The 115,343-nt window shown below is 42.8% G+C and carries 92 protein-coding genes, 6 tRNA genes and 10 pseudogenes (2 of these 108 only partly in view); 66 read left to right on the forward strand and 42 right to left on the reverse strand.

Annotation, left to right across the window (positions count from 1 at the left end; genetic code table 11):
- The 5 genes and pseudogenes from KKZ03_RS11295 to KKZ03_RS11315 form a co-directional block, all read right to left on the reverse strand.
- Positions 1-1,018 (reverse strand): annotated as a pseudogene (locus KKZ03_RS11295) (IS3 family transposase); it reaches 508 nt to the left of the window's first position.
- A 189-nt stretch (positions 1,019-1,207) separates the two neighbouring features.
- Positions 1,208-2,692, reverse strand: a complete 1,485-nt coding sequence (locus KKZ03_RS11300; protein WP_243216968.1) for an efflux transporter outer membrane subunit — start codon at positions 2,690-2,692, stop codon at positions 1,208-1,210.
- On the reverse strand, positions 2,689-3,678 hold the full coding sequence (locus KKZ03_RS11305) for an efflux RND transporter periplasmic adaptor subunit (RefSeq protein ID WP_243216969.1): 990 nt from the start codon (positions 3,676-3,678) through the stop codon (positions 2,689-2,691). Before KKZ03_RS11305 ends, KKZ03_RS11300 begins: the two co-directional genes overlap by 4 nt.
- 66 nt (positions 3,679-3,744) lie before the next feature.
- Complete coding sequence (locus KKZ03_RS11310) at positions 3,745-4,455, reverse strand: ABC transporter ATP-binding protein (protein WP_243216970.1); 711 nt, start codon at positions 4,453-4,455, stop codon at positions 3,745-3,747.
- Between the two features lies 1 nt (position 4,456).
- On the reverse strand, positions 4,457-5,617 hold the full coding sequence (locus KKZ03_RS11315; RefSeq protein ID WP_243216971.1) for an ABC transporter permease: 1,161 nt from the start codon (positions 5,615-5,617) through the stop codon (positions 4,457-4,459).
- A 540-nt stretch (positions 5,618-6,157) separates the two neighbouring features.
- On the opposite strand from KKZ03_RS11315, the gene KKZ03_RS11320 reads away from it, so the two are divergent.
- The 10 genes from KKZ03_RS11320 to KKZ03_RS11365 all read left to right on the forward strand — a co-directional run bounded on the left by KKZ03_RS11320 (position 6,158) and on the right by KKZ03_RS11365 (position 16,365).
- Positions 6,158-7,012, forward strand: a complete 855-nt coding sequence (locus tag KKZ03_RS11320; protein WP_243216972.1) for a radical SAM protein — start codon at positions 6,158-6,160, stop codon at positions 7,010-7,012.
- A 67-nt stretch (positions 7,013-7,079) separates the two neighbouring features.
- A tRNA-Leu gene (locus KKZ03_RS11325) sits at positions 7,080-7,164 on the forward strand.
- Positions 7,165-7,269: 105 nt separating this feature from the next.
- Complete coding sequence (gene tig / locus KKZ03_RS11330) at positions 7,270-8,580, forward strand: trigger factor (RefSeq protein WP_243216973.1); 1,311 nt, start codon at positions 7,270-7,272, stop codon at positions 8,578-8,580.
- An 18-nt stretch (positions 8,581-8,598) separates the two neighbouring features.
- Positions 8,599-9,228 (forward strand): ATP-dependent Clp endopeptidase proteolytic subunit ClpP, encoded by a 630-nt coding sequence (gene clpP, locus KKZ03_RS11335; RefSeq protein WP_371744711.1) that lies wholly within the window; start codon positions 8,599-8,601, stop codon positions 9,226-9,228.
- A gap of 83 nt (positions 9,229-9,311) precedes the next feature.
- Positions 9,312-10,586 carry an ATP-dependent Clp protease ATP-binding subunit ClpX gene (gene clpX, locus KKZ03_RS11340; protein WP_243216974.1) on the forward strand — a complete coding sequence of 425 codons (1,275 nt, stop codon included), beginning with the start codon at positions 9,312-9,314 and terminating at the stop codon, positions 10,584-10,586.
- A gap of 664 nt (positions 10,587-11,250) precedes the next feature.
- Positions 11,251-13,683, forward strand: coding sequence for an endopeptidase La (lon, locus tag KKZ03_RS11345; protein ID WP_243216975.1), 2,433 nt, complete (start codon positions 11,251-11,253; stop codon positions 13,681-13,683).
- Positions 13,684-13,879: 196 nt separating this feature from the next.
- On the forward strand, positions 13,880-14,152 hold the full coding sequence (locus KKZ03_RS11350; protein WP_243216976.1) for an HU family DNA-binding protein: 273 nt from the start codon (positions 13,880-13,882) through the stop codon (positions 14,150-14,152).
- 92 nt (positions 14,153-14,244) lie between these two features.
- Positions 14,245-14,320 (forward strand) — tRNA-Val (locus tag KKZ03_RS11355).
- A gap of 6 nt (positions 14,321-14,326) precedes the next feature.
- Positions 14,327-14,403, forward strand: a tRNA-Asp gene (locus tag KKZ03_RS11360).
- 72 nt (positions 14,404-14,475) lie between these two features.
- A complete protein-coding gene (locus tag KKZ03_RS11365; RefSeq protein ID WP_243216977.1) occupies positions 14,476-16,365 on the forward strand; it encodes a SurA N-terminal domain-containing protein in 1,890 nt (629 codons plus the stop codon).
- A gap of 61 nt (positions 16,366-16,426) precedes the next feature.
- Here KKZ03_RS11365 and KKZ03_RS11370 read toward each other — a convergent pair whose 3' ends face one another.
- Entirely contained in the window at positions 16,427-17,209 is a 783-nt protein-coding gene (locus KKZ03_RS11370) for an enoyl-ACP reductase (RefSeq protein ID WP_243216978.1), read from the reverse strand.
- Between the two features lie 147 nt (positions 17,210-17,356).
- Between KKZ03_RS11370 and KKZ03_RS11375 the strand changes: the two genes are divergently transcribed.
- From KKZ03_RS11375 to KKZ03_RS11405, 7 genes are all read left to right on the forward strand, one after another.
- Positions 17,357-19,489, forward strand: coding sequence for an ABC transporter substrate-binding protein (locus tag KKZ03_RS11375; RefSeq protein WP_243216979.1), 2,133 nt, complete (start codon positions 17,357-17,359; stop codon positions 19,487-19,489).
- A complete protein-coding gene (locus KKZ03_RS11380; RefSeq protein WP_243216980.1) occupies positions 19,489-20,466 on the forward strand; it encodes an ABC transporter permease in 978 nt (325 codons plus the stop codon). The genes KKZ03_RS11375 and KKZ03_RS11380 overlap by 1 nt, the downstream gene beginning before the upstream one ends.
- A complete protein-coding gene (locus KKZ03_RS11385; protein WP_243216981.1) occupies positions 20,466-21,818 on the forward strand; it encodes an ABC transporter permease in 1,353 nt (450 codons plus the stop codon). Before KKZ03_RS11380 ends, KKZ03_RS11385 begins: the two co-directional genes overlap by 1 nt.
- 263 nt (positions 21,819-22,081) lie before the next feature.
- Positions 22,082-22,282: a carbon storage regulator CsrA gene (gene csrA, locus KKZ03_RS11390; RefSeq protein WP_243216982.1), complete on the forward strand. Its 201-nt coding sequence runs from the start codon at positions 22,082-22,084 to the stop codon at positions 22,280-22,282.
- Positions 22,283-22,291: 9 nt separating this feature from the next.
- Positions 22,292-22,383 (forward strand) — tRNA-Ser (locus KKZ03_RS11395).
- A 72-nt stretch (positions 22,384-22,455) separates the two neighbouring features.
- Positions 22,456-22,532 (forward strand) — tRNA-Arg (locus tag KKZ03_RS11400).
- A 19-nt stretch (positions 22,533-22,551) separates the two neighbouring features.
- Positions 22,552-22,627 (forward strand) — tRNA-Asn (locus tag KKZ03_RS11405).
- A gap of 266 nt (positions 22,628-22,893) precedes the next feature.
- Here KKZ03_RS11405 and KKZ03_RS11410 read toward each other — a convergent pair.
- On the reverse strand, positions 22,894-23,229 hold the full coding sequence (locus KKZ03_RS11410) for a hypothetical protein (protein ID WP_243216983.1): 336 nt from the start codon (positions 23,227-23,229) through the stop codon (positions 22,894-22,896).
- Between the two features lie 615 nt (positions 23,230-23,844).
- Here KKZ03_RS11410 and KKZ03_RS11415 point away from each other — a divergent pair.
- The gene (locus KKZ03_RS11415; RefSeq protein ID WP_243216984.1) at positions 23,845-23,982 is read left to right on the forward strand and encodes a hypothetical protein; all 138 of its coding nucleotides are present in this window, start codon (positions 23,845-23,847) and stop codon (positions 23,980-23,982) included.
- Positions 23,983-24,314: 332 nt separating this feature from the next.
- Here the strand turns inward: KKZ03_RS11415 and KKZ03_RS11420 are convergent, their stop codons facing one another.
- The 10 genes from KKZ03_RS11420 to KKZ03_RS11465 form a co-directional block, all read right to left on the reverse strand.
- A complete protein-coding gene (locus KKZ03_RS11420) occupies positions 24,315-24,557 on the reverse strand; it encodes a Mor transcription activator family protein (protein WP_256451967.1) in 243 nt (80 codons plus the stop codon).
- Positions 24,558-24,791: 234 nt separating this feature from the next.
- Positions 24,792-25,181 carry a hypothetical protein gene (locus KKZ03_RS11425; protein ID WP_243216986.1) on the reverse strand — a complete coding sequence of 130 codons (390 nt, stop codon included), beginning with the start codon at positions 25,179-25,181 and terminating at the stop codon, positions 24,792-24,794.
- A gap of 145 nt (positions 25,182-25,326) precedes the next feature.
- Positions 25,327-26,853, reverse strand: coding sequence for a phage/plasmid primase, P4 family (locus KKZ03_RS11430; protein WP_243216987.1), 1,527 nt, complete (start codon positions 26,851-26,853; stop codon positions 25,327-25,329).
- On the reverse strand, positions 26,843-27,271 hold the full coding sequence (locus KKZ03_RS11435; RefSeq protein WP_243216988.1) for a hypothetical protein: 429 nt from the start codon (positions 27,269-27,271) through the stop codon (positions 26,843-26,845). Before KKZ03_RS11435 ends, KKZ03_RS11430 begins: the two co-directional genes overlap by 11 nt.
- Positions 27,268-27,447, reverse strand: a complete 180-nt coding sequence (locus KKZ03_RS11440; RefSeq protein ID WP_243216989.1) for a hypothetical protein — start codon at positions 27,445-27,447, stop codon at positions 27,268-27,270. The genes KKZ03_RS11435 and KKZ03_RS11440 overlap by 4 nt, the downstream gene beginning before the upstream one ends.
- Positions 27,447-27,680: a helix-turn-helix domain-containing protein gene (locus KKZ03_RS11445; protein WP_243216990.1), complete on the reverse strand. Its 234-nt coding sequence runs from the start codon at positions 27,678-27,680 to the stop codon at positions 27,447-27,449. Before KKZ03_RS11445 ends, KKZ03_RS11440 begins: the two co-directional genes overlap by 1 nt.
- A complete protein-coding gene (locus KKZ03_RS11450; RefSeq protein ID WP_243216991.1) occupies positions 27,677-27,838 on the reverse strand; it encodes a hypothetical protein in 162 nt (53 codons plus the stop codon). Before KKZ03_RS11450 ends, KKZ03_RS11445 begins: the two co-directional genes overlap by 4 nt.
- Complete coding sequence (locus tag KKZ03_RS11455) at positions 27,835-28,050, reverse strand: helix-turn-helix domain-containing protein (protein WP_243216992.1); 216 nt, start codon at positions 28,048-28,050, stop codon at positions 27,835-27,837. Before KKZ03_RS11455 ends, KKZ03_RS11450 begins: the two co-directional genes overlap by 4 nt.
- Before the next feature lie 126 nt (positions 28,051-28,176).
- A complete protein-coding gene (locus tag KKZ03_RS11460; RefSeq protein WP_243216993.1) occupies positions 28,177-28,734 on the reverse strand; it encodes a hypothetical protein in 558 nt (185 codons plus the stop codon).
- A 100-nt stretch (positions 28,735-28,834) separates the two neighbouring features.
- Positions 28,835-30,025 (reverse strand): integrase arm-type DNA-binding domain-containing protein, encoded by a 1,191-nt coding sequence (locus tag KKZ03_RS11465; RefSeq protein WP_243216994.1) that lies wholly within the window; start codon positions 30,023-30,025, stop codon positions 28,835-28,837.
- Positions 30,026-30,981: 956 nt separating this feature from the next.
- On the opposite strand from KKZ03_RS11465, the gene KKZ03_RS21790 reads away from it, so the two are divergent.
- The 5 genes and pseudogenes from KKZ03_RS21790 to ltrA all read left to right on the forward strand — a co-directional run bounded on the left by KKZ03_RS21790 (position 30,982) and on the right by ltrA (position 34,713).
- Positions 30,982-31,113, forward strand: a complete 132-nt coding sequence (locus KKZ03_RS21790) for a hypothetical protein (RefSeq protein ID WP_256451968.1) — start codon at positions 30,982-30,984, stop codon at positions 31,111-31,113.
- Positions 31,114-31,169: 56 nt separating this feature from the next.
- Positions 31,170-32,305, forward strand: a protein-coding gene (locus KKZ03_RS11470) for an IS630 family transposase (protein ID WP_243216995.1) whose coding sequence is annotated in 2 segments (ribosomal slippage) — positions 31,170-31,599 and positions 31,599-32,305 — 1,137 coding nt in all. Because the reading frame shifts where the segments join, the coding sequence is not laid out codon by codon here.
- Positions 32,306-32,504: 199 nt separating this feature from the next.
- A pseudogene (locus KKZ03_RS11475) lies at positions 32,505-33,251 on the forward strand (IS3 family transposase); the annotation flags it as partial.
- Between the two features lie 150 nt (positions 33,252-33,401).
- Positions 33,402-33,776, forward strand: a complete 375-nt coding sequence (locus KKZ03_RS11480) for a hypothetical protein (protein ID WP_243216996.1) — start codon at positions 33,402-33,404, stop codon at positions 33,774-33,776.
- Positions 33,760-34,713, forward strand: coding sequence for a group II intron reverse transcriptase/maturase (ltrA, locus tag KKZ03_RS11485; RefSeq protein ID WP_243216997.1), 954 nt, complete (start codon positions 33,760-33,762; stop codon positions 34,711-34,713). Before KKZ03_RS11480 ends, ltrA begins: the two co-directional genes overlap by 17 nt.
- 131 nt (positions 34,714-34,844) lie before the next feature.
- On the opposite strand, the pseudogene KKZ03_RS11490 reads toward ltrA, so the two are convergent.
- The 3 genes and pseudogenes from KKZ03_RS11490 to istA all read right to left on the reverse strand — a co-directional run bounded on the left by KKZ03_RS11490 (position 34,845) and on the right by istA (position 38,836).
- A pseudogene (locus KKZ03_RS11490) lies at positions 34,845-36,370 on the reverse strand (IS3 family transposase).
- 90 nt (positions 36,371-36,460) lie between these two features.
- Positions 36,461-37,216 (reverse strand): IS21-like element helper ATPase IstB, encoded by a 756-nt coding sequence (gene istB, locus KKZ03_RS11495; protein WP_243216998.1) that lies wholly within the window; start codon positions 37,214-37,216, stop codon positions 36,461-36,463.
- Between the two features lie 77 nt (positions 37,217-37,293).
- Positions 37,294-38,836, reverse strand: a pseudogene (istA, locus tag KKZ03_RS11500) (IS21 family transposase).
- A 397-nt stretch (positions 38,837-39,233) separates the two neighbouring features.
- On the opposite strand from istA, the pseudogene KKZ03_RS22030 reads away from it, so the two are divergent.
- Positions 39,234-39,407, forward strand: a pseudogene (locus tag KKZ03_RS22030) (IS3 family transposase); the annotation flags it as partial.
- Positions 39,408-39,818: 411 nt separating this feature from the next.
- Here the strand turns inward: KKZ03_RS22030 and KKZ03_RS11505 are convergent.
- Both KKZ03_RS11505 and KKZ03_RS11510 read right to left on the reverse strand, forming a co-directional pair.
- A complete protein-coding gene (locus KKZ03_RS11505) occupies positions 39,819-40,196 on the reverse strand; it encodes a type II toxin-antitoxin system PemK/MazF family toxin (protein ID WP_243216999.1) in 378 nt (125 codons plus the stop codon).
- The gene (locus KKZ03_RS11510) at positions 40,190-40,444 is read right to left on the reverse strand and encodes an AbrB/MazE/SpoVT family DNA-binding domain-containing protein (protein WP_243217000.1); all 255 of its coding nucleotides are present in this window, start codon (positions 40,442-40,444) and stop codon (positions 40,190-40,192) included. Before KKZ03_RS11510 ends, KKZ03_RS11505 begins: the two co-directional genes overlap by 7 nt.
- Positions 40,445-40,839: 395 nt before the next feature.
- Between KKZ03_RS11510 and KKZ03_RS11515 the strand changes: the two genes are divergently transcribed.
- From KKZ03_RS11515 to KKZ03_RS11525, 3 genes are all read left to right on the forward strand, one after another.
- Positions 40,840-41,229, forward strand: coding sequence for a hypothetical protein (locus tag KKZ03_RS11515; RefSeq protein ID WP_243217001.1), 390 nt, complete (start codon positions 40,840-40,842; stop codon positions 41,227-41,229).
- 767 nt (positions 41,230-41,996) lie between these two features.
- Positions 41,997-42,875, forward strand: a complete 879-nt coding sequence (locus tag KKZ03_RS11520) for a tyrosine-type recombinase/integrase (RefSeq protein ID WP_243217002.1) — start codon at positions 41,997-41,999, stop codon at positions 42,873-42,875.
- An 11-nt stretch (positions 42,876-42,886) separates the two neighbouring features.
- Positions 42,887-44,083 carry an IS91 family transposase gene (locus KKZ03_RS11525; RefSeq protein ID WP_243217003.1) on the forward strand — a complete coding sequence of 399 codons (1,197 nt, stop codon included), beginning with the start codon at positions 42,887-42,889 and terminating at the stop codon, positions 44,081-44,083.
- 418 nt (positions 44,084-44,501) lie between these two features.
- Here the strand turns inward: KKZ03_RS11525 and KKZ03_RS11530 are convergent.
- Positions 44,502-45,862, reverse strand: a pseudogene (locus tag KKZ03_RS11530) (IS4 family transposase).
- 543 nt (positions 45,863-46,405) lie between these two features.
- On the opposite strand from KKZ03_RS11530, the gene KKZ03_RS11535 reads away from it, so the two are divergent.
- Positions 46,406-47,617 (forward strand): hypothetical protein, encoded by a 1,212-nt coding sequence (locus tag KKZ03_RS11535; RefSeq protein ID WP_243217004.1) that lies wholly within the window; start codon positions 46,406-46,408, stop codon positions 47,615-47,617.
- Positions 47,618-47,629: 12 nt separating this feature from the next.
- The gene (corA, locus tag KKZ03_RS11540) at positions 47,630-48,619 is read left to right on the forward strand and encodes a magnesium/cobalt transporter CorA (RefSeq protein ID WP_243217005.1); all 990 of its coding nucleotides are present in this window, start codon (positions 47,630-47,632) and stop codon (positions 48,617-48,619) included.
- 487 nt (positions 48,620-49,106) lie between these two features.
- On the opposite strand, the gene KKZ03_RS11545 is transcribed toward corA, so the two are convergent.
- Positions 49,107-49,421, reverse strand: a complete 315-nt coding sequence (locus KKZ03_RS11545; RefSeq protein ID WP_371744894.1) for a methyl-accepting chemotaxis protein — start codon at positions 49,419-49,421, stop codon at positions 49,107-49,109.
- Between the two features lie 196 nt (positions 49,422-49,617).
- Here KKZ03_RS11545 and KKZ03_RS11550 point away from each other — a divergent pair, with 196 nt between their 5' ends.
- On the forward strand, positions 49,618-51,114 hold the full coding sequence (locus KKZ03_RS11550) for an ISNCY family transposase (RefSeq protein ID WP_243216937.1): 1,497 nt from the start codon (positions 49,618-49,620) through the stop codon (positions 51,112-51,114).
- A gap of 187 nt (positions 51,115-51,301) precedes the next feature.
- Here KKZ03_RS11550 and KKZ03_RS21910 read toward each other — a convergent pair whose 3' ends face one another.
- Complete coding sequence (locus tag KKZ03_RS21910) at positions 51,302-53,140, reverse strand: methyl-accepting chemotaxis protein (RefSeq protein ID WP_305852348.1); 1,839 nt, start codon at positions 53,138-53,140, stop codon at positions 51,302-51,304.
- Between the two features lie 259 nt (positions 53,141-53,399).
- Here KKZ03_RS21910 and KKZ03_RS11560 point away from each other — a divergent pair, with 259 nt between their 5' ends.
- Entirely contained in the window at positions 53,400-53,858 is a 459-nt protein-coding gene (locus KKZ03_RS11560; RefSeq protein WP_243217007.1) for a hypothetical protein, read from the forward strand.
- Between the two features lie 890 nt (positions 53,859-54,748).
- Here KKZ03_RS11560 and KKZ03_RS11565 read toward each other — a convergent pair.
- A protein-coding gene (locus tag KKZ03_RS11565; RefSeq protein WP_243217008.1) for an IS630 family transposase occupies positions 54,749-55,884 on the reverse strand; the annotation gives its coding sequence in 2 pieces (ribosomal slippage) (positions 54,749-55,455 and positions 55,455-55,884; 1,137 coding nt in all).
- Positions 55,885-55,965: 81 nt separating this feature from the next.
- Between KKZ03_RS11565 and KKZ03_RS11570 the strand changes: the two are divergent.
- The 13 genes and pseudogenes from KKZ03_RS11570 to KKZ03_RS11635 form a co-directional block, all read left to right on the forward strand.
- Positions 55,966-56,340, forward strand: a pseudogene (locus tag KKZ03_RS11570) (PleD family two-component system response regulator); the annotation flags it as partial.
- Positions 56,341-56,779: 439 nt separating this feature from the next.
- Positions 56,780-57,535, forward strand: coding sequence for a two-component system response regulator (locus tag KKZ03_RS11575; protein WP_243217009.1), 756 nt, complete (start codon positions 56,780-56,782; stop codon positions 57,533-57,535).
- A gap of 68 nt (positions 57,536-57,603) precedes the next feature.
- A complete protein-coding gene (locus KKZ03_RS11580; RefSeq protein ID WP_243217010.1) occupies positions 57,604-58,479 on the forward strand; it encodes a protoglobin domain-containing protein in 876 nt (291 codons plus the stop codon).
- 32 nt (positions 58,480-58,511) lie between these two features.
- Entirely contained in the window at positions 58,512-58,892 is a 381-nt protein-coding gene (locus tag KKZ03_RS11585) for a hypothetical protein (RefSeq protein WP_243217011.1), read from the forward strand.
- Positions 58,892-60,004, forward strand: a complete 1,113-nt coding sequence (locus KKZ03_RS11590; RefSeq protein ID WP_243217012.1) for a SpoIIE family protein phosphatase — start codon at positions 58,892-58,894, stop codon at positions 60,002-60,004. Before KKZ03_RS11585 ends, KKZ03_RS11590 begins: the two co-directional genes overlap by 1 nt.
- Positions 59,992-60,171: a hypothetical protein gene (locus KKZ03_RS11595; protein WP_243217013.1), complete on the forward strand. Its 180-nt coding sequence runs from the start codon at positions 59,992-59,994 to the stop codon at positions 60,169-60,171. Before KKZ03_RS11590 ends, KKZ03_RS11595 begins: the two co-directional genes overlap by 13 nt.
- Before the next feature lie 91 nt (positions 60,172-60,262).
- A pseudogene (locus KKZ03_RS11600) lies at positions 60,263-61,623 on the forward strand (IS4 family transposase).
- 46 nt (positions 61,624-61,669) lie between these two features.
- A complete protein-coding gene (locus tag KKZ03_RS11610) occupies positions 61,670-64,012 on the forward strand; it encodes a response regulator (protein WP_305852381.1) in 2,343 nt (780 codons plus the stop codon).
- A gap of 85 nt (positions 64,013-64,097) precedes the next feature.
- Complete coding sequence (locus KKZ03_RS11615; RefSeq protein WP_243217014.1) at positions 64,098-68,156, forward strand: PAS domain S-box protein; 4,059 nt, start codon at positions 64,098-64,100, stop codon at positions 68,154-68,156.
- Positions 68,143-70,569, forward strand: a complete 2,427-nt coding sequence (locus tag KKZ03_RS11620; protein ID WP_243217015.1) for a response regulator — start codon at positions 68,143-68,145, stop codon at positions 70,567-70,569. The genes KKZ03_RS11615 and KKZ03_RS11620 overlap by 14 nt, the downstream gene beginning before the upstream one ends.
- The gene (locus tag KKZ03_RS11625; RefSeq protein ID WP_243217016.1) at positions 70,566-71,471 is read left to right on the forward strand and encodes a diguanylate cyclase domain-containing protein; all 906 of its coding nucleotides are present in this window, start codon (positions 70,566-70,568) and stop codon (positions 71,469-71,471) included. Before KKZ03_RS11620 ends, KKZ03_RS11625 begins: the two co-directional genes overlap by 4 nt.
- A 95-nt stretch (positions 71,472-71,566) precedes the next feature.
- Positions 71,567-76,246 (forward strand): PAS domain S-box protein, encoded by a 4,680-nt coding sequence (locus tag KKZ03_RS11630; protein ID WP_243217017.1) that lies wholly within the window; start codon positions 71,567-71,569, stop codon positions 76,244-76,246.
- Between the two features lie 851 nt (positions 76,247-77,097).
- Complete coding sequence (locus KKZ03_RS11635; RefSeq protein WP_243217018.1) at positions 77,098-77,448, forward strand: cupin domain-containing protein; 351 nt, start codon at positions 77,098-77,100, stop codon at positions 77,446-77,448.
- 321 nt (positions 77,449-77,769) lie between these two features.
- On the opposite strand, the gene KKZ03_RS11640 is transcribed toward KKZ03_RS11635, so the two are convergent.
- Positions 77,770-79,266 (reverse strand): ISNCY family transposase, encoded by a 1,497-nt coding sequence (locus tag KKZ03_RS11640; protein ID WP_243216937.1) that lies wholly within the window; start codon positions 79,264-79,266, stop codon positions 77,770-77,772.
- A gap of 222 nt (positions 79,267-79,488) precedes the next feature.
- Entirely contained in the window at positions 79,489-79,716 is a 228-nt protein-coding gene (locus KKZ03_RS22035; RefSeq protein ID WP_371744715.1) for an SEC-C metal-binding domain-containing protein, read from the reverse strand.
- Positions 79,717-79,754: 38 nt separating this feature from the next.
- On the opposite strand from KKZ03_RS22035, the pseudogene KKZ03_RS11645 reads away from it, so the two are divergent.
- Positions 79,755-81,235, forward strand: a pseudogene (locus KKZ03_RS11645) (IS3 family transposase).
- Between the two features lie 110 nt (positions 81,236-81,345).
- Here KKZ03_RS11645 and thrH read toward each other — a convergent pair.
- From thrH to KKZ03_RS11660, 3 genes and pseudogenes are all read right to left on the reverse strand, one after another.
- Complete coding sequence (thrH, locus tag KKZ03_RS11650) at positions 81,346-81,990, reverse strand: bifunctional phosphoserine phosphatase/homoserine phosphotransferase ThrH (RefSeq protein WP_371744716.1); 645 nt, start codon at positions 81,988-81,990, stop codon at positions 81,346-81,348.
- Positions 81,991-82,031: 41 nt separating this feature from the next.
- Positions 82,032-82,643 carry a LysE family translocator gene (locus KKZ03_RS11655; RefSeq protein WP_243217019.1) on the reverse strand — a complete coding sequence of 204 codons (612 nt, stop codon included), beginning with the start codon at positions 82,641-82,643 and terminating at the stop codon, positions 82,032-82,034.
- 70 nt (positions 82,644-82,713) lie between these two features.
- Positions 82,714-83,520 (reverse strand): annotated as a pseudogene (locus tag KKZ03_RS11660) (2OG-Fe dioxygenase family protein).
- Positions 83,521-83,656: 136 nt separating this feature from the next.
- Between KKZ03_RS11660 and KKZ03_RS11665 the strand changes: the two are divergent.
- The gene (locus KKZ03_RS11665; protein ID WP_243217020.1) at positions 83,657-84,532 is read left to right on the forward strand and encodes a LysR substrate-binding domain-containing protein; all 876 of its coding nucleotides are present in this window, start codon (positions 83,657-83,659) and stop codon (positions 84,530-84,532) included.
- Positions 84,533-84,637: 105 nt separating this feature from the next.
- Here the strand turns inward: KKZ03_RS11665 and KKZ03_RS11670 are convergent, their stop codons facing one another.
- The gene (locus tag KKZ03_RS11670) at positions 84,638-85,132 is read right to left on the reverse strand and encodes a GNAT family N-acetyltransferase (RefSeq protein ID WP_243217021.1); all 495 of its coding nucleotides are present in this window, start codon (positions 85,130-85,132) and stop codon (positions 84,638-84,640) included.
- Between the two features lie 790 nt (positions 85,133-85,922).
- On the opposite strand from KKZ03_RS11670, the gene KKZ03_RS11675 reads away from it, so the two are divergent.
- Positions 85,923-86,504, forward strand: a complete 582-nt coding sequence (locus tag KKZ03_RS11675) for an N-acetyltransferase (RefSeq protein WP_243217022.1) — start codon at positions 85,923-85,925, stop codon at positions 86,502-86,504.
- A gap of 301 nt (positions 86,505-86,805) precedes the next feature.
- On the forward strand, positions 86,806-88,281 hold the full coding sequence (locus KKZ03_RS11680) for a cryptochrome/photolyase family protein (RefSeq protein WP_243217023.1): 1,476 nt from the start codon (positions 86,806-86,808) through the stop codon (positions 88,279-88,281).
- Between the two features lie 531 nt (positions 88,282-88,812).
- Here the strand turns inward: KKZ03_RS11680 and KKZ03_RS11685 are convergent.
- The gene (locus KKZ03_RS11685) at positions 88,813-89,469 is read right to left on the reverse strand and encodes an HAD-IA family hydrolase (RefSeq protein ID WP_243217024.1); all 657 of its coding nucleotides are present in this window, start codon (positions 89,467-89,469) and stop codon (positions 88,813-88,815) included.
- Positions 89,470-89,632: 163 nt separating this feature from the next.
- Between KKZ03_RS11685 and KKZ03_RS11690 the strand changes: the two genes are divergently transcribed.
- Together KKZ03_RS11690 and KKZ03_RS11695 are read left to right on the forward strand one after the other, a co-directional pair.
- A complete protein-coding gene (locus KKZ03_RS11690; protein ID WP_243217025.1) occupies positions 89,633-89,848 on the forward strand; it encodes a hypothetical protein in 216 nt (71 codons plus the stop codon).
- 558 nt (positions 89,849-90,406) lie between these two features.
- Positions 90,407-90,646 carry a helix-turn-helix domain-containing protein gene (locus KKZ03_RS11695; RefSeq protein WP_243217026.1) on the forward strand — a complete coding sequence of 80 codons (240 nt, stop codon included), beginning with the start codon at positions 90,407-90,409 and terminating at the stop codon, positions 90,644-90,646.
- Positions 90,647-90,864: 218 nt separating this feature from the next.
- Here the strand turns inward: KKZ03_RS11695 and KKZ03_RS11700 are convergent, their stop codons facing one another.
- From KKZ03_RS11700 to KKZ03_RS21800, 6 genes are all read right to left on the reverse strand, one after another.
- Positions 90,865-91,320 carry a retropepsin-like aspartic protease gene (locus tag KKZ03_RS11700; protein WP_243217027.1) on the reverse strand — a complete coding sequence of 152 codons (456 nt, stop codon included), beginning with the start codon at positions 91,318-91,320 and terminating at the stop codon, positions 90,865-90,867.
- A gap of 577 nt (positions 91,321-91,897) precedes the next feature.
- Complete coding sequence (locus KKZ03_RS22040; protein WP_371744895.1) at positions 91,898-92,188, reverse strand: hypothetical protein; 291 nt, start codon at positions 92,186-92,188, stop codon at positions 91,898-91,900.
- Positions 92,185-93,063, reverse strand: a complete 879-nt coding sequence (locus KKZ03_RS11705; protein ID WP_243217028.1) for a hypothetical protein — start codon at positions 93,061-93,063, stop codon at positions 92,185-92,187. The genes KKZ03_RS22040 and KKZ03_RS11705 overlap by 4 nt, the downstream gene beginning before the upstream one ends.
- A gap of 41 nt (positions 93,064-93,104) precedes the next feature.
- A complete protein-coding gene (locus KKZ03_RS11710) occupies positions 93,105-94,460 on the reverse strand; it encodes an O-antigen ligase (protein WP_243217029.1) in 1,356 nt (451 codons plus the stop codon).
- A gap of 540 nt (positions 94,461-95,000) precedes the next feature.
- Positions 95,001-95,315 carry a transposase gene (locus KKZ03_RS21795; RefSeq protein ID WP_256451969.1) on the reverse strand — a complete coding sequence of 105 codons (315 nt, stop codon included), beginning with the start codon at positions 95,313-95,315 and terminating at the stop codon, positions 95,001-95,003.
- Positions 95,312-95,644: a transposase gene (locus tag KKZ03_RS21800; RefSeq protein WP_371744896.1), complete on the reverse strand. Its 333-nt coding sequence runs from the start codon at positions 95,642-95,644 to the stop codon at positions 95,312-95,314. The genes KKZ03_RS21795 and KKZ03_RS21800 overlap by 4 nt, the downstream gene beginning before the upstream one ends.
- 447 nt (positions 95,645-96,091) lie before the next feature.
- Between KKZ03_RS21800 and mmoX the strand changes: the two genes are divergently transcribed.
- The 10 genes from mmoX to KKZ03_RS11765 all read left to right on the forward strand — a co-directional run bounded on the left by mmoX (position 96,092) and on the right by KKZ03_RS11765 (position 106,151).
- Positions 96,092-97,675 carry an aromatic/alkene monooxygenase hydroxylase subunit alpha gene (gene mmoX, locus KKZ03_RS11720; RefSeq protein ID WP_243217030.1) on the forward strand — a complete coding sequence of 528 codons (1,584 nt, stop codon included), beginning with the start codon at positions 96,092-96,094 and terminating at the stop codon, positions 97,673-97,675.
- Positions 97,676-97,803: 128 nt separating this feature from the next.
- Positions 97,804-98,982 carry an aromatic/alkene monooxygenase hydroxylase subunit beta gene (gene mmoY / locus KKZ03_RS11725; protein ID WP_243217031.1) on the forward strand — a complete coding sequence of 393 codons (1,179 nt, stop codon included), beginning with the start codon at positions 97,804-97,806 and terminating at the stop codon, positions 98,980-98,982.
- A 9-nt stretch (positions 98,983-98,991) separates the two neighbouring features.
- Entirely contained in the window at positions 98,992-99,417 is a 426-nt protein-coding gene (gene mmoB / locus KKZ03_RS11730) for a methane monooxygenase regulator MmoB (protein ID WP_243217032.1), read from the forward strand.
- 9 nt (positions 99,418-99,426) lie between these two features.
- On the forward strand, positions 99,427-99,927 hold the full coding sequence (gene mmoZ / locus KKZ03_RS11735) for an aromatic/alkene monooxygenase hydroxylase subunit gamma (RefSeq protein WP_243217033.1): 501 nt from the start codon (positions 99,427-99,429) through the stop codon (positions 99,925-99,927).
- 106 nt (positions 99,928-100,033) lie between these two features.
- On the forward strand, positions 100,034-100,303 hold the full coding sequence (mmoD, locus tag KKZ03_RS11740; protein ID WP_243217034.1) for a soluble methane monooxygenase-binding protein MmoD: 270 nt from the start codon (positions 100,034-100,036) through the stop codon (positions 100,301-100,303).
- 3 nt (positions 100,304-100,306) lie between these two features.
- Positions 100,307-101,344, forward strand: coding sequence for an aromatic/alkene monooxygenase hydroxylase FAD-binding subunit MmoC (gene mmoC, locus KKZ03_RS11745; protein ID WP_243217035.1), 1,038 nt, complete (start codon positions 100,307-100,309; stop codon positions 101,342-101,344).
- Between the two features lie 114 nt (positions 101,345-101,458).
- On the forward strand, positions 101,459-101,884 hold the full coding sequence (locus KKZ03_RS11750) for a BLUF domain-containing protein (protein ID WP_243217036.1): 426 nt from the start codon (positions 101,459-101,461) through the stop codon (positions 101,882-101,884).
- The gene (locus KKZ03_RS11755) at positions 101,885-102,220 is read left to right on the forward strand and encodes a hypothetical protein (protein ID WP_243217037.1); all 336 of its coding nucleotides are present in this window, start codon (positions 101,885-101,887) and stop codon (positions 102,218-102,220) included. It abuts the gene before it with no gap.
- 20 nt (positions 102,221-102,240) lie between these two features.
- A complete protein-coding gene (gene groEL, locus KKZ03_RS11760) occupies positions 102,241-103,926 on the forward strand; it encodes a chaperonin GroEL (protein WP_243217038.1) in 1,686 nt (561 codons plus the stop codon).
- 446 nt (positions 103,927-104,372) lie between these two features.
- Positions 104,373-106,151, forward strand: a complete 1,779-nt coding sequence (locus KKZ03_RS11765) for a sigma-54-dependent Fis family transcriptional regulator (protein ID WP_243217039.1) — start codon at positions 104,373-104,375, stop codon at positions 106,149-106,151.
- Between the two features lie 113 nt (positions 106,152-106,264).
- Here the strand turns inward: KKZ03_RS11765 and KKZ03_RS11770 are convergent, their stop codons facing one another.
- A complete protein-coding gene (locus KKZ03_RS11770; protein ID WP_243217040.1) occupies positions 106,265-107,509 on the reverse strand; it encodes an MgtC/SapB family protein in 1,245 nt (414 codons plus the stop codon).
- Positions 107,510-107,640: 131 nt separating this feature from the next.
- Complete coding sequence (locus KKZ03_RS11775) at positions 107,641-108,201, reverse strand: MarR family winged helix-turn-helix transcriptional regulator (protein WP_243221616.1); 561 nt, start codon at positions 108,199-108,201, stop codon at positions 107,641-107,643.
- A 218-nt stretch (positions 108,202-108,419) separates the two neighbouring features.
- On the opposite strand from KKZ03_RS11775, the gene KKZ03_RS11780 reads away from it, so the two are divergent.
- From KKZ03_RS11780 to KKZ03_RS11800, 5 genes are all read left to right on the forward strand, one after another.
- On the forward strand, positions 108,420-108,683 hold the full coding sequence (locus KKZ03_RS11780) for a DUF2024 family protein (RefSeq protein ID WP_243217041.1): 264 nt from the start codon (positions 108,420-108,422) through the stop codon (positions 108,681-108,683).
- Positions 108,684-108,743: 60 nt separating this feature from the next.
- Entirely contained in the window at positions 108,744-109,082 is a 339-nt protein-coding gene (locus KKZ03_RS11785) for an STAS domain-containing protein (RefSeq protein ID WP_243217042.1), read from the forward strand.
- A gap of 9 nt (positions 109,083-109,091) precedes the next feature.
- Positions 109,092-109,514: an ATP-binding protein gene (locus KKZ03_RS11790; protein ID WP_243217043.1), complete on the forward strand. Its 423-nt coding sequence runs from the start codon at positions 109,092-109,094 to the stop codon at positions 109,512-109,514.
- 56 nt (positions 109,515-109,570) lie between these two features.
- Positions 109,571-112,930: an NAD-glutamate dehydrogenase domain-containing protein gene (locus KKZ03_RS11795; RefSeq protein ID WP_243217044.1), complete on the forward strand. Its 3,360-nt coding sequence runs from the start codon at positions 109,571-109,573 to the stop codon at positions 112,928-112,930.
- A gap of 120 nt (positions 112,931-113,050) precedes the next feature.
- Positions 113,051-113,680 carry a hypothetical protein gene (locus KKZ03_RS11800; RefSeq protein ID WP_243217045.1) on the forward strand — a complete coding sequence of 210 codons (630 nt, stop codon included), beginning with the start codon at positions 113,051-113,053 and terminating at the stop codon, positions 113,678-113,680.
- A gap of 156 nt (positions 113,681-113,836) precedes the next feature.
- Here KKZ03_RS11800 and KKZ03_RS11805 read toward each other — a convergent pair whose 3' ends face one another.
- Positions 113,837-114,667 (reverse strand): murein L,D-transpeptidase family protein, encoded by an 831-nt coding sequence (locus KKZ03_RS11805; RefSeq protein ID WP_243217046.1) that lies wholly within the window; start codon positions 114,665-114,667, stop codon positions 113,837-113,839.
- Positions 114,668-115,070: 403 nt separating this feature from the next.
- On the opposite strand from KKZ03_RS11805, the gene KKZ03_RS11810 reads away from it, so the two are divergent.
- Positions 115,071-115,343 carry the beginning of a L,D-transpeptidase gene (locus KKZ03_RS11810; protein WP_243217047.1) on the forward strand. It continues 1,425 nt past the right edge of the window, so the window shows 273 of its 1,698 coding nt (coding positions 1-273); it begins with the start codon at positions 115,071-115,073; the stop codon falls past the right edge of the window.

Below are 115,343 nucleotides of genomic sequence, written 5' to 3' on the forward strand. Positions count from 1 at the left end.
CAACCGACGATCTTTCGGCTGAAAATATCAACAAATAGATACAGATAGAAAAACTGTCCACGGATCAGTGATGGCAGATAAGTAATGTCCCAACTGTACAGTTGATTAGGTGCTGTAGCACATGCCGCGCGTGGCTTTGTTCGTGTTTGAGCCGGACGTTCGCTACGCCGATGGGTAAGCTGTTTTTCCTCGCGCAGGATGCGATAGAAGGTCGACTCAGACGCCAGATAGCTACCTTGGTCGGCCAGTCGTGGCACGATCTGACTCGGTGGCAGATGACCAAATTCATCTGAATTAGCGACGATCAGCACCTCGGCACGCTCGATTGCTGTTAGTTTGTGTGGCGGTTGATAGTCACGCAAGGGGCGTTGATCGCAGTGAATCGTCTCACCTGTCTGCCAGCGTTGTAAGGTACGCTCACTAAGTCCTAATACTTCACAGGCTTTAGCTTGACGTGCTCCCGCAGTTACTGATTCATTAAGTAAAGCAATCACTTGTTCGCGCTCTTCGTGGCCAGTCATTCGACCTCTCCCCCCAAGAGCGCCCGGAACTTTTTTTGCAGTACCAACAGCGCTGCGGCTTCTGCTAAGGCTTTGTCTTTACGCAATAAATTGCGCTCAAGGCTTTGGACTTCTTCTTTCAATATACGCAGGACCCGCGCTTCTTCACGCTTGTCTACTAAGTCATCCTGGCGGCAGAAATCAGCTTTCCATTGTTCCAACTGATGAATAAAAACGCCGCGTTCACGACACCAGGCATTTAAGTCTTCACCGATCAAATTATAGGTTTTTTGTAAAGCAGTAAAGCGTTCTTCAGAGCTCCAATCTTCGGGACGCTTTGATTTTAGCGGTGCAAGTTTGACGTCCTGTTCCTTCTGTTTCATCCAAGCCTTCAAGGTTGTTAAATGGATATTCAATTCGTTTGCGACGGACTGAACTGATTGGTCATTACTACGATTGTATACTTTTACCAGGGCCTGCTCTCTGAAGCCTACTGAATACCTTTTATATTTTTTCATTTCTACTCTCAAATTTTATTTTTTCTTAAAAGTTGAGGCGACAACTATTCTGACGCAGGGGGTAATGACTGGGCTTGACTGGGCTGTATGTGTCGGGATTTTTTTGCCAAGTTATTGTTAATGTTCGTTTAAGAAAAATATTGTTGAGTATGATAAAGCCTTTGCTTATGTTTGAATACAAGCCCTCTGTTATTTTTGTAACTGAATTGCGTCACTTAAGGTTACTTCGGTTTGCCAGCCGCCACCCAAAGCTTTATATAAAGCAACCAGATCGTTTGACAGTTGGGCTTCACTATCGACCAGATTGCGTTGCGCCTGAAAAAGCGCCTGCTGGGTTTGGAGTACATCCAGAAACATTGATAAACCTTTGCTATAGCGCTCATCGGCCATTTGCACCGCGAGTTCACTTGCGGCAACGGCTTGAGCAAGTGCCTGGTGTCTGTGTTGCTCATTTTTATAGGCTACGAGTGCATCTTCGACTTCTTTAAAAGCGGTTAAAACAGTTGATTGGTAGGAGAGAAAGGCTAGGTCAAATTGCGCATTTTTACTTTTGATGTTGGCGTTAATTCGTCCCCAATTAAAAATGGGTAAGGTTAACGATGAGGCAGTAGACCATGATTTACCAATGGGAGTGAAGTCTGTAATGCGCGTATTTTGCAGACCTATAAACGCTGACAGATTCACTCTCGGATACAGTTCGGCAGTCGCAACACCGACATTGGCGTTGGCCTCGGCAATTTTTCGTTCAGCATAACGAATATCGGGCCTGCGCAATAATAGTTCAGAGGGGAGGTCGGCTATTACAAGGCTGGTCATTACTGGAATGGGAGCTGAATTATCGAGCCGAAGCGCCAGGGCATTCGGTTCCCGCGCCAGTAAGACGCTAAGTGAGTGGATTGATTGGTTAACAACAGTTTCATACATAGGCATAAAAGCTTCAGTAGTCGCTGTCTGGGATTGTGCCTGAGCGACTTCCAGCATGCTTGCGAAACCGGCTTGTTGGCGTATTTGAGTCAGTCTTGCTGTTTCTTGTTGAGAATATAAGTTCTCGCGCGTTATGGCGATTAATTGTTGATTGGTGCGTAACTGGATGTAGTTGCTGGCAACTTCGCCCAGTAGGGTAATCATGACATCTCGGCTGTTTTCTATGGCGCTGTCGACATTAGCGTCAGCGGCTTCTATGGCACGTCTTTCGCCGCCAAAAAAATCCAGCTCCCATTGTGCGTCAAAACCGGATTGAAAAATATTGATGATCTGATTGCCAAAACCCGAGCCGCCAACTGCGCCGGGTGTGCCACCAGTTTGGCCGCTTGCGGAAGAGTTGTTAAGGCGTCGACTGACATTGCTTTTTCCTGTTATGGAGGGCAGGCCTGCAGTAATGGTTACCCAGCGTTGGGCGCGAGCATCTTTAACCCGTACCAAAGCCTGTTTTAAATCCAGATTGGCGGCAATGGCATCGGTGATAAGTCGGTTAAGTATCGGATCATTGAAGCTTTGCCACCATTGATCCCGTAGAATCGAGCTGGTGTGGTTGTCCGGTAATCCGGTATTTCGGTTTTTGACGGTTTCGGTCCATTGTTTGGGGGTTGCGACAACAGGGCGCTGGTAGTCGGGCCCGACAGTACAGCCCCAGACCAGAAAAGTTAAAGGCAGCATGATAAGGCAACGTTTCATGACGAGGGACCTTTAGCATCATTTTGGTTGTTTTCTGAATCCTTATTGGTGGAGTAATCACGGGCTTCAATAAATACATCCATCTGTTGGCCGACATAGACAGGCAGTTGCTTGCGATCAAACCGATACAGCGCCTGCAATACTCGTGTATCAACCCGTTCATTACTGTCGCCGGTCAAGGATTTTTTAGGGATAACATAGGGTTCGACATAGGCCAGGCTTAGGTCGACTTTGAAGCTTCGATTGCCGCGCAGAAAAGCAATGGCTTTGCTGTTTTTGTCGAAGCGCCACGCATCATTCTCGTCAATATCAACCCGCACATGCAACTGATTGAGGTCACCGAGCAATAGTAATGGTGTACTTAAAAAGCCGGTTGGGGCAAACTCACCCGGTCGAATATTGACTTGCAGTACTTCACCTTCGACTGGTGCGCGCACAATAAGACGACTTAAGGTAGTTTCAGTATCTGCCAGGCTGGCTTCTGCTTGTTGTACCAATGCCAACGCACTTTCCAGTCTGGCTTTAGTGATTAGCATAGTGTTGCGCCGTTTAAGCAATTCTTCGGCGCTGATGGCGCGACGATCGGTTACGGCTTCAGCCAAATCACTGAGGGATTTTGCATCATTGAATGTGGCCTTTGCAATGGTAACATCGGCTTTGGCTTTGGCAAGATCTGCACGTTTGATGGCTAATGCCGCAAGTGTATCAATATCATCCAGATAAAAAAGCGGAGCATCCGCTTTAACTTGATCGCCAACCTTTACGGCTATTGCTTTGACAATGCCAGGTAAGGGTGTGCCAATGGCGATATTACGGCTTTGTGCTTCAATGATTCCGGCACCGGCAATAAAGGCTTTAAAGGGTGCAGAGGCAGGCTCTGTGATGGCTTCTGCAATTGGCATAGGATTATTACTATTGATTGCCGTGTAAGTGGCAAATAAAAATCCGGCAACAGCCATTAGCGGGAGTGTGTATTTGATTTGCATGGTTAGGATTTAAGGTTCAAGGCAACAGGTGAAATTCGGTGGGTATAAAGGGCGTGGTGAAAGGGGTCAAGGGCTTGTCGCTTTAATCTTGCTTTCTTTTACCTTAACAATATGCCCGTCATCCATTTCGGCAATACGATCGGCAAAGTCAAAAATACGCGTATCATGGGTAACAATGACTAAAGTTCGGTCTTTTTGCATGGCGACTGCTTTGAGCAGTTCCATCACATTACGCCCGGTTTCATGGTCCAGTGCGCTGGTGGGTTCGTCACAAACAATAAGTCGTGGGTTATGTACCAAGGCACGGGCAATGGCGACACGTTGTTGTTGTCCACCGGAAAGTTGTGAAGGTAATGACTGCCAGCGCTCTCCCAAGCCCACCTGCTCAAGTAATGTTATGGCTTTACGTTCGGCTTCAATGCGTTTCATGCCGTTAATAATAAGTGGAATCGAGACATTTTCTGCAGCATTGAGTGACGGTAGCAGGTTAAACGCCTGAAATACAAAGCCAATGTTTTTTGCCCTAAAATTTAATTTGTCCTTGCTGCGCATGGTAAGTAAATTTTCACCAAATAATTCACAAACGCCTTCATCCTGATCGAGAATACCGGCGATTACTGAAATAAGGGTCGTTTTACCACAGCCGGATGGCCCGACCAACATCATTAGTTTGCCCTCAGCAATCTCCAGATTAATATGATTAAGGGCGGTTACTTTTTGACCACCGGTATCATAAACTTTGACTACGTTTTGACAGCGTACGGCTATACTCGTCATGTTAGCCTTTAAATACAATGGCAGGTTCCAGGCGAATCACTTTGAGTATGCTGATGATGGCGGCAAAAATGCAGATTAAACTAACTCCCGCACCGCTGAACAGTAGTAGTTGCCAGGGAAACTTGAAGGCCAGAATGGTATGGCGCATGGCAAAACCAAATAATGCCGTTAGACCTACGCCTAAACCATAACCGATGCTGCCGACCAGAATCGCTTGTAATAAAATCATGCGTAGTAATGTCCAGTTACTGGTACCCATGGCTTTTAGTACGCCGAATTGCCGCAAATTTTCCAGGGTGAAGTTGTAAAAAGTCTGGCCGGCAATGGCGGCGCCGACAATAAAACCTAACAGTACCGAAATACCAAAATTAATCGGGATGCCTGTGTTGTGCATAAAATATTCATAAGTGAGAGTAATAAATTCTGTCTGGGTATAAGCCGCTAATCCGGTTTTTTCACGGATGCTGCGTGTTAGTTTGGCGAGATCCTGGCCTTTTTTTGCTTTAACCAAGACAAAAGATAACAGTTTACGTTCTTTGGGCGCGTAGCTTTTAGCGCGTGAATACGTTGTGTATATGACGGGTTGCGATTGAAAGGTGCGCGTGACTTTGGCAATGCCGACGACAATCGCGCGGCGATCGTTTAATTCCAGATTGTCGCCTATCTTAAGTGGAATGGCTTTGCCTCCAGGCAGTAGTGAGGGTTTTCCGAGTTTATCCCTGGCACCGTCAATATCGACAATAACGCTATCGCTACGGCGTAAATCATCCAGTTTACCTTCCAGCATTATGGGTGGTCCGCCGATTAAAGTGGCATCATCCAGTCCTACGACATTGCAGGTTTGAAAGGTGCCATCGGTAAGACGCGCTTTTAGTAAGCCTTTATACATCGGCATTGCCCATTCGACGCCCGAGATGCCTCGTACCCGATAAAGTTCGGTATCCTGCAAAGGTTTGATATCATCGACAAATTGTACTTTCGAGTCCATTACCCAGATATCAGGCAAGCCAACATCGGCAATAAAGCTGTAAGTACGTGACATAATGCCCAGAAAAATGGCTGGCTGCTGGGTCATAATTAACGAAGCAAAGGTCAGGCCCATTACTATGCCGATATATTTGCCCGTATCACCCATTAGCATTTTTAAGGCAATATGATTCATGGTGTTGGTTTCTTTGTGTGTTGGGTTGGTTGGGTTACGATAGCTAATGACAGCTGTGTTAAATGTTGGGCATCGGTATTTATGGCAGATTCATTCGCAATCAATTCAGGATACCGATGGTCAATGGCAGGTTTGATAGTAGTTGCTTGAGGTATACTAATGCTTGGATGAGCCGATTGTATAGTTAATGTATTGTCATGGCAATGGATGGTTTCGGATGAAAAATAATCTTGTCTCGATTGAAAATAGTGCTCAAGTCTACCCATTAAAAATACCGAATAATGGTTCAATGGATATTGTCATCAATATTAAGCGTTTTAGGTATATAAGAAAAAAGCCCGGTAAATCAGCATTTATTTATTTCAAAGTCGGGTATGTGTCTAAATTTCTCTTAATATCAGCATTGTCAGGTTGGTGTTTTTTGTACGGGATTGGTTTTTGAGGTTAAAGTAGTCAAAAGTTTAGCTTGGTGGAAGCTACCTAAAAACGTCAATGAAAATCATCAAATTATGTTATTAAAAATCACTTCCAGGCAGGGCCATGGTATCGAAATTAACAACAACTGATCATAGTTCCGATGTTGTCGGGTTGAAATATGTCTACCCGGTTATTTCCCGGCGTATGGGCGGGTTATCTATTGGTATAAATTTTAATACTAATAATGCTTGTAATTGGCGCTGTATTTATTGTCAGGTACCTGAGTTAAAAATCGGGACTGCACCTGCAATGGATTTTAAATTATTGGAAGATGAGTTAAGGTTTTTTCTTGACGACGTAATTAATGGTGATTTTTATCAACGTTTTCATGTTGATAAAAATCAGCAGGTGATTAAGGATATTGCTGTTGCCGGTAATGGTGAACCAACCAGCTTAAAAGAGTTTGCCAAGGCAATCGATTTGATTGGCAAAATAGCAACAGAAGTCGGTGTTTTTCCGCACAGTAATTATGTACTCATTACCAACGGTAGTTTGGTGCATCAAACTAAAGTACAGGCTGGATTAAAGAGTTTAAATTCTTATGGTGGAGAAGTCTGGTTTAAGCTGGATAGCGCTACGGAACAAGGTAGGGCCTTAATTAACAATACTGCACAAAGTTGCAAGGCCAGTGTGGAAAATCTGTTGCTTTCGGCAACGCTGTGTACGACAAAACTGCAAACCTGTTTAGTGGATTATAATAAACAAGGTTTGTCTGATAAAGAAAAGCAGGCCTATCTTAATCTATTAACGGATATTAAAAAAAGTGGCTGTAATTTGCAGACAGTTATGTTGTACACCATAGCCAGGCCTTCGTCACAGCCTGAAGCTTTGTTGTTGGCACCGTTATCCCCGGAAATATTAAATGCATTTGCTGATCAAATTCGGCTTTTGGGTTTTGATGTGTCTGTAAGCATTTGATTGAAATTTTTTAAAAATATTTCTTGTTAAATAAGCAGTATGTCATTATAATTTCCGAGCTAAATGTGCGAATGTGGCGGAACTGGTAGACGCGCTGGATTTAGGTTCCAGTAGGTTATCCTGTGAGAGTTCGAGTCTCTCCATTCGCACCACCCAATTCTACAAAATAAAACGATTCAGCGTTTTATATCCAGCTCTTTTAAGCCGTCTAATCGGTATTCATCAAAACTCTTCTATCAATGTATTGAGGTAAATAAATGCAAGTTTCTGTCGAAAAGACATCCGAATTAAGCAGGAAAATGACTGTTAGCGTGCCCGAAGCCGTTGTTCAGGAGAAAATGGCAGAGCGTTTAAAGTCGTTGGCACGTGAAGTTAAAATTGATGGTTTTCGCCCTGGCAAAGTACCTCAGCAAGTCGTTAAGAAAATGTTTGGCGACAGGGTGCGCGGCGAAATTGCCAGTGATTTAATTAAAGAAACTTACTATGATGCTTTGGAAGGTCAGGATTTAAAGCCTGCCGGTCACCCTCATATAGAGCCTCTGGATGAAACTGACGGCTTTAAATATACTGCCGTGTTTGAAGTTTACCCTGAAATCTCATTGGATGGTGTTGATCAACTGGAAGTTAAGCGCCCTATTGCTACAGTTAGCGATAGTGATGTTGATAGCATGATCGACAAGCTAAGAGATCAAAAGCAAACCTGGCATTTAGTTGATCGTCCAGTTCAAGACCAGGATAATGTTACTATCTGTTTTACAGGTACTACTGAAGGCGAAAACTTTACCGATGGCAAAGTAGAAGATTTTCAGGTAGTTTGCGGCTTGAAAAAAATGATTCCCGGATTTGAAGATAATCTGGTTGGTCTTGAAGCCGGCACCAGTAAAACTTTTCAATTAAGTTTTCCGGAAGATTACGGTAACGAAAAGTTGGCAGGTAAAGCAGCAGAATTTATAGTTGATGTTGTTAAGGTTGAAGAGCCATTGTTGCCCGAGATTGATGAAGAATTCGTTAAAGCATACGGTATTGACGATGGTTCAATTGAGTCTTTCCGTAGCGATGTTAGAAATAATATGGAAAGAGAGTTGGAGCAGGCGTTACGTAGCAAGTTGAAAGGCTCGGTAATGGATGCCTTATATGAGAAGATTCAGTTAGCGGTGCCCAATACATTGGTTGATGTTGAAGTGGAAAACTTGATGAAGCCTTATATCGAAACAGCTAAAAGACAGAAAATGAAGCTGGATGATCTTAAGTTACCAAGAGATATATTTGAAGGCCAAGCCAAACGTCGCGTAGCATTAGGTTTGATTTTGGGTGAAATTATCCAAAAAAATGCGATTCAAATAAATGCTGATAAAGTACGTTCAACCATTGAAGATATTGCCAAAAGTTACGAAAGTCCTGAAGATGTTGTAAATTGGTACTACTCGGATGAAAGCCGACTAAACGATGTTCAGCAAATGGTTTTGGAAGATCAAGCGGTTGAATGGTTGGTTGCCCAAGCAAAAGTATCTGACGAAACGGTCGAGTTTAGTGATGTTATGGATAAACAGCAACAGCAGGTATCTTAAATGTATAGACATCATATAATGAATCAGGCAAAAGCTTTGGAAGCTGCGGGCGGATTGGTTCCTATCGTTATCGAGCAAACTGCCAGAGGCGAACGCTCTTTCGATATTTACTCAAGACTTTTAAAAGAGCGGGTGATTTTTTTGGTGGGTCAGGTTGAGGATTATATGGCCAATCTGGTGGTTGCCCAGTTGCTTTTTCTGGAGTCAGAAAACCCTGATAAAGACATCCATTTATACATTAACTCCCCAGGTGGATCAGTCACTGCGGGTATGTCAATTTATGATACCATGCAGTTTATCAAGCCTGATGTCAGTACGCTATGTATAGGGCAAGCGGCCAGTATGGGTGCGTTGCTGCTGACAGGTGGAGCGAAGAATAAACGCTATTGTTTGCCACACTCAAGGATGATGATCCATCAGCCTTTAGGTGGATTTCAAGGTCAGGCTTCTGATTTTGATATTCATGCAAGAGAAATCCTGTCTATAAAAGATAAGCTCAACAAGATCTTGGCTCACCATACAGGTCAACCTATCGAAAAAGTTCAGCAAGATACTGATAGAGACAATTTCTTGAGTTCTGAAGATGCTGTAAGTTATGGCTTGATTGATAAAGTATTGGCAAATAGATCAGCTGGTTCCGATCTATAAAGGTTGGTATTATTTTGGCATTTTGATATGCTTGGTTCTATAGATTGTTGAAATATCTTTTTGATGTTTGCAGGAGCTGATTTATGAGTAATGATAAAAATGGCAAAGATAGTGAAAAATTACTATATTGTTCTTTTTGCGGTAAAAGCCAGCATGAAGTAAGAAAGCTTATTGCCGGGCCTTCGGTTTATGTCTGTGATGAGTGTGTTGAGCTTTGTAATGACATTATTAAAGATGAGTTGCAGGATGATTCTTCTTCTTTTGGCAGTAACAAACTACCTAAGCCAAGAGAAATAAAAGAAGAGCTCGATGCCTATGTCATTGGCCAGGATCGCGCTAAAAAAATATTGGCAGTGGCTGTTTATAATCATTATAAGCGGTTGCGCAGCAAGTCAAAAAAAGACTCGGTTGAATTGGCTAAAAGTAATATTTTATTGATTGGGCCTACGGGTTCAGGTAAAACTTTATTGGCTGAAACGCTGGCGCGTCTGCTTGATGTGCCTTTTACCATTGCTGATGCCACTACATTGACTGAAGCAGGTTATGTGGGTGAAGACGTAGAAAATATCATCCAGAAAATTTTACAGAAATGTGACTATGATGTAGAAAAAGCTGAAACCGGTATTGTTTATATTGATGAAATTGACAAGATTTCCAGAAAATCGGATAACCCTTCAATTACTCGCGATGTTTCAGGTGAGGGTGTTCAACAAGCTTTATTAAAATTAATTGAAGGTACTATAGCTTCGGTGCCGCCTCAGGGTGGCCGTAAGCATCCCCAAGGGGAATTTTTACAGGTTAATACCGCTAATATTTTGTTTATAGTTGGTGGTGCTTTTGCCGGTTTGGATAGGGTTATTAAAGCTCGATCTGAAAAAGGTGGCATAGGTTTTTCTGCAGATGTAAAAAGCAAAGATGAATCTAAAAATATTGGTCAACTATTTGCAGAAGTTGAATCTGAAGATTTGATAAAATACGGGTTGATACCTGAGTTTGTTGGCCGTTTACCGATAATAGCCACGTTGGAAGAGTTGGACGAGAAGGCGCTTGTGCAAATTTTGACGGAGCCAAAAAATGCACTTATTAAGCAGTATAAGCATTTATTTGAAATGGAAGGCGCTGAGTTGGAGTTTCGTGAGGATTCTTTAACGGCTATTGCCAAAAAAGCCATGGAAAGAAAAACTGGCGCCAGAGGATTGAGGACTATTGTTGAAAATGTATTGCTGAATACTATGTATGAGCTTCCCTCAGTTGACAATATCTCTAAGGTAGTCGTCGATGAAAGCGTTATTTTAGGTGATTCCGAGCCTCTTTTAGTTTATGAGACGGATGTAAAAAAGGTTTCTGCCGAATCTTAACGTTACATTGATTAAGCAACCAGCAGTTTAGGCTGGTGGTTGCGTAATCAATGGGTAAGGTTCGAACCATGTCATTAAAAATTATTAATTTCAACTACTAAATTATCGTGTTTTATTGTTTAGCACAGTACTTAAGATAATTTTTTATCACTTTTTTAGTCAAATTTTTTGTAAATACAACTTCTTTTGTTGCTCTACAGGGCTAATAAATTCTTTCTGTTATCTTTATTTTTAGAGTCTCCAATCGTTAAGTTACGTCGAGACAAAAAAGAATGTCGAGTTTTATCAGCAGGAAAGCCGCCATACCAAAAAATTGATAAGCATTTTTTCATTTTATGGTGAATAGCGTGTGTTAAAAATAATCGATAAAAAATTACTTTAAAGACAAGTATTTTAATTTCACTGCATAGTCTTAAGAATTAAAATGTATGGCTGTTCAGGATGTTTTACTCGCTATTGTTCTTGATATAAGCATGTCCCTTGCATAAGCCAAGATAAGCTTTGTCGGATTAACCAACTTCTGCGTATAAAATCACTTTGCACTATGGGCTATTAATTTATTATCTTTTTTGTAGAGAAGCGATATATTGTATTTCTATTCCTTGCTATTTTAATTAGCGCCCCCATAACCTTCTAATCAAAGAAATCGTTAAAGGTTCCGTTTATGGAAACGCACAAAATGAAAGAGTTACAACAAGTAGATAGCTTGATTCCTGTTTTGCCACTTAGGGATGTAGTGGTTTATCCGCATATGGTTATTCCATTATTTGTCGGTAGGGATAGATCTATTGATGCCCTAGATGCCGCTATGAAGGACAATAAGCAGGTTTTGTTGGTTGCGCAAAAAGAAGCTGAGGTTGACGAGCCGGATTTTACCGATCTTTATGAGGTCGGTACCTTGGCTAACATTCTACAGTTGCTTAAGTTGCCCGATGGTACGGTCAAGGTTTTGGTAGAAGGATGTGAGCGGAGTAAAGTTATACATTATCAAGAAACAGCGAGTTTTTTTTCAGCGGCAGTTGAGAAAATTGATGATATTTTTACTATTTCTGCTCAAGAGCAGGATGTATTGCAACGGACAGTTATCAATTCATTTGATCAATACGTTAAATTGAATAATAAAATCCCGCCAGAAGTTTTAAATGCTTTGTCGGGTATTGATGATCCAAGTCGACTTGCCGATACAATGGCAGCTCATATGACCTTAAAAGTTAGTGATAAGCAGATTATTCTTGAAACCGCAGATATTGAAAAGCGGCTGGAAAATTTAATGACTTTAATGGAAGGCGAAGTTGATCTTCTGGAAATGGAGAAAAAAATTCGTGTGCGCGTTAAGCAGCAGATGGAGAAAAATCAAAGAGAATACTACCTGAATGAACAGATGAAAGCGATTCAAAAAGAATTGGGCGACATGGATGACGTGCCCAATGAAATTGAAGAGCTGGAAAAGAAAATTATCAACGCAGGTATGTCAAAAGAAGCAAAAACAAAAGCGACAACCGAGCTTAACAAGCTTAAATTAATGCCGCCTATGTCTGCAGAAGCCACGGTAGTTCGTAATTATATTGACTGGATGGTTAACGTCCCTTGGAAGAAAAAAAGTAAAGTTAGCCATGATTTAAAAATTGCCGAGCAGGTTTTGGAAGCTGAACATTATGGCTTGGAAAAGGTAAAAGAACGTATTCTTGAATATCTTGCCGTACAACAGCGAGTAAAGCAGCTTAAGGGGCCAATTTTATGCCTTGTTGGGCCTCCAGGTGTTGGTAAGACCTCATTAGGTGAGTCTATTGCCAGAGCAACCAATCGCAAGTATGTGCGCATGTCTTTGGGCGGCGTTAGGGATGAAGCAGAAATTCGCGGGCATAGGCGTACTTATATTGGCTCTATGCCAGGTAAGATTTTGCAGAATCTGGCTAAAGTTAAAACTCGAAATCCGATGTTTTTACTTGATGAGATTGACAAAATGGCGGCCGATTTTCGAGGTGATCCGGCATCTGCACTCCTGGAAGTATTGGACCCTGAGCAAAATCATACTTTTTCAGATCACTATCTTGAAGTAGATTTTGATTTGTCTGATGTGATGTTTGTTGCTACCGCCAATACTATGAACATTCCTCCGGCTCTACTCGATAGAATGGAAGTTATTCGGCTTGCAGGTTATACGGAAGATGAAAAAATAAATATTGCCATTCGTTATTTAATCCCAAAACAAGTGAAAAATAACGGTCTTGAAGAGCATGAGCTTGAGATTTCAGAAACTGCAGTCAGGGATATGATTCGTTATTACTCGCGTGAAGCGGGGGTGCGTAATCTTGAAAGGGATATTTCAAAAATTTGTCGTAAAGTCGTTAAGGCGCTTTTGTTGCAGTCTGAAAAAAATAAAGTTTTAGTCACACCTGATAATCTCGATAACTATTTGGGGGTCAAGCGGTTTAATTATGGGTTGGCTGAAGAGCAGGATCAGATTGGACAAGTTACTGGTCTGGCCTGGACTGAAGTGGGTGGAGAATTATTAACCATTGAAACAGCGGTAATTCCTGGAAAAGGCAAGCATTCGGCAACAGGTAAGCTGGGCGAAGTCATGAAAGAATCTATTGAAGCTGCGATGACGGTGGTTAGAAGTCGCTCCGAGCTTTTAGGGATAGATAATGAGCTCTTTCAAAAAAATGATATTCATGTTCATGTTCCTGAAGGCGCTACCCCGAAAGACGGTCCCAGTGCCGGTATAGGCATGTGTACTGCGATAATTTCAGCATTAACCAAAATTCCTGTGCGGGCTAATGTAGCCATGACGGGTGAAATTACTTTACGAGGCGAGGTGCTTCCTATTGGTGGGTTAAAAGAGAAGTTATTGGCGGCTCATCGTGGCGGTATAACAACGGTTATAATTCCAGCCGAGAACGAAAAGGATTTGGTTGAGATACCTGAAAATATCAAGCAAAACCTTGACATAAGATCGGTTCACTGGATAGACGAGGTATTGGCAGTTGCTTTGCAATATATGCCTGTTCCTGTTGATAAAAAAGCTGATGATGGACAAGGTAAAGCTGAATCTGAACAGGTTCAAACAATACAGTCGGGTCTTACTGCCCATTAGAAATGCTTTGCAGTTTTGTAACTTTATGGTACGAAACCGCAAAAAACATGGCCTCTGAGGGCTTTAAAGCTTGACACTATGTAACTGCAATTGATATAAATACCCGTGTTTCTTGTGTTGCTGCAGTTTTTGTACATAAGAATAAACATAAGGACTTCACGCAATTTACATAAAAATAACTTCCTTAGGGGGAAAAATGAACAAATCTGAACTGATCGATGCTATAGCAGAATCTTCTGGCTTGACTAAAGCCGATGCTGGTCGTGCTTTGGACGGCTTTCTTGGCGCAGTGACAAGTGCTCTAAGCAAAGGTGATTCTGTTGCTTTAGTTGGCTTTGGTACCTACTCTGTAAAAGAAAGAGCTGAGCGTAAAGGTCGTAATCCACAGTCTGGAGAAGAGATTACTATCAAAGCTGCAAAAATTCCTTCATTTAAAGCTGGTAAATCTTTAAAAGATGCTGTAAACTAGATTTTTTTAGTTGAGCAGTTTTAATTCAACATTAAAAAATCCGTTATATAGTTGGCAATTACTTTTAAAGTAGTTTATAATGGGAATTAGTCGGGTGCTTAGCTCAGCTGGGAGAGCATCGCCCTTACAAGGCGAGGGTCGGGGGTTCGATCCCCTCAGCACCCACCAGACTTTGGAGTGGTAGTTCAGTTGGTTAGAATACCGGCCTGTCACGTCGGTGGTCGCGGGTTCGAGTCCCGTCCACTCCGCCAAATTAAAAAACCCCGAACCGATTGGTTCGGGGTTTTTTTTTGCTTCGTAAATTCATTCTTTAGGGCTGATCTATGCTGACAAAAATTAGAGAAAAGGCACAAGGTGCTTTTGCTTGGGGTATTTTGATATTAATTTGTGTACCTTTTGCGTTATGGGGTATTAATAATTATTTGGATACCGGTACAGAAGCAGTAGTTGCATCCGTGGGTGATAAAGACTTTTATCAACGAGATGTTAATAAAGCTTATGAGGAATATAGTCAGAATTTTCAAGGATTGGGTGTTGATGAGAAATCATTAAAAGCACAAGCACTACAAAAGCTGATCAAAGATGAAGTTTTATTGCAATATGTGCATGCAGAGGGTCTTGTTGTAACTGATAACGAAGCAAGGGATTTTATTAAAACCCTGCCTTATTTTCAGGTGGATGGTAAATTTAGTGACCAACAATATAAAACATTACTCAGCTCGCAACGGATTTCTTCCGCTGAATTTGTCAGCAGAATTAAGAATGCGCTCATAATGGAGCAGTTTCAGCATAGTATTGTTGATAGCAGTTTCGCTACACAATATGATGTGGAAAGTTTTTTTAAGATCCAAAATCAATTGCGTGATATCGATTATGTAACGGTTCCTGTGCAGTCATTGACAGAGCAGCCGACGATAGAAGAAATAACCACTTACTACCAACAACATCAGGATTTATATCGAACTCCTGAACAGGTTTCTGTTGAGTATGTTGAATTGTCACTTGAAGATATTGCCAAAAAAATAGTCGTTACTGATGATAAGTTAAAGGCTTTCTATGAAGAGCAAAAAAATCAATTCACTACGCCAGAACGTAGGAAAATCAGTCATATATTATTTTTAGTTAATGACAAAGTAACTGAAAAAGTCGCCTTGGAAAAAGCCCTGAAAGTAAAACAAGAATTGGCCAATAAAGATTTTTCTACTCTGGCTACCGAAGTATCTGATGATAAAGTAACTGCTAAACAAGGCGGAGATTTGGGTTTGTTTAACGTTGGTGTTATGGAAAAATCATTCGAAGACGCTGCCAGTACTTTAAAGCTTGGTGAGGTATCAAATCCGGTAAAATCAGCCTTTGGATATCATTTAATTAAAGTAACCGAGCTTGTGCCAGGGAATATTAAGCCTTTTGATAGTGTAAAAAGTGAAGTAACTAAAGCTTATCAAAAAGTTCAGGCAGAAAATACTTTTTATGAGGCAGGTCAGAAATTAACTGAAATGAGTTATGAAAATCCTGATAATTTGCAAACAGTTGCTGATGCTTTGGGTGTTTCTGTTCAGAAATCGGTATTGTTTACGCGAGAAAAAGGTGATGGCATTGCTGCTAACGACAAAATACGCGGCGCAGCATTTTCTGAAGAAGTCTTGCAAGGTAACAATAGTGCACCTGTAGAGCAGGGCGCTGATCGTTTGGTTGTGGTAAGGCTTTCAGAGCATAAGGTAGCTTCCAAGCGAGAACTCAATGAAGTTAAACAAGAAGTAGCGGATGTTTTGTCAAAAGAAAAAGCTCAGCTAATGACCCTTCAGAAAGCCGCACAAATTAAAGCACGCTTGCAGGCAGGTGAATCCATCCAGGTTTTGGCGGCTGAGAATAAGCTGGAAATTAAAGCCGAGAAAGCACTTGTACGTAGTAAAAACAAGCTGCCTGAGCAATTAAGTCATGTTATTTTTACAGCGGCTAAACCTGATGGTACTAAACCCAGTGTATTTATTGCAGCATTACCTTCCGGTGAGCAAGTTGTCGTCAGTCTGTCAAAAGTTACCGCAGGTATTATGAGCGAAGATGACAAGAAACAGATGGAATTGGCGAAGAAGAACATTGCCAATGCATTCGGTCAAACTGAATTCAATCAGGTATTGAATAGTTTGCAGACGGAAGCTAATGTAGAGATTAATACAAAGAATCAAGCGCAAGCGCAGACTCAGGGTCAATAATCGGGCCAATCAAGCATAAAAAAGGGAGCGTAAGCTCCCTTTTTTATGTGTCTGTAATTATTTAAGAGGCTGCTAATCCAGCAATATTGTAGCCGCAATCCACATAGGTAATTTCTCCGGTAATACCTGAGGCCAAATCCGAACACATAAAAGCGGCTGCATTACCCACTTCTTCAATGGTTATATTTCTCTTTAACGGAGACGTATCGGCAGCTTTATTTAGCATGGATTTAAAATCATTAATACCTGATGCAGCAAGGGTTCTGATAGGTCCGGCTGAAAGCGCATTAACACGAGTTCCTTCTGCACCTAATGCGACGGCCATATAGCGTACGTTTGCTTCCAGGCTGGCTTTGGCAATACCCATAACATTGTAGTTAGGAATTGCCCGTTCCGCGCCCAAATAAGTTAAGGTCAATAATGAGCCATTACGGCCTTGCATCATTGCGCGTCCTGCTTTGGCTAAAGCAGTAAAACTGTAAGAACTTACGTCATGAGCAACTCTAAAATTTTCGCGAGTGGTGACTTCAACATAATCACCATTTAAGGCGTCGCGGGGTGCAAAAGCGACTGAATGCACAATACAATCCAAGCCATCCCAATGCTCGCCCAGTGTGTTAAACACAGTATCGATATGTTCATCAATACTTACATCGCATTCAATAGTAATTTTTGAATCACATTGCTGGGCCATTTCTTCAACACGACTTTTCAGTTTTTCATTTTGGAATGTAAAAGCCAATTCAGCGCCTTCCCTATGCATGGCTTTTGCAATACCCCATGCAATAGAGCGATTACTGGCTAAACCCACAATTAATACCCGTTTGCCTTGCATAAAACCCATTATCATCTCCCCGTATTTTTGTTTTTGTTGTTACAATAGAATTTATAAATTATTGTTCTATTCTGATTTCGACCTGCACTCATTCATATTTAATGAGTGATCCTCCAAGTATCTACGACCCTATTATCGATGTCCAGTTTTTTGTCTATGAAGATACCAACCTATGCAGTGCTAATATTTATAGCTTTATTTTTGACGGCTTGTGATGTTTCACAGTTTAATAAGCCTTATAGTGAAAAAGAGGGTGAACTGTCGGTTTTATATCAATCGTTTTCTGAGCGTCCCAAGCATCTGGATCCTGCAGTTGCTTACAGTGAAAATGAATATGCTTTTATCGCACAGATTTATGAGCCGCCGTTTCAATATCATTACCTGAAAAGACCATATCAATTGACGACTTTGACGGCAAGTAAAATGCCTGAAATAAATTATTTGAATAAACAAGGTGAAAATTTGGGGAAGGGCGCAAAGGATAATGATATTGCCTATACCGATTATGTGATTGATATAAAACCAGGTATTAACTATCAGCCACATCCTGCCTTGGCTAAGGATGTGCAGGGAAACTATTTATATCATCATCTGACGTCTGTGCAAATCCAGTCACTTAAAACCTTGAATGATTTTGATAATACAGGTTCGCGTGAACTCACTGCTGAAGATTATGTGTATCAAATTAAACGCTTGGCGCATCCTAAAATCCAGTCTCCTATTGCTGAAATCATGAAAAACTATATTGTAGGTTTTGATGATTTTTCCAAACAAGCCGATGATAAACAAAAATCTGCTATAAAAAACCTGTCGATGGCGGGCATACAAGTCAATAATCGTTATCAATATCGTATCCGTATTAAAGGTAAATATCCCCAATTTATTTTTTGGCTGGCCATGCCGTTTTTCTCAGCTATGCCTTGGGAAGCAGATGTGTTTTATGATCAGGCAGGAATGTCTGATAAAAATATTACCCTGGATTGGTTTCCGATTGGTACGGGTCCTTATTTACTGGTTGAAAATAATCCCAATCGACGCATGGTTTTGCTTAAAAATCCGTTCTTTCACTTGGAAAAGTATCCCTCTGAAGGTCAGCCTGAAGATAAGCAAAATGGTTTGCTGACTGATGCGGGAAAAAAACTGCCTTTTATCGATAAGGTCGTGTTTATGCTGGAAAAGGAAACCATTCCTTATTGGACCAAATTCTTGCAAGGTTATTACGATGCATCGGGGATCGCTTCTGACAGTTTCGATCAGGCCATACAATTTACCGGTAGTGGCGGCGTTGCCTTAACGGATTCGATGAAGAAAAAAGGTATCCAGTTACAAACATCGGTAGAAACATCTATATTTTACATGGGTTTTAATATGCTCGATGCTACCGTAGGTGGTGATAGTGAAAGAGCGCGAAAGCTACGTCAAGCGATAGCTATTGCCGTTGATTATGAGGAATATATCTCTATCTTTAGAAACGGGCGCGGAGTGGCTGCACAAGGTGTTATTCCTCCGGGTATTTATGGCTATGCGGAAGGTAAAGACGGCATCAATTCTTATAGTTACGATTGGGTAAATGCCAAGGCGCAGCGAAAAAAAATAGGGGGTGCACAGCAGTTGATGACAGAAGCCGGCTATCCTGGCGGTATTGATCCAAAAACCAAAGAAGCGTTAATTTTGTATTTTGATACTACTTCAGTCAGTATTGATGATCGTCCGACTATGAACTGGTATCGTAAACAATTTGAAAAGTTGGGCATCAAGTTGGTTATTCGCGCTACGGATTACAATCGTTTTCAGGAAAAAATGCGGGCAGGTAACGAGCAGATTTTTGTTTGGGGCTGGAATGTTGATTATCCTGATCCTGAAAATTTATTTTTCCTGTTGTATGGTGCTAACTCAAAAGTTAAACACGGTGGAGAAAATGCGGTTAATTATAAAAATCCTGAATTTGACCGTTTATTTGAGCAAATGCGTAACATGGATAACAACGAACAGCGTTACCAGATTATTCAACAGTTACAAGAAGTCGTACGTCATGATGCGCCTTGGGTTTTTGGTTTTCATCCCAAGAATTTTTCGTTATTTCATAGTTGGTATAGCAACTTGAAACCCAATTTAATGGCGAATAACCGGCTTAAATATACCCGAATTGATACTGTTGCCAGAGCAGATAAAAGGCAGGCATGGAACAAACCTGTCATTTGGCCATTGTTATTGGGTTGTTTTTTGTTTGTATTGATGTTGATTCCGGCGATTAATGCTTATCGCCGCCGTGCCAAGGAAACGCTGTAATGATAAATTATATTATCCGACGATTTTTATATGCTTTCCCGTTGTTAATGGGCGTTAACATTTTAACGTTTGTTTTGTTTTTTGTCGTTAATAGCCCTAATGACATGGCGCGTATGCAATTGGGGCAAAAACATGTTACTGAACAGGCGGTAACCAATTGGAAGCAACAACATGGCTATGATGTACCGCTTTTATGGAATAGCGATGCGCAGCGCCAGGAAAAAATAACCCGGACTATTTTTTACCAAAAGTCAGTGGGTTTGTTTTTGTTTCGTTTTGGCGTATCCGATAGCGGCAGAAATATTGGTGCGGATATTCAGGAACGTATGTGGCCAAGTCTTGCTTTGGCACTACCAACCTTATGTATCGGCTTGGTGGTTAATATCAGTTTTGCCTTAATGATGGTGCTATTTCGGGACAGTTATCTGGAGTATGCAGGCATTATTTTATGCGTGATTTTAATGTCAATTTCATCATTGTTTTATATTATCGGCGGACAGTTTTTTATCGCCAAATTATTAAGGCTAGTACCTATTTCTGGTTATGAGGATAGTGTGGGTGCGATAAGATTTTTACTGTTACCCGTCCTGATTGGGGTATTTTCAGGGATAGGTTCAGGTGTTCGATGGTACCGAACACTGTTTTTAGAAGAGGTTGAGAAAGACTACGTACGAACGGCAAGAGCAAAGGGCTTAACTGAAACCCAAGCCTTGTTTCGGCATGTATTGCGTAACGCCATGATTCCTGTTTTAACCGGTGTAGTCGTCATTTTGCCGCTATTATTTATGGGCAGTTTAATTATGGAATCTTTTTTTAGTATTCCCGGATTAGGTAGTTATACCATCGATGCGATTAACAGTCAGGATTTTGCCATAGTACGAGCGATGGTTTTTTTAGGCTCCGTTTTATATGTGATTGGGTTGTTGTTGACGGATATTTCGTACACTCTGGTTGACCCACGCGTGAGATTGTCCTGATGGTGGTTTTATGGACAGATGCCCTGATATTTATACTGATCTTTGCCATACTGGGCTTGGTGATTTATCTGCGTGGTAAAGAACACATTAAACGTCCTTTACAAAAAATAGCTCATAGTAAAGCTGGTATGGCATCATTAATAGTACTGTTGTTTTTTGTCCTTATTGGCTTGCTGGATTCAGTACATTTCAAACCTGCCAATACCAAAAATAATGAGATTATCAGTCTCTTGGATTATTGGGCAACGCCATTGAGAGAGCATGGCGAAAAAACCTATTCAGCCCCGTTTGCCACTACGCTTTATAGTAAAGAAATAATGGCTCTGGCGGATGGCACAACCCAATGGGGCTATCCTCGTTTGGCTTTTGGCGGCAACTATTTAAATAATCCTGAAACCCAACAGTTTTCTGACGTCTTGAAAAAAACCGGTTACGGTTTTGCTCAAGGAGCAAGCTTGGCTGGTCTTTTTATACTATGTTATTTGGGTGTAAATTATAAGGCTCAAGGTAAAAAAAATCAGGCTTTTGCTTTATCTGCAATTGCCAAGTCAGTTTGGGCAGTTTTTTTTATTATCGTATCGTTAAGTTATACCCTGATTTATTTATCCGCTTATTATCATGTTCTTGGTACCGACAAAGTAGGGGAGGATGTTTTTTATCAGGCGGTAAAAAGTATACGTACCGGTTTGGTACTGGGTACCTTGACAACGCTCATCATGCTACCGATGGCTATAGTTTTTGGTATTCTGGCGGGTTATTTCCGTGGTTGGGTAGACGACTTGATTCAATATGTTTATACCACGTTAAACTCTATCCCTGGTGTATTGCTGATTGCAGCGTCGATCCTGATGGTTCAGGTTTACATGGCGAATCATGAGCAGGACTTTACCAGTGTTATAGTGCGTGCCGATATGCGGCTATTATTTCTTTGCCTCATTCTTGGTGTGACGAATTGGACTGGTTTATGCCGACTGCTTAGAGCAGAAACCCTGAAACTTCGAGAAGTCGAATATGTGCAAGCCGCTCAAGCTTTAGGTGTTAAGCAAAGCATGATTTTACTGCGCCATATTTTACCCAATGTCATGCACATCGTCTTAATTTCCGTAGTGCTGGATTTTAGTTCACTGGTTTTGGCCGAAGCAGTATTGTCGTATATTAATATAGGTGTTGATCCGACCACTTATAGTTGGGGTAATATGATTAATGGTGCTCGTTTGGAAATGGCTCGTGAACCTATTGTTTGGTGGTCTTTATCGGCGGCTTTTGTGTTTATGTTTATCTTGGTATTGGCGGCCAATTTATTTGCCGATGCGGTGCAAGATGCCTTTGATCCAAGACGGAGTGCAGAATAAGTATTTTTGGCTCTATAGATTTTTGGAAATAATAAAACCATTAATTTTCATTTTTTATTTAACATCTTTATTTTCCCTATAAAATTAACTGCTTAAGTCAATAGTAGGCGTAATAGACAAAGCTGCTGGTACGCGAACCTATTGTTTCTTGCGCTATGGCATGATTTTTAGGTTTTATTTAAATGAAAAACTGATATACTGTCGAATCTAAGTCAGACGTTGTGTAAGAACATTTAGTTTTAATACATATTTAGGGAGAAACCATGCTTATATTGACTCGTCGAGTAGGTGAGACTTTAATGATTGGTGATGAGGTCACTGTCACTGTCCTTGGAGTGAAAGGAAATCAGGTTCGTATAGGTGTTAATGCACCAAAAGATGTATCTGTTCATAGAGAAGAAATTTACGAAAGAATTAAAAAAGAACAAGCTGAGTCTGTAAGTTCCAACGATTCCGAAGAGTAAACTGTTTTAGGAGAGATGGCCGAGCGGCTGAAGGCGCTCCCCTGCTAAGGGAGTATGGGCTTTAACTCCCATCGAGGGTTCGAATCCCTCTCTCTCCACCATTTTAAAATGTCACATTTTTAATTAAAAGTTGACATAAAAGCTTCAAAGAAAGATAATAACTAGCTCAATAAGCGCCCGTAGCTCAGCTGGATAGAGTAATCGGCTACGAACCGATCGGTCGGGAGTTCAAATCTCTCCGGGCGCACCATTGGACTTACCAAGTTTATTCCCCTGTAGCTCAGTTGGTAGAGCGGGTGACTGTTAATCACTAGGTCGGCGGTTCGAGCCCGTCCGGGGGAGCCAAATAAATCAAGGGCTTAGAGTAAAATCTAAGCCCTTTTTTTTGCCTAAAATATTTCGGGTCATGGCAGGGTCATGTTTGCCGGGCAATCCATTAGATATTACGCCAAATATTATCCGTTTATTTATCGGCAATCGTTGCCAAAACATCAGGCACAAAAAAGCCCCACCGAAGCAGGGCTGTTATTTTGTTTTATGGCTGATTGTTTAGTTTTTCTGAAAAATCAGCACAGCCAAAGGCATTTACAGTACTGCGAATATCCTTTATTTCATTCAGCGCCGACCGTGGCTTTATGACTTACCGCCGCGTCGTGGGCTTCTACCACCGCGTAAATATCATTAAGCCCCATCACGACCGACTTTAAAGCCCAGAACACCTCTTCTGGGTCTATTTGGCTTATGTGGCTCTCCAAGTGCAACATCGAAACCATCGACAATACGCCCTTAGACCGCATTACCATCACGTCGATAGTTTCGCGGAGTTGATCTGTGCAAGTGGCATCGTATTTTAAATTGGCGTGGTTGCTGCAATGTAGCCGGTGGCTAAAATCAGGATTGAATGTGGGCTGTTGCTCTGCTTGAGCTGTTTGGTTAGTATTGTTCATTTGCTGAGATTCCTTTATAAGGTAATCCGCACCAATACCGGAATAGTATGGTGTCGGGCTGGATTAGGTTGGCGTAACGGCATAAAGTCCGTCCAGTCTTGCGACTGCCTAACCCAACTCGACATAAAGACGTGCTGAATTTTGCACAATAAAAAACCGCTTAAGCGGCAATGTGCCTTTATGTAGTATAGACGCCAATCTATAAACTTCAATGTGTGAAGTTACCGAATTGTAGGTTATGGATTACTAAGCTGTCAATAAATAAAAAGTCCGGTATTTCTTAATCCATCATTCACGGATTGCATGCATAAAGTTGGTCATTATGGGCCTGTATCTGTTGACTAATATACTTTGAAGCGGTCACGATGGGCGGTCACCATGCGCCCATCATGCGCTCATCATGGGACGCTAGACCTTGTTTATACTCAATTCATGCGCCCATCATGCTCTCGTTATGGTGAATGTCTATAATGCGTCTACAATGGTAATTAAGCCAGCGTCCATGCTACGATTTACCGTCCATCATGGTATTGGGTATCTATGTCAATTAGTGCGCTCACTTAGCTGTAAATCTGTATGTTGAGTGGTGTTAGGTTATATAAAATATGGATAAAGATGGGCTATGAAGAAATTGAAATATTTGAATATGGATTTGCAGAGCTTACAGAATCAGAGGCAAATTATCTCATCCGTGCAGAATCGTTTGAGTCCATTAGAAATAAAATCATTGAGACAGCGAAGCAAGGACAATAATAAAGCCATTTTTAATATATTAAAGGCAGTTTAACTACCTATTTATATGACCACCATAACCCTTTAGAAGCTATGAAGAAATTGAAATATTTAGATTCGACTACCTTACCGAATCAGAAACCAAGTACATCATCAACTCAAAGAAGAATGTTAACGAAATCAGAAATAGAATCATTGCAGAAAGACAAAAGGGACTCTTTTGAAAAAATAAATAAAATATTTGATGAAATGGGTGTGTTTTAGAGACCAAGTGGCTCAACATAACCATTAACCCTTGCCGCGCCTGTGATTAGGTGGCTCAACTTGGCGGCACGTTTAGCGTCACGAACCGGCTAAAAAGGTTTTTTGCAGATAAAAAATATTCTCCTTATATTGATTCTATATTTCTCTGATAATTGCCGGGCACTTGCCCCACCTAGCCGATCTAATCTAATTTTTTGATTACGAATTTTATTTGTCCCAGCTATATATTTTGGTATATAGATTCGCGTCCCACCGTAGACCTCAAAAATTTTCATAGCTGCATCATGTCCAATAGTCTCAATAATTTCTTGTGCTAATGTTTGCATCTGCATGAGATTCCTATTTTTAGTGTCGAGAAATAGCCATTATCTCATGAAGCACCTATTGCGATCTGTCACTATTATTAGATCACGCGGTTTTTCGCTTGCTCTCACATTGACCTGAGATAATTTCCCCAACTCACCCACCAATGGTGTATGTTGAAATAGGAACGGGGGAAAATTCCCACTCCTGCATGTTACCCAACAATACTTGAGATAAACAGGACGCGCGGTTTTATGGGGTTCCTATACTCTGCTGATTTTAGATAAGAATCGCTTAATGTCGGCATCTACTGAATTAAGCAGTAACAACCAATCAGTATCACCAAATGTCTCACCTTCGGCCTGTAGCGCAGACATTAAGACCAATGTATTACGGTCTATAAAATCAAAGTCCTGATAAGCCCATGCTTCAATATAATCAATTAGTGCGTCCTCACAATCCAGCCAGTTAGAGTTGGCGACAATAAGTAATTTATCCTTTATGTCTTCCGATGTGTGCGCCCGGTAAAGCGAAAGTTTAGTTATCTGCTCTGACACAAGGCTAGCGTCTTTAAAGTCGCCAAGCGTAAGTTTTTGGACACCTACCAGTATTTCTCTGGTTAATTTAGTAATTCTTTCTTGTTCGATATTCATTTGTTTAAATCCTGTTTGAATGGGGTTTTAATTAAATCAGGCGGGATAGGCGGGATAAAAGGCGTTTTAGCCTTAAGCTCTATATATTATATTTCCGTGGGGTTATAGGTAAAACAGTGTTTATCCCGCCTATCCCGCCTGATTATTAAAAATTTGCTACATAAGCATTATTTACGCTAAAAATTACAGACAATCCTGACCATCTGATTACGCTGTTCGACCTTCTGCTATTAAACCCTCTTTCACTGAGTTTGCGCCCTAATGCAATATTGCTATAGGGTCTTAACCCGTTATCAATACAATGAGTTTTATAACTGACATAAACATCTGTGCCGATTGCTTCATTATGTGGCGACAATTCGCAGCACTCAGATAGCCAAGCCCCGACAAGGTCCTGCTCCTCCTGATAACTGCCTGTTGCTTCCAGAATAGTTTTAGGCGTATCGGATAACCCGCGTTTCTGCCAATCAAGACAGCCCTCGACCATCCACGCTAAAATATGTGGTGCTTCTGCCTTCAATTTATCAGCCAGTCCTGCATCTCGTTCCTCTGGCTTAAATATGCGCTTAAACGGTATCAGCCGAACGCGCCGCCATATTCCGTAATCGTTGCCCTTGATAATGGGCTTGTGGTTTCCCAAGAGAGTTAATTTAAATTGCGGCAAAAATTGGAACGGATCACATCGAAGTTTTCTAACCGTCATTGCATCACCACTAACCAGGCCCTTAACCAAGCTTTCAGCAAGGGCTTGCCCGTCCTCGGTTTCTGCACATATCGCCATTCTTGCACCTACCAATTCGGCAAGGTCTGGACTTGGGGCCCCTGCATCACGTTTGGAATCAGTCAAGGTTTCCGAAGCGATAGCACGAGCGTAGTCCAAAAGGATATAACGTAGAATGTCACCAAAAACTGATTTTCCATTAGCTCCAGCTCCGAAACAAAATATAAAAATTTGCTCCGAAGTTGCACCAGTCAGTGAGTAGCCGCACCAGCGTTTTAACCAATCAACAAGATCTGCATCATCATCAAATATCTGATTTAAAAATGCTTGCCAGCGTATCGCCTTTGACGCTTCCCCAAGTTCTGAAACATTTAATGATTTAGTAATCAAGTCTGATTGTTGCGCAGGTCGTGCCACTCCGGTTTTAAGGTCAATGACTTGTTTGGCGTGGTCAAATCCCACCTTGAACAAATCGGCATCGACTAACGCCAATGGTAGGCGCACTGTCGAAAAGTCCGAAAGCATTGATACGCTGGCCAGTACGGTTCTTTCTGTCTGGCTTGTTCTCGACCACTTGGCGAAAAATTCAGCGTTGGCAAGATGATTAGACCCCTCGTTGTAAATTTGCAGTGGTAACTTTGCCGCTAACCGCCTAACCTCTGCCCCGTCTACATCCCAATTCCACGCCCCATCCCGCCAATGTAGCCACGCCTTAGCATCGTGAACATAATGAAGGTTTCCGCTATGAGCATCGCTTAGGCGCTCGGCATTGCCTAACTCGGATAATGCGCGGGTGTTATGAGTGCCGTCTCTGACGTTTGAGCTGGGTAGCGTTGGCACACTGAAAAGTTGCTGTTTAACCGGGAATTGTAAATTTTCATGCTGACTATAATTTTCATAGTCCGGCATCGTTGAATAATCAACTTCATAATCAATTTCATCAGGCAACATGGGCAAGCCCCTTTTTAGGATGATACGTTTTAAGGCTCTCTCGATTTGTCACCCATTGCTGTTTGTCTCGGTAGAAATATTTAATAGGTTGGTCATGATTAACAAACATTGGCATGACTGAGACGCTTAATGCACCCGATCTTAATAGGCACTTAACAACCTGCATGATAAATTCAGCGGTTGGGCCTACGTCCCACTCGATCAAACAAATACAATTATTGACAGCCCAGGTTAACTTTTCTGGTTCGATCTGCTCCGGCCCCAATACCAGCGCGGAAAAATTAGAGTGCTTATTCCAGCTTTCAGCATTAGTAAAGCAATCTCCGGCAATGCAGACAATCACTAATTCCGGTTTATTGTTCCATCGTAGACGTGCTGCCAACGCTTCGCCATGTATCGGGAATATTAATGGCTTCATGGTTGCGCCCTTTGAGGCTCGTCAATCTCTGATATTTTGCCAGCACAAACAAGCACACCATCTTTATCAGTAATGCTTACTCGAATGGTTATGAAGTCAGATTCTTTAAAATCGGCATTTGAAAGTGATCGTTTGAGCCTATTGGAAATATGGTCTATTTTGGCATCAATGGTCATTACACATCACCTACTTGAGCCAGCAATACATAAGAAGCAATACGGTGTCTAGCTTTGCCATTATCGGCAATTGTCCAGTGAGTTACGATGTTGTGGCCCTGCTGCTTTAGCTCAAATATACGCGCGGCTGGGGCCATAATATCCAAATCTTTACGGGCTTCCAGCGTACTAAGTGGGCGCAGTAGCAACCAAGCCAGCACGATAGCTCTTTGTGTTTTTGCATCGTTTTTCATAGTGAAGCACCTACCAGCAAATCAACAGCAAAGACAAATGCCAGTATATCGACTGCAAGTGCAAAGCCCATTAGTGCGGCTTTTAGTTCGTTAATGGTGAATGTATAATAAGTATGTAGTTTTGAAATGTCGCACTTCTCCGGTGCGGCAATCTTCATGCTACACCGCCTTGAACATGCTTTTCTATCCACTCTCTTAAATCTTTTGTCCTGTATCGGACATTACGACCAATCTTAATAAAAGGAATGTTGTGTTCACCAGTAGAGCGCCATTTGATTAATGACTTTTCAGGTGTACAAATAAGTATTGATGCTTCGGAAGTATCGACGATGATATTTTCGTCTAATGAAATGCTACGGGTTTTTGCCATAAATAATAACCACTCTCTTTATTGAAATAGTGGTTAGTTTGGCGAAAGGTGGCAGGGGTAGAAAGCCCGCTACTAGCAGTCTGTACGCTGTGCCGGTAAACTGTACGCTGTGCCAGCAGGAGGTATTTACTTTTTTTCTTTTAGGTAGTTGCTTATATATTCCCTCGCTTTTCTGAATGATATTGGCTGTTGGTTAGTTAGCTCCATAGCCGCTTTATCTTTTTCGCCAGCCTGATATTTTTTATCTAAGCTATTGATGCGGGCTTCATGTGTCAATTTATAGTAATCAATACAGCCATTCTTTATCGATCTATTTTCAGCGTTTCTTTTTATGGCCTTATTAGACGCGCTTATTTTTACAAATAAATTTCGTGTGCTCATTCCCTGGGCATACCCAAGATGCTCATGTGCTGACAATAAACAATCTAAAGACTTTTCTTCGTTCTCAATAAGTTCTTGCCCCATGCTTTTTTTATATATCCTTTGCTGTTCTGTAAGCTCAACATCATCGCATTGGGTAGCGTCATACCATAGTAACCCTTCGCAGCACTTTAAATAAGACTGTACCAAATATCCGTAAGGTTGATGGTTAAATTCTTTTTCTTTATCTGTTGGCTTTTCATCTTCAAGTCTTTTTTTCAAAAGGTCTCTTAAATTAATCAGCTTTTGTGTTATTAAGTTCATGGCAAACACTCCATTAAGGTGCAGCATTACGAAAGGATTAACCGGAAACAAGGTAATGAGTCTTGCTTATCGCTCCGTCGAGCTATCCGGTTAAATTTGATTATACCGCCTTTAAAATACTGACAACATTTTCAGCATCAGGGGTAACGTGTTGATGAATGTAATCAGCAATTTTAAACGTAGCTGATTTTAAGGTTTTTGTTTCTGGATTGATATAACCGCCAGTAACATCACCATCAGTTTTATGATTGGCCAGTGCCTTCAATAATGAGAAGGGAATCATGGATGCTTCGCCAATCGTTAAAAAGGTGCGCTTTAGGTCATGGCTTGAAAAATCAATTCCGGTTTCTTTGCAAACTTGAGCAATGGGCTTTTTTGGGATATTCATAACGCCGTCGCTGGAATCACCCGGAAACAAATATTGATTGTCGCCAGTTAGCGCTTGAAGTCCTCTTAAGTATGGTTTTATTTGTGGCGCAATGTACGCGGTAAAATCAGAATGGTTTTTGGTATCGCGGGTAATGAAACAATCATTTTTAAAGTCTATGTCCTTCCACTCCAGATAACGAACATCCTGATCTCGTAGGCCAGTATGGAGCAGGAGCAATAAATAAACTTTTGCCTTTTCATTGTCCAGTTTTATAACTGCCTCGAACCAATCCTTCAAGCTGTCGCTGGGTATCATTCTTTTTTTGCGGGTCGGTGTACTCCATAAGCTACCATCCCGTAGAACATCAACCGGGTTTTCATCCAGTGCCTTTAGCGTAACGACTGCATAACGCATTAATAAGCGTAGTACCCTGAGTTTATTGTCTCTGCCACCTTCAAGCTGTTTTCTTCTAGTTAACACCATATCACGGCTGATCTCGTTGATAGGCTTCCCCAGCCAATCGGAAAAACCCTGATTAACTTTTTTGGTGTAGTCCAGAATGGATGCTTCTCTTAAATCGGTTTTATCGGACAGGTAATTATTTAATAATTCTTGCAGGGTAATCCCTCGTAGCTTCTGCTTGCGTTTCTCGTTGGTGGGATTGATACCTTGTGCCAGCTCTGTTAATGCTGCCTGTGCCTTTTTTCGAGCGTCGCTTACTGTCATATCCGGGAAACGTCCCAATGTGACGCGCTGCATGGTTTTACCTGTCCACTTGAGCAGAACAAAGGACTTTACACCCGTACTACTTACACGGCATGTTAGCTTCGGAACATCAATATCATAATAGTCAGTGCGTCCCTTTGCTGGGGTAGGTAGGTTTTTAATTCGGTCTTGAGTAAAGCCAATTTTTTCAGCCATTTTTTGTTCTCCAAATAATATATAAACATGGCACGGTGATTTCGTTCACCCGGTCTAAAAGCACATCACCCTGTCTAAAATGAGGTTTTTTTGCTTAAAAGGTTAAAATCTCGGGTCATGGCCGGGTCATGTTTTAAACCGTGTTTAGAGCATTTTAGAGAATACTAGAGTAATGTCAAGCAATGTGACAAGTCCAGTAATTACAAGGCTTTCAGGGGTTTATTGTAGATAATTCGGGAGCTGTAGAAGTGGTGGGCTGGGTAACTGTTAATCACTAGGTCGGCGGTTCGAGCCCGTCCGGGGGAGCCAGATAAATCAAGGGTTTAGCGTAAAAACTAAGCCCTTTTTTTTGCCTAAAATTTCCCACGTGCCACTCACGTGCCAGTTGAAAATAAATTGCCGTCTAAATCACCGCAATACCTGTCAGTATTTCAGGCATAAAAAACCTTATAGTTACGGTTCTCTGTGTCGTCTTGTAAATAAATACAAGCCTTGCTGTATAGCCGTTATGTAGATACTTTCAAAAAACAAAAATCCAATCCGGCAAAATTAAATCTGTTCCCTGCTGGAGGGCTACCCACCACCACCGCACCCCGTCAAACCGATTTTTGCACAGCTTTATCTTTACAGATTAATCCAGACTCCCGACGACCAACTTCACAGAAGACCCCCCGTCATGTAAAGAACTGTAAACCCAAAATAATTTTTATAATTTCCGGTAGTTTTGTAAAACCCGCTATACAGGAAACACCCCCACTCATTTATTCAGGGACTCCGGTATTATAAATTTTTCACTACAATTTTACCGGCATGAAGGACAGCATTTAAGTAGTCGGCGTTTACTTTGCACATAGGGCAATCATTTCGTCACTTAACATCCTAATTATCTGATTTGAAATGGTTTAATTAAACAGGACACTTCTAAAGACAGCTTTATAATGTCAACAGAGGTGAATATGAGTAATAAAACTAAGCAAAAACGACCCAATTACACGATTGAATTTAAACAAGATGCGGCCAAGTTAGTTAATGAAAAAGGCTATACACAAAAGCAAGCAGCCGATAATCTAGTACTCAGTCAGCGTTGATATGTCGAATAATAGTCCCCATATAATATCTTTTACTTTGACATAAATAAACACCATTGAAAAAGAAATACATAGTACGACTAACGGAAGATGAACGCGCTTATTTGGGGAATTTGATCCATACTGGAAAAGTGGCCGCTCATAAAAGGTTACACGCTGAAATACTACTCAAAGCGGATATTAGCGAGTTAGGCGAAAAATGGCTGGACCGGCCAATAAGTGAAGCTTTTGGTATTTCAAGACGTACCGTTGAACGAGTCCGGGAGCGACTGGTTCAAGAAGGCTTGGAATCGGCTTTAAACCGGGCAAAGTCAATTCGGGTTAGAAGTCGTACTATTGATGGAGAGAATGAAGCCCGTTTGATCGCATTAAGTTGTGGCGATGCACCTGAAGGGCGTAGCCGCTGGACATTACGTTTACTTGGACAGAAGATGGTTGAGCTGGGTTATATTGAAAGTGTATCGCATGAAACTATCCGGCAAACCTTAAAAAAAACGAATTAAAACCCTGGCAAAATAAAGAGTGGTGTATTCCGGCTAAAAAAAATGCTGAGTTTGTTTGTGCTATGGAAAATACGCTTGAGGTTTACAAGCGACCTTATGATGAAGCGCAACCACTGATTTGCATGGATGAAAGCAGCAAGCAACAGATTAAAGACACGCGAACACCAATACCGGTAAAGCCTGGCACGGTCGCTCGGTACGACACGGAATATGAGCGTAATGGCGTGAGCAATGTTTTTATGTTTTTTGAACCCTTGCAAGGCAAACGGTTTGTTGAGGTGACCAATCAAAGAACAGCCATTGACTGGGCGCATCAAATACGTAACCTGGTTGATGTCCATTACCCGCAGGCTAAACGTATTACCCTGGTTATCGATAATCTGAATACCCATACTGGTGCCTCTTTATATAAGGCCTTTGAGCCAAAAGAGGCGAGAAGAATTCTTGAAAAACTAGAAATACACTACACGCCCAAGCATGGCAGTTGGTTAAATATGGCCGAGATAGAATTAAGCATCCTGTCACGGCAATGTATGGATCGCCGTATTCCAGATCAAGAAACTTTAAAAACAGAAATTTCTGCGTGGCAAGAAAAAAGAAATACTATTGCTCGGCCTATGAAATGGCGGTTTACCACGGAGGATGCACGGATAAAACTGAAGAAACTTTATCCGACATTATCAGATTGACTGAGTACTAGGTATTTCCCTTAGCGCCATTGGGCGATGGGTGAGAGCCGAACAAAGATCGCCGTCACCATCGGCGGCCAAGAAAAGCGTTTTGAACTTAATCGATCAAGATGAGTTAACGCGCTTACGCAAAGAAGTTGAACAATTGCGAATGGAGCGCGAGATATTACAAGGTGCCCTTTAGGGTAAAAAAGGCCGCAGTCTTCTTTGCGAAAGAACTCCAATAAAATACGGTTTTATTCGAGAGCAACAGAAGACTTTTCCAGTTACCGTGCTATGTAAAGTAATGCAGGTTAGTACCAGCGCCTTTTATGCGTGGGCGAAAATGCCTGAAGATACTGACAAAAAAATACGCCAAAAACAGTTTGAAGCTAAGGCGATTGAGCTATTTGGAGAAAACAAGAACGTTTACGGTTCTCGCCGTTTATCGGAAGCTTTTATAAAAGAAGATATTCAGGTCGGGCGCTATAAAGCAAGGCAATTGATGAAAAAATTGGGCTTAAAACCACGCTACCAAAAACGTTTCCAAGTGACTACAGATAGCGATCATAATGAGACGATTGCTCCCAATCTGTTAAACAGGCAATTTGATGTTGCTGCGCCCAATAAGGTTTGGACGACCGATATTACTTACGTCTGGACTCTTGAAGGCTGGCTGTACGTCGCGATTGTCGTTGATTTATTTTCCAGGCAAGTAGTGGGCTGGTCCATTGCCGATAACATGCGTACCTCACTGTGTGTTAATGCCTTACAAATGGCGTTTTGGCGGCGAAAACCTGAACCAGGCTTGGTGCATCATTCGGATCGGGGTAGCCAGTATGCTAGCCATGAATACCGAAGTCATTTAGGAATAATGAAGATGCAACAGAGTATGAGCCATAAAGGTAATTATTGGGATAATGGTGTGCCACGAAGGATTCAAGAAGGACGAAGTCTTTTTTTTTGAATACTTGCTGTGTAGGAGATGAGGGTTGGCCCCTCGAAGTCTGGTTACAGGACTCGGCTTCAAACCACCACGAGCTGCTGTAGTCAAAAGCTATGGTAGTGAGCGTCGTTGGAAAAGGCACGTTTAAAGTGTCAGGTGAGGATCAAGAAGATGAACGAAAGTGAACAGTCGATGACATGTCGAAAAGCAATTAAACTAACGTCAAAACCGAGTAGAGTTATTGACTCGGGACAAATCCAGACAGCACCTGTTTATGGGCTGGGTGGCGTTCGGTGTAGAGGCTGCATGATCTTGATTCAGGCTCTTATGTGGAACGTGGGAACCTACTGGTTTAATGTTAAGGGAAGAGAAGTGATGAAATTAAGTTACTTTGCAAGTACCAATGTAAACCAGAGGGGCGGAGCAACTCGTAGTAGTGATGAAGCGACTGTAATGGGCGTGGAGCAAAGGGGTTGCGTTATTTGGTCAAACCTAGCTGTCAACCAAATAATGGGAGGAGCAGTTAATTTTGGCAAAGTCATTTAATTTATCTAAAAAAGAGGTGTGGGACGCCTATTTATCTGTCAAAGCCAATAAAGGCTCTGCAGGTATTGATGGGCAAACAATGGAGGATTTTGAGTCTGAATTGAAAAACAATTTGTATAAAATCTGGAATCGACTGTCATCAGGAAGTTATTTCCCTCCACCCGTAAGGCGTGTAGAGATTCCGAAGTCTAATGGTCAGGTACGGCCACTAGGAATACCAACCATTTCGGACAGAATTGCACAAATGGTCATTAAGAAACGTTTGGAACCCCTTGTGGAACCTTACTTTCACCCTGATTCGTATGGGTATCGTCCGGGAAAATCAGCGCTTGACGCCATAGCGAAAGCCCGTGAGCGGTGCTGGAGAGATGACTGGGTTTTAGATATGGATATTAAAGGATTCTTTGATGCTTTAGATCATGCATTAGTATTGAGAGGCGTATCAAAATTTACTCAGTGTAAATGGACACTGCTTTACATCGAACGTTGGTTAAAAGCCGATGTCATTCTCCCAAATGGTGAGCTATTGCAACGTACGCAAGGCACTCCACAAGGGGGCGTGATTAGTCCGTTACTGGCAAATATATTTCTTCATCTTGGCTTTGATCAATGGATGCACAAAGAATTTCCCTGCATTCATTTTGAAAGATATGCTGACGATATTGTAGTGCATTGTCGCAGTCAGAAGCAGCTGGAATATATTGAAAGTAAAATAAAAGTACGATTTACTCAATGTAAACTTGAGCTTTGCCCAGAGAAAACCAAGATTGTTTATTGCAAGGATACTAACCGTAATGGGGATTATCCAATTCAGAGCTTTGATTTTCTGGGTTACACATTCAGACCAAGAAGTAGTCGGAGCCGTGATGGCAGGTTTTTCGTTAGTTTTTCACCTGCTGTAAGTCGTAAAGCGTTAAAAGCTGCGTATTCTGTTTAATTTGAACACTAATTCTGGTTGAACTTGAACACCTAAAACCCGGTAATTGTCAATGTAGTTGTCGCATCGACGGTTAAATCTTACTCTGGTTTGTTTTCTGAATAATCACTTCCTTGATAGCATTTTTTTGTTTAGGCCTTGTCTGGGTTAAGGTGGACTGTCTGGATTTTTCCCCAATTACGGGAGCTTCCAGTCCAGCGTTGCGGATGTTTAGCACGTGCTGCTTTGTAGACGGCTTTACGGTTATCCAGAAGCTTGTCGTCCAAGCCTTCATGACGTTGTGCTGGTGTAACAAAGCGGATAGCGCTGTGACGATGCTCATGGTTGTACCATTCCACTAAGCTTGTGACCCACTGACGCGCTTCCGTAACATCGGCGAACGGCTTTAGCGGATAGTTAGGACGATATTTCAAGGTCTTAAACAGCGATTCTGAGTACGGATTATCGTTGCTAACCGATGGCCGACTAAACGAAGGCATGACACCAAGCTGTTGCAAGGTCGCCAGCATAGTCGATCCCTTCATTGGGCTGCCGTTGTCAGAATGCAGGATAAGCTGTTCTGCCTGTATACCTTCACGATGACAAAGATCACGTAACAATTCGCCAGCCAAGGCGCTGTTTTCTTCTTCATATACCTGCCAACCGACGATCTTTCGGCTGAAAATATCAACAAATAGATACAGATAGAAAAACTGTCCACGGATCAGTGATGGCAGATAAGTAATGTCCCAACTGTACAGTTGATTAGGTGCTGTAGCACAGACCGCGCGCGGCTTGGTGCGTATTTGAACTGGCCGTTCGCTACGCCGATGGGTAAGCTGTTTTTCCTCGCGCAGGATGCGATAGAAGGTCGACTCAGACGCCAGATAGCTGCCTTGGTCGGCCAGTCGTGGCACGATCTGACTCGGTGGCAGATGACCAAATTCATCTGAATTGGCGAGTGTCAGCACCTCGGTGCGCTCGATTGCTGTTAGTTTGTGTGGCGGTTGATAGTCACGCAAAGGGCGTTGATCGCAGTGAATCGTCTCACCGGTCTGCCAGCGTTGCAAGGTCCGTTCGCTCAGGCCCAGCACCTCACAGGCTTTAGCTTTGCGAGCCCCCGCTGTTACCGATTCATTCAGTAAAACAATCACTTGCTTGCGCTCTTCGTGGGGAGTCATTCGACCTCTCCCCCCAAGAGCGCACGGAACTTTTTTTGCAGCACCAACAGCGCTGCGGCCTCTGCCAAGGCCTTGTCTTTACGTAATAATTCGCGCTCAAGAGTTTGGTTTTCTTCTTTCAATGTACGTAAAATCCGCGCTTCTTCACGTTTGCCTACTGAGTCACCCTGGCTACAAAAATCTGTTTTCCACTGCTCCAGTTGATGAATAAAAACGCCGCGTTCACGACACCAGGCATTTAAGTCTTCACCGATCAAATTATAGGTTTTTTGTAAAGCGGTAAAACGTTCTTCAGAACTCCAATCCTCGGGACGCTTTGATTTCCGGGGTGCAGGTTTGACGTTCTGTTCCTTCTGTTTCATCCAAGCCTTCAAGGTTGTTAAATGGATATTCAATTCGTTTGCGACGGACTGAACTGATTGGTCATTACCACGATTGTATACTTTTACCAGGGCCTGCTCTCTGAAGCCTACTGAATACCTTTTATATTTTTTCATTTTGAATCTCAAATTTTATTTTTTCTTAAAATTTGAGGCGACAACTATTCTGACGCAGGGGGAACCTAACGCATCAGTGGAAGTGAATTTTTACTCCAAGTGTTCAACTTGGGTCAAGGAATTCATTTTTTTTCGCATCGATTCGCCTTGTAAATTCATCCGGTGGGCGTTGTGCATTAGCCGATCTAAAATGGCGTCGGCCAAGGTATTATCACCAATTGCTTCATACCATTGTTCTGTCGGCAATTGGCTGATAATGATGGTTGCTGACTGCTCATAACGATCATCCATGATTTCCATTAAATCATTTCGAGTGGCCGCACTCAAAGGCTCCAAGCCCCAATCATCAATAATTAGCACATCCAGACCGGCTATCGCTTTTAGCAATTTACTGTAGCTACCGTCGGCTTTGGCCTGTGTCAAGGCAAGGATCAGCCGCGGAAGCCGGTAATATCTTACGCTGTAACCTTTCAGACAAGCTTGATGACCGAGTGCGCAAGCGATATAAGTTTTGCCCGTGCCACAAGGGCCAGTCAACAACAGGTTCTGGGCTTTTTTTAACCAGTCACACATCAGCAATGAGGCCATTTGAGACTTCTGTAAGCCTCTACTGCTTTGATAATCAATATCTTTGGCATACGCCTTGAGTTTGAACTGCGCAGCGCGTGTTAAACGCTCTTGTTTACGCTGATTACGCTGCTGTTCTTCATGATTGACTAATAATTGCAGGCGTTCGGCAAAGGCTAAGCCTTCATGGGTACCAGGTTGGTCCAACTGGGTTTGCAGCGCAGCGGCCATACCGATTAGTTTTAATTGGCGTAGTTGGCTGAGAGTGGTTTCAATCATGTTAATGTCCTATGTTTTAAGGAGAGATATGAGTAAGCAGAGCCTTCTTAAACCCTGCTTGCTCAACGCTTTAGGGCTTAGTGGAAGCTCTTTGCACCACGAATGTTGACATGGTTCTGAGGCAATAACGACAGTTGTACCGGCGCTGTCTCAGGCAGTTTATCTCTGTTACTTTGTAAAATGGCTTTCACGTTTTTCAATTTGAACAGGGCTTCTTGGTTGGCGATCGCACAGGCTTTGTTTAAGCGCTCGGCGGCGTAAGTTCGGTTGAGGCTTAATAAGCCCAGACAGACACGGTAAGCCTGCTCTGGATTGTAACTGCCCCTTCACCCACACCAGCACCTCAGGCCCTATTGATTGCGCCCAGTTCATTAACCGTCCTGGCGTCCATTGTTGATGTTGGGCATGCTGTTCCGGCATATGCCCTGGTTCGGTGGTCATGCCTGGGCCCCCTGGGTAATATTTGCGAACATGAGTAGCAATGCGGTTGTGGTGAAAATAGACCTCAATCAGTTTGTCACCGGCATGGAGTTCCACTTGTTCGCCTACGCAGTGATGTGGCACCGAGTACAGGTGCTGGTCGTAGATCAGGTGATAATCGATGTTGACACGAGCCTTTTTGATATCGGTGTACTGGTAAGCGTACTTGGGTAGCGGCGACAGGGCCGGTCGATCCAGCGTTTCAAACCACTGTTGACGACAGCCTGGCATTTGCTTGAAGAGTTTTAGATTCAGCTCGGTCAATAAGGCACTGATACAGTGATTCAGCTCTGCCAGCGAGAAAAAAGCTTGATGGCGCAACTTGGCCATAATCCAGCGTTCGACCAATAAAACACCGGCCTCCGCTTTAGCTTTATCTTTGGGCTTATAGGGCCTGGCAGGCATCACCGCGACAGAATAATGGGCTGCCAACTGTTGATAGCTGGGATTGAGTTCAGGGTCGTAACGACAGGCTTTAGTCACCCCGCTTTTTAGATTATCAGGGATCAACATAACGGGTGTACCGCCAAAAAACTCAAAGGCCCGTACATGGCTGCCCAGCCAATCCGGTAGGCTTTGACTCCAGGTCGCTTCGGCAAAGGTATAGTTGGAGGCACCCAACACCGCCACGAAGATCTGCGCGGTGCGAATTTCGCCGGTTGACGCGCAGACCACGGGCATCGTGGGCCCTGCATAATCGATAAACAATTTATCACCAGCGCGATGGGTCTGCCGCATGGAACGTTTTTGTTTCTTTCGCCAGTCAGCATAGCGGGCACAGAACTGCGAGTAACTATAGCAACGGTTCGGGTACTGCTGGGTATATTCCTCCCAGAGCAACTGTTTGGTCAGGCCTTTTTTCTTTAACTCCATATGGACATCTGTCCAGATCGGCTCTTGAAATTTAGCGGAAGGCTGAGCATCCGATTTGGGGTAAAACTTCAGAGCTAAAGCTTGATCATCGCAATCTTCCGGTAGCGGCCAGGTTATATTTAGCTGTGCGGCCAGTTTCAAGATGTTTTGGATACTGCCAATACTGATTTTGGTGCTGGCACTGATTTGTCGGATACTTAATTTCGCGCTGTAGCTGAGTCTGAGTACTTCTCGTAATTTTCGCATTGCTGTTCTCTTCGCTGACATATTCTTTCCATAAAAGGCGGAAAGGATAGTCTGATTGAATAAACAATGCGTTAGGCGGGATTCTGGCAATCTGAACAGCCATTCTGGCAACTTGAACACTGATTCTGGAAAAACCCAGAAAAGTGTTCAGCTTGAAACCAGAATCAGTGTTCAAATTAAATCAGAATAGGTGTTCAGCTTGGATCAGAATGACTGTTCAGGTTGAGCCAGAATATGCACTGGTGAATGGTTGCGAAAATTGTACTTAGAAAATCTATTGTTGTTTGCACATTGGCGAGTTTGGAATTGGATGGCTAAATAACAAGAGCCGTATGAGTCGAGAGGCTCACGTACGGTTCTGTGAGAAACTGAAGGGGGCAGTTCCCTTCGGTTTACTCGACCGCCGACCGAGCGATTTTTTCGAAGCTTAAAACATGAACAACTAAACTACGAAAAATTCAAAGCTAAAGAGGCGGCAAAGCTGAGTATTATTGATTATTTGGCGTTTTATAATGGCAAACGATTGCATTCAACATTAGGCTACCAATCTCCGCTGGAATTTGAACGGGAATTTTACAAGAAGACTGCTTAAGAAAGTGTCCGGTTTTACTTGACCATTACACCTGATCGGGGATTAGTGAAATGCTGCGAGCAGCATCGTCATCATTTCCCGATTGGAGGACTTTGTAAATATCCCAGCGAGGACGAGGAGCCCGTAATTACCGCGTTAGCGGTTTAGTACAATGTCGTATAGCGGTCGTTCAGCGCACCTCAAAAAATCGTCGTTTACGTGTAAATTAATCTCTAATAGCATTTAGCCCAGCTAGAATGTTAGCTGTAGCAATCTCGAAATATCATGGGTGGCGCTTGGCGTATCTCCCCACAAGCTAAGGCTGTTATTTGATCGATGATTTTGTTACGATCCGCCGCTACTATGCCTTGAGCAATTTCATTACAAGCCTTGCATTGATTCGGTAATAGGCCAACTATTTTTTACCCATTTTTAAGCCAGCTGAATAATTTGATTGAGCTGCTCGCAAACTTCAATAAAAAAGTCATCCTGCAATTTTCCCAAAGGATGCGGTTTTGCAGCACGTATTCGCCAATCGAAAGATTTGGGTTGATGACAAAGTACGTAACTGGTTTTTTCAAGCTTACGACCTGAAGCTTTACCAACAGCAACTGCAAAAGGATTATCCGAATTATAGGCGGCTGTGGTCATCGGTAACCCAATAACCAAGGATGTTTTGTTGTTAAAAATTTGCGGTGATAACACCAAAAAAGGATGAATATCACGCATTTCTTGCCCGACTTGAGGGTTACAATCAATCCAGATGATGTCTTGACGATCAGGTAACCAAACGCCGGTTTTTTTTACCATTGTTCTGCGCCTAACCTTTCTTGTACCGCCATGGCTTCACCGCCGTGCCGTTTAGGGTCAAAAGCAGCCAAGCGCTGTTCCAGCGTCAACGGTTTATTGATTATCGGGGTAATAATAATCTGACCTTCGGCAACGGTTAAGCGTACGCTTTGATGGGCTTTTAGATGAGCCTCGCGGGCAATAGCTACCGGTAAGCGTACCCCTAAATTATTTCCCCACTGTTTTATATCTAACACAACTTCAGTCATAACAGAACCCTTCAATAATATATATTTATACATTAGTTTAAACATATCTAGCTGCTTGTTCAATAAATATTGCTACCAACCATCCTTTACTGATGACAATTTGAAAAATATTATTAGCGATATGCCTTTGCTTGAGCCGGAAGCGAGTTTTAATAAAGCAAGGCCGTAAGACGGATTAAAAGTTGGGCGCATTAGCGTAGCGTATTGCGCCGAAGGATTAAAGTTCAACATTCGGCGAAATACCCTACGCTATTGACGCCTTGCATATTAGACCTTGCTGCGTTCAGTTCACATATACATCAGACGAGAATACATTAGGGCGCTTATTAATATAATCGGTCGGGGCTCTAGTGTTACAATGCCAACTCTTAAAAACGACCCATAAGGTTTTTGCCATGCGATCTAAAATACTTTTTGTTTCTGCTTTAATGCTTTTTTCTTTTTCTTCAGTTGCTGACGTTCCTTTAACTCAAGCCGATATTTTAGGTACTTGGCAAATTGATAAAGAGTCTCTTCAGAGTGACGGCAGTAAATCAAGAAGCTTAAACAGTACTTGGACTTTTAAAAATGATGGAACCATAGATGGTGTTTCCCAAGACTCTGATGCTCATGCTCGAGCTGATACACTTCGTGCTTCGCTTAATTATTCGATTGAAGACGGTAAATTGCTTAAGCAGGCTGCTCCTGGCCGTTCAAAAATGGAAACGTGCATGGCTGTCGAGAAAGAAAACAATAAAATGGTTCTTAAATGCCAAACTATTTACTTTTTTATGTCTAAAAAATAAGCATGGTAGGCTGCGTAGCAATGCTGTGAAGTTATAAAAGCAAAATATTAATGGGATTGTATTTAGGCATCGCCGGTTAACACCAGCTATTTTGTGCCTACTGAATATCTTTTTAGCGCTTTTTTCTGTACTACCAATACCGCTTGGGTAATAAATGGTTCAGAAAATGAATTACTTTTGTTAATTCGTTTTAACAAAAGTAACCTGAACTGCTCTGCTGATAAATGCCAAAATTTGACTGCCGAGATCGTCAGCAGTCGGCCCCTATGTATAGATATGTTTCATTTCGACTTGTACCCCTTGCGCTACTTAACATTGCTGGTAGCGCTCTATACATAGTTACAGTGCCTGATCAACCATCATCTGGGGGATTTAGCAGTACATTTTTGTGTCGGATTTATGGAATTACCCCATTTCCTTTTCCTTCACCGCGAAGTTGGCCAACGACTGAATGAAAGTGAGAAGAATTTATACAATTTCCTGAGTCTGGTGGATTTCCCACTTCAGAACACCAGCGAAACTATGTAAAGCTAATAGGTTTAAATTTTGCTGTAAACCAATGAAATAGCGCTTCGCAGCATGTAACCATCTACACACTATACATAGTTGACTACTATACTATACATAGGGGTCGCTGTACTAAACCGCTAACGCGGTAGTTGCGGGCTTCTGGTTCTCACTAAGAGATTTACAAAATACTCCACTCGGAGAATGATAACGGTGCTGCTTACAGCATTTCATTCACCCTCCCGATCAGGAGATTTGCCATGACTCATTTACGTCAGCGGATGATCGAAGACATGGGTATCCGCAACCTTGCCGATAATACCCAATCGGCCTACCTGCAACAGATTCTCTCTTACGCAGAACATTTTCACTGCTCGCCAGAAAAACTCGGCCCGGAAGCGGTTCGCACCTACCAGCTCTATTTGACGAATACCCGCAGGCTGTCGCCGAGCAGTATCAGTGTCGCCACCGGCGCATTGCGATTTTTGTACAAAATCACCCTAAAGCGCGACTGGGCAGTCAATGAAATTCCGATACCCAAGCGGCCCTTCAAGCTCCCGGTGATTCTCAGTCGTGAGGAAGTCATGCACTTCCTCGGTTCGATCGACAGCCTCAAGCATCGAACAATTCTCATGACGGCTTACGCAGCTGGATTGCGGGTCTCCGAAGCGATCCATCTCAAGGTTACCGACATCGACAGCCAACGCATGACGCTACGTGTTGATCAAGGTAAAGGGCGTAAGGATCGCTACGTTATGCTCTCGCCGCGCTTGCTCGAGGTGTTGCGGGCCTACTGGAAAGCCCTGCGTCCGGCGCTGTGGTTATTTCCGGGTGATCTGATTGGTCAGCCTATTACCCGGAATGCCGTCGAATTGGCCTGCCAGAAAGCCCACCGTGCTTCAGGAATAGCCAAGCCTATTACTCCGCACTCGCTAAGGCATGCGTTTGCCACGCACTTACTGGAATCCGGCACCGATATACGTACCATTCAACTGCTGTTGGGTCATCGCAGTCTGGCCACCACCTCGCGTTACCTGAAGGTTGCCACCACTACCGTGTGTGCTACCGCCAGTCCCTTTGACTGCTTACCGCAGGTTACAGGCCCTGCGGTAACCTCTGTGTCACCCGCTTATTTCTGATGAGGTGAGTAATGGGTACCTCCGGACTCGAGGTAGCGGATATCTTTCGCCAGGCCGGCCCTGCCTATCGCCAGCAATACACGGAGTCTCTCAGTCGTGGGCAACGCTGTGTGATGAGTGCGATCGAGCGTTGCCGCACCGCCGCTCTCGGCGGCCATGTTGAGCAGTGCGATAGCTGCGGCCATCAGCGTATTGCCTACAACAGTTGCCGTAATCGGCACTGTCCTAAATGCCAGTCACTGGTCCGCATGCAATGGCTGGAAGATCGCCAGGCCGACCTCCTGCCCGTTGACTACTTCCACGTTGTCTTTACGCTGCCCGAGGTCATCGCCGCGATTGCGTACCAGAATAAAGCCGTGGTCTACGATATCTTGTTTCACGCCACCGCCGATACTTTGCGCACGATCGCGGCTACTCCCAAGCACTTGGGCGCGGAAATCGGCTTCATCGCGCTACTGCATACTTGGGGTCAGAATTTGCAGCATCACCCGCATTTGCATTGTGTCGTTCCGGGCGGTGGCTTAAGTGCCGATGGTGAGCGCTGGATCGCCTGTCGTCCTGGCTTCTTCTTACCAGTGCGCGTACTTTCACGACTATTTCGCCGATTGTTTCTGGAGCAATTGCAGGCTGCTTTTGATGCCGGGCAGTTGCACTTTTTTAACGCACTTGAAGCGCTGCAGAATCCCGATACCTTTGCCCGGCATCTGACTCCGGTACGACAGGTCAAGTGGGTAGTTTACGCCAAGCCACCGTTTGGTGGCCCTCAGCACGTCCTCGCGTATCTTGGTCGCTATACGCATCGAGTAGCCATTGCCAATCATCGTTTGATCGATTACATCGATGGGAAGATCCGCTTTCACTGGAAGGATTATCGACATGACTCGCGCCAGAAGGTGATGTCTCTGGATGCCAATGAGTTCATTCGTCGCTTCCTGCTGCATGTACTGCCCAGCGGGTTTCAGCGGATCCGGCATTACGGCCTTCTTGCCAATCGCTATCGGGCGGTTAAGCTGGCTCGCTGCCGACAGTTGCTCAACGCCCAGGCTCCCGCTATCAAACTCTCCGATACCGCGTTAGACTATCGCGATCGGTACCAACAACTCACCGGTAAATCGCTACGTGATTGTCCGAAGTGTGGCCATGGACACATGATTTGTATCGAAACCTTCCTGCCGGGAACCCTGCCACGCGGACCTCCAGGAGCGTAGTCATGATAGCTCTCTTAATAATGTTGCTGAACGTTTCCGGAATAAGCAAGCGGAACGGTAGACTTGCTTTGGTCAGCGCAGGCAAAGTCTGCGCTAATACGCTTATATCGAGGTTGTTTTTCCCATTAAATTACGAATTACGGCTGTTCAATATCCGGATACCCTGCCAGAAATTAATGCGCAAACGTTGGCTGTATGCTTTTTTCCTCTGCCAGCAGTCCACCTCCATGATACAGCTCTGATTCAATTCCCATAGCACCACGGCCAGTGCAGCGGTTCAGTACACACAGCGGTCATACGGATATGAATTTAGGCTTCCCTAAACCGGACATTCGTGGCGAATTGCAGTTCGGAAATAATACACCTTATCAATAAGTGTCGGAGCTTAATACTGCTACCGCAAATATAAAAAACAAAGTCAGAGGCTTAAACATGCCTCGTTTCTTGGCACCATCAGCAAAGGAAAGGGTTTTGGTCGGCGTTTGACTGCTCTTGGCTGGCTCTTACGTTTTTGTTTTCCAATGGCCGTTGATGCCATCGCTTTTAATAATTCACGCAAGGCGCTTATGAGTTGGTTCCCTGTCAAGCCTACCATCTGCTTGGCGGCTTGAATGACCAGTTGCACTGCTGACCTGAAACTCAGTTGGCGGGGTATCTTCTCATGCAGGCTGGCTGCCTGTGCCAAATTGCCACGAATGATGTTGTATGCCAATAAGTGGATAGCTATCTCCTTGCTTACCATGTCAGGTTTTTTGCACCGTAATATTTCCATGCCCATATTGGTTTTGATGGAACGAAAATCCAGCTCAATTTTCCAGCGCTGCTTATAAAGCATAGCCAGCTCTTGCTTATGAAAGCCCTTTGCATTTAGTAAGGTGGTCAAATAGATTCTGCCGTTTACCGCAAACTCTCGGACGGTAATCGATTCCGGCAAGTCGCTATAGTCCTGCTTGGACATCCACACCGGTTTCCGTTTGGGTTTCGTCCAGTCAATCAAATGATCTCTTGCACCCAGGTAGACACCCAAGCTGAAATCTACTTTTTTCCGGGCATGTAGTGGAAATAGCACAGGAATTTCACGAGCCTGCAAGAGCGCAATAATGGCGAAGGTACAGTAATAGCGGTCCGCCATCAGCAAGTCGCCAACTGACAGGCTGCCAAACAGTTGACTGAGTAACGATGTTTCGCCAGTTCCTTTGCCTTGATAGGCTCCCAGGCTATAGTCGAGCACGGTTCCTGCAGCCAAAGAAATCAACACAACCATGCGAGCAATCGGAAAGCCCAAACCAGGCTTTTGACTATCCAGCTGAGGAAAGTCTGCCTGATTCTCTGGTGTATCTGGCATTTGCACCGTTGCTCCATCAGTAAGGACAACGTTATAACCCTTCCATCGCCACGCGGCCAGAGACTGGTTATGAAGACGCAAACCAGCAGCTGTGGTGGCTGCTCTGAGTTCCTTTAGTGGTAAGCGTTGTCGGGCTTTACAGTAAGGTCCCGTGTTAACCGTATTGGCTGATTGTCCATCGACGATACGATCAATCAATACGCCTGCCACTGCCTGTTTACAGGAACCGTCATCACTTAATACTTGGAAAATGAAAGCTTTAAGCGTGACTAAGGGCAAGAACACCGAGGAGCGTTTATGCGGGGTATTGGCGATAATGTTGGTAATGCTGTCGGCTGAAAAAAATCCTCAACACCTAGTCCTTGGGATTGCAAAAATGACTTTTTGAAGCGGTCAATTTGCTGCTGAATACGGTTTTTTTTAATAGCTGGCATGGTTAAGTTATTGATCAGACTTTGTAATACTCAAAATTCTACCAGAATAGTGCTTGATCTTTATCTTATTATTTGCGTATCTAACTGTAACTTATAGATTAATTACATTTGCGGTAGCAGTATTAGCATCTGACGCTATAAGATCGGTAACTCAACATTCAATATCAGTTGACTTCCAACCCCCCACCAATAGAAACAATACCAAAAAAAATAGAACAAACGTACTTGAAAGTAACCAGTAAACGACAACTCATTTCAGTCATGCTTATGGCTCTGGCGCTAGCATCCCCGATGACCATTGCGGCACTAGGAGCACCAGTACAGGATCCTGTTTCGTGGCTATTCGTTAAAGAGGCAGGCGGTGGGACACTAACAACTAACAGGGCCTGATGACAATCTCACCCTGACACTGGCGCATTGACGTCACCGCATTCACCGATCGCCCGATCCACTTCGACATGATCGAAAATTCAATACGATTCCTATAAGAAATTAGTTTACTATGTTACACAAATTGGATGTTTAAAAAGCTTAAAGAAAAATATGAACTTTTACCCTTACCTGTCTCCAGTGTTTCAAAGTTCTATTGCACGATGTTTGATAATGCTCGCTTTATGCGGTCTGCAAGGATGCCTTTCACCGATGGCACTGGATCATGCCGTCATCGAATACGACAAGACAACTGCCGATATTTTGTCAAAATTGATACTGTTAAACATTGCGCGTTCCCACCAGCATCAACCCATGCATTTCACTGGCGTATCCAATATTGCGGCGACCTTTAATTTCCAATTGAACGCGGGCGCAACGCCTGCTTTTACTGGCGAGAATGGTTCGTTATTAACGCCGGTGTTTGGTGGCACGATATCCGAGAATCCGACTATCAGTATTGTTCCGGTCGAAGGTGAGGAATTCACCCGTCGAATGTTGACGCCGTTTCAGGAAAACAAACTGACCATGCTACTGCGACAGGGCGCTGATGTGGATTTGATTCTGCGCCTTGTTGCAGGCGAGTTCCGAATTAACGGCGGAAAGCAACAAGGCATTTATTATAACAAGCCTAACGATGCCAAAGGCTATCGGATGTTCCGGCAAGCCGTACTCCATATGTCGTCGATCCAGGATAGAAACAAGCTGTTTGTCGAGCCACTTATGTTCGAGCAGCACTGGACTTTGCCGGCTGCATCATTAACGGCGGAACAAATGGCCGCGTTGCAAAAAGACTTTAAAATTGACTACCTGGCCCAAAGTAAGCAAGTCACGCTGAGCAAGCGAGTAACCGGGCGTATTGTTATAACTAATTACGATCCGGCAACTCTGAGCAATGACGAGCGTATTCGTTTGCAGGAAGAAGCCGATCAAGGTGCTGGCAATGATGTTATGGTGGATATTCGACCCGAATATCCGGGTGGAGAGTGGCCAATACACGGTATTTTCCGCTTGCGCAGTTTTCATAATATACTGAATTTTATTGGTCAGTCTATCGGCGACAATCCGGAATACGATGTTGCTAAATATCTGCAAACTTCTGATGTCAGCCAGAACCCGGTAAACACACTGGCTATGCTGATCAGTGATGACAAACCAGGTAATGGCGATATCAGCGTCCAGTATGGCGATTGGTATTACGCAATAAAGCCGGACGAAGGTTATCCTTGGAATCGCGAAGCCTTTCGGTTGTTATGCCAACTTTTTCAAATGACCATGACCGATCTGGCTCGGCAAGGCGCACCAGAAATTACTATTTCTAAATAATAGGAAGCCATTTTGACAAAAATAATCGATAACCGCATGATCATGAAATGCGTAGCCTATCAAAATGGCGTCAGTATCGGCGATGTGACAATCGAGGATATCAGTGAAGTGCTTAAGCAGGAAAACACCTTCATCTGGCTAGGTTTGCTTGAGGCCAATAGTGAACTGTTGGCCCAAATACAGGAGGAATTTGGTTTGCATGACTTGGCTATCGAAGATGCTTGCTCGGCGCATCAGCGTCCGAAGGTTGATGAATTTGGCGAGTCGTTGTTTATCGTGTTGCATACCGCAGATCTTGCAGGAGAACAGGTTAAGTTCGGGGAAACTCATATTTTTCTCGGTCCACGTTTTTTGGTGACGATCAGGCACGGCTATTCATGCAGTCACAGCAAAATTAGAGAGCGCTGTGAAGCCATGCCTAAGCAACTGGCCAAAGGGCCAGGATTTGCCTTGTATTCAATTATGGATTTTATCGTTGATAACTATATGCCGGTTATTGATGGTTTGCAGGCGCGTTTTGATAGCTTGGAGTCGGCAATTTTTAAATATCAACCCAGCCGGCAAACCATGGAGGACCTTTACGAACTGAAGCGCGAATTGATGTTACTGGAAGGAGCTATTACACCGGTGATAGATATCTGCAATGAGTTGATGCGTTTGCATAATGAGTTTATTCCCAAGGACGTGCGGGTCTATTTTCGCGATATTGTGGATCACATCAAACGTATAGATCAGAAGATTCATGGTATGCGAGAAATGTTGGTAGCGGCAATGCAGGTGCATTTGACATTTGAAACGGTTCGGCAGAACGAAGTTGTCAAACGATTGGCCGGTTGGGGAGCGATCTTGGCAATACCCACCATGGTTTTCAGTTGGTACGGTATGAACTTCAGATACATGCCTGAGTTGGATTGGCAATACAGTTATCCGGTGGTAGTGGTCGGCGTCGTTTTGGGCAGTCTTTTTCTGTATTGGCGGCTGAAAAAATCTGACTGGCTGTAAGGCAAAATAAAAACATGAATAATCAATGCCTACAGCTTGAAGTGATGCCTTTGCTGGCATAACTGCGTAGCCACGTTAGCGGTAAGCGCCTTTTTTCGCACTGGTTGGTTTTATGCCGCTTAATCCCACTCTGTAGTAAATTTAAATATTAATGAAAAAAGGATAACGTATCAATTCAATTTAATCTTATCTCCTGAACCGCTGCCTGTGGCTGTTTTGTTGGTCATACTGGTTGTTTTATAGTCTAACGGTTGATGTGGGCGCTGTAATTATATCTTACGAAATAGTCAGTCTTTGAAGTTTAGTTTTTTGAACCCCTCTAAAATCCTTTCGTTTGCTTTCGCTTATTTTCTGACTCTCAATTTAAATTCAGTATAGTTTAAATCATTGCCCTGATTTGTGGGTTCGTTATAATCAAAATTGCCGTGCAAAAGCTAGTTTAGTGTTACTGGTTTCCAAGTAATGCTTGGGAACCAAATCCGAAATATTATCTGATACGAAATCTACCTACTAAAGATTGCAATTGTCGTGCTTGATCCTCTAATGATTGTGCAGTCGCTGCAGATTGCTCTGCTAAAGAAGCATTCTGCTGAGTAGCGTTATCCATTTGCAACATCGCTATATTAAGTTGATCTATGCCAGTACTTTGCTCAGAAGATGCAGAAGATATTTGAGATACCAAATCTGTAACTAAAGTTACGGCATTAGATATTTCAATCATGGTTTTTCCGGCTATATCGACTTGATTGCTGCCGCTTTTAGTTGTCATTACTGAATTGTTAATTAGTGTTTGAACGGTAATAAATTATTTAATACAAAACAATAAGTTGCGATAAAATAGGCTATTGAAAATCAAATAACAGCCTATTGGCGTATAAAATGCTGAATTTAAGTAACTTGCTGATAATTATGATTATTATTTTCATCGAAAAGGGCTTGGCAAAAGCTACCTCCCGGATAAGCGCCTCAGCTTTCAAATTCTCGTTGGAAAACTCCCGATGAGAAAGGTATTTTCTCCACAAATGAGCATCGGTCAACGCGATATTGCTGATATCAAAATAGATGTTTCCTCCCGTGATGACATTCCGATCATCTTGCTGGGCTTGCAACACATTTATACGACTCAGCCATTAAGGGATGCTGTTTTTAAAATACTGGAGGATGTGGTGCCTACTAAAATTGACGCCGAAGTGACAAAAATCGTTGCCATCGACAAAGGCCGCCCCGGTATGAATCAATGGTCGATTTTGGTGTTAGGATCGCTACGCGTAGGACTGAATACAGACTATGATCGCATTCTGGAGTTGGCCAATCAGCATAACACCCTACGTGAAATGCTCGGTCTTGGTTGCTTTGATGCCGACAAACGCTATCGCCTGCAAACCTTGAAAGACAATCTCAAGCTGTTTACGCCAGCGATCATGGCGCGTATTAGTACTGAAGTTATTCGAGCCGGCTATCAATTACTGGATCTGGATATTCATGCGCTGATCAGAGGCCGTTGCGATTCTTTTGTGTTAAAAACCAACGTGCATTTTCCAACCGATATCAGTTTACTGCATGATGCGATCCGGATTCTGATTCGGACGTGCGTCAAATGGAGCTTGCAACATGCCTTGCCTGAATGGCGATTGCATAAGCACAACCTGTCTAAATTTAAAAGGCGGTATCGCACGCTGCAAAAACTCAAACATTCCACGTCAAAAAATGACGCTATCAAGGCCGCCAAAGCACTTGAGATCAAACAGGCCTACCAGGACTATATTGATTTGGCAGGGTTTTATCTTGAGCGCACTAAAGCCAGTATGTTGACGTTAAAAAATCACTTTCACATACCAGAAGTGTTGCTTACCGATCTGAGCACTTTTAGCCTGCATGCCGAACGTCAAATCGAGCAGATTAGACGTCGCGCTATTCAAGGAGAAACCATTCCCCATGATGAAAAAGTCTTTTCCCTGTTCCAGACCCACACCGAATGGATCAGCAAAGGCAAAGCCGGAGTCCCGGTTGAACTGGGCTTGCGGGTCTGTATCATGGAAGACCATCAGGGCTTTATATTGCACAGTCAAGTCATGCAAAAGACTACCGACGACAAAGTCGCCGTGCCGATGGTTAAAGCGACTCAAGTAAAATTCCCAAGTTTTAACGCCTGTAGCTTTGACAAAGGTTTCCACAGTCCGGCCAATCAAACCGACCTGAAAGCCCTCCTTGAGCAAGTCGTTTTACCCAAAAAAGGCAAGCTATCCAAAGCCGACCAGAATCGTGAATACACCGCGGAATTTAAACAGGCAAAAAAGCAACATTCCGCCGTAGAATCGGCTATTAATGCGTTAGAAGTACATGGGCTGGATAAGTGCCTTGATCATGGCATTGAAGCCTTCGAGCGTTATGTTGGCTTAGCCGTGTTATCGCGTAACATTCAAAAGCTCGGCACAATTAAACGCGACATGGAACGGCTAAGGCTTGTTAACGAGCAACAAAAACTAGCTGCCTGACGCTTTTTTGAGAACAGCCAACAGGTTATCCACAGGAAAGGTGCGCTTATAATTTGTGATTATTAGAAATAATTCTGAAAAACTGATGGTAAATCAGAAAATAAGTCGTTTGTTCCACTCCGGAAAGATTTTTCCAAAAAATATTTCCGGATGTTGAGCTGGTTTTTTTGAAAAGTGGCTTTTTCGTTCAGGCACTAATTAGGTCTTTGATTTCTTTTGCTGCCGAAGTCGAACGTAGAGCTAATAAACGTACCTCAGAGGCCACCACAGAAAACCCTTTACCATGCGCTCCTGCACTTGCCGCTTCTATCGCAGCATTTAACGCTAATATATTTGTTTGAAAGGCTAAGCCATCAATAACTTCAACTATACCAATCATGGTGCTAGCACTTTTAGAAATACTATCCATAGTTTTGATCACTTCATCTACTGCTGATCCGCCTTTGGTAGTTAAAGTTGAAGTACTTAATACCATATTATTAGCGACTCTAGCGTTTTCAGCATTTTGTTTAACTGTAGAGGCTAATTCTTCCATAGTGGCGGAGTTTTCTTCTAGGCTAGACGCCTGTTGTTCTGTACGCTGTGATAGATCTAAAAAACCAGCTGCAATCTCGGAAGCCGAGCTATTAATGACGCTAACGGCAGATATAATTTCATTAATCAGCGATAACAGTGAGCTACGCGTATCATTAATACCTTGTGCAGTTATGCCAAATAACCCTGAGTATTTTTTATCAATACGCTGCGTTAAGTCGCCTATAGCAAGAGCATTGGCTATGCGACCTATGTCACTTAAGGCATTTTCAGAAGTTTTATTTAAGTTATTTGAAAGCTCAGCTAATGTTTTAGCGAAACCTTGATGACGGTTTTCGTCCATGCGATAACTAAAGTCACCGTGCACAGCAGCATTTACCGAATGGTTGATATCGGTAATGATAGCTTGTAAATTTTCGCTCATATTAGCCATTGCTGCAGTAATGCTTTCGCTGTCACCTTGGCGTACCGATAATGTGTTATCTAAATGGCCTGCGGCAATTTGTCGTGCTACGTAGGCCACATCATCAGGATTACCGCCGATTTTATGTAATAAGCCACTATTCAAGCTGTTGATGGTGCGGCTAATTTCTAATTCAAAACCCGTTTTATCGCTTAAATCAATTTGCTGAGTAAAATCACCTTTTATTATGCAATCAACGTGATTTTGCAATTGTGAAATGATGCGCTGCAACTCATTTTGCATTAAGTCGATGGCCGCTAATAAGCTATGATCATCACCTTTTGTGAGGTTAATGTCATTATCTAAATGCCCTAGAGCTATTTGTTTAGCAATAACAACTACATCACTAGGCTCACCGCCCAATTGGATAACAAAGCTGTGAGCAATAGCAAAGCCTAGAATCATAGAGGCCGCTAGAGATGTCAGTAAAATAGCTAGCATTAATAAATTGCCGGTATGGGTTTTTTCAGTAGCTAAGGCTTCGTCGGCTAAGGTGCGCTGAATAAGAATAGGTATAATTTTATCTATCACTAGCCGATGGCTTTTATATAGCTTAGTCAAGCGTGGTAGTATGGTTGTCACCGAGGCGCGGTCGGATTCTTGTATAGCAGGTATTAATTCTGCCAAAACTAAATTATAAAATTGATAGGCCGATAGATAAGATTGTTCTAAAAACAATGGCGCTAATTCACCTGTTAAGCCTTGATTTAACCAATATTGATGACGGGTATCATACTCATCTTTTAGCTGCTTAAATTTACTAATCAATAAGGCTTGATCTTTTTTGTCAGTAGCGTTGGCTAACTCAAGCATCACTAAATAAGACTCTAAAATATATTCAGGAGGTGGTAACACATCAGCTACCAAGTCTTTGCCTTGGGCTATACGTTGATAAAGCGGGCTATTAATTTGTAATTCGTTAAGCGTTTTAAAAGACCAAAATCCATAAGCTACAAAGCCTATGGTAAACATCGCTAATAACAATAAAAAGCGTTTTTTGACAGTAAGTGCTGCGATTATTTTATTCATTAATTAATTAACCAAAGTAGATAGTATGATCCAGTTATTCGCTCTTTGCGAAGATAATTCATTGAATTTTAACGATTTAGGTTTTTAACAATCATGATTCACTGAAGTTATTTTCTTTTAATAACAATGTGTTATATCTAATAGCGAAAAATGGGTATGATGATATCTTGATCTATTCAAACATATTGTAAAGTTATCACTGGCAAGCAAATTAATAAGCATAGGGGATAATAGAATCCAATTTAGTTACATGTCTTGAATGAGACCTTTACATTCTGACGCGATAGGGTTGTCAGGAGTTAAAGCGCAATACGGCCAATCAACATTACTACGTCTTTATAACAATCTGCCTCCTACGGGTAGTGATACGCACGGTTTTGGTATGAAAGAGTCGAATATTCATCTTCATAATGGTCATGCCGCACCCGAATCGGATGGCGGGCCTTATGAAAATCGGGAGACAGAGGTTGGGCAATTTTATGATTATCATTGGTCTAATCGACGTGCCGGCTTTAATAGGACATATCCAACATCCACCTATACAGATAAGCTAGGGGATAAATGGCCTTGCGAAGGTAATTGGAAAGAAACTCAAGATTCGTTGTGGTGGCATGATCATACTGATTTGTTTACCGCCCAAAATGTTGTTAAGTGTCTAGTTTCTTTTTACAGCGTTTTTAGTGACGACATTAACCTCGATACCCTTGATGAAAGTTGAAAAGGCGGCTTAAGATAGGAAGAATAACCATGTTCATCATCACGATTTACCATATTAATCGCCATAAAGCTTACGGTGATGAATGTCTCTATATGGCCGAACTTGCTCTGTCAAAATTGAAGGATCACTACCGACCCACAGTTGCCATTCGCCTTTAATTTTCAGATGACAGCTTACTAATTTAAAGCTGTTAGTACCATTCCTCGCTAGAATTTGAATACCGCGATTCTATAAGAAGGCTCCTTAAGAAATTATCCTATGTTACTTGACCATTACATTTAATTGTGGAGCTATCGTCGCATAAACTATCCGAAATATACTATTTGACTGATAATACGTTTAGTGTAAAATATTTATTTTTCAAATTAAATTTTCTGCATATTATATGCATATTTTTTCTGAAAATGTAATTTATAATTTTCAATTAAATTAATACTTCGGATAGTTATAGTAATTGGCACTTCACGAATAATAAGGTTTGTGGCGTTAATGGCTAACTAAACTTATGAAAAATGTAGAGTCGGATGTCGAATTAAATATTAACCAATTGAAATTAAAAAGTTAATTATTGGTGTTTTTCTTTTTTCACTAATGCGTCTCTAAGTAACTAACAACTATTACGTGCACCGATGACTAATCAAGAATTGGCAGCATTAAAGTTGGAAATTTAAAAAACAGATAACGTCCCTTAAAGGGATTAAAGGTTATTCTCTGTGTGAACTTACAGTGAGGTACATTGAATATTTAATTTGTAAAAGTTATATCTTAAAAAACCAAGTCATATTTTGCAAAAAACAATTAATCCTATTGCCGTATATCTATATTTATAAACGCTGAAATTAGAACAATATTTTGATTGCCAACATAATGAAAACAATACTAGTACTCAGTCAATCTGATAATGTCGGATAAAGTTTCTTCAGTTTTATCCGTGCATCCTCCGTGGTAAACCGCCATTTCATAGGCCGAGCAATAGTATTTCTTTTTTCTTGCCACGCTAAAATTTCTGTTTTTAACATTTCTTGATCTGGAATGCGGCGATCCATACATTGCCGTGACAGGATGCTTAATTCTATCTCGGCCATATTTAACCAACTGCCATGCTTGGGCGTGTAGTGTATTTCTAGTTTTTCAAGAATTCTTCTCGCCTCTTTTGGCTCAAATGCCTTATATAAAGAGGCACCAGTATGGGTATTCAGATTATCCATAACCAGGGTAATACGTTTAGCCTGCGGGTAATGGACATCAACCAGGTTACGAATTTGATGCGCCCAATCAATGGCCGTTCTTTGATCGGTTACCTCAACAAACCGTTTGCCCTGCAAGGGTTCAAAAAACATAAAAATATTGCTCACTCCATTACGCTCATATTCCGTGTCGTACCGAGCGACCGTGCCAGGCTTTGCCGGTATTGGTGTTCGCGTGTCTTTAATCTGTTGCTTGCTGCTTTCATCCATGCAAATCAGTGGTTGCGCTTCATCATAAGGTCGCTTGTAAACCTCAAGCGTATCTTCCATAGCACAAACAAACTCAGCATTTTTTTTAGCCGGAATACACCACTCTTTATTTTGCCAGGGTTTTAATTCGTTTTTTTTAAGGTTTGCCGGATAGTTTCATGCGATACACTTTCAATATAACCCAGCTCAACCATCTGCTGTCCAAGTAAACGTAATGTCCAGCGACTACGCCCTTCAGGTGCATCGCCACAACTTAACGCGATCAAACGGGCTTCATTCTCTCCATCAATAGTACGACTTCTAACCCGAATTGACTTTGCCCGGTTTAAAGCCGATTCCAAGCCTTCTTGAACCAGTCGCTCCCGGACTCGTTCAACGGTACGTCTTGAAATACCAAAAGCTTCACTTATTGGCCGGTCCAGCCATTTTTCTCCTAACTCGCTAACATCCGCTTTCAGCAGTATTTCAGCGTGTAACCTTTTATGAGCGGCCACTTTTCCGGTATGAATCAAACTTCCCAAATAAGCGCGTTCATCTTCCGTTAGTCGTACTATGTATTTCTTTTTCAATGGTGTTTATTAATGGCAATGTAAAGACATTATATGGGGGCTATCATTCGACATATCAACGCTGACTGAGTACTAGTCGTTGATGATGATGTCTTTCAGCACCAAATAATCAATGATGCTCTTAGGGATGAAAACTATAAAATAATTTCCAGGTTCAATGGCGAATCTGCCCTGACTTTGTTATTTAGGCAACGTCCTGATCTCATTTTAATGGATATTAATATGCCTGATTATAATGGCATGGAGATACTGAAAAAGATAAAAAGTTATAAGCATCTTACTGGTGTACCTATTGTCATGATAACCAATATCCAGGCTAAAGATATGGTTATGCAAAGTTTACAACAAGGTGCTGTTAATTATATCGTCAAGCCTTTTACGCGTTATTTGCTGATAGAAAAGGTAAGGACTGCATTAGCCATTGATGTCTCAGATCTGGAAAATACCAGCAAATAAGCCGATAGATTTGATCTGTCAATACTTCGGACATTTTATGCCGCGATAGCGGTATAGGTTCGCTGTCTATCGATTACCTACCCCTGCCAGTTTGAAGCGTAAAGGTCTTTGACGTATTTAGCTATTGTCATCGATGACTGCATATTTACATGCTGGAGGCCTCCTAAAACTGTCCGAAAGTATTGTAGTTAAATTGAAGCCAAATAATTCTTTTAATTGCCCAATTAAAAACACTATTTAATTGATAAAATGTGCAGTATATTTAATCTGTAAATTACATATTTTATGTGTTGTATTGGATTTTTTCTAAAAATGTAATAGTTTCTATTGGCGCTGATATTCATTAAGAAGCTCAATCAACTTAAATTCTTATTGATTGGCAGTCAAAATCAGCGACAAACAACACTCATTCGAAAAAAGAAGCGCAAACTTAAACATAATGAGCTTAACTTTAAAACCTACCGTTCTCATCATAGATGACAGTCCTGATGTTATTAATCTGCTATCGGGACTGCTCAAAACCAGTTATAAGGTAAAAGCGGCTACTTCTGGCGAAAAAGGACTTACTATTGTTCAAAACGATAACGCTATCGACCTCATATTATTAGACGTCATAATGCCTGGTCTTTCCGGCTTCGAGGTTTGTAAGCAATTAAAAGCCGACGCCAACACTGCGGATATCCCTGTCATATTTATCACGGCGATGAGCGATCTTGATGATGAGCTACAGGGATTAAAACTCGGTGCGGTTGACTATATTACCAAGTCTGTCAGCCCGGCTATCTTGCTGGCACGAGTAGGGAACTATTTAAAAATTAAAGCGGCTAATGACTTTTTAAAAGATAAAAGTGAGTTTATCAAAGTACAGATCACTAAAAGATCCGACCAACTAGCCGCCATTCACGATATAGCCATTCTGCTATTAATTGCGCTTGCAAAAACAGGTAACCAGGAAACGGACAAGCCTTTGCAGCTAAATACGTTTTATGTAAAGGCGTTAGCCAAGCATCTGCAAAATCACCCTCAGTTTAAACAATTCCTCACCGAAAAAGCCATACAAATGACACTTGAGAGTCGAGGTACGCATTTTGATCCTGACATAATGGATACCTTTATGGTATTAGCTGAAAGCTTTAGAGAAATTGCTAAATGCTACTCGGATAATAATGACTTGGCATTCAACCTAGACTTTTAAATAAACTTAAACCACATCATTCTCATAGCCGGCATCAACCGCACAGTACCTAACAGGAAAATTTTATAATGCATGAAGATATAGAACAACTTAAAGATAAATTTTGTATCACTGCCACCGACACTGAACTCCTGCGTCAAGCGGGTACATTGCTGGCAGATTTTATGCCGGAATTTATTGAAAAGTGGTATGCATGGCTAAAGCAACAAGAAGAATTTTCACTGTTTTTTGGATCAAACAGCAGTAACTTAAAGCGGGTTCAAGAGCAGCAATCCATCCACTGGCAAAGTTTTTTTGTAGGACATATCAACAATAATTATATCAAAGAACGACGCCATATCGGCGAAGTCCATGCCCGCATTGGTTTACCCAACGATATTTATTTTGCCGGTATGTCTATAGCTTCTCAATTGTTATCTGATGAACTCTGGAATATCAAACCAATGCCCGCTAATATCGGTGCTATAGCCAATGCGCTAACAAAACATCTTTTTCTTGATTCTTACTTGGTCATAGACGAAATTGCCCGTATTCAAAATCTTCGTTTGTCCGAAAGCCATAAAGCCATGATGGAGATGTCAACACCGGTAACACCTATCTGGGAAGGCATATTGTTATTACCTCTGCTTGGCATTCTGGATTCAAGCCGTACCCAAGAGATCATGAATAAGTCGCTGTCCAAGATATCTGAAGAGCGCACCAAAGTATTTATTTTGGATATTAGTGGGGTAGCTTCGGTAGATACTGCGGTCGCCAATCAATTAATAAAAATTACCAAAGCCACTCAATTAATGGGGTGTAGCGCTATTATTTCCGGAATATCTCCAGCGATTGCCCGAACCATTGTTGAGCTTGGAGTAAACATCGGCGAAATAAAAACGACATCTACGCTACGCGATGCCTTCGAAATCGCCTTAAAACTGATCAACGTTACGGTTTCTTAAGTAAAACATGATCGGTAATCAGTCGCTTAGCCATGAGTATCAATATGTCCGAACATAGCGGCGTTTCCATGAGTCGAATGAATGATCGATTGTCCGTCATTTTACAAGGCGATGTTGCGCCGGAGATGCTGTCGGTATTAAGTACTGATATGCTTGAGTACATACAAATTAACAGGATTACTTTAGTTATTTTTGATATATCCGCAATCGCCATTTTGGATCTCACTGAATTTAACGCCTTACATCGCATTGTGCTCATGACAAAGCTAATGGGCGCCCAAACTATTTTTACTGGTTTTAATTCGGGTATGGTAGCTTTTTTAATCTCGGCGGGTGCTGACATTTCAGGTATCAATACAGCCTCCGGACTTGATGATATAGACAGAGTCCTGAGCTTTTTAAAAGGCGATTAATGACTATGCTGAAAGAAAATATTTCTTCTACAAACAATCGCTTTTTTATCGCTAATCATCTAGACCTAACAATTGCCATTACCCAAACGCTAAGCTGGCAACCTTTGCTTGGAGCCAGTGCCGTTGACAAATCCTTTATTGCCACTATCGTTTCCGAATTGGCGAGTAATATTATTAAATATGCAAAATCAGGTTATATAGAGTTACGTTCTTACGAAAGGCCTGGCAATGTTGAAATTGACGTGGTTGCAATCGATAACGGCCCGGGCATCGTTAATGTAAAGCAAGCCATGCAGGAGCATTTTAGTTCAGGTGGTACCCTCGGCTTGGGCTTGTCGGGTGTCAAGCGCATTGCCGATGATTTTGAAATATATTCCACTGTCGGTTATGGCACCTGTGTATTTGCAAGAAAAAAAATAAAAATTAATGCTGTTCAGCAAGTTTTATCACTCACAACGGCCAGCTATTGTTCAAATTCAGAAAGACTTGCCGCATTTAGAGATGCCAGCTTGGTCGAACCTGCCTCTACTATCAACTTTGAAATTGGTAAGTGTATACGCGCCTATCCGGGACAAATCGTCTCTGGTGATCAAGTACTGGCTTTACCTTTAGAGGATGGTTATTTTCTGGCCATCATAGATGCTACCGGCCATGGCCCGGATGCACATAAAATGGCGCTGGTGCTTCTTGCCGCCGTAAAAAAAATTGCCTCACGCAACTTGGTCGACATAATGAGCAAACTTTATGAGCTCGCAAAAGGCACAATAGGTGCTGCAATTGGTTTAGCCTTTTTTGATGCCAATAAACAGACGGTCTATTGTGCGGGTATAGGCAATACCAGTCTTGTGGTATTTAACGATAAAAAATGGCGTGGCGTTTCTCGTGATGGCATACTTGGACAACGCTCGCCCAGCTTTATGGAACAATCCACACCCTTCAATCCAGGCGACATGGCTATTATGTTTACTGATGGTTTATCAGAATCATTGGCAAATAACGAAGCCATCAAGCTGCGCTTTCAAGATGCAAATACTATCGCCTATCGTCTGGTGGATGTACTCGGCAAGACTTACGATGACGCCTCGTGCATAGTTCTAAAATGGAACAAATAAGTCACCTGGATTACCTGGGTCAAATTAATCTGGCCACCGACAGATCAATCGTTGATACACGTAATAAAGTTCGTGAAATTGCGACCTTACTCAAGCTGGGCTTAATCACTACTACGCATTTGGCCTCAGAGATTAATACTGCTACCGCAAATGTAATTAATCTATAAGTTACAGTTAGATACGCAAATAATAAGATAAAGATCAAGCACTATTCTGGTAGAATTTTGAGTATTACAAAGTCTGATCAATAACTTAACCATGCCAGCTATTAAAAAAAACCGTATTCAGCAGCAAATTGACCGCTTCAAAAAGTCATTTTTGCAATCCCAAGGACTAGGTGTTGAGGATTTTTTTCAGCCGACAGCATTACCAACATTATCGCCAATACCCCGCATAAACGCTCCTCGGTGTTCTTGCCCTTAGTCACGCTTAAAGCTTTCATTTTCCAAGTATTAAGTGATGACGGTTCCTGTAAACAGGCAGTGGCAGGCGTATTGATTGATCGTATCGTCGATGGACAATCAGCCAATACGGTTAACACGGGACCTTACTGTAAAGCCCGACAACGCTTACCACTAAAGGAACTCAGAGCAGCCACCACAGCTGCTGGTTTGCGTCTTCATAACCAGTCTCTGGCCGCGTGGCGATGGAAGGGTTATAACGTTGTCCTTACTGATGGAGCAACGGTGCAAATGCCAGATACACCAGAGAATCAGGCAGACTTTCCTCAGCTGGATAGTCAAAAGCCTGGTTTGGGCTTTCCGATTGCTCGCATGGTTGTGTTGATTTCTTTGGCTGCAGGAACCGTGCTCGACTATAGCCTGGGAGCCTATCAAGGCAAAGGAACTGGCGAAACATCGTTACTCAGTCAACTGTTTGGCAGCCTGTCAGTTGGCGACTTGCTGATGGCGGACCGCTATTACTGTACCTTCGCCATTATTGCGCTCTTGCAGGCTCGTGAAATTCCTGTGCTATTTCCACTACATGCCCGGAAAAAAGTAGATTTCAGCTTGGGTGTCTACCTGGGTGCAAGAGATCATTTGATTGACTGGACGAAACCCAAACGGAAACCGGTGTGGATGTCCAAGCAGGACTATAGCGACTTGCCGGAATCGATTACCGTCCGAGAGTTTGCGGTAAACGGCAGAATCTATTTGACCACCTTACTAAATGCAAAGGGCTTTCATAAGCAAGAGCTGGCTATGCTTTATAAGCAGCGCTGGAAAATTGAGCTGGATTTTCGTTCCATCAAAACCAATATGGGCATGGAAATATTACGGTGCAAAAAACCTGACATGGTAAGCAAGGAGATAGCTATCCACTTATTGGCATACAACATCATTCGTGGCAATTTGGCACAGGCAGCCAGCCTGCATGAGAAGATACCCCGCCAACTGAGTTTCAGGTCAGCAGTGCAACTGGTCATTCAAGCCGCCAAGCAGATGGTAGGCTTGACAGGGAACCAACTCATAAGCGCCTTGCGTGAATTATTAAAAGCGATGGCATCAACGGCCATTGGAAAACAAAAACGTAAGAGCCAGCCAAGAGCAGTCAAACGCCGACCAAAACCCTTTCCTTTGCTGATGGTGCCAAGAAACGAGGCATGTTTAAGCCTCTGACTTTGTTTTTTATATTTGCGGTAGCAGTATTAGCTCCATAGACCTCATCTTGCTTGACGTTTTGATGCCCGGGCCGTCCGGCTTCGAGGTTTGTGAACAACTAAAAGCGGACGTTAAGACAGCCGATATTCCGGTCATATTTTTAACTGCCCTGTCCGATATTGAAGATGAGCAGCTTGGTTTGGAGCTGGGCGCTGTCGATTATATTACCAAGCCGATCAGCCCGGCTATATTGTTGGCACGAGTAAAGAACCACCTGAAGATCAAGGCTGCCAGTGATTTTTTAAAAGATAAAAATTATCAGGCCAATATCCGTCTGGACTTGATACTCAACGCCACTGGCGAAGGTATCTACGGAATCGGCATCAACGGCGACTGTGTTTTCATTAATACCGTCGCGTTAAACATCCTGGGATATGACTCGGAACAGGAGATTTTGGGTAAAAATAACCACCAGTTATTTCATTTTGCTCATCCTGATGGTTCACCCTATATCCTTCAACAATGTCCTATATATAAAGCCCTGCAAGGCGAAGCAAGTTCGTTGATGGATACAGAGGTGTTTTGGCGTAAAGATGGCACCAGCTTATCTGTACAATACCAGTCACATCCGATCAAAAACAATGAGAAAATTATTGGCTGCGTAGTCAGTTTTATGGATATCACCGAGCGCAAACAAAACGAGGCGCTTCTGCTTGCTACTCTACAGCGCGCTGAAACGCTGGCCAAGTCGAAAGCGCAGTTTCTTGCCAACATGTCGCACGAAATTCGCACGCCAATGAATGGCATTATCGGTTTTTCCGAGCTGGCGTTACTTAAAGACATGCCTGCTGATATACGAGATTATCTACAAAAAATTAACAGTACCTCGCTTAACTTGCTAAATATCCTTAACGATATTTTGGATTTATCCAAACTGGAAGCCGGAAATATCCATATTAACTTGGCACACTTTGCTATTGACGGCTTGATAGATGTTCTCGATAGTCTGTTTATAGAGACTAGCAGGCAAAAAGGCCTGAATCTTACCCTAAACATTGCACCCGATGTGCCATGTTACTTGCTTGGCGATAGACTCAGGCTGGAACAAGTCTTGATTAACTTGGTGGGCAATGCGATTAAATTTACAGCAAGCGGCTCGGTTACCCTTAACATTACCTTGCAACAACGCCAGCAATCACAAGCCCGGTTATTATTTTCTGTCACGGACACCGGTATTGGTATCTCTGCTACTGATCAAGACAAGCTGTTTCAACCTTTCAGTCAGATAGATGAATCCATCACCCGGCGTTTTGGGGGTACCGGTCTTGGCTTGGCACTTAGCCATGATCTGGTACAACTCATGGGCGGTGAGTTATCGTTAATCAGTGAGTTTGACCAGGGTAGCTGTTTTAGCTTTGAGTTGATACTGGCCATATCATCGTTGTCGAGTCAGGACGGGGTTCCGGATGCTTTGGAATCTTTGGACTCGGTACTGCAAAAACTTGGCCAACAACTAACAGGCTTCCGAATTTTAGTAGTCGAAGATAATGTGTTTAATCAGCAAATTATACAAGAATTTCTTAATTTATCGGGCATCAGCGTTAATATTGCCAATAATGGTCAAGAGGCTCTATTGGCACTGGAGAATACTGAATTTGATGCCGTGTTGATGGATATCCACATGCCGGTCATGGATGGCTTTGAAGCAACCCGCCAAATACGCAGTTTCCCACGATTCTTGACACTGCCAATTATTGCCCTGACGGCTGGCGTAACCGAGGAGGAGCGAGGGCAATATCTGGCTGCCGGCATGGACGATTTCATCAGTAAACCTATTAATCCGGTCCAACTCCTGTCAATACTTGCGCACTGGCTAAAGCTTACTGATATTCCGGTAATGGCGCTTGGCACGATCCCTTTACAAGAAGACGTTGAGAAAGATCAGTTGACGGCCGTTAACCCGGACATGGTCTTGACTGAGCCGTCGTTACCTGTAAAAGCCGTCAGTGTTACTGATAACTTACCCCCCGCTATGGACCGGGATATGTGTGTACTTAGAGAGCTGGTTGGTGACGATCCTGCTACCCTTACCAAATTTCTGGGTTTTTTTCATGTTAGTGCACTGAAAATCAGTGCCGATATAATAACCGCCATCACTACCGGCCAAGCCATTGCGGCAAGCAACGCCGCTCATACATTAAGCACCTCGGCACACAGCGTTGGAGCACTCAGGTTGGGTGATCTTTGTCTACAAATTGAAGAAGCTGGCAATGCCGGTGACAATAATATCAATGCCATACTCAGAGGTTTGCTACCTGGCTTTGAAGAAGAATGGGACAGGGTGGAAAAATATCTGCTGGCCTGGCCGGATGAACCAATCTATACCGTAGAGTTAGACAAACAATAGCCCTTAATTTTTTAACCAATAATACCTGTACTAATCCAGGTTAATAGCCCAAAATTTGCACTGAAATAAAAGGTAATCTACTGATATGTATGAACAATTTATTTTAAATATTACCGGGGCGAATGGTTGGATGCCTCATGGTTTCTGTATCCAATGGACCCCTGGCATTCTCTGGTCCTATGTTATTGCCGATGCACTAACTGCGCTATCCTATTATGCCATACCCCTGGCGCTGGCTTACGTTGCCTGGCGTAGAAAGGACCTGCAATTTCGCCGGGTTTACCTGATGTTCTGTGCTTTTATTCTGGCCTGCGGCACCTCTCATTTATTCTCGATTGTCCTGCTATGGCAACCATTGTACTGGCTTGATGCCATAATCAAAGTCATCACCGCCGGGCTCTCCGTTGCTACGGCAGCTTACCTGATAAGGCTTATTCCCTTGGCCTTGCAACAGCGGACCTCGGTAGAACTGGAAAACAAGCTGCTCCATGGCCTCATACAACAAAGCAGCACTGAGCTAACCAAGCTCAATACACGGTTTTACGCGACCTTTGAGAACGCCCCTATCGGCATTATCAACCTGTCACCCGAAGGGATTTTTCTGGAAGTCAATCAACGCTTTAGTGATTTCATCAATTACCGAAAAGAAGAACTCATTGACCTGGCCTTTACAGAAATAATGTCTCCGGCTGACCACACTAGCGTTATCGAGAAAATGGCGGCATGTCTGGCGGGTAAAATTTCAGACTTCACACTGGAAAGTCAATATCTACGCCGCGATGGCAAACAGGTCTGGGGTAATACGTCGGTAAAACTGATCCGTCATCAAGACGGCTCACCGAGTTATTTTATGGCAATCATTGAGGACATTAGTCTGTTCAAAACGACTGAAATGATCTTACAAGAACGGGACAAACTGTATTTTATCATTAACAACATGCCGGTTCTGATTGGCTATTGGGACAAGCAGTTAAAAAATCTGTTTAGCAATCCGGCTTATGCACGCTGGTTTGACAAAACACCGGAACAAATTAAAGGCCAACATATCAAGCAAGTGCTTGGCAAGCAGTTGTACACAGAAAATTTGGCACATATCAATGCCGTAATACAGGGCGAAGCGCAAAAGTTTAATCGCCACATTTTATGTCCACAAACCGGTGAGGAAATCTATACTCAAACCAGCTACTTACCGCATATTGTTAATCAGGAAGTGCTGGGCTTTTATGTGCTGGGTATTGATGTAACCGACCAGGAACACTTACATGATGCCAACTATTATAATTTAACGTTGCTTGAAAATCTGACCATAGGCGTTATTCTGGCCGATATCAACAAAAAAATCACCTATATTAATCCCGCCTTTAAGCACATAACAGGCTACTCAAGCGAAGATATGCTGGGTAAATCATGCGCTATTTTGCATGGCGAAAAAACTGACCCACAACAAATTTTACAAATAAAAGAGAGACTTTCCCGGTTACAAAGCTACCAAGGTGAAATCATTAACTACCGTAAAAACGGCTCAGAATTTTGGATTGAAATAGTCATTAACCCGCTTTATGACCGGCACGGTAACTTTATTCAGTTTATTGGCTTTCAGCGCGATATTTCAAAGCGCAAATATCTTGAAGCCCAACTCAAGAACAACCAAAAACTGTTGGCTAATCTGTTTGCCCATGTTCCAGGCATGGTTTACCAATGTAAAATGACTCAAGACAGGCAATTTAACTATCCGTTCGTCAGTGAAGGCATCAAAGACATTTACGAAACCACCTCTGAGCAGGCGCTCAAAAGTACCTCCGCATTAATTTTTGATCGCCTACACCCGGATGACCGCGATATCATAAATATATCCCTTGAGGAGTCCATAAGCACCCTGCAACCCTGGCAACAGGAATACCGTGTCAATTTGCCTGAAAAAGGCCTGCGCTGGCTGTCCGGTCACTCCCAACCGGAAAGATTAACAGATGGTAGTATTCTCTGGCATGGTTTTATTTCTGACATTACCGAGCGGAAACTACTTGATAATGAACGTAACCTTCTACTGCAAATCATTGAAGAATCGCCGGATTATATTTCAATGGCCGATATGCAGGGGCATATTACCTTTATTAATCGTGCCGGTCTTAAAATGATTGGCCTGCCGGAAAAATCCAACGTATCCGGTTTTAATATCAATGATATGCACCCGGAATGGGCGGCAAGAAAGATATTCGAAGAGGCTATTCTGGTTGCCTGCCAGCAAGGTTTTTGGGAAGGTGAAAATGCACTGTTACACAGGGATGGTCACGAAATACCGGTTTCGCAATTAATACTAAGCCATTATCGGGATGCGAACGACTCGCCCACACTTATTTCCACCATCATGCGGGATATGACTAAAAGCAAGCAAGTTGAGCTGGAACTGCGCGCAGCCAAAGACAAGGCAGAGCACTTGGCGCAAGCAAAATCCGACTTCCTCGCCAACATGTCGCATGAGATTCGCACACCGATGACCGCCATTATCGGCTTCTCGCAACTGGCATTAACCAAAGCAAGCTCACCTGAAATAAACGCTTACCTGAATAAAATCAACTCTGCCTCTACCAGTCTACTGGGCATTCTGAATGATATTTTGGACTTGTCCAAACTGGAGGCAGGCAGCATTGCTATTCATTTAGCACCTTTTGCCATTGATAACCTGCGCGATAATCTCTACAGTCTGTTTTGCGACACAGCTGAAAAGAAAGGCCTCGGCTTTAGTGTAATGCTAGGGGCAGATATTCCTCCTGGCTTGCTTGGCGATAAACTCAGACTGGAGCAAATATTAATTAATCTGCTCGGTAATGCCTTCAAGTTTACCGAAAACGGTTCAGTCAGCCTTGGTATTACCCTTCAACAACTCGATGTGTCGCAAGCTCGGCTATTATTTTGTGTTAAGGACACCGGTATCGGTATCGCCATCAAAGATCAGAATAAACTGTTCCAGCCCTTCCAGCAGCTTGACGAGTCTATCACTCGCCGCTTTGGCGGTACTGGTCTTGGACTGGCACTTAGCCATAATTTGATACAAATGATGGGCGGGGAATTATCGGTAGTCAGCATGCCGGGATTGGGTAGCAACTTTAGCTTTGAGTTGGTTTTAGCTGTATCGCCCGCAGCCGACCAGGAAAAAATTCAGCCACCATCAGTAGCACTCGGTTCAGTATTTAATCAGATAGATCCACGACTGGTTAGCTTCCGAATTTTAGTAGTCGAAGATAATGTGTTTAATCAGCAAATTATACAAGAATTTCTTAATTTATCGGGCATCAGCGTTAATATTGCCAATAATGGTCAAGAGGCTCTATTGGCACTGGAGAATACTGAATTTGATGCCGTGTTGATGGATATCCACATGCCGGTCATGGATGGCTTTGAAGCAACCCGCCAAATACGCAGTTTCCCACGATTCTTGACACTGCCAATTATTGCCCTGACGGCTGGCGTAACCGAGGAGGAGCGGGGGCAATATCTGGCTGCCGGCATGGACGATTTCATCAGTAAACCTATTAATCCGGTCCAACTCCTGTCAACACTCGCGTACCAACTAAAGCTTGCTGATATACCGGCAATAGCGCTTGGCAAGGCCCCTTTACAAGAAGACGTTGAGAAAGATCAGTTGACGGCCGTTAACCCCGACAGGACCTTGATTGAACCATCGTTACCTGTAAAAGCCATCAGTATTACTGATAACTTACCCCCCGCTATGGACCGGGATATGTGTGTACTTAGAGAGCTGGTGGGTGACGATCCTGCTACCCTTACCAAATTTCTGGGTTTTTTTCATGTTAGTGCCAAGAAAATCAGTGCCGATATAATAACCGCTATCACTACCGGCCAAGCCATTGCAGCAAGCAACGCCGCCCATAAATTAAGCACCTCGGCACTCAGCGTTGGAGCGCTTAGATTGGGTAATCTTTGTCTACAAATTGAAGAAGCTGGCAATGCCGGTGACAATAATATCAATGCCATACTCAGAGGTTTGCTACCTGGCTTTGAAGAAGAATGGGACAGGGTGGAAAAATATCTGCTTGTCTGGCCGGATGAACCAAATTACGACATACCCTGCTTTTCTCACAGCCATACTCCTACCTTAACCACTGATAACAATGACCATCAATAATAAGCCACTGGAACCAGGCAATAAACTGGATTTGCTAGCCATAAGGTTGGCCCGGGAACTCCCGACTGAGTTACGTGCTGAAATACAGGCTGTACTCCAGGAATTGGAAACCTATAAGATTGAACTGGAAATGCAGAACGAAGATTTGCGGCAAGCCCAACTCGCTCTGCAAGAATCCAGAGAACGTTATATAAATCTATATGAATTTTGCCCTGAGGGTTATTTAACGCTGTCCTCTGAAGGTCAAATTGAAGAAATAAATCTGACCGCAACGGCGCTTTTTGGCATCGAACGTAACCAACTGCAAAACCGGAATTTTGCGGATTTGGTTGCACCTCATGACCGAGATCGCTGGAAACGTTTGCTGATAAGTATGCTTCAATGCGAAGCCCTCGAAAGTATTGAATTACAACTTTTATGCAACGAAAATGCCGTTTTTGACGCGCATCTTAAAGTACTCAGTCTGTCTGCAGATGGCAATATTCAGGCCATCCGTATTAACTTCAGCGATATTAGCAAGCTTAAGGAATTGGCCTTACATCAGCAAAAAGAGGCCTTAAATAAAGCCGGTGCCTTGCAAAACGCAATTTTTAATAGCGCCAATTTCTCAAGTATTGCCACCGATGCCAAGGGGGTTATCCAAATCTTTAACGTCGGTGCCCAGCACATGCTTGGTTATAGCGCAGACGAAGTGATGAATAAAATCACACCGGCGGATATTTCCGATCCACAGGAAATCATTGCGCGTGCCACAGCCTTAAGTCTTGAACTGGGTACGCCTATTAAACCGGGCTTTGACGCACTGGTATTTAAAGCCGCACGGAGTATTGAAGATATTTATGAGCTGACTTATATTCGTAAAGATGGCAGTCGCTTTCCTGCAATGGTGTCCGTCACGGCACTACGTGATGCAGAGGACAGTATTATCGGTTACCTACTGATCGGTACCAACAATACAGAACGTAAACAGCTCCAAGAGATTATTCTGCTTAATAAAGAAAATGAAGCCAGGCTTTTGTTAGATAAAGAGCAAGCCGAGTATTTATTAACCATAAAATCCCAATTTATCGCCACCATGTCGCATGAAATTCGCACGCCAATGAGTGCGATTATGGGACTTTCCCAATTGGCGCTCAATCAGGCTCTGCCCGCTGAAACGCAGAATTATCTGAAAAATATTATTGCAGCCTCCAGGAGCCTTATGAATATACTTAATGATATTCTGGATTTTTCAAAACTGGATGCCGGGCGTCTCGTCATTGAGCCAGTACCTTTCCCTCTTAATGATCTGCTGGATGTACTCTACAGTCTATTTATTGACGCTGCCAAAGAGAAACTACTGAGCTTTAACATAGAGGTTGCATCCAATATCCCCTGCACCTTGATTGGTGACCGGCTTAGGTTGCAACAAATATTAAGTAATCTGCTTGGTAACGCGATCAAATTTACCGCGCAGGGTGCCGTCACCCTCAAAATTACGCTTTTGCAAATTGATCTCTCACAAGTCCGCCTGTTATTTTGCGTGTCGGATACCGGTATAGGTATCTCTGCCGAGTATCAGGACAAGCTGTTCCAGCCTTTCAGTCAGGTGGACGGCTCCATTACCCGTCGTTTTGGCGGCACCGGTCTTGGGCTGGCTATCAGCAATAATCTGTTGCAGTTGATGGACAGCGAATTTTTACTAACCAGTACGCCAGAGCTAGGCAGCTCCTTCAGCTTTGAGTTGGCTTTGGGCGTATCGACTACGTCCATTCAATACCGCGTTACCGAACCTTCTGCAATAGTAAGTCCGACCTTGAATTATTATCAACAACTGGTCGGTTCCAGAATTCTGGTGGCTGAAGATAACCTGCTCATTCAACAGGTTGTACGAGAATCTCTAATTCCCTCAGGTATCATCGTCACTATTGCCAACAATGGTCAGGAAGTGCTGGAGTTATTGGCACAGAGTGAATTTGATGGCATTTTGATGGACATTCACATGCCGGTTATGGATGGCTTTGAAACAACGCAACGGTTACGTAGTCTGCCGGGTTTGGCAACACTACCGGTGATCGCGCTGACCGCTGGCGTAACCGAAGAGGAACAGGTGCAATGCCTGGCCGCAGGTATGAATGATTTTATCAGTAAACCTATTGATTTAAGTCAGCTTCTGCTGACACTGGCGCAATGGCTCATGTCTGAGAGTGATATGAATGCGCTTAGGCAGTGCGCCATTGAGCTTGACGAACTTATACAAGAACAAGAATTTATTCCCGAAGCCTTGCTAAACACCATGAAGACACATTTGTCCCCTACGCAGCTTGAGCTGTTTAGCCGTCTACACCAGATGATACGTGACCTTCGTTATAAAGAGGCACGCACCTTGCTTCATCAACTGATTTCACCATCCAATCCTCAGGAAATGTTATGAGAGATATTCAACAAGGCCCCATTATACTCATTGTTGATGATATACCCGATAACATCAAGATTCTTGCGGAAGCGCTTCGTTCTGATTACCGGATTAAGGTGGCCAATAATGGCCATGATGCGCTCGATCTGGCTGAACGGGTGCAACCGGATTTGATTTTACTGGATATCATGATGCCCGATATGGATGGCTTTGAAACCTGCCGACGCCTGAAAGAAAACGCCAAAACCCGTAAAATCGCCGTCATCTTTGTCACCGCCATGAGCGGTGAAACCGATGCAGAAAGAGGTCTTAATCTGGGGGCGGTTGACTATATCATTAAGCCTTTCGTAATTCCGGTCGCCAAAGCCCGTATTCGCAACCACCTTCTCATCAAGCAACAAGCCGATTTACTCGACTCGCGGGCGTTGCTTGATGCGCTGACGCTTATTCCCAATCGCCGCTGTTTTGATGAAACTTTCGCAGCAGCATGGCAGCAAGCGAGCCAGGATAAAACGCCGCTATCACTGGCGATAATCGAAGTAGATGATTTTAAGCACTATAACGACCGGTATGGCCACGGCATCGGAGATAGCTGTTTAAAAAAGCTGGCGACTGTATTAACCAACAGTCAAAACCAACCCGGCGACCTTAGCGCACGCCTTGACGGTAATGCCTTTGCGCTTATCCTCCCTAACACCGATTCGACCGCTGCCCGGCAAATTACCGAAGGCTTGCGTGAGTGTATCCAGAACATGGGCATGGCCCATGCTGAATCAAAAGCCGGTGCAGTGGTTACGATTAGTGTCGGCGTAGCCACGCAAATGGCTATGCCAACTTATAGCTCTTCGCAGGAACTTTATGAGGCGGCAAACAACGCATTGCACACGGCAACAGCCAATGGCGGCAATCAAGTCGCGTAGTATTTGTGTCGGTTTACGCTAGAGTTTAACCCCTACGAATGAAAGTCTATCGCTTATTAATTAACACATTTTAATCATTAAAGAATACCAGCACCATGCTTAAAGATAATCCTGGCTTTGTATCGCCGATAACTCACCCACCGCGTCAATCTTATCGCGGGTTGCTGCACATTATCGGCCTGGCGCTCGCTTACCTGATAGCCAGCAAACTCAGTTATTTTACGAGGATTCCACCCGGCTATGCGGCAACTATTTGGCCGCCAGCCGGTATTGCCCTGGCGGCCATGTTGGTTTACGGCTACCGTATCTGGCCGGGCGTTATGCTGGGCACGTTAATGGTGAATGGTTTGATCTCGGAAGTGATCGGTTCGATTACAGAAAACCTGCTGTCGGTACTGATCAATTTAGCTATCAGTTGCGGTGCAACGCTGCAAGCGCTAGCAGGTACTTATCTCGTTAAACGTTTTGCCGGCTATCCCAACGGATTGATCAAGGCAAAGGATATTATTCGCTTCTGGCTGACGGGTGGCGTTCTTGCTGCGCTGATTAATTCCACGTTGGCAGTGACTCTGTTCGTCGCCATCGGCACCACAGCGGCAGCCGATTTTGTGGCTAACTGGGCCACTTGGTGGTTGGGAGATGCCTTGGGCATTATACTCTTTACGCCACTGATGCTAGCCTGGCTATGCCAGGCTGATTCAGCGTGGCACAACCGAAAAGGGCTGATTACCCTGCCAATGGTCGTCATGTTTATACTAACCATTGGCGCCACTTATTATCAAAATAAAAATAGCCAGCAGCGATTAAGGCTGATGTTGGACCAAGAAGTACAAACATTCAGCGTAGCGCTGGAAAACTCGTTTTTGACCCATATCAACGCGCTACGTGCTCTCGGCAGTTTCTATAAAAGCTCAACCGAGGTTACCCGGGCAGATTTTAAATCCTTCACTACGGATGCTTTGGACCAGTTACCGGGTATTCAGGCGCTGAGCTGGACTACCGTTATTTTGGACTCCCAACGGGATGCCTACGAAGCAACCATCAAAAACGAAGGCTACCCCAACTTTGAGATTACCGAACAAGATGCCAACCAACAGCGCTTAACAGCGGAAAATCGCCCGGAATATGCGCCCATCACTTTTATTGAACCTTCTCAAGGCAATGAAAAATTCCTGGGATTTGATAACTATGCCAATGCCCTGCGGCGAGAGGCTCTTGAGCGGGCAAGGGATAGCGGAGACATCGCTCTGACCGCGCGGATTGTTTTACTTCAGGGACAAAACCGGCACTATGGCGTACTCGCTATTATGCCCGTGTATGGCAACGGCCGCCCGCACCAAACCGTAAAAGAACGCCGTCAGAACGTGACCGGTTATCTCGTTGCCGCCTTTAAAATCGATGCTATTATCACAGCGGCACTTAAAACCTCACAAACTGCCAAATTGTCCTATCGCTTGCTAGACCAGAGTGCACCGGCCGCAGAGCAATTACTGTTTGTAAACGGCCAACCGGAACCGTCAGCCTGGGTGGTACAGAAAGAAAATTTTTTCAACGGTCCAAGAGATCTGCTCAGTGCGACAACGCTTAACCTGGGCGGTCGAAGCTGGCGGTTTGAAATCACCGTCACACCTAATTATATCGCCCAACACCACTCAGATAGCGCATGGTTACTATTATTGTCAGGCTTTCTGTTAACCTGTTTTGTGAATGCCTTCAGTTTGATGGCTTCCGGTCAAGGCCGCCTGCTCCAGTTACAGCTAATAAAGCGTACCTCTGCGCTAAAAGTCAGCAAGCGGCGCTTTGATTCCACGTTTAATAATGCACCATTCGCTATTGCCCATCTATCGCCACAGGGCGATTGTTTGGAAATCAATCAACGTTTTTGCGAGTTTATTGGTTATAGCAATGCCGAGGCGCTCACCATACCCTGCCTGCAATTGATGCATCCCGATCATCACCAGCTTAATAATGAGAAAATTGCGCAATGCCTGAGTGGTGAAATTTCAGGTTTTACTCTGGAAAGTCAATATCAACACAAGCTGGGGCATCACCTTTGGGGTAATCTAACGGTAAAATTAATCCGCAATGAAGCAGGCAGACCGGATTACTTTATTAAAATGATTGAGGATATCACGGTGCGTAAAGCCATTGAAAAGGCACTGTATAAAGCCGATATTCTAAAAAACGCGATTGTTAACAGTAGCACTTTTTCCAGTATCGCCACCGATGCCAAAGGCATTATTCAGATTTTTAACCGGGGCGCAGAAAATATGCTCGGCTATCAGGCCGATGAAGTACTAAACCAACTTACACCAGCGGATTTTTCCGACCCTAAGGAATTGCTAAACCGTGCAATCGCCTTAAGTGAAGAGCAGTCAGCTTTTATTACCCCCGGCTTTGAAGCGTTGGTATTCAAAGCTTCGCGTGGTATTGAAGATATTTACGAGTTAACCTATATCCGTAAAAATGGCAGCAGCTTTCCTGCGGTGGTTTCAATTACTGCGTTGCGTGATGATGATGATGATGATGTTATTATTGGTTACCTGTTGATAACCATCGATAATACCGTCAAAAAACAGGCCGAAGACACCATCAGAATACTGTCCCTGGCAGTAGAGCAAAGCCCCAATTCGGTGACCATCACTGACCGTAATGGCATAATTGAATATGTCAACGCGGTACTGATAAAAACTTCCGGTTATCGTTCTGATGAGCTTATCGGCAAGCATCAAAGCATAATCGCATCCGGCAAGACTTCAGAGGCAGTCTATATGGATATGCGGAGTGCTTTAAGTCGGGGCGAAATCTGGCGAGGCGAATTTATCAACAAAAGCAAATCCGGTGTTGAATACATAGTGTTAACCTGGATTTCGCCGATACGTCAGCCTGATGGCTGCGTCACCCATTATTTGGAACTTACAGAAGACATCACCGAGCGCAAGCAAAACGAAGCGATTATCATCCTGGCTAAAGAGCGGGCTGAAGCCTTGGCAAAATCAAAATCACAATTTCTTGCCAACATGTCCCACGAGATTCGCACGCCCATGAACGCAATCATCGGTCTGTCGCAACTGGCGCTAAACAAAAAATTTTCGCCTGAAGCAGTGGATTATCTGGATAAAATCAACCGTGCCTCGACCAGTCTATTGGTGATACTGAACGATATTCTGGACTTGTCCAGACTGGAAGTCGGGCGTGTCACCATTGAGCACAAACACTTTCACCTTGATGGACTACTCGATACGCTTCACAATCTGTTTGACGCAGCCGCTAAGGAAAAAAATCTGGCTTTCACTATTGTGCTGGCAGGTGATGTTCCATTGGGTTTAATCGGCGATGCCGCCAGATTGCAACAAGTATTAATTAACCTGCTCGGTAATGCCATCAAGTTTACCGCTGACGGCAGCGTAACTATGACCATCATGCTACAACAAATTGACCAGTCACAAGCGCGGTTATTATTTAGTGTAGCGGATACCGGTATCGGTTTGTCCAGCCAGGATCAGGAAAAGCTGTTTAAACCGTTCAGTCAAGTGGATGATTCTATCACCCGTCGTTTTGGGGGCTCAGGCCTTGGCCTGGCGATCAGTAATAATCTGTTGCAGCTTATGGGTAGCCGGTTTACGTTGGACAGTACGCCGGGACGCGGCAGTTGCTTTAGCTTTGAATTGGTCATGGCTGTTTTACCCTTAACCCGCCCCTATAAACTGGAGTCGCCCACGGGAAGATTGGCGTCGACATTAAGTGATTTTAGTCAATTACTGGCCGGCACCCGTATTCTGATCGCAGAAGACAATCTTTTAAATCAGCAAGTAGTCAGTGAATTTTTGGAATTATCGGGTATCAGCGTCAAGATTGCCAATAATGGTCAGGAGGCGCTGACATTACTGCTTGAGCAGGGCGAATTTGATGCGGTGTTGATGGACATGCACATGCCGGTGATGGATGGTTTTAAAGCCACCCGACAAATGCGCAACCAGCTTCGTTTTGCAACACTACCGGTGCTTGCACTGTCTGCCGGTGTAACCCAAGAGGAACAGGAGGAGTGCCTGGCCTCAGGAATTAACGATTTCATCAGTAAACCGATCAATCCGGTAAAACTGCTGTCAACGCTTGCACAGTGGATCAAACCCGATAACAGCAAAATCGAAAGCTTGAAGGAGGAAGTTGTGGCAGTGCCGGCTATCGATACGCTACCGGATTTCGACCAGAAAAATCTGTTGGCCATGCTCGGTAATAATAAAGAACTGGCAATGCAATTACTGCTTAACTTCAAGCATAGTATGCAAAACCTGCCCGCTGAACTTGCCGAGCTTATCGCCTCAGGATCACTGGTTATCGCTAAAGAAAAAATACACAGCCTTAAAGGTGTAGCCGGCAATTTTGGCGCAGTGCGATTGTATGCAGCAACCGAAATACTGGAAGCAGAATTTAAAAAAGGGCTACCCACAACGGCTGCTATCAACCACTTTACGGCAGCCTTTAATCAGACGATGTCGGTCATTGAGGCGCAGTCTCCTCCTGATATTGTATTGCCGCATAATGCCGGTAATCGTGACGAACTAATGCTGTCAGCTGCCGAACTTGACGAACTGCTCAAGGAGCAGGATTTCATTCCTGAAGATTTGTTGAACACGCTAAAAATGCATCTGGCCACAGAACAGCTTGAGCTGTTTATTCGCCTACGTAAACTAATCCACGATCTTGACTATAAAAATGCACGGCTACTGCTGCAACAACTCATAATGCAACCAGACAATAAAGATGGCTTATGACGTAAATAATAGTCGGGGGATTGGGCACGAATAACTCTGTTAGCGCCCACAGTAAGATATCTATTACTGGCAGTAGCCGAACGTCAGCAATCGCTTATATTGCAGACGCTGGTTGATAGCAACCAGCGGACCGCTGTTGGCCGCTATGCATAGCGCCCCCTATTTATAGTTGCACACTATACATAGTTTTAAAAGGCTATCGGCTGCATAACCTGATTTCACAGACGCTTCGACCAGCCATTAGTTAAAAAACTTTACATAGTTTTACATGATTTCTGAGGTGAAAATTTATTCCTTCAGACAAGTCAATGGACATCTGCCAAACATTACATATGAAGATGCCTGCTTGAGTGCCAATTGGCACTCTTCAGTTAATGATTTCATAGTACACTTGCTTGAATGTCGCCATGCATATCCCGTTTATAGTTATCATCCAGTTGGTAATAATTTTTGCATTTCCTTTCGGTATTAAAACTATGCATAGTGGCCTTTACCCGTTATTCGGAAGTTTCAAAAAGCCAATTTCATTACCGGCCTTTTAGAGTTGTAATATTTGTAATTCGATAAAAGTCTCCACACCCGATCTATAGTCTGTTGAGCAAACTAATTTTACAAGGCATAACGACAGGCACAGATGGCGAAGTAAAAGATAATATGAACCATTGATAAAAAATGGCTGTTAAAAAACGAATTGCACTTTCAGCGGTTAACTGGAGCGCTTGGATAGGCATTTTTTAACGATGAGATTATTGAAAAAATAGATTCCTCTAGGCAAAATAGGGGGGGCAACATACTATGGCTCATCCAAAATCATTCTGATTCTGGATATAAATCTAAATTTTAGGAATAACATGAAAGAAATTACAGTTAATAGCAACCCCGGCGAAGCACTTTTAAAAAAAATGGGCGTTGCTAACTGGCCAACATGGCAAAAAGAAGTATCTACATTCCCATGGGAATTTGTTACTACAGAAACATCATTTATTTTAGAAGGTGAATGTGTCATGACACCTGCAGATGGTGGCCCTTCAATTACTTTCAAAGCGGGTGACTTAGTGGTATTTCCATTAGGCTACAAAGGTACTTGGGAAGTGAAAAAAGCACTTAAAAAGAGCTACAGACACAGCGGCGGTAAACTTGTTAAATGTTTTTTTAACCGTTTGACCATATTTTCAAATTTCGCTAAATCAATCATGAAATGAAGTTCACTTCCATTATTCCCACAATAAGAGCTTCTGGCCGTTCTGAGACGACCAAGCAACATAAAAGATACTAATTATCAGTGGCTGCTACTTTATCTATCTTAGCGAGAAAAATTGGAGTAATTAGTGCCTGAACGAAAAAGCCACTTTTCAAAAAAACCAGCTCAACATCCGGAAATATTTTTTGGAAAAATCTTTCCGGAGTGGAACAAACGACTTATTTTCTGATTTACCATCAGTTTTTCAGAATTATTTCTAATAATCACAAATTATAAGCGCACCTTTCCTGTGGATAACCTGTTGGCTGTTCTCAAAAAAGCGTCAGGCAGCTAGTTTTTGTTGCTCGTTAACAAGCCTTAGCCGTTCCATGTCGCGTTTAATTGTGCCGAGCTTTTGAATGTTACGCGATAACACGGCTAAGCCAACATAACGCTCGAAGGCTTCAATGCCATGATCAAGGCACTTATCCAGCCCATGTACTTCTAACGCATTAATAGCCGATTCTACGGCGGAATGTTGCTTTTTTGCCTGTTTAAATTCCGCGGTGTATTCACGATTCTGGTCGGCTTTGGATAGCTTGCCTTTTTTGGGTAAAACGACTTGCTCAAGGAGGGCTTTCAGGTCGGTTTGATTGGCCGGACTGTGGAAACCTTTGTCAAAGCTACAGGCGTTAAAACTTGGGAATTTTACTTGAGTCGCTTTAACCATCGGCACGGCGACTTTGTCGTCGGTAGTCTTTTGCATGACTTGACTGTGCAATATAAAGCCCTGATGGTCTTCCATGATACAGACCCGCAAGCCCAGTTCAACCGGGACTCCGGCTTTGCCTTTGCTGATCCATTCGGTGTGGGTCTGGAACAGGGAAAAGACTTTTTCATCATGGGGAATGGTTTCTCCTTGAATAGCGCGACGTCTAATCTGCTCGATTTGACGTTCGGCATGCAGGCTAAAAGTGCTCAGATCGGTAAGCAACACTTCTGGTATGTGAAAGTGATTTTTTAACGTCAACATACTGGCTTTAGTGCGCTCAAGATAAAACCCTGCCAAATCAATATAGTCCTGGTAGGCCTGTTTGATCTCAAGTGCTTTGGCGGCCTTGATAGCGTCATTTTTTGACGTGGAATGTTTGAGTTTTTGCAGCGTGCGATACCGCCTTTTAAATTTAGACAGGTTGTGCTTATGCAATCGCCATTCAGGCAAGGCATGTTGCAAGCTCCATTTGACGCACGTCCGAATCAGAATCCGGATCGCATCATGCAGTAAACTGATATCGGTTGGAAAATGCACGTTGGTTTTTAACACAAAAGAATCGCAACGGCCTCTGATCAGCGCATGAATATCCAGATCCAGTAATTGATAGCCGGCTCGAATAACTTCAGTACTAATACGCGCCATGATCGCTGGCGTAAACAGCTTGAGATTGTCTTTCAAGGTTTGCAGGCGATAGCGTTTGTCGGCATCAAAGCAACCAAGACCGAGCATTTCACGTAGGGTGTTATGCTGATTGGCCAACTCCAGAATGCGATCATAGTCTGTATTCAGTCCTACGCGTAGCGATCCTAACACCAAAATCGACCATTGATTCATACCGGGGCGGCCTTTGTCGATGGCAACGATTTTTGTCACTTCGGCGTCAATTTTAGTAGGCACCACATCCTCCAGTATTTTAAAAACAGCATCCCTTAATGGCTGAGTCGTATAAATGTGTTGCAAGCCCAGCAAGATGATCGGAATGTCATCACGGGAGGAAACATCTATTTTGATATCAGCAATATCGCGTTGACCGATGCTCATTTGTGGAGAAAATACCTTTCTCATCGGGAGTTTTCCAACGAGAATTTGAAAGCTGAGGCGCTTATCCGGGAGGTAGCTTTTGCCAAGCCCTTTTCGATGAAAATAATAATCATAATTATCAGCAAGTTACTTAAATTCAGCATTTTATACGCCAATAGGCTGTTATTTGATTTTCAATAGCCTATTTTATCGCAACTTATTGTTTTGTATTAAATAATTTATTACCGTTCAAACACTAATTAGGTATTAATGTAGGCGGCATTTGTTAAATTTCTTGCGACTGCCGCAGGGACAAGGATCGTTCCGGCCTACCTTGGTTGCTGGTCTTATTTCTGGCGAATCAGAAAAATCATCTGAACCGGTGTCCTCCAAGTTGAATAGCGATCTCAAACCGTGAACGGCTTCTTGGATGTCAGGATGATAGCTTGGTGGCGGTGTAGACCGTTTATGTCTTAAACCCAGGTTGATTTCCATGGCTTCAATATCTCCGAGCAGGCTTCAAAAAACAGGCCTTGGTAAAAGTATACAATCGTAGCAATGACCAATCGGTTCAGTCCGTCGCAAACGAATTGAATATCCATTTAACTACCTTGAAGGCTTGGATGAAAAAGAAAGAACAGGACGTCAAACCTGCACCCCGGAAATCAAAGCGTCCCGAAGATTGGAGCTCTGAAGAACGCTTTACCGCTTTACAAAAAACCTATAATTTGATTGGTGAAGACTTAAATGTCTGGTGTCGTGAACGCGGCGTTTTTATTCATCAACTGGAGCAGTGGAAAACAGATTTTTGTAGCCAGGGTGACTCAGTAGGCAAACGCGAAGAAGCGCGGATTTTACGTACATTGAAAGAAGAAAACCAAACTCTTGAGCGCGAATTATTACGTAAAGACAAGGCCTTGGCAGAGGCCGCAGCGCTGTTGGTGCTGCAAAAAAAGTTCCGTGCGCTCTTGGGGGGAGAGGTCGAATGACTCCTCACGAAGAGCGCAAGCAAGTGATTGTTTTACTGAATGAATCGGTAACAGCGGGGGCTCGCAAAGCTAAAGCCTGTGAGGTGCTGGGCCTGAGCGAACGGACCTTGCAACGCTGGCAGACCGGTGAGACGATTCACTGCGATCAACGCCCTTTGCGTGACTATCAACCGCCACACAAACTAACAGCAATCGAGCGCACCGAGGTGCTGACACTCGCCAATTCAGATGAATTTGGTCATCTGCCACCGAGTCAGATCGTGCCACGACTGGCCGACCAAGGCAGCTATCTGGCGTCTGAGTCGACCTTCTATCGCATCCTGCGCGAGGAAAAACAGCTTACCCATCGGCGTAGCGAACGGCCAGTTCAAATACGCACCAAGCCGCGCGCGGTCTGTGCTACAGCACCTAATCAACTGTACAGTTGGGACATTACTTATCTGCCATCACTGATCCGTGGACAGTTTTTCTATCTGTATCTATTTGTTGATATTTTCAGCCGAAAGATCGTCGGTTGGCAGGTATATGAAGAAGAAAACAGCGCCTTGGCTGGCGAATTGTTACGTGATCTTTGTCATCGTGAAGGTATACAGGCAGAACAGCTTATCCTGCATTCTGACAACGGCAGCCCAATGAAGGGATCGACTATGCTGGCGACCTTGCAACAGCTTGGTGTCATGCCTTCGTTTAGTCGGCCATCGGTTAGCAACGATAATCCGTACTCAGAATCGCTGTTTAAGACCTTGAAATATCGTCCTAACTATCCGCTAAAGCCGTTCGCCGATGTTACGGAAGCGCGCCAGTGGGTCACAAGCTTAGTGGAATGGTACAACCATGAGCATCGTCACAGCGCTATCCGCTTTGTTACACCAGCACAACGTCATGAAGGCTTGGACGACAAGCTTCTGGATAACCGTAAAGCCGTCTACAAAGCAGCACGTGCTAAACATCCGCAACGCTGGACTGGAAGCTCCCGTAATTGGGGAAAAATCCAGACAGTCCACCTTAACCCAGACAAGGCCTAAACAAAAAAATGCTATCAAGGAAGTGATTATTCAGAAAACAAACCAGAGTAAGATTTAACCGTCGAGGCGACAACTACATTGACAATTACCGATACTCGAAACCTTGTTTATTAGAGGACTTGGCTATCCTCGATGGCTCGCAGTATTTCGTCATAACATCCAACTACCCGCAAGTCGCCAGCGGCATTGATAGTCTGTTGCGATGGACGAAATAAAAACCCAAGGTCGGCCAAGTGCAGCATGGCCAGATCATTAAAGGCATCTCCCACGGCGAGAATGTGGTGTCCTGCCTCCTGAAAAGCACGCGCAGTTTCCTCTTTTCCTCGTCGTGGCAAGAAGTGGCAACCATCAATAAATCCATCACTTGCGACTGAGAGTCGGTGACATTGAAGTTCCGGTTCACCAAGCTGTGTGCAGAATTGGGCCGCCAGTTCGGTAAATGCGTCAGAAACCACCAGTACACGATAATCGCGCCTTAACGCCAATACGAAATCGACTGCACCATCCAGCACCGGCAGAGTGGCCACGATGCGCTGAACGTCGATCAGTTTTAGCCCATGTTGCCGCAACAATGCAATACGTCGCCGCATCAGCTGCAGATAATCCGGTTCTTCCCGAGTCGTGACGAACAGCTCGGGAATGCCGGCGCATAGCCCGACGTGCGGCCACATTTCTGGCGCCAGTACGCCCTCCAGATCAATACATGCTATATTAGGTGACCGTAAAGATTGCTTCGTAAATAAATAAGACATCATTCAGCTCGTTGAATTAAAACTAATAATTCGTTAGTTTTTTATTAAACATTGGTGAAGGCCAGAGACACACCTAGTCCCATTAAAACTGAACCGATCAGTTTGTCGATCACATTCTGGTGACTTATCATGCGGGAACGAAACGCCTGTTGTGAGAAAAATACGGCAACCAGTGAAAACCAAATGAAGTGGATTGTGGACATGAATAGCCCGTAGCTGAACTGGATCGTCAGCGGCGTTCCAGCCTGCACTACCTGGGTATAGGTGCTAATGACAAACAACGTCGTCTTCGGGTTCAGTGCATTGGTCAAAAAGCCATTAAGAAACACTTTGAAGGGTGACGCAGGAACTTTAAAATGTAAATCTATAGCCAGTTTTGACTGGTTGTTGAAGGTTTTCCATCCGATCACGATCAAATACAAGGCGCCGACGACCTTGATCAAGATGAACAGAGAAGGAGAGTTAGCGATGATGAGTCCAATACCAAACATCGTATAGAAAACATGTACCTGGACTCCAAGCGCAATACCGAGCGCAGCGAGCAGGCCGGCATTACGGCCATGTAAATAGCTATTACGCGTGACCATTGCGAAATCCGGGCCTGGACTGATGGTGGCTAGTATGGTGATCAATGCAACAGCAATTAGTTCGCTCATAGGTTTCTCTTTCAATTATTGTGACGATCGCGCGGGGTCTTCGAAATGACCTCGCGCGACATTCCTAAACTTATTTTTTGCGGAAGGTGACCACTAAAACATCACGACTCGCGGGTTGATCAATATCAAGTTGGATGATGCGCGTTACCCCGTGCAGTACATGCTGGTCATTGACGATCGCAGTATCGAACATGTTGGTCAACGTGAAGCTGTCGATCTTTTGCTTGTTCAGGTCATAGATCTGAGTGCAGCCGTTGACGACGTTGGTCCGCTTGACCATCATCATCAATACGAAGTTGACCCCGTCGCGATGTATGCCTTCCGGTGTGGGCTTGCCTTCGGCCGCAAGCTTGGCATCGATACGGAACTGGTGGATCTCGATATGTCAATGGGCGTAAGGCGACAGCCGTCCGAAAATTCCGCAGCACAGCCGCAAAATCGCTGTCATGGTCGAGCCGCCCAGAATTTTTCTGGCAATAGGCTGGAAGTAGCGTGCAATGTTACCGTTGAGACTGTTGTAGGTGAGGCTTTGGTAATGTGGTTGATGGGGCTCTATATACACAATATGGCTCGATGGCAGTCCGCGCAGCGTGGCATGCCTGCGCGATCGGTAATGTCCGCCGTCCGCCATATATTCGTCGCAGGGCAAATCGTTCCAGCTATCTTGAAACGCCAATGCATCGTTCAATGGCTCAGCCGAGCCTTCGGATAAATACTGCTGTACTCTCTCAGCTGGAATGAAACAACGATCCTTACGACTAATGAGGCTGCATAATCGATTAATTATCGTATCTGGCTCGGCGAAAATCCGACCTTCATTTAACAAAGTTGTCATGCTATGTATCTCCTGGAGAGACCTCATTTGAATTCTCTTCATCGGTTAATAATCATCGTCTTAATGTGACAGAAAGATGACTTCCAGACAGGGTGCCTAGATACAAATTATCTATATAATGGTCAGTAATGAAAAGCGATTAAACCTGTCGATAATGTGTGACTAAAACTAACTGATTATGGCTAGACAAATACCACTAAATACTTTGCGTTTTTTCGAGGCAGCAGGAAGGCTTGGCAGTTTCGTTAAGGCTGCAGACGAGTTGCGAATCACGCATGGCGCAGTCAGTCGGCAAATTCGTTTGCTGGAAGAGTCGCTTGGCATGGCCTTGTTCGAACGTCGTAACCGTGGCGTGTTCCTGACGCCGCAAGGGTCACAACTGTTGGTCGCCGCCCAGCAGGTATTCGAGCGTCTCGATGCCACGATCGATGCATTGCGCAAGCCGGTGCGTCATGTGCCTTTGGTGGTTTCATGTGAACCGACGATTTCGATGAAATGGCTGATACCTCGGTTGAGCCATTTTTATAAACAACATCCCGAGGTGCAACTACACCTTTTTGCCTCCGGTGGGTCGGTTGCATTCCAGCGCGATGGTGTCGACGTTGCATTGCGCCGCAATGACTTCAATTGGGCTGTTGGCATCCACGCGGAAAAAGTGTGCGATGAGTGGATAGCACCAGTGTGCGCGCCTGCGCTGTTGAAACGAGGTCAGTTACATTTGCCATTGCAAAAAGTGTTGCACACTTCCTCGCGCATGACAGCCTGGGCAAATTGGCGCAGCGTCAGCAAAACCGACACCGGTCATGGCGACAGCCAGACATACGAGCATTTCTATCTCAGTTTGCAGGCAGCCTGCGCAGGTTTGGGTGTAGCGATCGGTTCCGTGTTCATGGTTCAGGAAGAAATCGACAGCGGTCGTCTGGTGGCACCTTTTGGTTTCATGCGCGACGGCTCCGAGTATTTCCTGCTTTCGCCTCTACCATTCGAAAGTGATCCTCGTCGCACTGCGTTCTTGCAATGGATGCGCCAGCAAATGCACCATGAGCCTCCTTGATGCCAGAGTTCCAAACGATCTGTTTATACCCGCTATTCGCGAAGTTTAACAAACAACAATAACTAGGCACCCAAAACATTAGACAGTCCGTATCCTTTTGTCTAATTAGCTTGCCAGCTTCTTGTACATGACCAAGGCATCGACAAATCCAAGGCTTTGATGGTGGAAAGCACGCGGAAGTGTGCCGACGACGTGGAAGCCGAGCCTCTTCCAGAGTCGGACCGCCCGTTCATTCGTAGAAACAACCAGATTGAATTGCATCGCGATGAAACCCATAGACACAGCTTCCCGCTGAGAATGTTCACACATGGCTGAAGCAACGCCTTGGCGCTGAGCTTCTGGCGCGACGATGTAGCCGCAGTTGCAGACATGTGAACCGAGACCAGGTTGGTTCGCTTTGATGATGTACGTTCCCAACAGCCGGCCATCTTTGGTACAGGAGACATACGTTGCGGCCGCAGTCTCAACCCAAGCTTTATGTATTTCGGACTCGCTGCTATCGGGGGAGAATGCATAGGTATCACCCGAGGAAAATGTAGTCTGGAGCAGGGGCCAGACGACCGGCCAATCGGGTTTTTGATAGCGACGAATAGAGGTCATGGAAGGTACTATGGCAACCTAACAAATGATTATAGAGAGCTTCATAATACACGATTTTACATGTTACCCAGCTTCTGGATAATTTTTTAGTCTGGCGACTAGACAAAATAAGCCAAAATGTCTAACAATAGCAATTGTATAACTTGATTTTAATCCCTTTTCAAGGTGTAAAGGTACCAAAAAATAATAGTACATGCTGCCCAACTTCATTCTGTCATATTCATCGCTATAAAGCGGCCTGTCGCCAATGACAGCAGTTGGCCGTTACTTGATGATCACTACTTCGAATTTGACTCAATGGTTTAGCTTTCCGGGGTTACTGCACTATCAACTTTTTGAATATCAGAGTTTTCGATAGTAACTCAATTTGACCCGTGCGCTTAAATTTACGCCTAATATTCAACGTAAAATCTCATTACCCTGTATTCATCAATCCTTCCAACCCATTAAACTTGATGCTTTTTTAGCGATACATGGCAAGAATTCGCATAAATTTCACTTCGGAGACGAATCCACCTGTCCTTTTTTGCTCAACTAAGGCAAGTTGCTTTTATAGAAAATCCTTGTATATCTTTATTACCATAAATGGTGTGGGCATTAAATTTTGTTAGGAGGAATTTATCATGAGAATATTAACCACGTTAGGCGTTTTTATTTTTTTGTTTTTATTGATGTTAATTAACTGTAGTCGTGGTTGTTCACCGGCAGAGTTTTCGGTAACTTTATTTCCAATAATCTTGATTTCACTTTTTATTTGGTACCGATTATCTGCCAAAAAGTCTGATTAACTATGGCTGAATTTTTTGATGTTCATGTCATCACATTGAATGATTTAAGGTCAGATCAATACGGTCTTTTGATATCAGATCTGGCAGAAATTATTTGTGAAGTATTCAGTGAGTCTCCATGGAACGAGAACTTTTCAGCGACAAGAATCATGTTTGGACTGGGTGTCGAAATGATGAGAAAGAATTCCATATTGATCATCGCAAGGCATAAACAAGAAGGTCATTTAATAGGTTATATGCTTGGTCAGGAGTTGGTTGTGGCGTCTGATGATCCTCGTGATCAGACTTTTTTTAAGATTTCCGGTGGCTATGCTTTGGATTTTCTTGCTAATAGTAACCAGCGAACTTTTTATGTGGGTGGTCTGGGTGTAAGATCAAAATATCGAAGATTTGGTGTTGCAGAGCAGTTGTCTGCGACATTGATTTCGGAGTTACGTCGACATAAGTTTGATTATCGGATAGGTCGAACAGACCTGCAAGCCTATGGCATGCGCAATCTGTATATTAAACAAGGATTCAAAGAATTGCCGGTTCATGACATTAATTACCCAGAGCGCAGTTACTGGTTGTTATCGTTAAATTAACACTTAAGAATGATGTTGTTGTTCGTATTTTTCGACCACCATAAAAAGCAGGACAGATAAATAAAACTTGCCTATTGATTCCATGAGCGCTGAGCCCCAGCTCGGCGTAGTCACCCATAGTCAGTAATCGCTTTGACTATCCCGTGCCAAACTGGAGCTCGGCGTTCCCGGAAAGTTATCTGTCCCGGCTTAAGTTGGTAGCCTATTTTTCAGGTCAAATAAGGTAAGTTGTTGCATCACTGTCCGGAAAAAAAATTCAAGCAATAGAACTGACTATTTTAAATTAGGAAAATAAAGCTGTATGACCACTGTTACCTTGATTTTCCCTCATCAACTTTTTGCCAACCATACTTGCATAGTAAAAGGCCAGGCTGTTTATCTCATTGAAGAATGTCTGTTTTTCAAGCAATACCGTTTTCATCAGCACAAGCTGGTATTACATCGGGCCAGCATGAAAAAATATGCCCACTTTTTAGATCAAAAAAATGTAAAGGTGCACTATATTGACAGCCAAAATGAGTTAAGCGATGTCAGAAAGTTGATCAATCACCTGGCTCAACAAAACATTACTGGTATAAAGTTTGCCGATGTTGCTGATAACTGGTTAAAGTCCCGAATCAAAAGCGGTTGCAACTCACATAACATCAAAATTACAGAAACGGCATCACCGAATTTTTTAAATACGCTTGTTGACGTAAAACCCTTTTTCGATAAAAAGAAAACCTATTTTCAAACCGCCTTTTATATTGAGCAGCGCAAGCAACGGTTGATTTTATTGGATACAGCAGGACACCCGCTCGGAGGCCAGTGGACTTTTGATGCAGACAATCGCCTCAAGTATCCAAAAAATGACAAGCCGCCAGTAGTCACTGTTGCAAAAGACGATAACCATGTAAAAGAAGCCAAGGCTTATGTCGTGAAATATTTTCCCGACAACTATGCCAGTACAGAAAATTTTATTTATCCAACCGACCATGCCGGTGCTTCCGTCTGGCTGGATGAGTTTTTAGAAACGCGTTTTGAAAAATTCGGCAGTTATGAAGATGCGATGGTAGGAAACGAACATTATTTGCATCATTCCGTGTTAACGCCCATGCTGAATATTGGTTTGCTTTCTCCACAACAAATTATCGATAGGGCTTTACAAGTAGGCGACAACAAAAATATCCCCTTGAATTCTTTAGAAGGCTTCATCAGACAAATTCTGGGCTGGCGCGAGTTTATCCGGATTGTGTATGAACGGGAGGGCAGCAATCAACGGAGCAAAAATTTCTGGGGCTTTAAAAGAAAGATTCCAGACAGTTTTTGGCAAGGTACAACAGGGATTTTTCCTGTCGACAATGTGATACAAAAACTGCTGCAAACAGGCTACAGCCATCATATCGAACGCTTGATGGTCATGGGTAACTTTATGCTGCTTTGTGAGTTTCATTCTGATGAGGTCTATCGCTGGTTTATGGAAATGTACGTGGATGCCTATGATTGGGTGATGGTGCCTAATGTCTATGGCATGAGCCAATTTGCCGATGGTGGCCTGATGACGACCAAGCCCTATATCAGCGGAAGTAATTACCTGCTGAAAATGAGTGACTATCCAAAAGGCGCCTGGACTGAAATATGGGATGGTTTGTTCTGGCGGTTCATGCATGTACACAGGCAGTTCTTTTTGACAAACCCACGGATGGGTATGCTGGTAAAAATGTTTGATAAAATGCCGGAAGAGAAAAGAAATAAACATATCGATGTTGCAGAAAACTATCTAAAGCAACTCAATTAACGAATAAAGCAATCTAAAAACATGTCCAAGGTTTGGAGTAACCATCGGACCGCAGTTGGCCGTACTTATTCTGTCGGGTAGAAAAATAATATTCTTTTTCGGCAATTTCTTATTAGTTACAGGTAAGCTTATTTTTCAATAAGTTAGCGCCCTTGAAATTCACTAAAACTCGCTTTTTTAGTGCTGGATAATCAGAAATCAAATCGAGTTGCGATAACTTCTTATAAGAAAAGGCATGGTTTTTAAATTTTATCGTCATGTAAGTCATTGATTTATAATGTACCTGCAGCTAATGAGAAGTTACTCCAATCGGTTGCAATGACATAATTTAATCACTATTGACCAGTATACTCTTCCTAATATCTGTCAGTATTTATGGTCTACATGCATTAGGTCATTCATCTTGATCCTAACGAATCACTTGAAAGTAATCAAAAGCGATCATAGTGAGTAAATTAATGGACAGTCAATCGACAGCAACCCAAACCTGACGGTGAAACGGTGTAATAATTATTTTGAATGCTGATAATGTCAGAATTTGGCAATGCCAGCAAAGTGAGCGAGTAGTTTAGGAAGCTGAGACATATCGTCAAATCGCACTATAGATCGGCATGACGAGGTTTCACCCTTTCGTACATACTGAAATGCTTGCATTCCTGCTGCTGTGGCAGCCTCAATCCCAACGTCACTATCTTCTACAACCACGCATTGTCCAGGTCTAAAGCCCATCGCATTTGCTGCGAATTGGAATAGACCTGGTTCCGGCTTCCATGATCCCACTTCATATGAACTAAAGATGCTCTCACCAAAGTAAGGTGCAAGGCCGCTAACTTGCAGCGCCTGACGAATTTTCAAAGGAGGCCCACTTGAGGCAATACACCTGGAGAAGTTTGTGGCTTCGAGCATCTCAACAACGCCTGGCATAGGTTTCAATTCACGAGAGAAAAGTTCCGTAACACGTTGGCGATAATGTTGTTCAAAGTCATCTGGTAGATTCTGGCAAAGGCGGCCCTCAAGATCAGCAAGAATTGGGGCCAGCTTTTTGCCACGATACTGCTGAATCAATGATTCCACTGTATCGCTCAGTTGTGGGAGCAGATCAAGAAATGCTTGATTGCAAAGCCCCTCGCTATCTACGAGCGTGCCGTCCAAATCAAAGATTACACAGATATCTAAATGGGATAACATGTCAATGTACGAAAAAAGTTATCCAGATAACATCTGATCATAATTAATCATCAATTTTCAATGGTCGGTTTTGGTCAGTTGGTTTATAGCCAATTAGTCACTAACTACTTACTGGAAACAGTATAACAATAAGACTCCTTTACTTACATTTTAGGAGTTTGTCATGAAGCAAGATACCAACGATCAAAAGAACTATCAAGTCCCATGGAACAAGGGCAAATTGATTGGTCAGAAATCATCGCTCAAATTGAAAGAGATTTGGGCAATTCGGATTCGTTTGCAGATGGTTAAAAACACTCGGGAGTTGGCGTTGTTCAACTTGGCCATTGACAGCAAATTACGTGGCTGCGATCTGGTCAAACTTCGAATAGGCGCGTAGTCCAGAGTAACCGGGTATCATCGCGAGCTATTATCATGCAACAGAAAACACATCACCCTGTTCAGTTCGAGATAACAGAACAAAACAGAGATTCGCTTGAAGCGTGGATTAACCAAACAAAGCATGAGTGTTTCCCTTAAAGCCCCAAGGATAACAAGGAAATGCTCAGACCAACAGCTCCTTAAAGAGTGCTGTGAAGCTTTTCTTTGTATTTTACAAAATAGAGTGACAGCTACAAAAAGAAGGGGCAATTGATTCAAACATTAAACAAAAAAAGACTTGCAATTTTAAAATAAATTTTTTCAGGTTTTACATTTTTTGACCCTTTAATGGAACAATACTTCGGACAGCTTTTTTAACTATTTGATTTTAAAAGATTTTAAAATTTTCACTTAAAAGTTAAAATCGTTATTTTTCAACGACCTGAATTCAAGTCACCTGAATTCGTATAATAAGTGCATAACCTCTGCAAGTAACGGTTAGCAATACACCATAATTGAATAGAATCAAGACATAGGTGTATGTAAACGGCTACCAAACGATCTACAGAGGCTACAAATGAGCTATAAACACCTACGTCCTGAAGAGAGACATTATATAGAGATCGAATTAAAAAAGGGAATATCTCAGAATCAAATCGCTAAATCCCTGGGGCGAAACCAAAGTAGCCTTTCACGCGAACTTAGTCGAAACAAAGGTCAGCGAGGCTGCCGACATAAACAGGCTGGCGAATTGGCTCAAGAACGCCATAAAAATAAGCCTAAAAAAGTTAAATTAAGCGCTGAAATAAAAGTTTGATGGCAATATCGCTGCACCTATCGTTGACAGAACCATCCATCATTCACACATTTTTATGTTGGGAAGGGAAAGTTATTGACTGAAATCAATGCTGAATAAGTGATTTTTCTCTGGAAAAGTGGCTCAATATTAATGGCCGAAAATGGCTCAATTCTGTTGGCCATTGACAACAAGCATTACAAATTTTTTAAATATAGTAATATTTATGCCGAATGGTATTAATTACGGCTTAATGTTAATATTTTTTTATGATTATCAATATGGTAACTAAGGTTTTTTAATAAACTCTGCCCAATTAAAATTTCAGAGTTGTTTGCACCAACTATTGCACTTATATTATGAAATGTATTATTTCCAATTACAATTTTTGTAATATTTACTCGTTCCCTGATTTTTGTACTGCCATCAGCTAATTTATAAAAACCCTCTTTTAAAATATCTTTTATAGCAATTGATTTTGATTGTATTAACATGGCTATCACATTAAATGGAATAAACATTTCGCTGGCGCCCGTATCTAATATTCCGTTTACGGTAACGGAATCATTGAGTGTAATAGGCATGATGTATACACCATTATGCTCAGTTAATGCTATCTCATCTGAAAAACTGCTAAAACTAAATGCTAAAATAAGTAGGCAAAAAAATGGTTTTATTATTTTTATAGGTATCATTAGATTGATGTTTTTAAATGGTCTGGTTTTAGTAGTTCATGTAGGTAATTAATTAATTAAATGCATGATATAATTAAGGGTATTTACTTGTTAATCTGAAAATTTCATTATGACAATATCAAAAAATCAGCATTTTTTAATACTAGTCTTTCATGCTGTAATTATTGCTTAATGTTTGATTTTTTTAGCTTGACTAAGACGACTTTATATAAATCAAGATGTTGTTGTCATTATCTCTAAGCACTACATGATAAGAGCTTGCAGTTTTGAAAGCTGATTTATCAGGATTTTTTAAAATCAAAAAATTTAAATATCAGGTATTAGACATTAATTTAAAAAACTACATATTTTTTAAAAGGATTTTAAAAGTTCATGAGAATAGCTTCAAAGACTACAGTATTATAGTAATTGCAAGTTGATATAATAGTTCAATCTACTTTAAATTACTTCATGTAACCTGAAATATTTTTTACATCAATATTCTGAATGATAAGAATGCGTTTATGTTGAATAGTCTAACCTGTTTTTTTGTTTAAAAACTTATAACTAAGACGATTTCCTGAAATTAATTTACTTATCAGATAGGCCGAATCATAATGTCCGATTTGGGCAAGATTGGGTTACATTCCAGTCTGGCTTCAATCGCCAACATCGTTTTCTTAGACAGTGAAATTCCTTTTTGATAAATCGTCTTGCTTAATTTGACTACTGGCTTTAATCCCTTCCAAGTCATGCTTTTTGCCCATTCCAGCATGGTATCAACGGTTACCAACTTCGTACCATTCCAATGTTGCTCCAAAATACCCCAGCAGCGCTCAATTGGATTGTACTTGCTGTGGTAAGGCGGATAGTAGAGCAGCTGAACTATTTTTCTGGTGTGGGGTCCGCAAAGTCGACAATGCGTTTAAGGAACTGCGTGCGCACACCGCTGCTTTTTGGGCCATTATCAACCTTTATCTGGACATGCGCGATTGCCGCACGGTCTTGTGTGCCGGTGTTTTTCCACCAACTCATCAAACTGTCTACGATGAAATCGCTGGTCTTGAAGGAGCTACCGAATGTCAGATATAACGCCCCTTCGTTCTCATCTATGATACCAAAGGGAACGTATTTTTCCTTACACCCCATATCATGGTGAGCAGCACGGTGGTCACCACGCGTCTTTCCACCCTGTGAGTAATCGCCGACATTGACTGTGGCTTTGCCGTCTATACTGAGACGTTTGACTTGTCTATTACCCATAGAATCCTCGTCTGCCAAGATTTTTCCATCTTTTTCATGGATATTGTCAAAGATGGCATCTGTTTCTGGAAGTTTCTTTTGCGGCTTGGCCTTAACCACCCTACTTAGTTGGTAACTATTGCGGTTCAAAACCTCCGCCATGGTGCTGGATGAGGGTAGTTGATCCGCTTGGAAGCCTTGGGCAGTTAACTGCTCCAAAGCTTTCGCTGCGGTCAGTCGCGTGTATAACAGCGAAGTATGAAAGGTCGGATCTTGCTGACGGTAAGAATCTGCCATTGCCCATAGTGCCTGGGCCACATCAGGATGCTTTTCTTCCCATAATTTATCTCCACTGCAAGCCGCTTGTGCTCCCTGACAAATAATTCCGGTGCGTTGCTCATTAAGTCCTAACTGAACGGTATAACGACCCCAACCAAATATCCTCTCCGCTAATCGGGTGTTACCTGTGCAATGTTTTAATGTCATAAGCGCCTGAAAAGCCCTGCGTTCTGCACCTGACATTTTAGTACTCGCCAACTTCAAAGCTTCGATTTGAGATACACTTAAGGGCAATATTTTCTGGTGGGTAAAGATTGGGCAACAGCGGCACCCATTATTAAAGCATAGGTATAAGCGATAGCAGGTATTTGTAAGCTGAAATCAACCAAGGCATGCGCACCAATCAGTAAACTTGCAGAGAAACCAATGGCCGGATAAATCCAGTTTCTTTGTCTTATCCAAACACCGCGTAAACAAACTAAAGCCATCAAGAAAATAGCCATAAACAAACACGAAGCTTGTAATAAACCTAATTCAAAAATATTTTCCAGATAAGTGTTATGGGCTTTATCATAAAACCCAACTATAGTTTCATCACGATATAAACGGAAACTCTTTTCAAAACTTCCATAACCCATACCTAACCAACTATTATCAGCATTGGCTTTTGCCAAAAGATCATATACCATCCAGCGCCCTTCATTCTCAGGTGACGTGGCATTAAGACGGTCGATTAATTTATCACCACTACGCGTAAATACCCCCCAAGAAACCAGACTAACAACTCCTAATAACAGCATGACAGCAAAATTATTTATTATTTTATGATTTACTAATAAAATAATAAAAAAAGCAACAATAGCCAATGCTGTACTTAAAAAACCACCGCGAGACTGGGTTAAAAACAATGCGGTTGCTATGGTAATAATAAGCAATAAAGCAAACCAACCGCGAATAAATACATTTTCAAAAAAAAACTGCCGGCCATAGTTATTTTTAAGGCCATACTGAAAGCTGGACTGAATTTTTTCAAATAATAACGGTAATCCAGCTAGTAGCGTTAAGCCTGCATAAGTAGCATAAGAATTACGATTAACAAAGGTACTGGTTACCGCATTCATGGGTGCCCATTGGTCAAACCATAATAGCGTTTTAAACTGGCCTAAATAGATAATCAGGCCGTAAACAGCATAAAGTAACCCGGCATAAGCTAAATTATTAAAGGTGAATAGGGCGTTTTGACTATGACGGTTAAATTGTAAGCTAATAAAAAACACCAATAAATAACTGCCCAGTTTCATTAATGCTGTTGCAGTTTCATGGGGTGTCAAACTAATATGTGCCGGGACAGGTAGTGATAATTGTTCAGCAGCTAATTGCCAAAAAGGATGACTCCAATCCAGGGGAGAAACATTAGAAAGTTGCAATAAAGCCCAGCCAATCGGGATACAGATCAGAAAAAATGAATATTTAACCGGCCTTATAGTAAGTTGCACGGGCGATTGTCTGAATAAAATAGCAATGCTGGCCAGCAAACCGCCTAACGCCAGTAACATCGCGTATAAACTCCAGGCCCATGGACGATTGGCGCCAAAAGGAATAGGGGCCAATAATATGGTAAATAAGAAAATTTTAAACATTAGTATTATCGTCACAGGAAATTATTTAAGTAACCATGAAAGGTTAACGGTAATTTTTAGTTCCCCTTTTCAAAGGGGGGAGGGCATTGTGACGGTGCCTGAAAACTTATATCAATAGAATGGAACATCCTTGCCGTATTCTTAATCTTTAAAACTTGAATATTGCACATTATGTAAGCTTAACTTACCTTGGTAAGCAATTAAACAGGTTAACACTCGCTTTAGTCAAAAAAAAATTTTTATGAGTTTTACTCCTGTATAATTTTTGTACCTCTAGATTAGAGGATATAGTGAAATTACATATTTTTATCTTACACGATATCCACCCACTCACTTTAAAGATAACGTCAGGATTTATTAACATTTTTATGGCCATAGAAAAAATAATAAACTTTTATAAAGTACCTTTTATTGCAATAGTAACAAGAATATTTTTTATATTATTAATAATATTTGTTGGAAAATTATTTTTTTCATTATTTAAATAATTATTAAGTGTTAGTAACTACTCAGCCCAGCAGCAATCCAAAAAAGTGTTTTTTAAAATTGAAGGTACGGAATGAAGGAATCACCAGCAACAGTATTATTGATGGCGGTGAAAATACTTACTGAATTTTTACGCGCAGTGGAGATATAGCCGCGAATGGAAGCAAACTGTTGCGCACCAACAAAAGTCCGAAATCCCCCGGAAACTTTCTGCTTCACTTTCACCATGCGGATATCCCGCTCGGTAAGATTATTGTCAAACGGCACAGAAAAATAATACATAAAGGCCAATGTCCCGCCTTTATAGTCCCTTAAACGAGCCAGAAGATTATGGGCGGCGGTCTGTTTAGGTTTGCCTCGTTTTTTCATCCCACCCTCCGGCGTTTTGCTGCTGTGTAGGGGTTTTCTGCCAAGCCCTTTTTAACCAGTCCATCGTATTGCTGTGCAAATAAAATGATTTGTCCGGGGCTTAAAGAGTCTTGTTCTGGCGGCAAGTCGGCCAGGGTGTTTTTAATGTTGACCAATAAAGTCACCATCTCGCCCGCCCAGGTTTGTTGGAATTGCTTTTTCAGATAATCCACATCCCTTAGGTGATGGGCATTGCAGGCAACGTGTTTGCAACCATCGTAGCTGAAATAAACTTTCCAATGGTCATGCACCAATTTGCCATGAAAATTTTTCCATAATCCCGGCAGAATTCATGGCTTCTCTACCCCGTTTGGCGTGAACTTCATAATCGGTGAGTTTGTCGATTGAGGCTGAATGCAAGTAATGCAACTTGGCCTACCATCATCTTCCAATGAGCTTATACACATCTGACCACAATTTTTTTTCATCTAATGCCAGTCTGTGTGCCTGTGGCACACTCCAAGATTTTCAGCGAATGCTCATAAATTGAACGTCCGATAACTGGACAGTGTTCAACTATTATACAGTTTTCAGGCTATTGGCAATCCCCGAAATTATTTTCAACCAGCTGATTTATATTGTTATATTTATGTAATTAATATTTGGCACAGCACTTGCTTATAGTATTTCAGGTCATTAGTTCAGCCTTGGCAACCCGCATTAAGACGTGTCATGTTTCCTTAAAACGCACAGCAACGATGACCTTATTTAATTTAATTATAAACAGGAGTAGTCACATGGCTATAAGTACAGCAACAAAAGCAGCAACCGATGCCTTGGCCGTTAATCGCGCGCCAGTCAGCGTAGGAGCACAAGAAGTACATAAATGGATGCAAAGCTTTACTTGGGATTTTGATAAAAATCGGACTAAATATTCGACTAAATACAAAATGGCCAATGATACCAAAGAGCAATTCAAGCTAATCGCCAAAGAATATGCACGTATGGAATCGGTTAAAGACGAACGTCAATTTGGTAGTTTACAAGACGTTTTGACACGTGTTGATGCTGCTAACCGTGTACATCCTAAATGGAATGAGTCCATGAAAGTTATTTCCAACTTTCTGGAAGTAGGTGAGTACAACGCGATTGCCGCAACCGGTATGCTGTGGGATTCTGCGTCTGCACCTGAACAAAAAAATGGTTATTTGGGTCAGGTGATGGATGAAATCCGTCATACCAACCAATGTGCCTATATTAACTACTACTTTGCCAAGCAAGGCCAAGATGCCGCCGGTCATAATGATGCCCGTCGTACACGCGCTATCGGTCCACTGTGGAAAGGTATGAAACGCGTATTCGCAGATGGCTTTATTTCCGGTGATGCGGTTGAGTGTTCCATTAACTTGCAGTTAGTCGGTGAAGCTTGCTTTACCAATCCGTTAATCGTTGCGGTGACCGAATGGGCATCAGCAAACGGCGATGAAATGACCCCTACGGTTTTTCTGTCCATTGAAACCGATGAATTACGCCACATGGCAAACGGTTATCAAACCATCGTATCGATTGCTAATGACGAAGCGGCTTCAAAATACTTGAACACTGATTTGAACAATGCCTTCTGGACTCAACAAAAATATTTCACACCGGTACTGGGTATGATGTTTGAGTACGGCTCACATTTTAAAGTCGAGCCTTGGGTAAAAACCTGGAACCGTTGGGTATATGAAGATTGGGGCGGTATCTGGATTGGTCGTTTAGGCAAATACGGCGTTGAATCACCAGCCAGCTTACGCGATGCCAAAAAAGATGCTTACTGGGCACATCACGATTTATTCTTGCTTGCTTACGCTATGTGGCCAACAGGCTTTTTCCGTGTCTCTCTGCCGACTGCCGAAGAAGCAGAATGGTACGAAGCCAACTACCCCGGCTGGTATGAGATGTACGGAAAGGTTTATGAAGAATGGCGTGCACGTGGCTGTGAAGATCCCAACAGCGGCTTCTTGCCACTGCAATGGTTTGCTGAAAACAACCATCCAATCTATATTGACCGCGTCTCACAAGTCCCCTTTTGCCCAAGCTATTGCAAAGGTGCCAGCACGCTGCGTGTTCTTGAATCGAATGGTAAAAAACATTCGTTTAGTGATCCATGGGGCGAACGTATGTGGCTGTCTGAGCCGGAACGTTATGAGTGCCAAAATATCTTTGAACAATATGAAGGTCGTGAGTTATCAGAAGTGATTGCCGAAGGCCATGGCGTACGTAGTGACGGCTTTACTTTAATTAGTCAGCCACACACCAATAAAGACGGCAAGCTATGGACTTTGGATGATATCAAAAAGATCGGCTGCGTATTTACTGATCCTTTGAAAGCATTGTAAGCATTATTTTATTGGGTGTTGTTAGCTTTGCCATGGAGTTTTTTTAAGGTTGTGGACTTGCTATCCAAAAACAACAAGCCATGGCGGTCCAACAACACTACCTATCATTATTGTAAAGGAATTAAATTATGTCAATTGAAGTATCCGGCGGCAAACGCGGCCTGACAGATCCTGTTATTGCCGCGCAAATTTTAGCAGCAATCCCTGACAAGCCATTAGAAACACAACGTAAAATGAATTACTTTGTTACGCCGCGAGGTCGTAGGCTAAACGAGTATGAAGTTTTATGTTGTTACACGCAACCGACACCCGACTGGATTGCTGGTGGTTTGGATTGGGGTGACTGGACGCAAAAATTCCACGGTGGTCGCCCGTCATGGAGCAACGAGTCTACTGAAATGCGTACGACTGACTGGCACAAACATCGTGATCCGGCTTTTCGCTGGCATTACCTGTATGTAAAAGATAAAGCTGAAGAATGGCGCTATACCGACCGTTTTCTTAAAGCTTATTCTGCCGACGGTCATGTTCGTTCAATTGATCCGGTTTGGCGCGATGAAGTGCTGGGTGATTATTTGGGTGCTTTTGGCTTTAGTGAGTATGGTTTATTCAATTCGCATTCATCGGTAACCCGTGATTGCCTGGGTGATACCATCCGCATGAGTACCGCCATGATCGGCCTGGATAAAGTTGATAATGCACAAATGATTCAGGCAGAAAGAACTTTTCTGGCCAAAATTGTACCTGGATTTAACGAGTCTACTGATATCCCCAAAGCAGAATGGACTAAAGGCCAAATCTACAAGGGCGCAAGAGAAACCGTTGAAGATATTTGGCAGACAACTTATGACTGGAACGAGATTTTATTCTCGGGTCACATGATTTACGATCCGTTGTTCGGTCAGTTTGTACGCAGGGAATTCTTTTTAAGATTGTCGGCTTATTACGGCGATAACTTAACACCATTCTTTATCAATCAAATGCAGTTATATCATTCACAAACCAAAGGCATTACTACTGACATGTTCCACACCTGTCTCAGTGCTGACTCTGAGTTTGGTGAATACAACGATCGTTTGATGCGTGCCTGGAGCGATAAATGGTTGCCTAGAACAGTCAATGCGCTGAAAGATTTTATGGGTATTTTTGCGAAAATCCCTGAAATTAAAGGCGTAACCAGCAAAGAGGCGATTCAAGCAGCATTAGAGCGGGTTTTTGAAGATTGGGAACGGGATTACGCAGCCCCAATTGGCTATAAAGTCGATACAGCCGCATACATTAAAACCATATTAACCGGTCTTAAATAAGGAATTATTATGTCTACCAATGCCAATTCGTACGGCGCAGGTATCATGGCAAAAACAGGCAAAGCCTTTGCTGATGAATACTTCGCCGAAGAAAATCAAGTTTGTAAAGAAACCAACGATGTCGTTTTGGTTCTGAAAAAATCAGATGAAATGAACACCGTCGTTCAAGAAATTTTGCTGGGTGATCATAAAGATGACAACCCCACACTGGTCGTAGAAGATCGTGCCGGTTACTGGTGGCTAAAAGCGACCGGTAAAATTGAAGTTGATTGTCGTGAAGTCTCTGAACTGCTGGGTAAACACTTTAGCGTTTATGACTTTTTGGTGGATGTTTCTTCAACTATTGGTCGCGCTTATACGTTGGATGAGACCTTTACCATCACATCAGAACTGATGGGTCTTGACGTCAAACTGAAAGATCTTGAAACCGTATAGGAGATAATAATGGCTAACATTCATGATAACCCAACGCGTGATGCCTGGGTCAAACAAATCGCTGGATTGAACACCATGGCAAAAGGCCATGCATTTTTAAAAGATTTTCGTGCCAAACACATTAATCCTTTTAAAACTGATTTTTCACTGGAACTGGATGGCCTGTGGATTGAAAGCAAAATTGAAGAAAAAGTCGCTTTATTGAAGCATGCAGAACTCAATGATGTAGAGTTTTTTAACAATACTATCAGTGGTGAAAATGCCCAAAAAGTGGCTGACGGTGTAGTCGCCAAAATGGATGCTTGTACCAATATGTACGAAGCCGAAAAAATCCATATCAACTTCAGACTGGCTAACAAGCCGCCTGTCATGCCGGTTAATGTCTTCATGGACACTGATCGTTTGTTAGGTACCAAGTTGATGGAACTTAGAAACGTTGATTACTATGCCTTGTCTTTAGAAGACTTGCGTAAAGCGCGTGGCGTCAAAGTCATCGCTTTACAATCGTAATTTGACTGATAATTGAAACTCGCCCTGAGTTCCAATTAGGGTGTCGATGTAGCGCCTGATGGTACTGCATCGGCATTTTTAAAATCTATAAACAACACGGTAAACCATGTTAGAAGCACCAGACATTTTATCTACTTCACAAGATCAGCAAACGGATAATCCTAATACTGATCTCACTGTACTTTATGATAGCCATCCCTACACTGCTTATGCAGAAGATCTGCAATTTATGTGGCGGTGGACTATCTATCGCGACCACGTACTGATTCAGGAAGGGTGTTCGTTAACATTGGATGCATCAAAGCATTCAATAAAACATGTCATGGCTTTTTTCAACATGAAAAGTCCGAACTCCCAGACAGAAGAGGCACTGTAGTTTATGGCAAGTACCCATCAGGTAACAATTGTTACCCAGGACGATGAATCCATCACATTTGAATGTCGTTCAGATGAAGATGTCATCAGCGCCGGATTACGGCAAGATATTTATTTAATGGCGTCATGCCGCGAAGGTGGCTGTGCCACTTGCAAAGGCTTTTGCTCGGAAGGTGATTACGTCTTGGGTAAATTCAGCTCCCAGGCGCTGCCTTCAGAGGAAGAAGATGCAGGGGAAGTGTTGCTATGTCGCTGTTATCCGACTACCGACATTGAAGTTGAAGTACCTTACACTTACGACCGTATATCATTTTCCCCGGAAGGCTTATCTTTTGAAGCAGAAGTAACTGACTTGGCGCAAATATCCAGTAACGTTATGCGTTTACTCGTGCGCCGAATCGGTGATGATAAACAAGTTAAATTTGATTCCGGACAATTTTTTGATCTGGAAATTCCTGGTACAACGACTACCCGCTCTTATTCACCGGCAAACATAACCAACAAGCAAGGTGACCTGGAATTTTTGATTCGGATAGTCGATGGCGGCAAGTTTTCAACCTATATGAAAGACGATGCCAAAATTGGGCAAAAAATACTGGTTAAAGGCCCGTCAGGTATTTTTGGTCTAAAAGAAAACGGCTTTACACCGCGCTATTTTATTGCTGGTGGCACAGGTTTAGCCCCCATATTATCAATGGTCAGACGTATGCACGAATGGCAAGAGCCACAAAAATGCGTGATCTATTTTGGCGTTAATACTGAAGCAGAAATTTTTCATCTGGACGAACTTGATCAGTTAGCGGCTGAAATGCCAACGTTGGAACTGAGAAATTGCGTATGGAAATGTTCAGATGATTGGCATTGTGAAAAAGGCAGTGTTGTCGATATTTTACGTCGCGATTTGCAATTAACAGGCGTCAAGCCTGATATTTATTTATGCGGTCCTCCCGGTATGGTGGATGCCACCTTCGCGGTCTGCGAAGATCAAGGTATTCCCAAAGATCGCATTTATCTGGAAAAATTCTTGCCCAGTGGATCGTAGAAATACCTTAATAGAAGAGACCAGGCAATCCGTATGGTCTCTTATGGCGGCCCCAACACAACGCCTGCTACCGAATTAAAAAAACAATAAATCATCATAAAAGAGGAGCACATAATGTCACTTAATTGTTTAGTCTACGTAAGTTTGGCCAACCAAGAGATGTCTGATAAACATCTACAGGATCTGCTCAAGAAAGCCAGAGAAAAAAATGAAGCGTTAAGTATCACTGGAATGTTGCTCTTTCGTGATGGTTTTTTTATGCAAGCACTTGAAGGTGAACAACAAGACCTCGAAGAGCTGTTTACTACCATTGCCAATGATCGTCGACATCGCGATGTGTTACAGATTTATAAAAAGCCAATTTCGCAAAGAAGTTTTCCCGATTGGAAGATGGGCTTTAATAAAATTGACGATAAAACCGTAGCAGACATTGATGGCTTTACAGATTTTTTAAAAAATCCAACACCCGATTTTTTTATGCATCGTGCCAGTGAAGCAGAAGCACTACTCGATCAATTTAAGCACCAACTGTTCTTTTGAATGTCGACAAGACCGTTAACTGCAACGTTATTTGAGGTGGGTATGAAACCTGATGATGTTGATTTTCTTGGCGAGATGGTTGTTCAACTGGATGTAACCATTAGAAGATTAGTGATAGAAGAGCATGAACTGGTTCTCAAATTAGGCTCTTTTAGGGTTCAGGAATTAAAAGAATTCTGGAATCAGGAATTAACCAGCGAAGAAGATGCTGAATTTAAAAGAACCCTGGATTATTGGGAAAAAATCCTTATTCGTACTTGGGCACACTTAAGTCGAGCACATAAATCCCGTGCACAAGTAGGACAGACATTTATGAAATTAAATTCAAAACTTTAACTGATTGAGACAGCATAGCCATGAGTAAACAGATTATTTACAACCCTGAAGCACGCTTAAAAATGATGGCCGGGATTGATAGAGTTGCACGTGCAGTCATTGTAACAATGGGTAGTAATGGCCCTGCCGTCATGATTCAGCATCGCACCGACGGCATTATGCCCATTTTTACCCGGGACGGTGTTACGGTAGCCAGATCAATCAATTTTGATGACAGAATTACCGATTTGGGCGGACGGATGCTGCGTGATGTTGCCGGTGCTGTTTCACGACAAGTCGGTGACGGTACAACCACCTCGATTGTACTGGCACAAAAACTGGCGCAAGACTGTTTAAAAAGTGTTGCCGCAGGCTTTCACCCTTTACAGTTAAAAAAAGGCCTGGATATTGGCCTGGCTTTAGTGGAAAAAAATCTGGCAGACAAAGCCTTTACCGAGGTTAGCGCCGACTGGATAGAAAAAATTTCTGCGGTGGCGACTAAAGATGAACCGGGGGTCGGTAAACTGCTGGCTGAAGCTCTCGATAAATTAGGTGTACAAGGTACATTAACCTTTCAAATGGGTAACAGCCGACAAGATGAATTGGAGATTGTTGACGGCGCACAATATCCACAAGGCTTCATATCGCCTTATTTTATGACCGATAAAACCCGTGAAGAAGCGGTGTTGGAGAACCCTTATATTCTGCTTTACGACCGTGACATTGATGACATGATGGACTTGGTGCCACTTTTGGAAGTGGTCAAAGCACAAGGACGTTCGCTGTTAATTATTGCTGAAAATGTCATTGATAAAGCTTTAACCGGCTTATTGCTGAATCATGTGCGTGGAATTTTTAAGGTTGTGGCGGTTAAGCCCCCGGGTTTTGGTGATAAACGCCTTAATCGTTTTAAAGATTTAGCCCTGTTAACCGGTGGCCATGCAATTCTTGATGACTATAGCTCGCCCAAACTTGAGGACGTTACCTTGGATCTGTTGGGCCAAGCAACGCGGGTAATCGTTACCGCGAATTCAACAACGATTATCGGTGCGGCAGGTGACCAAACTGCTATCGACGTGCGCACGGAAACATTACGCCAGGAAGCGGCAATTATTTTAGCCAAAAAGCCCGGACAAGGCTCTGCTACCGGTAATAAACACGACTATGAAGAATTGGAAGATCGCATTGCCTTCCTGAAAGGTAGAACCGGTGTATTTAGTGTCGGCGGAATGGCTGATTTTGAAATAAAAGAACGTCTGATCCGTATTGAAAATGCTTATATGTCGGCTATAGCCGCTCTTGAAGAAGGTGTTTTACCCGGTGGCGGCGTTGCCTTGTTTTGCTGTATTAAAGCGCTTGATAGCGTCATTGCCGAAAATGCAGAGCAACAGCAAGGTATCAAGATTTTGCAAGCCGCATTAAGCGCTCCCTTGCAAAAAATAGCCCAAAATGCCGGTTTAAATAGTGAGGCCGTAATTGCCCGCTTAAATGCGCAAGATGATGACAGTTTCACACTGGATACCCAGCGTCAGCTGTACGGAAACTTTTTGGAGATTGGCATTATTGATCCCGTTAAAGTTATGCGTCTGGCATTACGCAATGCTGTCAGCGTGGTAAGTACTATGATGACGACAGAAACCATTGTTATGGATGTCCCCGATAATTCAATTATGGAGGGTTATTCACCGGAATGGGCAGCGGCGACCCGCGAGGATCCTAGAGCCTAAAAAAGCCATAGGCACTGACTGCCAGTTTTGACGCCCTAAATAGTAATAAACCAGTATTTATCGGGGGGTTATTTTTAAAAAGAACCCCGATAAACGCCATGTTTAATCGCTGGCAATTAAGTAATTGAAAACGTGATACTCAGCAAAACCAAGGCTTGCCGTCAACCGGCATAGTCCCTGTACCTTATTAATTTATATCATTTTTTTATTAATCCGGTTTTATTTTTTTGTTTTACTTGTTTTGTCTTCCCTACCTGCATCTGAAATAGATGCCCCCGTTATTTTTTAATAGCGTGTAGGCAATGCGTCACTATGACGCATTGCCTATTTTTTTTATTTTGTTATCTTGGTTGCTTATTATTGTAGTTATGACAAATTCATTAAAATGTAAAATTAATGTTTTTTGCTTATACTAACTTTAAGGTGATATCCATCAAGAGACAACAATGACTATTGATTATACAATTCCTAATAAAGTAAGAATCATTCAAGAAGCATTATTAGTCCGACACACCATTGAATTTGAAGTTGACCGCCCTGCCCAGGCATGGCAATGGATGAATCAAACCCGTACGATTCCGGATCAAGGCGAATGGGTACGTCCGGAAGTTACCGAGGCCTGGCGACGTTGCCTGGAAGATTACCAATTACCGTTGGGTAATTATGTCAATTGGGAAAAGTATCCCGCCATTAATAAAACAGTCAACAGCACGCATCAGTTAAGAAATATAGAAGAACTGATCAAACAATTAAGCCATAACTTCACGATATTTCTCAAAGAAGCGGGCGTCATGATGGTTCTCACTACGGCAGAAGGACGGCTGTTGTATGTCTCCGGTGAAAATCATTTACTGAGTTCATTTATAAACCAACTATATGAGCAGGGAGCAAACTGGCATGAACCTGTTTTGGGTAATAATGGTATCGGCACGGCAATCACTCTAAAAAAACCCATTGCCTTTCAGGGTATGGAGCATTTTTTAAGTGTATTACACCCGTTTACAACGGTTGGTTATCCGTTACTGGATGATGCCGGGAACTTACTGGCGGTTATAGGTCTGGTCAGTAATAATCACGAATGTATGAACTCACTGTTTGCTTTCCTGCATTTAATTTGTGTCTTGGTAAATACCAACTTACCTTTGGCTCAAAATAAAATCGCTCAAGAACGGGTGTTAGAAAAATTTCATTTTAAACCGGCCATCAAGCCGTCAAACCAAGACAATGAATCCGGCATTTCAGAAGCATTGAATTTACTCATTCAAAAAGCCGTAAAACTACAAACGCATAAAATACCTATCCTGATTACCGGTGAATCAGGCGTTGGTAAAGATCACTTCGTCAATTTACTTAAACAGGCAGGCCCCAGAAAAAATGCGCCCTTTATTGCCATCAATTGCGCATCAATACCGCATGATTTAATAGAAAGTGAATTGTTTGGTTATGAAGCAGGTAGCTTTACCGGAGCGCGAAGTAATGGCAAACCGGGAAAATTTAAGCTGGCTGACAAAGGTATTTTATTTCTGGATGAAATAGGCGATATGAGTTTTGATTTACAATCAACTTTATTGCGGGTGTTGGAAACTTCGGAGTTTACCCCGGTAGGCGGCTGTTCGCCTATTCGTGTGGATGTGCAAGTCGTTGCGGCAACCAATGTACAATTAATTGAGGCGGTAGAAGCCGGGCGTTTTCGGCGTGATCTTTATTATCGGCTCAATGGTGCGCAAATTCATCTTCTACCTTTACGAGAACGGCCTGATAAAAAAACCATCATTCATCATATCTTGCAACGTGAATTAAATACTATTTCCGTAACAGACCCTTTTGAAATTTGCCCGGAAGTCATTAGCCTGATTGAACGCCATCCTTGGCCAGGTAATATTCGTCAACTGATTAACGTGATAAGAGCTACGCTTTATACCGCCAGTAATCCATTTATCAGCAAAAAAGATCTGCCGCTGGATTTTATGGCCGAACTCAAATTAAATGACGACAACTGGCAATCATCTGATGGTCACCAAACGTTTACCTCAATGCCGTTAACTCAAGAAGTGCCGATTAAGAGCTTATCGAACTGGGAATTACATGGTATAAAAACCGCATTAAAAGAATGTGACGGTAATATTTCTTTGGCGGCAAAAAGATTAGGTATTACCCGCTCGACGCTATATAAAAAAATTGATTACTTTAGGTTGGATAAAATGGGCGACGGGTTACTCGCATGAATAGAAACTGTTACAACCTATAAAACTTTTATTTTCCCAGGCCATCTCCAAACAACCGATAGTCATAATTTGCCAAGATATGACCTGATTTTAAAAACGATTAAGCTATCGACTTAGGTAATCAATAAACCTGCAATAACGGCTCCAGCCAAAGTACTGCTAACTCTAAGCGCCAAAGCCCTGCCACCAATAAACCATGAAAAAATACTTTTTATGCCCGAATTAACAGATACTGCAATAAGAATTGCCTTGGCTGCTACACTGACCTCCAAGCCTTGCTTGCTCATTTGTGCCATCGAAAGGGTAATCGGATCAACATCAGCCAAACCTGCAGTCGCCGCCAAAAAATAAGTCCCCATGTCGCCAAAATAAATTTTTAACACATTAGATAGCAACATGATGATAACCAAAAATGCACCAAACTTCATCGCCATTATTAATTGAAAAGGGTTTTCCAGTGTTATCTCGTCAATGGTATGGAATTCTTGCCGGTTCCACCACAACAGAAAAGCCGCAAGATAAGTAAAAATAGTCATTACCAGCAGCGCAGGGAACAGCATTTGGAACAAAGCAGGATTCATAACGGATGTTAACAGTAGAGTACGTGCAAACATGGTGGCACAGGCCGTTAAAATACCAGCCGCGAGCACGTTGCTCATCGTTGGATTTTGCGCTGATAACTTTGATAAATTAAGCGTAACGGCAGTCGAAGAAACCAATCCACCCAAGGCACCGGTTAAAACCGGCCCATGCTGGTTACCAAGAATCCTGATGGCAAAATAACCCAGATAAGAAATACCGGCAATCAACACCACCATCAACCAAATATGATAAGGATTAAAGGCAGCCCAAGGGCCATAACCCTGATTGGGTAGTATCGGAAGCATAACAACCGAGATCAGTAACAATTTCAGCGTTGCATATAATTCGTGTTGTTCCAGTTTTTTAAGCCAACCATGAAGTAATGGCTTAAAACCGAGTAGTGAAGTAATAATTACCGCACTTGCAGAAGCCAGCATAATATGGCCGAAAACCGTTAACGCGCCCAACGTAAAAGTGATTAGCGAGGCAATAATACTGGTGATACTAAAATCTGCAAATTTATCGAGGCTTTTACTATAAGCCAGTAACAACACCGCTGTGAGACCCAGAAAAAAAAAGCCCATCAGATAAGCATCGACCTGCTGCGCCAGAATACCTGACAAACCACCCAACAAGCCAATCATTCCATAGGTACGTAAGCCTGCAACCCGCATACCTTCCTCCCGATCACGAGTGCGCCAACCACGTTCGAGGCCAATTAACAAACCTATTGCCAAAGCAATTCCCAGAAGTTTGAAGTTTTCCAGTTCAGTCATTTTTGTCAATCCGGCTGTGTAGGAACTATAAAATGTATCGTCTCATGCCTGCGGCATCGGGCTTATGATTACCGAAATCAGATCAGTAACGCTCGCGGGCATGAGACGCTCCTGCAAAATTTATTTAAGGTTTATAAAGGTGTGTGCTCCTGGCATATTTTTTCGCTATCGTTTTGGCTGAGAGGCTCCTTGGTTAACCCGCAGCTAAAACCTACGGATGTTGAGGTAAAATATTGACAGGTTTTACAAAGACCAAATGATTTTGACTTATTGGCTTTTTGTAATGATGTGAGTGCTTTCATGAACATTTCTTCATTATCAATAAAATTATATTCTTTAAATAATAATGCCGCACTCTTAAATAAATCCGATGTTCTCGCCTGTTTTAAAATAGCGTGACCTTCGGCCAGAAGACTAAGATGCACTATACGCCGATCAGTGGTATCACTGGTTTTTTCTATAAAGCCCTTTTTTACCAGCAATAATAACGTTTGAGAAACCGTTCCACGCGTCATACCCAGAAAACTGGTCAATGCTGCCGGTGTATCGCTGTAACGATTACAGCGTGACAAATAATCCAGCGCTTGAAAATGTACCGGCTGCAAGCCTAATTCGGTACATTTTTTACGCTCTTCTGAACGAATTAATGTGGACATGCGTTCAATCAAGTCAAAAACATCAACTTTTTCCATATTATGCATACAAACAATGATTTAGTCAGTTGATAATAAGCTTTATAGTAACACAATAACTTTATGTATCGAATCGATATTGTTATACTGACCAATAAAATTTTACTTAATTTGCTGGCTTGGGAGTTGGTTATTAGGTATGTCGCTTATGAATACAGCTCTGACTTAACACTTGTTTAACTTCATTTTTCACTTAAACCACTTTACAGGAAACTATTATGCCCATGTCACATGTATTTGATACCTACGCAAAAACAAGCAAAGGTAAAACGTTACATTTTGATGTTGTTCTTGATGAACAAGATCAACAAAAAGCAATAAATTGTGCTAAAGAATGGTTACAAATAATAGGCGAGACCGATGCCATAGTGACCTCGGAAAACTGCTATTTTTGTCATAGCGCTGAAGCACCAACAGAATTAAGACAACAAATAAACGCGCAAGGATATGCTATTTACAAGCTGGAAGGCTGTCCAAAATAACATCCTGTCGCTAAAAAAGACTATACTCAATCAACTTGAATTTTCGGCAGCAAAAAACAAATGAAACTAAAACTCGAAAAAATAAATGATTGTAGTGTTATATTTATTGAGGAAGAAAGAATAGATGCTCACAATTCGGGCGAATTAAAAGCCTACATCCTGCAGTTGATAGAAAATGGCGACGTTAATATTATCGTTCAACTCGAAAATGTTCGCTTTATAGACAGTTCCGGCTTGGGTGCCTTACTATCAGGACATAAAAATGCGGTAGCTAAATCCGGCAAGCTTGGTTTAGCCTGTTGCAGGCAACAAGTATTATCAATGTTTGAGTTAACCCGGTTAAACCGGGTTTTTGAGATTTATACTGATCTAAATGAAGCTTTTGAAAACGAAGCCTAGGGGTTATGTATGTGTAATTCGGTTCTACAGGTAGATGTAATCATTCCGACGCAGACCAAATATCTGGATTTAATCGGCAGTATTGGTGAACATATAGCGAAAGATATTGATGATTTTTCTGGTGACAGGGAGGCGTTGGCTTATCATTTAAACCTGGTATTGACTGAAGCCACGACTAATGCCATTAAGCATGCCACGCTAACTACCCCGAAAGATACCGTCAGGATAACCATCCATATTCAGGATAATGAGCTGAATATCAAGGTTTATGACCATGGTCAGGGCTTTGACCTGGAAACGGTGCCGTTACCTGATTTTGAGCAACCTGAAGAAAGCGGTATGGGGCTCTACTTCATTAGAACCTTTATGGATTCAGTTACTTACACCAAGCAAGATGATTGTAATGTGTTGGAAATTACAAAATATCTATAGCACCATCAGGCAGGTAAAAAGCGTATTTTTAAGATAATTCTACAGACGGTGAATAAATGGACGTAAAAATAAACAGCCTTACCCAATCCTGGATAGCTTCATTTCAACAATTCATTGAACGGGCTTTGGGCAAGGAAACCGGTAAACGATTGTGGCAAAAATATCAGTCCGCTTTTCCTGTTGACTATCAAACCTTGGTGTCTCCGCGTTACGCATTAAAAGACCTGCTTCATCTTGAACAACTATCTCCCTTAAAAAGTCACGACATAAGCCTGCTTAAACCTTACAAAGAAATAAAAAATTATCGGCTACATTTTTACAGTCAACAGGAACATTTTTTGGATGAGTACATTCCTGTTCTGGAAAACCTGCACTTAAGAGTTATGGATCAGGTGCAGTTTACGATTACCGTAGGAAGTAAGACGCAATTTATCAGAAGCTTCACCATTAAAACAGCAACAAGCCAATGTTTATCTTTAAGCTTGGTCAATGAACAACTGCTGAAAACCATTCAAGTTATATCGGCTGGAAAATGTGAAAATGACGCGCTCAATAAACTGCTGGTTTTAACCGGAATGGACTGGCAAGAAATTGATGTGCTTAGGGCCTACCGAAATTATTATTTACAACTAGGCCATCAAACAAGTAAAGCCACTGTTCATCATGCTTTAATCAATAATCCACACCTTGCCTTGTGTCTGTTTAATTATTTTGAGGCCCGCTTCAGACCTAATCCGGCCTGGGATGATCCGGTACTTCGGGAAGAACAGGCCTTATTTCCCTTACGCCTGCAATTACTGGACAGCATGGCATCGGTTGTTGAGATTAATGATGACCGAATTTTGCGTACCCTGTTTAATCTAATAGATGCAACTATGCGCTGTAATTTCCATTTACGGCGTAAGCTGGATGATTATTTTGTTGCGTTTAAAATTAACAGTTTAGGTATTATTGACATGCCATCCCCTAAACCCCAAAATGAGATTTATGTTCATGCAGTAGGCATGGAAGGTATTCATCTGCGTGGTGGCAAAGTCTCTCGGGGCGGAATACGCTGGTCTGATCGTTCCGATGACTTTAGAACTGAAATACTGGGACTCATGCAAACCCAGATCAGCAAAAATGCCTTAATTATTCCGACCGGAGCGAAAGGCGGGTTTGTATTAAAGAAAAGCAATCTGAAATTTTCCCTGCAAAGTACCGGCATGAGCATAAAAGAGGCAGGTAAAAAAGCTTACATTACCCTGATTCGCAGCCTGCTGGATTTAACCGACAACTATAGTGAAGACACCGTCATTCGGCCGCAAAATATTGTCAGCTTTGATGATCCTGATCCTTATCTGGTGGTGGCAGCGGATAAGGGCACAGCCAGTTTTTCAGATATTGCCAACGCCGTGTCAAAAGACTATCAGTTTTGGTTGGGTGATGCCTTTGCCAGTGGCGGCTCTAACGGCTATGACCACAAAGCACTGGGTATTACTGCTCGAGGAGCCTGGAAGTGCGTCCAACGGCACTTTCAGGAATTAGGTATTGATATACAAAGCGAAGCCTTTACTGTCGTCGGTATTGGTAGCATGGATGGCGATGTTTTTGGTAATGGCATGTTATTGTCGCCCTGCATCCGCTTGTTGGCAGCTTTTAGCGGGCAACACATTTTTATTGACCCCACCCCATCTGCCAGCAACGCACTATTTAATGAACGTAAACGCTTGTTTGAATTATCAGGATCCAGTTGGAATGATTACGACCGCACTCTGATATCTCAAGGAGGCGGTGTTTATTTTCGGTCAGACAAAGATATCCCCATTTCTGCCGAACTAAAAAAATGGTTGGGGATACGCTATAAAACACTGGATGGAGAATCCCTGATACGCTACCTGTTGGCAGCGCCGGTAGATCTGTTATGGCTGGGTGGTATTGGTACTTATGTCAAAGCCGGTACTGAAAAACACGAAGAGGTCGGTGACCGAAGCAATGATAATGTACGAGTAAATGCCGCCAATCTGGGCGCTCGTGTTGTTGGCGAAGGTGCTAATCTGGGTTTCACCCAAAAAGCTCGTATTGAGTACAGTTTACGCGGAGGCCACATCAATACCGATGCCGTCGATAATTCGGCAGGCGTCGATACCTCTGATCATGAAGTTAATCTAAAAATATTGCTGACAGGTTTACAAAAGAAACACATTATTACTGACTATCAACCGTTATTTATCAGTATGACTGACGCTGTTTGCAAACAGGTCTTGGCCAATAATTATGCCCAGAGTCTTTGTTTATCGTTGGATCAATTACGTAGTGCCGATAATCCGGTAGTTTTTTTGCAACTTGCTGAACGCCTTGAAGGTGCAGGATTTTTGGATCGGGTTGTTGAATCTTTTCCTCCCGCAAAAATCATTTTAGCCAGACCCGGACAACTAATAACCCGTCCCGAACTGGCCGTATTAATGGCTGCCAGCAAAATGTATTTAACCCGGCAGATACAAGACCAAACGGCATTGCTGCATGATGAATGCTGTGAATGTTATTTACAGGCCTACTTTCCTGATCAGGTTAATGCCCAATACAAAAATGACTTATCCGCCCATCCTCTGGCCAACGAAATCAAGGCCACAGTCGTCAGTAATAAAATAATCAATCAGGCCGGATGTAGTTTTTTAAGCCTGGATGGCAACAGCGAAAATACCACGATGTTGGATCATGTCGCTTGTTACTTAACTTTTGACCGGGTTTTGGACGGTGATGCACTGCGTCTGGCGATTTATGCGCTGGATAATAAAATTGCCGCAGACAAACAGTATAACTATTTGCTGGAACTTGAACACATGCTGACTGGTTTTTGTCGCTGGACGTTACTACACAACAAAAAAAATCGTCCCGATACTCAGACCATCAGCGACTATAGTAGTTATTTACAAGACTTTGAACAATATTTTAATCGGCAAGATAGCCTTCAAGGTAAAGAACAACTGGAGCGATACGTGCAGGACGGGCTTCCAGAAAAGCTGGCACAAAGACTGATGTTTATAGCCACTCTTAACGATTTCCCATTTATCGTTTCTTTATCCATTGAAACTGCCACCGATTTTATAACGGTTTTTAAACTGTTCAATGACATTAGCCGTTATCTGGGTTTGTATGAAATTGACGAACAGTTCACAAAAATGTCTCCTCATGATTATTGGGAACAAAAAGTATCGTCTGATTTACAGGCCGATATAAAACGCATTACCGGTTTATTGCTTAATAACATCTTGTTAAGCAATACGTTAACCTGTGCCGACTATTTTGATTTGCCCGCTGAAAAACAAAAAATCAATCGATACCGGCGAGTTTATCAGGAAATCAAGTCGGTTTTCCCGGTCAATCTGATGCCTTATATTGCCTTAACCAAAGAGTTGGAGAAATTACTTGCGTAAGTAGCGTTTTTTATAATCTGCGATAGACTGTTTATCATTCATTTACTTATTTCCAGGATGAGACGAGCCACCGCCATTCTGCTCATGAAATACAGCTATAAAATCTTCCAGGACTCTATAATGAAATACAACCGCAATACATTAGCAATTATGCTGGGGCTTTTAATTGCCTGCCCGTTAAATGCCTTGGCCGATAATCCCTGGACCTATCAGCAAGGCAGGAACAGCTTAACCAATCAGACTTATAGCTTTGCCCAATCGCCCCTGCCACAACCGGGTCGTTATGACGACATGATGCTGGAAATTGTTTGCAAGGAAAACAAGTTGCAAGTGGTTATTGATACGGATGACTTGATTGCCTCACAAGGCAGTAGTTTTAATCTGGAATATCAAATTGACAAAAAGACACCGGTTGTCATTCAAATGAAAACATTTCCGGACTCCAAACGCAGAGGCTATACAGAAGAATTTGCCAAACGTATGGCGGATGATCTATTGACCGGGCAAGCTGTTTTTATTCGCATCACCACCATGATACGAACCGCACTATCAAGCTCAATTCCCTTGGACAATACCGCAAAACCCATTCAACAAGTATTTGCCGATTGTGGCATCAACGCATCAAGCAGCGCTGCCAGTCAACCAATCTACGATTTAACTGAATTTGAACAGGAATTTGGCAAACTTGGCGCAGATCAACAACAGCAAATATTAATCAAAATAAAAAAAATAATGACGGAAATACGCTAAGGGCTAGTCAGAACAATCACGCTAACGAATGTGTATCAAATAAAATCACTCATAGACTATTGGCCGGCTAGTGTAGGAATAAAGTTATTGATTCTCGCTGGTGGGCGACGATACCAACCATAAACCCTTTGCCTATCCCATCAACAACGACTGGCATTAATGGTAAAAGCCGATTTTTGCCGACTTTACCACAGGTGACAGGGCTTTGATTTCGCGGGAGATAATCGAATAAAGCTCCGGTGTCCATTTCGGAAGTTCTGCGGAATTAGCTTCCAGAGGATAGGTCCTCGGATCATGAGGGGCAATCACTACTTTTACATTCTCGGCACCCACTTGCGCTGTGAGAACAAAAAGCTCCTCTATCGCTTCATTACCTATGGCCAAACAACCGATGGAGACAGCTTTACCATGGATGAAAATATCAGAGCCCGGGTTGACGCGCCCCTCCTGTCTCGCATGGAAAAGGTCGAACTCGTTGGGATAATTTATTTTCATCGACAAGTGGTAATGACTATTGGGATTTAGCCCCGCAATGCCATAAATGCCTTCCGGCACCTGTTTGTCGCCTTGGCGCAATTTGGGGCCGGCCATGCCGCTGGCAGCCTGAATATGATAGTCACGAATGAAACGGAACTCGCCGTTGCCCCTTGCCCATAGCTCAAGTTTCTTTTCAGCTTTTAAAGCAATGAAGATGACTTCCCGAGGCGGATAAGATACCTTGGCTTTAACAAAATAGGGATTGAGCTTACGCGACGTATAGGTGCCATAATCTTGTAAAATATTCGCTACAGTCCATTGACCGGGCAATCTAAGAGCTGGGATGTTATACGTTTTTCGGACGACCTGAGCATGGGGTTTGACGGCAACGGTGATACTGGCGGGCTTATGTACCGAGCACGCGCCCAGCAATCCTGTCAATGTTAAACCGACAATGATTTTAGCTGTTGATTTCATAATGTGCGTTGAAAATAAAGTGGCAATTGACATAGTTTAAGTAAAACCATCACAGAATTGCAAATTATGATCAAGTGTCTTGGAGATGCAACAGCTTTTTGCCATGATCATCTCACCAATAAACATCAAAATCGTCCGGTGTGAATTGCAGGTTAAATATCCAAGAATTAATTACTCAATTTTGTTTATTCATTTATAGGAAAAACAGGTGCGTAGCTGGCTACGTGACTATTTTGACAATGCAGTCAATGAATAAAAAGACTAGCAAGCCGGGTATATTATTTGCAGGAAATCACCTTAGTCTAATTTGTAGCGTAAAATATGCTTGAATGAAATTTTTCACTCCTAGCCTTGTTCGAATCGGGATCGACACACAAACTGCCTGTTCGATAATACCAGCCAGTAATTATTTTAATTTGTTCCCTTGGGGCTGATTTTGCAAGATTTTCTTCTGGCGGTAATAGTTGTAGTAAAATATCGACGATGGAATGGGCATAAAACTGATTATGACTGCCGACCAACGATTCGCCGTCAAACCTTAAGACATCCCGAACTGGGTACCTTGAGACTTGATGGCGGGTATGCCCAGCTTTTAATTAATACGCCTATTTTGGCGGGAGGTGACTCGATGAAAATAGCCACTTATTCCAGTGCGGTCAAACCGCATTTCTTCTGGCTGGCGACCCTGATTATGGCTTTGTCGACAGCC

This window comes from Methylobacter sp. S3L5C, from assembly GCF_022788635.1.
Lineage (GTDB): Bacteria > Pseudomonadota > Gammaproteobacteria > Methylococcales > Methylomonadaceae > Methylobacter_C.

Coding starts and splice junctions, on each gene's coding strand:
- KKZ03_RS11300 (WP_243216968.1), bottom strand. CDS start 2,692: ATGAAACGTTGCCTTATCATGCTGCCTTTAACTTTTCTGGTCTGGGGC.
- KKZ03_RS11305 (WP_243216969.1), bottom strand. CDS start 3,678: ATGCAAATCAAATACACACTCCCGCTAATGGCTGTTGCCGGATTTTTA.
- KKZ03_RS11310 (WP_243216970.1), bottom strand. CDS start 4,455: ATGACGAGTATAGCCGTACGCTGTCAAAACGTAGTCAAAGTTTATGAT.
- KKZ03_RS11315 (WP_243216971.1), bottom strand. CDS start 5,617: ATGAATCATATTGCCTTAAAAATGCTAATGGGTGATACGGGCAAATAT.
- KKZ03_RS11320 (WP_243216972.1), top strand. CDS start 6,158: ATGGTATCGAAATTAACAACAACTGATCATAGTTCCGATGTTGTCGGG.
- tig (WP_243216973.1), top strand. CDS start 7,270: ATGCAAGTTTCTGTCGAAAAGACATCCGAATTAAGCAGGAAAATGACT.
- clpP (WP_371744711.1), top strand. CDS start 8,599: ATGAATCAGGCAAAAGCTTTGGAAGCTGCGGGCGGATTGGTTCCTATC.
- clpX (WP_243216974.1), top strand. CDS start 9,312: ATGAGTAATGATAAAAATGGCAAAGATAGTGAAAAATTACTATATTGT.
- lon (WP_243216975.1), top strand. CDS start 11,251: ATGGAAACGCACAAAATGAAAGAGTTACAACAAGTAGATAGCTTGATT.
- KKZ03_RS11350 (WP_243216976.1), top strand. CDS start 13,880: ATGAACAAATCTGAACTGATCGATGCTATAGCAGAATCTTCTGGCTTG.
- KKZ03_RS11365 (WP_243216977.1), top strand. CDS start 14,476: ATGCTGACAAAAATTAGAGAAAAGGCACAAGGTGCTTTTGCTTGGGGT.
- KKZ03_RS11370 (WP_243216978.1), bottom strand. CDS start 17,209: ATGGGTTTTATGCAAGGCAAACGGGTATTAATTGTGGGTTTAGCCAGT.
- KKZ03_RS11375 (WP_243216979.1), top strand. CDS start 17,357: ATGAAGATACCAACCTATGCAGTGCTAATATTTATAGCTTTATTTTTG.
- KKZ03_RS11380 (WP_243216980.1), top strand. CDS start 19,489: ATGATAAATTATATTATCCGACGATTTTTATATGCTTTCCCGTTGTTA.
- KKZ03_RS11385 (WP_243216981.1), top strand. CDS start 20,466: ATGGTGGTTTTATGGACAGATGCCCTGATATTTATACTGATCTTTGCC.
- csrA (WP_243216982.1), top strand. CDS start 22,082: ATGCTTATATTGACTCGTCGAGTAGGTGAGACTTTAATGATTGGTGAT.
- KKZ03_RS11410 (WP_243216983.1), bottom strand. CDS start 23,229: ATGAACAATACTAACCAAACAGCTCAAGCAGAGCAACAGCCCACATTC.
- KKZ03_RS11415 (WP_243216984.1), top strand. CDS start 23,845: ATGGGCTATGAAGAAATTGAAATATTTGAATATGGATTTGCAGAGCTT.
- KKZ03_RS11420 (WP_256451967.1), bottom strand. CDS start 24,557: ATGCAGATGCAAACATTAGCACAAGAAATTATTGAGACTATTGGACAT.
- KKZ03_RS11425 (WP_243216986.1), bottom strand. CDS start 25,181: ATGAATATCGAACAAGAAAGAATTACTAAATTAACCAGAGAAATACTG.
- KKZ03_RS11430 (WP_243216987.1), bottom strand. CDS start 26,853: ATGTTGCCTGATGAAATTGATTATGAAGTTGATTATTCAACGATGCCG.
- KKZ03_RS11435 (WP_243216988.1), bottom strand. CDS start 27,271: ATGAAGCCATTAATATTCCCGATACATGGCGAAGCGTTGGCAGCACGT.
- KKZ03_RS11440 (WP_243216989.1), bottom strand. CDS start 27,447: ATGACCATTGATGCCAAAATAGACCATATTTCCAATAGGCTCAAACGA.
- KKZ03_RS11445 (WP_243216990.1), bottom strand. CDS start 27,680: ATGAAAAACGATGCAAAAACACAAAGAGCTATCGTGCTGGCTTGGTTG.
- KKZ03_RS11450 (WP_243216991.1), bottom strand. CDS start 27,838: ATGAAGATTGCCGCACCGGAGAAGTGCGACATTTCAAAACTACATACT.
- KKZ03_RS11455 (WP_243216992.1), bottom strand. CDS start 28,050: ATGGCAAAAACCCGTAGCATTTCATTAGACGAAAATATCATCGTCGAT.
- KKZ03_RS11460 (WP_243216993.1), bottom strand. CDS start 28,734: ATGAACTTAATAACACAAAAGCTGATTAATTTAAGAGACCTTTTGAAA.
- KKZ03_RS11465 (WP_243216994.1), bottom strand. CDS start 30,025: ATGGCTGAAAAAATTGGCTTTACTCAAGACCGAATTAAAAACCTACCT.
- KKZ03_RS21790 (WP_256451968.1), top strand. CDS start 30,982: ATGAGTAATAAAACTAAGCAAAAACGACCCAATTACACGATTGAATTT.
- KKZ03_RS11480 (WP_243216996.1), top strand. CDS start 33,402: ATGAACGAAAGTGAACAGTCGATGACATGTCGAAAAGCAATTAAACTA.
- istB (WP_243216998.1), bottom strand. CDS start 37,216: ATGATTGAAACCACTCTCAGCCAACTACGCCAATTAAAACTAATCGGT.
- KKZ03_RS11505 (WP_243216999.1), bottom strand. CDS start 40,196: ATGGTAAAAAAAACCGGCGTTTGGTTACCTGATCGTCAAGACATCATC.
- KKZ03_RS11510 (WP_243217000.1), bottom strand. CDS start 40,444: ATGACTGAAGTTGTGTTAGATATAAAACAGTGGGGAAATAATTTAGGG.
- KKZ03_RS11515 (WP_243217001.1), top strand. CDS start 40,840: ATGCGATCTAAAATACTTTTTGTTTCTGCTTTAATGCTTTTTTCTTTT.
- KKZ03_RS11520 (WP_243217002.1), top strand. CDS start 41,997: ATGACTCATTTACGTCAGCGGATGATCGAAGACATGGGTATCCGCAAC.
- KKZ03_RS11525 (WP_243217003.1), top strand. CDS start 42,887: ATGGGTACCTCCGGACTCGAGGTAGCGGATATCTTTCGCCAGGCCGGC.
- KKZ03_RS11535 (WP_243217004.1), top strand. CDS start 46,406: ATGAACTTTTACCCTTACCTGTCTCCAGTGTTTCAAAGTTCTATTGCA.
- KKZ03_RS11550 (WP_243216937.1), top strand. CDS start 49,618: ATGAGAAAGGTATTTTCTCCACAAATGAGCATCGGTCAACGCGATATT.
- KKZ03_RS21910 (WP_305852348.1), bottom strand. CDS start 53,140: ATGAATAAAATAATCGCAGCACTTACTGTCAAAAAACGCTTTTTATTG.
- KKZ03_RS11560 (WP_243217007.1), top strand. CDS start 53,400: ATGAGACCTTTACATTCTGACGCGATAGGGTTGTCAGGAGTTAAAGCG.
- KKZ03_RS11575 (WP_243217009.1), top strand. CDS start 56,780: ATGAGCTTAACTTTAAAACCTACCGTTCTCATCATAGATGACAGTCCT.
- KKZ03_RS11580 (WP_243217010.1), top strand. CDS start 57,604: ATGCATGAAGATATAGAACAACTTAAAGATAAATTTTGTATCACTGCC.
- KKZ03_RS11585 (WP_243217011.1), top strand. CDS start 58,512: ATGAGTATCAATATGTCCGAACATAGCGGCGTTTCCATGAGTCGAATG.
- KKZ03_RS11590 (WP_243217012.1), top strand. CDS start 58,892: ATGACTATGCTGAAAGAAAATATTTCTTCTACAAACAATCGCTTTTTT.
- KKZ03_RS11595 (WP_243217013.1), top strand. CDS start 59,992: ATGGAACAAATAAGTCACCTGGATTACCTGGGTCAAATTAATCTGGCC.
- KKZ03_RS11615 (WP_243217014.1), top strand. CDS start 64,098: ATGTATGAACAATTTATTTTAAATATTACCGGGGCGAATGGTTGGATG.
- KKZ03_RS11620 (WP_243217015.1), top strand. CDS start 68,143: ATGACCATCAATAATAAGCCACTGGAACCAGGCAATAAACTGGATTTG.
- KKZ03_RS11625 (WP_243217016.1), top strand. CDS start 70,566: ATGAGAGATATTCAACAAGGCCCCATTATACTCATTGTTGATGATATA.
- KKZ03_RS11630 (WP_243217017.1), top strand. CDS start 71,567: ATGCTTAAAGATAATCCTGGCTTTGTATCGCCGATAACTCACCCACCG.
- KKZ03_RS11635 (WP_243217018.1), top strand. CDS start 77,098: ATGAAAGAAATTACAGTTAATAGCAACCCCGGCGAAGCACTTTTAAAA.
- KKZ03_RS11640 (WP_243216937.1), bottom strand. CDS start 79,266: ATGAGAAAGGTATTTTCTCCACAAATGAGCATCGGTCAACGCGATATT.
- KKZ03_RS22035 (WP_371744715.1), bottom strand. CDS start 79,716: ATGGAAATCAACCTGGGTTTAAGACATAAACGGTCTACACCGCCACCA.
- thrH (WP_371744716.1), bottom strand. CDS start 81,990: ATGATGTCTTATTTATTTACGAAGCAATCTTTACGGTCACCTAATATA.
- KKZ03_RS11655 (WP_243217019.1), bottom strand. CDS start 82,643: ATGAGCGAACTAATTGCTGTTGCATTGATCACCATACTAGCCACCATC.
- KKZ03_RS11665 (WP_243217020.1), top strand. CDS start 83,657: ATGGCTAGACAAATACCACTAAATACTTTGCGTTTTTTCGAGGCAGCA.
- KKZ03_RS11670 (WP_243217021.1), bottom strand. CDS start 85,132: ATGACCTCTATTCGTCGCTATCAAAAACCCGATTGGCCGGTCGTCTGG.
- KKZ03_RS11675 (WP_243217022.1), top strand. CDS start 85,923: ATGGCTGAATTTTTTGATGTTCATGTCATCACATTGAATGATTTAAGG.
- KKZ03_RS11680 (WP_243217023.1), top strand. CDS start 86,806: ATGACCACTGTTACCTTGATTTTCCCTCATCAACTTTTTGCCAACCAT.
- KKZ03_RS11685 (WP_243217024.1), bottom strand. CDS start 89,469: ATGTTATCCCATTTAGATATCTGTGTAATCTTTGATTTGGACGGCACG.
- KKZ03_RS11690 (WP_243217025.1), top strand. CDS start 89,633: ATGAAGCAAGATACCAACGATCAAAAGAACTATCAAGTCCCATGGAAC.
- KKZ03_RS11695 (WP_243217026.1), top strand. CDS start 90,407: ATGAGCTATAAACACCTACGTCCTGAAGAGAGACATTATATAGAGATC.
- KKZ03_RS11700 (WP_243217027.1), bottom strand. CDS start 91,320: ATGATACCTATAAAAATAATAAAACCATTTTTTTGCCTACTTATTTTA.
- KKZ03_RS11705 (WP_243217028.1), bottom strand. CDS start 93,063: ATGTCAGGTGCAGAACGCAGGGCTTTTCAGGCGCTTATGACATTAAAA.
- KKZ03_RS11710 (WP_243217029.1), bottom strand. CDS start 94,460: ATGTTTAAAATTTTCTTATTTACCATATTATTGGCCCCTATTCCTTTT.
- KKZ03_RS21795 (WP_256451969.1), bottom strand. CDS start 95,315: ATGAAAAAACGAGGCAAACCTAAACAGACCGCCGCCCATAATCTTCTG.
- mmoX (WP_243217030.1), top strand. CDS start 96,092: ATGGCTATAAGTACAGCAACAAAAGCAGCAACCGATGCCTTGGCCGTT.
- mmoY (WP_243217031.1), top strand. CDS start 97,804: ATGTCAATTGAAGTATCCGGCGGCAAACGCGGCCTGACAGATCCTGTT.
- mmoB (WP_243217032.1), top strand. CDS start 98,992: ATGTCTACCAATGCCAATTCGTACGGCGCAGGTATCATGGCAAAAACA.
- mmoZ (WP_243217033.1), top strand. CDS start 99,427: ATGGCTAACATTCATGATAACCCAACGCGTGATGCCTGGGTCAAACAA.
- mmoD (WP_243217034.1), top strand. CDS start 100,034: ATGTTAGAAGCACCAGACATTTTATCTACTTCACAAGATCAGCAAACG.
- mmoC (WP_243217035.1), top strand. CDS start 100,307: ATGGCAAGTACCCATCAGGTAACAATTGTTACCCAGGACGATGAATCC.
- KKZ03_RS11750 (WP_243217036.1), top strand. CDS start 101,459: ATGTCACTTAATTGTTTAGTCTACGTAAGTTTGGCCAACCAAGAGATG.
- KKZ03_RS11755 (WP_243217037.1), top strand. CDS start 101,885: ATGTCGACAAGACCGTTAACTGCAACGTTATTTGAGGTGGGTATGAAA.
- groEL (WP_243217038.1), top strand. CDS start 102,241: ATGAGTAAACAGATTATTTACAACCCTGAAGCACGCTTAAAAATGATG.
- KKZ03_RS11765 (WP_243217039.1), top strand. CDS start 104,373: ATGACTATTGATTATACAATTCCTAATAAAGTAAGAATCATTCAAGAA.
- KKZ03_RS11770 (WP_243217040.1), bottom strand. CDS start 107,509: ATGACTGAACTGGAAAACTTCAAACTTCTGGGAATTGCTTTGGCAATA.
- KKZ03_RS11775 (WP_243221616.1), bottom strand. CDS start 108,201: ATGGAAAAAGTTGATGTTTTTGACTTGATTGAACGCATGTCCACATTA.
- KKZ03_RS11780 (WP_243217041.1), top strand. CDS start 108,420: ATGCCCATGTCACATGTATTTGATACCTACGCAAAAACAAGCAAAGGT.
- KKZ03_RS11785 (WP_243217042.1), top strand. CDS start 108,744: ATGAAACTAAAACTCGAAAAAATAAATGATTGTAGTGTTATATTTATT.
- KKZ03_RS11790 (WP_243217043.1), top strand. CDS start 109,092: ATGTGTAATTCGGTTCTACAGGTAGATGTAATCATTCCGACGCAGACC.
- KKZ03_RS11795 (WP_243217044.1), top strand. CDS start 109,571: ATGGACGTAAAAATAAACAGCCTTACCCAATCCTGGATAGCTTCATTT.
- KKZ03_RS11800 (WP_243217045.1), top strand. CDS start 113,051: ATGAAATACAACCGCAATACATTAGCAATTATGCTGGGGCTTTTAATT.
- KKZ03_RS11805 (WP_243217046.1), bottom strand. CDS start 114,667: ATGTCAATTGCCACTTTATTTTCAACGCACATTATGAAATCAACAGCT.